The 115,343-nt window shown below is 61.5% G+C and carries 93 protein-coding genes, 2 tRNA genes, 2 pseudogenes and 1 riboswitch (2 of these 98 cut by a window edge); of the genes and pseudogenes, 27 read left to right on the top strand and 70 right to left on the bottom strand.

Annotated elements, in window-relative coordinates; all coding sequences use genetic code 11:
• From livM to CAG02_RS29830, 6 genes are all read right to left on the bottom strand, one after another.
• Positions 1–1,084: the 5' portion of a high-affinity branched-chain amino acid ABC transporter permease LivM gene (gene livM / locus CAG02_RS17145; protein ID WP_085711177.1), read on the bottom strand. The gene continues 218 nt to the left of window position 1, outside the view; only the first 1,084 of its 1,302 coding nucleotides appear in the window; its start codon is at positions 1,082–1,084; its stop codon lies beyond the left edge, outside the window.
• A gap of 3 nt (positions 1,085–1,087) precedes the next feature.
• Positions 1,088–2,002 carry a branched-chain amino acid ABC transporter permease gene (locus CAG02_RS17140; protein WP_007950661.1) on the bottom strand — a complete coding sequence of 305 codons (915 nt, stop codon included), beginning with the start codon at positions 2,000–2,002 and terminating at the stop codon, positions 1,088–1,090.
• 145 nt (positions 2,003–2,147) lie between these two features.
• Entirely contained in the window at positions 2,148–3,281 is a 1,134-nt protein-coding gene (locus CAG02_RS17135) for an ABC transporter substrate-binding protein (protein ID WP_085711176.1), read from the bottom strand.
• A gap of 364 nt (positions 3,282–3,645) precedes the next feature.
• Positions 3,646–4,929, bottom strand: a complete 1,284-nt coding sequence (locus tag CAG02_RS17130; protein ID WP_085711175.1) for an FAD-binding oxidoreductase — start codon at positions 4,927–4,929, stop codon at positions 3,646–3,648.
• Positions 4,930–5,087: 158 nt separating this feature from the next.
• Positions 5,088–6,578, bottom strand: coding sequence for an aldehyde dehydrogenase family protein (locus tag CAG02_RS17125; RefSeq protein ID WP_085711174.1), 1,491 nt, complete (start codon positions 6,576–6,578; stop codon positions 5,088–5,090).
• Positions 6,579–6,588: 10 nt separating this feature from the next.
• Positions 6,589–6,741, bottom strand: coding sequence for a hypothetical protein (locus CAG02_RS29830; RefSeq protein WP_170931610.1), 153 nt, complete (start codon positions 6,739–6,741; stop codon positions 6,589–6,591).
• Here CAG02_RS29830 and CAG02_RS17120 point away from each other — a divergent pair.
• The 3 genes from CAG02_RS17120 to nadE all read left to right on the top strand — a co-directional run bounded on the left by CAG02_RS17120 (position 6,740) and on the right by nadE (position 9,808).
• The gene (locus tag CAG02_RS17120) at positions 6,740–7,645 is read left to right on the top strand and encodes a LysR family transcriptional regulator (protein WP_085711173.1); all 906 of its coding nucleotides are present in this window, start codon (positions 6,740–6,742) and stop codon (positions 7,643–7,645) included. The two genes, CAG02_RS29830 and CAG02_RS17120, sit on opposite strands and share 2 nt — an antisense overlap.
• 107 nt (positions 7,646–7,752) lie before the next feature.
• Complete coding sequence (gene pncB, locus CAG02_RS17115) at positions 7,753–8,976, top strand: nicotinate phosphoribosyltransferase (RefSeq protein ID WP_085685119.1); 1,224 nt, start codon at positions 7,753–7,755, stop codon at positions 8,974–8,976.
• A gap of 4 nt (positions 8,977–8,980) precedes the next feature.
• A complete protein-coding gene (gene nadE, locus CAG02_RS17110; protein ID WP_085611050.1) occupies positions 8,981–9,808 on the top strand; it encodes an ammonia-dependent NAD(+) synthetase in 828 nt (275 codons plus the stop codon).
• Positions 9,809–9,864: 56 nt separating this feature from the next.
• Here the strand turns inward: nadE and azu are convergent, their stop codons facing one another.
• Positions 9,865–10,311 (bottom strand): azurin, encoded by a 447-nt coding sequence (gene azu, locus CAG02_RS17105; protein ID WP_085711172.1) that lies wholly within the window; start codon positions 10,309–10,311, stop codon positions 9,865–9,867.
• Between the two features lie 339 nt (positions 10,312–10,650).
• On the opposite strand from azu, the gene CAG02_RS17100 reads away from it, so the two are divergent.
• Together CAG02_RS17100 and CAG02_RS17095 are read left to right on the top strand one after the other, a co-directional pair.
• On the top strand, positions 10,651–11,238 hold the full coding sequence (locus tag CAG02_RS17100) for a TIGR00730 family Rossman fold protein (RefSeq protein ID WP_085711171.1): 588 nt from the start codon (positions 10,651–10,653) through the stop codon (positions 11,236–11,238).
• Between the two features lie 68 nt (positions 11,239–11,306).
• The gene (locus CAG02_RS17095) at positions 11,307–11,486 is read left to right on the top strand and encodes a hypothetical protein (RefSeq protein ID WP_085701299.1); all 180 of its coding nucleotides are present in this window, start codon (positions 11,307–11,309) and stop codon (positions 11,484–11,486) included.
• A 69-nt stretch (positions 11,487–11,555) separates the two neighbouring features.
• Here the strand turns inward: CAG02_RS17095 and CAG02_RS17090 are convergent, their stop codons facing one another.
• The 4 genes from CAG02_RS17090 to CAG02_RS17075 all read right to left on the bottom strand — a co-directional run bounded on the left by CAG02_RS17090 (position 11,556) and on the right by CAG02_RS17075 (position 20,822).
• Entirely contained in the window at positions 11,556–12,449 is an 894-nt protein-coding gene (locus CAG02_RS17090) for a transglutaminase family protein (RefSeq protein ID WP_085711170.1), read from the bottom strand.
• Positions 12,449–14,935: a circularly permuted type 2 ATP-grasp protein gene (locus CAG02_RS17085; RefSeq protein ID WP_085711169.1), complete on the bottom strand. Its 2,487-nt coding sequence runs from the start codon at positions 14,933–14,935 to the stop codon at positions 12,449–12,451. The genes CAG02_RS17090 and CAG02_RS17085 overlap by 1 nt, the downstream gene beginning before the upstream one ends.
• Before the next feature lie 88 nt (positions 14,936–15,023).
• Complete coding sequence (locus CAG02_RS17080; RefSeq protein WP_085711168.1) at positions 15,024–18,299, bottom strand: DUF2126 domain-containing protein; 3,276 nt, start codon at positions 18,297–18,299, stop codon at positions 15,024–15,026.
• A 210-nt stretch (positions 18,300–18,509) separates the two neighbouring features.
• Positions 18,510–20,822, bottom strand: a complete 2,313-nt coding sequence (locus CAG02_RS17075) for a YgiQ family radical SAM protein (protein ID WP_085711167.1) — start codon at positions 20,820–20,822, stop codon at positions 18,510–18,512.
• A 161-nt stretch (positions 20,823–20,983) separates the two neighbouring features.
• Here CAG02_RS17075 and CAG02_RS17070 point away from each other — a divergent pair, with 161 nt between their 5' ends.
• Entirely contained in the window at positions 20,984–23,563 is a 2,580-nt protein-coding gene (locus tag CAG02_RS17070; protein WP_139831888.1) for a hypothetical protein, read from the top strand.
• A 9-nt stretch (positions 23,564–23,572) separates the two neighbouring features.
• Here CAG02_RS17070 and dnaB read toward each other — a convergent pair whose 3' ends face one another.
• The 7 genes from dnaB to rnr form a co-directional block, all read right to left on the bottom strand.
• On the bottom strand, positions 23,573–24,970 hold the full coding sequence (gene dnaB, locus CAG02_RS17065) for a replicative DNA helicase (protein ID WP_085711165.1): 1,398 nt from the start codon (positions 24,968–24,970) through the stop codon (positions 23,573–23,575).
• Between the two features lie 120 nt (positions 24,971–25,090).
• On the bottom strand, positions 25,091–25,537 hold the full coding sequence (rplI, locus tag CAG02_RS17060) for a 50S ribosomal protein L9 (RefSeq protein WP_003186385.1): 447 nt from the start codon (positions 25,535–25,537) through the stop codon (positions 25,091–25,093).
• Positions 25,538–25,556: 19 nt separating this feature from the next.
• Entirely contained in the window at positions 25,557–26,447 is an 891-nt protein-coding gene (locus tag CAG02_RS17055) for a hypothetical protein (protein ID WP_085711164.1), read from the bottom strand.
• A gap of 37 nt (positions 26,448–26,484) precedes the next feature.
• Complete coding sequence (gene rpsR / locus CAG02_RS17050) at positions 26,485–26,715, bottom strand: 30S ribosomal protein S18 (RefSeq protein WP_002551829.1); 231 nt, start codon at positions 26,713–26,715, stop codon at positions 26,485–26,487.
• Positions 26,716–26,743: 28 nt separating this feature from the next.
• Positions 26,744–27,172, bottom strand: a complete 429-nt coding sequence (rpsF, locus tag CAG02_RS17045; protein ID WP_007950702.1) for a 30S ribosomal protein S6 — start codon at positions 27,170–27,172, stop codon at positions 26,744–26,746.
• A gap of 308 nt (positions 27,173–27,480) precedes the next feature.
• Positions 27,481–28,248 (bottom strand): 23S rRNA (guanosine(2251)-2'-O)-methyltransferase RlmB, encoded by a 768-nt coding sequence (rlmB, locus tag CAG02_RS17040; protein ID WP_007967448.1) that lies wholly within the window; start codon positions 28,246–28,248, stop codon positions 27,481–27,483.
• Positions 28,245–30,875 (bottom strand): ribonuclease R, encoded by a 2,631-nt coding sequence (gene rnr, locus CAG02_RS17035; protein WP_085711163.1) that lies wholly within the window; start codon positions 30,873–30,875, stop codon positions 28,245–28,247. The genes rlmB and rnr overlap by 4 nt, the downstream gene beginning before the upstream one ends.
• A gap of 225 nt (positions 30,876–31,100) precedes the next feature.
• Between rnr and CAG02_RS17030 the strand changes: the two genes are divergently transcribed.
• From CAG02_RS17030 to CAG02_RS17015, 4 genes are all read left to right on the top strand, one after another.
• A tRNA-Leu gene (locus CAG02_RS17030) sits at positions 31,101–31,187 on the top strand.
• A 182-nt stretch (positions 31,188–31,369) separates the two neighbouring features.
• Positions 31,370–31,456: transfer RNA gene (locus CAG02_RS17025), tRNA-Leu, on the top strand.
• Positions 31,457–31,644: 188 nt separating this feature from the next.
• Complete coding sequence (locus CAG02_RS17020) at positions 31,645–32,655, top strand: extracellular solute-binding protein (RefSeq protein ID WP_085711162.1); 1,011 nt, start codon at positions 31,645–31,647, stop codon at positions 32,653–32,655.
• Entirely contained in the window at positions 32,655–34,220 is a 1,566-nt protein-coding gene (locus CAG02_RS17015) for an iron ABC transporter permease (RefSeq protein ID WP_085711161.1), read from the top strand. The genes CAG02_RS17020 and CAG02_RS17015 overlap by 1 nt, the downstream gene beginning before the upstream one ends.
• 41 nt (positions 34,221–34,261) lie before the next feature.
• Here the strand turns inward: CAG02_RS17015 and CAG02_RS30265 are convergent, their stop codons facing one another.
• The 13 genes and pseudogenes from CAG02_RS30265 to CAG02_RS16955 form a co-directional block, all read right to left on the bottom strand.
• Positions 34,262–34,966, bottom strand: coding sequence for a methyl-accepting chemotaxis protein (locus tag CAG02_RS30265; protein ID WP_371856503.1), 705 nt, complete (start codon positions 34,964–34,966; stop codon positions 34,262–34,264).
• Between the two features lie 201 nt (positions 34,967–35,167).
• Positions 35,168–35,221 (bottom strand): annotated as a pseudogene (locus CAG02_RS30260) (hypothetical protein); the annotation flags it as partial.
• Positions 35,222–36,336: 1,115 nt separating this feature from the next.
• Positions 36,337–37,626, bottom strand: coding sequence for an adenylosuccinate synthase (locus CAG02_RS17005; protein WP_085711159.1), 1,290 nt, complete (start codon positions 37,624–37,626; stop codon positions 36,337–36,339).
• A 54-nt stretch (positions 37,627–37,680) separates the two neighbouring features.
• Complete coding sequence (locus CAG02_RS17000; protein WP_085711158.1) at positions 37,681–38,868, bottom strand: ATP phosphoribosyltransferase regulatory subunit; 1,188 nt, start codon at positions 38,866–38,868, stop codon at positions 37,681–37,683.
• A 313-nt stretch (positions 38,869–39,181) separates the two neighbouring features.
• Positions 39,182–40,051 (bottom strand): protease modulator HflC, encoded by an 870-nt coding sequence (gene hflC, locus CAG02_RS16995; protein WP_027611416.1) that lies wholly within the window; start codon positions 40,049–40,051, stop codon positions 39,182–39,184.
• Entirely contained in the window at positions 40,051–41,223 is a 1,173-nt protein-coding gene (gene hflK, locus CAG02_RS16990) for an FtsH protease activity modulator HflK (RefSeq protein ID WP_085711157.1), read from the bottom strand. The genes hflC and hflK overlap by 1 nt, the downstream gene beginning before the upstream one ends.
• A gap of 96 nt (positions 41,224–41,319) precedes the next feature.
• Complete coding sequence (gene hflX, locus CAG02_RS16985) at positions 41,320–42,621, bottom strand: ribosome rescue GTPase HflX (RefSeq protein ID WP_064379099.1); 1,302 nt, start codon at positions 42,619–42,621, stop codon at positions 41,320–41,322.
• Between the two features lie 12 nt (positions 42,622–42,633).
• The gene (gene hfq / locus CAG02_RS16980) at positions 42,634–42,894 is read right to left on the bottom strand and encodes an RNA chaperone Hfq (protein ID WP_007902656.1); all 261 of its coding nucleotides are present in this window, start codon (positions 42,892–42,894) and stop codon (positions 42,634–42,636) included.
• Between the two features lie 93 nt (positions 42,895–42,987).
• Positions 42,988–43,959 carry a tRNA (adenosine(37)-N6)-dimethylallyltransferase MiaA gene (gene miaA / locus CAG02_RS16975; RefSeq protein ID WP_085711156.1) on the bottom strand — a complete coding sequence of 324 codons (972 nt, stop codon included), beginning with the start codon at positions 43,957–43,959 and terminating at the stop codon, positions 42,988–42,990.
• Entirely contained in the window at positions 43,959–45,866 is a 1,908-nt protein-coding gene (gene mutL, locus CAG02_RS16970) for a DNA mismatch repair endonuclease MutL (protein WP_085711155.1), read from the bottom strand. The genes miaA and mutL overlap by 1 nt, the downstream gene beginning before the upstream one ends.
• Positions 45,863–47,248: an N-acetylmuramoyl-L-alanine amidase gene (locus CAG02_RS16965; RefSeq protein WP_371320912.1), complete on the bottom strand. Its 1,386-nt coding sequence runs from the start codon at positions 47,246–47,248 to the stop codon at positions 45,863–45,865. Before CAG02_RS16965 ends, mutL begins: the two co-directional genes overlap by 4 nt.
• A 51-nt stretch (positions 47,249–47,299) precedes the next feature.
• A complete protein-coding gene (gene tsaE / locus CAG02_RS16960) occupies positions 47,300–47,770 on the bottom strand; it encodes a tRNA (adenosine(37)-N6)-threonylcarbamoyltransferase complex ATPase subunit type 1 TsaE (RefSeq protein ID WP_065258770.1) in 471 nt (156 codons plus the stop codon).
• Positions 47,758–49,257, bottom strand: coding sequence for an NAD(P)H-hydrate dehydratase (locus CAG02_RS16955; RefSeq protein WP_085711153.1), 1,500 nt, complete (start codon positions 49,255–49,257; stop codon positions 47,758–47,760). The genes tsaE and CAG02_RS16955 overlap by 13 nt, the downstream gene beginning before the upstream one ends.
• A gap of 63 nt (positions 49,258–49,320) precedes the next feature.
• Between CAG02_RS16955 and queG the strand changes: the two genes are divergently transcribed.
• The gene (gene queG / locus CAG02_RS16950; protein WP_085711152.1) at positions 49,321–50,400 is read left to right on the top strand and encodes a tRNA epoxyqueuosine(34) reductase QueG; all 1,080 of its coding nucleotides are present in this window, start codon (positions 49,321–49,323) and stop codon (positions 50,398–50,400) included.
• On the opposite strand, the gene CAG02_RS16945 is transcribed toward queG, so the two are convergent.
• Both CAG02_RS16945 and orn read right to left on the bottom strand, forming a co-directional pair.
• Positions 50,382–50,993, bottom strand: a complete 612-nt coding sequence (locus CAG02_RS16945) for a trimeric intracellular cation channel family protein (RefSeq protein ID WP_064593093.1) — start codon at positions 50,991–50,993, stop codon at positions 50,382–50,384. The genes queG and CAG02_RS16945 overlap by 19 nt on opposite strands.
• A gap of 145 nt (positions 50,994–51,138) precedes the next feature.
• Positions 51,139–51,681 (bottom strand): oligoribonuclease, encoded by a 543-nt coding sequence (orn, locus tag CAG02_RS16940; protein ID WP_065258764.1) that lies wholly within the window; start codon positions 51,679–51,681, stop codon positions 51,139–51,141.
• Between the two features lie 107 nt (positions 51,682–51,788).
• Here orn and rsgA point away from each other — a divergent pair, with 107 nt between their 5' ends.
• Positions 51,789–52,820, top strand: coding sequence for a small ribosomal subunit biogenesis GTPase RsgA (gene rsgA, locus CAG02_RS16935; RefSeq protein ID WP_085711151.1), 1,032 nt, complete (start codon positions 51,789–51,791; stop codon positions 52,818–52,820).
• 48 nt (positions 52,821–52,868) lie between these two features.
• Here rsgA and motB read toward each other — a convergent pair whose 3' ends face one another.
• Together motB and motA are read right to left on the bottom strand one after the other, a co-directional pair.
• Positions 52,869–53,945 (bottom strand): flagellar motor protein MotB, encoded by a 1,077-nt coding sequence (gene motB / locus CAG02_RS16930; RefSeq protein ID WP_085711150.1) that lies wholly within the window; start codon positions 53,943–53,945, stop codon positions 52,869–52,871.
• Positions 53,946–53,948: 3 nt separating this feature from the next.
• Complete coding sequence (gene motA, locus CAG02_RS16925; protein WP_085711149.1) at positions 53,949–54,800, bottom strand: flagellar motor stator protein MotA; 852 nt, start codon at positions 54,798–54,800, stop codon at positions 53,949–53,951.
• A gap of 166 nt (positions 54,801–54,966) precedes the next feature.
• On the opposite strand from motA, the gene CAG02_RS16920 reads away from it, so the two are divergent.
• Genes CAG02_RS16920 through asd form a run of 3 tightly spaced genes read left to right on the top strand, consistent with a single transcriptional unit; the run spans position 54,967 to position 58,239 of the window.
• Positions 54,967–56,505 (top strand): HDOD domain-containing protein, encoded by a 1,539-nt coding sequence (locus tag CAG02_RS16920; RefSeq protein WP_085711148.1) that lies wholly within the window; start codon positions 54,967–54,969, stop codon positions 56,503–56,505.
• 39 nt (positions 56,506–56,544) lie between these two features.
• Entirely contained in the window at positions 56,545–57,360 is an 816-nt protein-coding gene (locus CAG02_RS16915; protein WP_085711147.1) for a rhodanese-like domain-containing protein, read from the top strand.
• A gap of 18 nt (positions 57,361–57,378) precedes the next feature.
• Positions 57,379–58,239, top strand: a complete 861-nt coding sequence (gene asd / locus CAG02_RS16910) for an archaetidylserine decarboxylase (RefSeq protein WP_065258758.1) — start codon at positions 57,379–57,381, stop codon at positions 58,237–58,239.
• 60 nt (positions 58,240–58,299) lie between these two features.
• On the opposite strand, the gene CAG02_RS16905 is transcribed toward asd, so the two are convergent.
• Complete coding sequence (locus CAG02_RS16905; RefSeq protein ID WP_085711146.1) at positions 58,300–58,701, bottom strand: lectin OAA; 402 nt, start codon at positions 58,699–58,701, stop codon at positions 58,300–58,302.
• Positions 58,702–58,923: 222 nt separating this feature from the next.
• Here CAG02_RS16905 and CAG02_RS16900 point away from each other — a divergent pair, with 222 nt between their 5' ends.
• Positions 58,924–60,678 carry a molecular chaperone gene (locus CAG02_RS16900; protein WP_085711145.1) on the top strand — a complete coding sequence of 585 codons (1,755 nt, stop codon included), beginning with the start codon at positions 58,924–58,926 and terminating at the stop codon, positions 60,676–60,678.
• A gap of 40 nt (positions 60,679–60,718) precedes the next feature.
• Here the strand turns inward: CAG02_RS16900 and serB are convergent, their stop codons facing one another.
• Entirely contained in the window at positions 60,719–61,933 is a 1,215-nt protein-coding gene (serB, locus tag CAG02_RS16895; protein ID WP_007952163.1) for a phosphoserine phosphatase SerB, read from the bottom strand.
• 134 nt (positions 61,934–62,067) lie between these two features.
• Between serB and CAG02_RS16890 the strand changes: the two genes are divergently transcribed.
• Positions 62,068–63,579, top strand: a complete 1,512-nt coding sequence (locus CAG02_RS16890) for an AhpA/YtjB family protein (RefSeq protein WP_085711144.1) — start codon at positions 62,068–62,070, stop codon at positions 63,577–63,579.
• Between the two features lie 226 nt (positions 63,580–63,805).
• Here CAG02_RS16890 and CAG02_RS16885 read toward each other — a convergent pair whose 3' ends face one another.
• The 9 genes from CAG02_RS16885 to CAG02_RS16845 form a co-directional block, all read right to left on the bottom strand.
• The gene (locus CAG02_RS16885) at positions 63,806–64,516 is read right to left on the bottom strand and encodes a membrane integrity-associated transporter subunit PqiC (RefSeq protein ID WP_085711143.1); all 711 of its coding nucleotides are present in this window, start codon (positions 64,514–64,516) and stop codon (positions 63,806–63,808) included.
• A gap of 231 nt (positions 64,517–64,747) precedes the next feature.
• Positions 64,748–67,012, bottom strand: coding sequence for a DNA topoisomerase IV subunit A (gene parC / locus CAG02_RS16880; RefSeq protein ID WP_085711142.1), 2,265 nt, complete (start codon positions 67,010–67,012; stop codon positions 64,748–64,750).
• A gap of 7 nt (positions 67,013–67,019) precedes the next feature.
• The gene (locus tag CAG02_RS16875; protein ID WP_085711141.1) at positions 67,020–67,544 is read right to left on the bottom strand and encodes a TIGR02281 family clan AA aspartic protease; all 525 of its coding nucleotides are present in this window, start codon (positions 67,542–67,544) and stop codon (positions 67,020–67,022) included.
• Entirely contained in the window at positions 67,541–68,530 is a 990-nt protein-coding gene (locus tag CAG02_RS16870; RefSeq protein WP_085711140.1) for an esterase-like activity of phytase family protein, read from the bottom strand. The genes CAG02_RS16875 and CAG02_RS16870 overlap by 4 nt, the downstream gene beginning before the upstream one ends.
• The gene (parE, locus tag CAG02_RS16865) at positions 68,530–70,437 is read right to left on the bottom strand and encodes a DNA topoisomerase IV subunit B (protein WP_085711139.1); all 1,908 of its coding nucleotides are present in this window, start codon (positions 70,435–70,437) and stop codon (positions 68,530–68,532) included. Before parE ends, CAG02_RS16870 begins: the two co-directional genes overlap by 1 nt.
• Before the next feature lie 51 nt (positions 70,438–70,488).
• Complete coding sequence (locus CAG02_RS16860) at positions 70,489–71,097, bottom strand: YqiA/YcfP family alpha/beta fold hydrolase (protein WP_085711138.1); 609 nt, start codon at positions 71,095–71,097, stop codon at positions 70,489–70,491.
• A 96-nt stretch (positions 71,098–71,193) separates the two neighbouring features.
• Positions 71,194–72,009: a 3',5'-cyclic-AMP phosphodiesterase gene (gene cpdA, locus CAG02_RS16855; protein WP_085711137.1), complete on the bottom strand. Its 816-nt coding sequence runs from the start codon at positions 72,007–72,009 to the stop codon at positions 71,194–71,196.
• A 116-nt stretch (positions 72,010–72,125) separates the two neighbouring features.
• A complete protein-coding gene (locus CAG02_RS16850) occupies positions 72,126–72,578 on the bottom strand; it encodes a DUF1249 domain-containing protein (RefSeq protein ID WP_085711136.1) in 453 nt (150 codons plus the stop codon).
• A complete protein-coding gene (locus tag CAG02_RS16845; RefSeq protein WP_085711135.1) occupies positions 72,569–73,186 on the bottom strand; it encodes an NUDIX domain-containing protein in 618 nt (205 codons plus the stop codon). The genes CAG02_RS16850 and CAG02_RS16845 overlap by 10 nt, the downstream gene beginning before the upstream one ends.
• A 230-nt stretch (positions 73,187–73,416) precedes the next feature.
• Between CAG02_RS16845 and CAG02_RS16840 the strand changes: the two genes are divergently transcribed.
• Positions 73,417–74,163, top strand: a complete 747-nt coding sequence (locus CAG02_RS16840; protein WP_085711134.1) for an RsiV family protein — start codon at positions 73,417–73,419, stop codon at positions 74,161–74,163.
• On the opposite strand, the gene cytX is transcribed toward CAG02_RS16840, so the two are convergent.
• On the bottom strand, positions 74,132–75,424 hold the full coding sequence (cytX, locus tag CAG02_RS16835; RefSeq protein WP_085711133.1) for a putative hydroxymethylpyrimidine transporter CytX: 1,293 nt from the start codon (positions 75,422–75,424) through the stop codon (positions 74,132–74,134). The genes CAG02_RS16840 and cytX overlap by 32 nt on opposite strands.
• Positions 75,425–75,564: 140 nt before the next feature.
• Positions 75,565–77,454 carry a phosphomethylpyrimidine synthase ThiC gene (gene thiC, locus CAG02_RS16830; RefSeq protein ID WP_085711132.1) on the bottom strand — a complete coding sequence of 630 codons (1,890 nt, stop codon included), beginning with the start codon at positions 77,452–77,454 and terminating at the stop codon, positions 75,565–75,567.
• A gap of 146 nt (positions 77,455–77,600) precedes the next feature.
• Positions 77,601–77,706, bottom strand: a riboswitch (TPP riboswitch).
• A 206-nt stretch (positions 77,707–77,912) separates the two neighbouring features.
• Here thiC and CAG02_RS16825 point away from each other — a divergent pair.
• Positions 77,913–79,346 (top strand): TolC family outer membrane protein, encoded by a 1,434-nt coding sequence (locus CAG02_RS16825; RefSeq protein WP_085711131.1) that lies wholly within the window; start codon positions 77,913–77,915, stop codon positions 79,344–79,346.
• 31 nt (positions 79,347–79,377) lie between these two features.
• Here the strand turns inward: CAG02_RS16825 and waaA are convergent, their stop codons facing one another.
• Together waaA and CAG02_RS16815 are read right to left on the bottom strand one after the other, a co-directional pair.
• Positions 79,378–80,658 carry a lipid IV(A) 3-deoxy-D-manno-octulosonic acid transferase gene (gene waaA, locus CAG02_RS16820; RefSeq protein WP_085711130.1) on the bottom strand — a complete coding sequence of 427 codons (1,281 nt, stop codon included), beginning with the start codon at positions 80,656–80,658 and terminating at the stop codon, positions 79,378–79,380.
• Between the two features lie 11 nt (positions 80,659–80,669).
• Positions 80,670–81,572, bottom strand: a complete 903-nt coding sequence (locus CAG02_RS16815) for a LysR family transcriptional regulator (protein WP_085711129.1) — start codon at positions 81,570–81,572, stop codon at positions 80,670–80,672.
• A gap of 102 nt (positions 81,573–81,674) precedes the next feature.
• Here CAG02_RS16815 and CAG02_RS16810 point away from each other — a divergent pair, with 102 nt between their 5' ends.
• The 4 genes from CAG02_RS16810 to CAG02_RS16795 all read left to right on the top strand — a co-directional run bounded on the left by CAG02_RS16810 (position 81,675) and on the right by CAG02_RS16795 (position 85,120).
• Positions 81,675–82,007, top strand: a complete 333-nt coding sequence (locus CAG02_RS16810) for a multidrug efflux SMR transporter (protein WP_085608473.1) — start codon at positions 81,675–81,677, stop codon at positions 82,005–82,007.
• Positions 82,008–82,135: 128 nt separating this feature from the next.
• Positions 82,136–83,311, top strand: a complete 1,176-nt coding sequence (locus CAG02_RS16805) for an FAD-binding oxidoreductase (RefSeq protein WP_085711128.1) — start codon at positions 82,136–82,138, stop codon at positions 83,309–83,311.
• Entirely contained in the window at positions 83,308–84,120 is an 813-nt protein-coding gene (locus CAG02_RS16800; RefSeq protein ID WP_085711127.1) for an aldo/keto reductase, read from the top strand. Before CAG02_RS16805 ends, CAG02_RS16800 begins: the two co-directional genes overlap by 4 nt.
• Positions 84,121–84,151: 31 nt before the next feature.
• The gene (locus tag CAG02_RS16795; RefSeq protein WP_085711126.1) at positions 84,152–85,120 is read left to right on the top strand and encodes a metal ABC transporter ATPase; all 969 of its coding nucleotides are present in this window, start codon (positions 84,152–84,154) and stop codon (positions 85,118–85,120) included.
• 66 nt (positions 85,121–85,186) lie between these two features.
• Here CAG02_RS16795 and hldE read toward each other — a convergent pair whose 3' ends face one another.
• From hldE to msbA, 4 genes are all read right to left on the bottom strand, one after another.
• Entirely contained in the window at positions 85,187–86,611 is a 1,425-nt protein-coding gene (hldE, locus tag CAG02_RS16790) for a bifunctional D-glycero-beta-D-manno-heptose-7-phosphate kinase/D-glycero-beta-D-manno-heptose 1-phosphate adenylyltransferase HldE (protein ID WP_085711125.1), read from the bottom strand.
• A 102-nt stretch (positions 86,612–86,713) separates the two neighbouring features.
• Positions 86,714–87,322 (bottom strand): adenylyl-sulfate kinase, encoded by a 609-nt coding sequence (gene cysC, locus CAG02_RS16785; RefSeq protein WP_085711124.1) that lies wholly within the window; start codon positions 87,320–87,322, stop codon positions 86,714–86,716.
• Complete coding sequence (locus tag CAG02_RS16780; RefSeq protein ID WP_085711123.1) at positions 87,315–88,019, bottom strand: sulfotransferase family 2 domain-containing protein; 705 nt, start codon at positions 88,017–88,019, stop codon at positions 87,315–87,317. Before CAG02_RS16780 ends, cysC begins: the two co-directional genes overlap by 8 nt.
• A gap of 233 nt (positions 88,020–88,252) precedes the next feature.
• The gene (msbA, locus tag CAG02_RS16775; protein WP_085711122.1) at positions 88,253–90,055 is read right to left on the bottom strand and encodes a lipid A export permease/ATP-binding protein MsbA; all 1,803 of its coding nucleotides are present in this window, start codon (positions 90,053–90,055) and stop codon (positions 88,253–88,255) included.
• 154 nt (positions 90,056–90,209) lie between these two features.
• Here msbA and CAG02_RS16770 point away from each other — a divergent pair, with 154 nt between their 5' ends.
• A complete protein-coding gene (locus tag CAG02_RS16770; protein WP_085711121.1) occupies positions 90,210–92,075 on the top strand; it encodes a bifunctional O-antigen ligase/aminoglycoside phosphotransferase family protein in 1,866 nt (621 codons plus the stop codon).
• 2 nt (positions 92,076–92,077) lie between these two features.
• Positions 92,078–93,298 carry an acyltransferase gene (locus CAG02_RS16765; protein WP_085711120.1) on the top strand — a complete coding sequence of 407 codons (1,221 nt, stop codon included), beginning with the start codon at positions 92,078–92,080 and terminating at the stop codon, positions 93,296–93,298.
• 189 nt (positions 93,299–93,487) lie between these two features.
• Here CAG02_RS16765 and CAG02_RS16755 read toward each other — a convergent pair whose 3' ends face one another.
• The 16 genes and pseudogenes from CAG02_RS16755 to CAG02_RS30055 form a co-directional block, all read right to left on the bottom strand.
• Positions 93,488–94,372, bottom strand: a complete 885-nt coding sequence (locus tag CAG02_RS16755) for a glycosyltransferase (RefSeq protein ID WP_085711294.1) — start codon at positions 94,370–94,372, stop codon at positions 93,488–93,490.
• A 14-nt stretch (positions 94,373–94,386) separates the two neighbouring features.
• Positions 94,387–95,541 carry a glycosyltransferase family 4 protein gene (locus CAG02_RS16750; protein WP_085711119.1) on the bottom strand — a complete coding sequence of 385 codons (1,155 nt, stop codon included), beginning with the start codon at positions 95,539–95,541 and terminating at the stop codon, positions 94,387–94,389.
• Positions 95,538–96,983, bottom strand: coding sequence for a PIG-L family deacetylase (locus CAG02_RS16745; protein ID WP_085711118.1), 1,446 nt, complete (start codon positions 96,981–96,983; stop codon positions 95,538–95,540). Before CAG02_RS16745 ends, CAG02_RS16750 begins: the two co-directional genes overlap by 4 nt.
• A gap of 8 nt (positions 96,984–96,991) precedes the next feature.
• Entirely contained in the window at positions 96,992–97,888 is an 897-nt protein-coding gene (locus CAG02_RS16740) for an antimicrobial resistance protein Mig-14 (RefSeq protein WP_085711117.1), read from the bottom strand.
• Positions 97,888–99,018 (bottom strand): glycosyltransferase, encoded by a 1,131-nt coding sequence (locus tag CAG02_RS16735; RefSeq protein WP_085711116.1) that lies wholly within the window; start codon positions 99,016–99,018, stop codon positions 97,888–97,890. Before CAG02_RS16735 ends, CAG02_RS16740 begins: the two co-directional genes overlap by 1 nt.
• The gene (locus CAG02_RS16730; protein ID WP_007952261.1) at positions 99,002–100,759 is read right to left on the bottom strand and encodes a carbamoyltransferase; all 1,758 of its coding nucleotides are present in this window, start codon (positions 100,757–100,759) and stop codon (positions 99,002–99,004) included. Before CAG02_RS16730 ends, CAG02_RS16735 begins: the two co-directional genes overlap by 17 nt.
• Positions 100,760–100,984: 225 nt before the next feature.
• Positions 100,985–101,533: pseudogene (locus CAG02_RS16725) on the bottom strand (DUF3800 domain-containing protein); the annotation flags it as partial.
• 213 nt (positions 101,534–101,746) lie between these two features.
• Positions 101,747–103,198: a lipopolysaccharide kinase InaA family protein gene (locus tag CAG02_RS16720; protein ID WP_085711114.1), complete on the bottom strand. Its 1,452-nt coding sequence runs from the start codon at positions 103,196–103,198 to the stop codon at positions 101,747–101,749.
• Positions 103,198–103,950 carry a lipopolysaccharide kinase InaA family protein gene (locus CAG02_RS16715; RefSeq protein ID WP_085711113.1) on the bottom strand — a complete coding sequence of 251 codons (753 nt, stop codon included), beginning with the start codon at positions 103,948–103,950 and terminating at the stop codon, positions 103,198–103,200. Before CAG02_RS16715 ends, CAG02_RS16720 begins: the two co-directional genes overlap by 1 nt.
• A complete protein-coding gene (locus tag CAG02_RS16710) occupies positions 103,947–104,681 on the bottom strand; it encodes a lipopolysaccharide kinase InaA family protein (RefSeq protein WP_085711112.1) in 735 nt (244 codons plus the stop codon). Before CAG02_RS16710 ends, CAG02_RS16715 begins: the two co-directional genes overlap by 4 nt.
• On the bottom strand, positions 104,681–105,487 hold the full coding sequence (gene rfaP, locus CAG02_RS16705) for a lipopolysaccharide core heptose(I) kinase RfaP (protein WP_085711111.1): 807 nt from the start codon (positions 105,485–105,487) through the stop codon (positions 104,681–104,683). The genes CAG02_RS16710 and rfaP overlap by 1 nt, the downstream gene beginning before the upstream one ends.
• A complete protein-coding gene (locus tag CAG02_RS16700; RefSeq protein ID WP_085711110.1) occupies positions 105,488–106,609 on the bottom strand; it encodes a glycosyltransferase family 4 protein in 1,122 nt (373 codons plus the stop codon).
• Complete coding sequence (gene waaC, locus CAG02_RS16695) at positions 106,609–107,670, bottom strand: lipopolysaccharide heptosyltransferase I (protein ID WP_085711109.1); 1,062 nt, start codon at positions 107,668–107,670, stop codon at positions 106,609–106,611. The genes CAG02_RS16700 and waaC overlap by 1 nt, the downstream gene beginning before the upstream one ends.
• A gap of 1 nt (position 107,671) precedes the next feature.
• Positions 107,672–108,706, bottom strand: coding sequence for a lipopolysaccharide heptosyltransferase II (waaF, locus tag CAG02_RS16690; RefSeq protein ID WP_085711108.1), 1,035 nt, complete (start codon positions 108,704–108,706; stop codon positions 107,672–107,674).
• Positions 108,707–108,757: 51 nt separating this feature from the next.
• Positions 108,758–111,700 carry a bifunctional [glutamate--ammonia ligase]-adenylyl-L-tyrosine phosphorylase/[glutamate--ammonia-ligase] adenylyltransferase gene (glnE, locus tag CAG02_RS16685; protein WP_085711107.1) on the bottom strand — a complete coding sequence of 981 codons (2,943 nt, stop codon included), beginning with the start codon at positions 111,698–111,700 and terminating at the stop codon, positions 108,758–108,760.
• Positions 111,697–111,822, bottom strand: a complete 126-nt coding sequence (locus CAG02_RS30055; protein WP_255261909.1) for a hypothetical protein — start codon at positions 111,820–111,822, stop codon at positions 111,697–111,699. Before CAG02_RS30055 ends, glnE begins: the two co-directional genes overlap by 4 nt.
• A 262-nt stretch (positions 111,823–112,084) precedes the next feature.
• Between CAG02_RS30055 and aceE the strand changes: the two genes are divergently transcribed.
• Together aceE and aceF are read left to right on the top strand one after the other, a co-directional pair.
• A complete protein-coding gene (gene aceE / locus CAG02_RS16680) occupies positions 112,085–114,730 on the top strand; it encodes a pyruvate dehydrogenase (acetyl-transferring), homodimeric type (RefSeq protein WP_085711106.1) in 2,646 nt (881 codons plus the stop codon).
• Between the two features lie 11 nt (positions 114,731–114,741).
• Positions 114,742–115,343 carry the 5' end (the start) of a dihydrolipoyllysine-residue acetyltransferase gene (gene aceF / locus CAG02_RS16675; RefSeq protein WP_085711105.1) on the top strand. It continues 1,363 nt past the right edge of the window, so 602 of the gene's 1,965 nt are visible here — the first part of the coding sequence; its start codon is at positions 114,742–114,744; the stop codon falls past the right edge of the window.

The raw sequence follows: 115,343 nt of genomic DNA, 5'->3' as shown, positions 1-115,343 counted from the left end.
GCACGACGATGGCGAGGATCAATGCCGATTCAAAGAAGGTGAACGAGGTCGGGTTGACGAAGCCTTGATAAGTGGCGAAGAACACGCCCGCCAGACCCGCGGTGGACGCACCGATGGTAAACGCCGAGAGCTTGACCAGCACGTGGTTGAGGCCCATCGAGCGGCAGGCGATTTCGTCTTCGCGCAGGGCTTCCCAGGCGCGGCCGACCGGCATCTTCACCAGACGGTGCTTGATGTACAGCACGGCCAGCACCACCAGGAACAGCACCGCATAGATGAAGTAATACTTCACGTCCGGGTTGTAGGCGATGCCGAAGAACTCGTGGAACGGCACCCCGCCATCCTTCGCCCGCTTGCCGAACTCCAGACCGAAGAAGGTCGGCAGAGGTGCCGGCATGCCGTTCGGGCCGCCGGTCAGGGACAGCCAGTTGTTGAGGATCAGACGGATGATTTCACCGAAGCCCAGCGTCACGATCGCCAGGTAGTCACCGTGCAGGCGCAGCACCGGGAAACCGAGGATGCAACCGGCAAGGCCAGCGGTGATCGCCGCCAGCGGCAACACGGTCCAGAAGCCCAGGCCGAGGTACTGATAACCGAGCGCCAGACCGTAGGCGCCGATGGCGTAGAACGCCACGTAACCAAGGTCGAGCAGGCCGGCCAGACCGACCACGATGTTCAGCCCCAGCCCCAGCAGCACGTAGATCAATCCGAGGATGACCACGCCCAGCAGGTAAGAGTTGGAAACGAATGGCACGATCACGGCCAGCACGATCAGCAGCGGGATGATCCAGCGCAGCCTGGACTTGTGATCGGCGGGCAGCACATGCACGCCGGAACCGGTGCTCTCGAATCCTTCGAGGATTTTCAGGCCCTTGGGGGTTTGCAGGAACAGACTCAAGGCAAACCGGCCAGCCATGACGATGGCGATGATCCACGCCACGCGGGTCGCTTCGAGGTTGAAGCTGTAGCCGTCGAGTACCACGCCGACGATCGGCCCGAACACGATCAGGGCGATCAGACCGGCGAGAATCGCCTCAACCAGGCTTTTTTTGACATCAATGGATTTTGTAGTGGTTGAAGACATCGCTTACACCTTCGACACAAGAGGACGGCCCAGCAGGCCCTGAGGCCGGAAGACCAGAACAAGTACGAGCAGCGAGAAGCTGAACACGTCTTTGTAGTCGGAGTTGACCAGGCCGGAGAACAGCGACTCGGAGATCCCGAGGATGATCCCGCCCAACATGGCGCCAGGCAGCGAGCCGATCCCGCCGAGCACCGCAGCGGTGAACGCCTTGATGCCGATGACGAAGCCTGCGTAGAAGTCGAACGTGCCGTAGTTCATGGTGATCAGCACGCCGGCCAGGGCCGCCATCGCTGCACCGATGATGAACACATAGGAAATCACGCGGTCGGTGTTGATCCCCAGGATCGAAGCCATCTTGCGGTCTTGCTGGGTGGCGCGGCACATGCGGCCGAGCTTGGTGTACTTGATCACGTAGGTCAGCAGGCCCATCCCGACGAACGCCGCGACGAGAATGAAGATCTTGGTGTAGGTCAGCTGGACGAAGCCCGAGCCGACATCGATGCGCCAGGCACCGGTGAGCAGCGTCGGAACACCCTGTTGACGGGCGCCCTGGCTGATCTGGGCATAGTTTTGCAGGATCAGGGAGATACCGATGGCGCTGATCAGCGGAGCCAGTCGGGTGGAGTTGCGCAGTGGTTTGTAGGCGATGCGTTCGATGACCCAGCCATACACCCCCGTGACGACGATGGTGAAGACCAGCGTGCCGAGCATCAGCAGCGGGAAGGATTCGATACCGAAGTAAGCCAGCAGAGCCAGACTGATTGCCGCGAGGTAAGCGGAAATCATGTAAACCTCGCCGTGGGCGAAGTTGATCATGCCGATGATGCCGTAGACCATTGTGTAGCCGATGGCGATCAGGCCATAGACCGACCCGAGGGTCAGGCCGTTGACCAGTTGCTGCAGGAAAATACCATCCATAACGCAATCTCACGCAGTGAGAACCTGCACACCCGGGGGCGCGCGGTTCTTCTAGGAAAAATACAGATTTACGTCGGAGCAGTGTCAGCCACGACCGGACTGCCCCCACAGAAGTTCTGCGGAGGTCAGCCGATCGCGTCAGCCCTTACTTCTGTTTTTCCAGCTGGTGATATTTGCCGGTCGCGTCCCACTGGTAGACCACGTAATCGGAGACTTTCAGGTCGCCCTTGGCGTCCCAGGTCTTCTCGCCCATCACGGTTTTCACAGGGTTGGCTTTCAGCCACTTGGCAGCGTCTTCGCCCTTGTTGGACTTGGCGCCGTTGAAGCCGGCGGCCAGGGCCTGGATCGAGGCGTAGGCGTACAGGGTGTAGCCTTCAGGCTCGGTGCCGGCCTTGCGGAAGGCATCCACGACAGTCTTGCTTTCCGGCAGCAGGCGCGGGTCGGCGCCGAAGGTCATCAGCACGCCGTCAACGTATTGCGGGCCGCCGGCGGTGGTGACCAGTTCGTCGGTCACGATGCCGTCGTCAGACATGAACTTCACGTCTTTCAGGCCTTCGGTACGCAGTTGCTTGACCAGTGGACCGGCTTCCGGGTGCAGGCCGCCGAAGTAGACTACGTCGGCACCGGCCGCGCGGATCTTGGTGACCACGGCGCTGAAGTCTTTCTCGCCACGGGTCAGGCCTTCGTACAGCACCGGCTTCACGCCGCGTTTTTCCAGCTGTGCCTTGGTCGCATCGGCCAGGCCCTGACCGTAGGTGTCCTTGTCGTGCAGCACGGCCACTTTCTTGCCCTTGAGCACGTCGACGATGTAGTCGCCGGCGACAATGCCCTGCTGGTCGTCACGACCGCACATACGGAACATGGCGCTCAGGCCGCGCTCGGTCACCTGCGGGTTGGTGGAACCCGGGGTGATCGCGATGATGCCCGCTTCATCGTAGATCTCGGAAGCAGGAATGGTGGAGGACGAGCAGAAGTGGCCGACCACACCGGCGACTTTCTGGTTGGTGAGGTCCTTGGCGACCGTCACCGCCTGTTTCGGTTCGCAGGCGTCATCGCCTTTGACCAGGACGATTTTCTCCCCGTTGACGCCGCCCGCCGCGTTGACCGCATCGGCCGCCGCTTGTGCCCCCTTCATGTATTGCTCGCCAAATGCCGCGTTGGCGCCCGTCATGGGGCCCGCCACACCGATTTTCACATCAGCTTGTGCAAACGCAGAAACACCCAGCGCAGTAGCCACTGCGAGGGCCAGAAAGCCTTTCTTGTAAAACGTCTGGGACATGAGGTGGTGCTCCAAGGTTTTTTTTAGTTGGCACTGCGACTTCACTGGAATGCTCAGAGCAAGGGCCGTGCCATCGGTTTTTTATTCTTCAAAAAGTCGCTGCTTTCTTGTTATTTCGACTGTTTCGTTCCCATTTTCATTGGGCGTGCAACCGTCTAAACCGCGGAAGGTGAAACCATTTGTTTTTTCAGGCGCAACCCGCACGCGCCATCATTGCAACCGCGGCGCCAAACGACGTGCAACCAGCCTGTAACAGCCCGCGTCACCGAACTGCACACTGCTGGTGCGGGACTGCTACAACCCGCACCATTACAGGCTAGTCGCTACGCGCAAAAGCGCCGCGTTACGCAACAATTTTCAACATTCAAATGACGATGCGCAGGCACTGGCCCGCGTGATACAGCGAGAACCCGGCCTCGTACAGGCAACTGCGCAAGCCCACGCCCGCCAGGGGCTGCATCGGTGCAAAGGGAATCGGCAAGGCCTGAGGATTTCCGTTACACAGGTAGTCGGCGAAGGCCTTGCCGACCACGGTGCCGGTGGTCACGCCACGGCCGTTGTAACCGGTGACGGCCACCAGTCCGGGGGCTGGCTCGAACAGGCGCATCAAGTGATCGGGAGTGAAAGCGATGCGCCCGGTCCAGGTGCATTCCCATTCGACGGGCTTGAGGTTGGGGAAATAATGTTGCTGCACCCGGTCGGCCCAGGCCTTGAGGAACCAGGTCGGTTTCTGATTGCCATTACCGAGGCTGCCCAGCAACAGTCGCCCGTCCTTGTCGCGGCGGATGCTGCTCAGCACCTGGCGGGTATCCCACGAGCCCTGCCCGCCCGGCAGGATTTCATGGGCGGCATCTTCGGTGAGCGGCACCGAAGCGACCTGATAGTAGTAACCGGGGAAGAAATTGCGTTTGAGTTCGGTCCAGTCGCCTTCGGTGTAGGCGTTGGAGGCAATGACCACTTGCTCGGCGAGCACCGAACCCTGACCGGTTTGCACCGACCATTGCTGGCCCTGACGTTCAAGTCGGGTGACCGGGGAATGATCGAACATCTGCCCGCCGAGCCCCGCCACGGCTTTCGCCAGCCCGGTGACATACGCCATCGGATTGAGCGTGCCGGCACGCCGGTCGAGCAACGCGGCGGCAATCTTTTGCGTGCCGGTCGCCTGTTCACAGGCTTTGCCGGTCAGCAGTTCGACCGGCGCACCGCGGCGTTTCCACTGTTCTTCACGACTGCGCAGATCCGCCTCGCCCTTGGCGTTGTGCGCCATGTGCAAGGTGCCTTCGCGGCGCAACTGGCAATCGATGTTGTATTTATCCACAAGGCTGAACACCAACGCCGGCGCCGCACCGAGCATGCGGTTGAGCTGACTGCCGACCGCCTCGCCGAACCCGGCCTCGATCTCGTCCGGCGGGATCCACATCCCGGCATTGACCAGCCCGACATTGCGCCCGGAGCCACCCTGCCCGGCGCGATGGGCTTCAAGCACGCAGACGCTTTTGCCTTTCTCCAACAGATGCAGCGCCGCCGACAAACCGGTAAACCCGGCGCCGATCACGCAGACATCGACTTTGACTTCGCCCCTGATCGCCGTGTTATCCGGTCGTTGTGGCGTGAGTTTTTCCCACAGACATTCTTCGCGTAACGGCATTGCCAGACTCCAACAGAAACCTAACAAACACACTGCTGATCCTGTGGGAGCGGGCTTGCTCGCGAAAGCGGTGTTTCAGCCAACATCTATATCAACTGACCTTACGCTTTCGCGGGCAAGCCCGCTCCCACAAGGGGATCTCCACTTGACCGAAGGGATCAGTCGAACGTAATGCCCTGCGCCAGCGGCAACTCCAGCGAGTAGTTCACGGTGTTGGTCTGGCGCCGCATGTACGCGCGCCACGCATCAGAGCCCGACTCGCGACCGCCACCGGTTTCTTTTTCGCCGCCAAACGCGCCGCCGATTTCCGCGCCGCTCGGGCCGATGTTGACGTTGGCGATGCCGCAGTCGCTGCCGACTGCCGACATGAATTTCTCGGCCTCGCGCACATCGGTGGTGAAAATGCACGACGACAGGCCTTGCGGCACGGCGTTGTTCAGGCGCAGCGCCTCATCGAAGTCGCTGTAGCCAACCACGTACAGGATTGGTGCGAAGGTTTCGCTGCACACCACGTCGCTCTGCTCCGGCATTTCAACGATGGCCGGCGACACGTAGTAGGCGTTGGGGAATTGATCTTCCAGTTGACGCTTGCCGCCGAACACCCGGCCGCCCTCGCTCAGCGCTTGCTCCAGCGCATCCTGCATATTTTCAAAGCTGTGCTTGTCGATCAGCGGGCCGATCAGGTTGCCTTCCAGCGGGTGACCGATGCGGACTTTGGAGTAAGCGGCTTTCAGGCGGGTGACGATTTCTTCTTTCACCGATTCATGGGCAATCAGGCGACGCAACGTGGTGCAACGCTGACCGGCAGTGCCGACGGCGCTGAACAGGATGGCGCGCACGGCCATGTCCAGATCGGCGCTCGGGCCGAGGATCATGGCGTTGTTGCCGCCCAGTTCGAGAATGCTGCGGGCGAAGCGTGCGGCGACTTTCGGCGCCACTTCGCGACCCATGCGGGTGCTGCCGGTGGCGCTGATCAGTGCGACACGCGGGTCATCCACCAGTGCTTCGCCGGCATCGCGGCCGCCGATAATCACTTGGCTCAGATGCGCCGGGGCATCGCTGAAATTCTTCAATACGCGCTCGAACAGCGCCTGGCAGGCCAGTGCGGTCAGCGGAGTCTTTTCCGACGGTTTCCACACCACCGGGTTGCCGCAGACCAGCGCCAGCGTGGTGTTCCACGCCCACACCGCGACCGGGAAGTTGAACGCACTGATCACGCCGACCACGCCCAGCGGGTGCCAGGTTTCACGCATGTGGTGGCCCGGACGCTCGGAAGCGATGGTCAGGCCGTACAGCTGACGGGACAGGCCGACGGCGAAGTCGCAAATGTCGATCATCTCCTGCACTTCACCAAGGCCTTCCTGGGTGATCTTGCCGGCTTCCCACGAAACCAGCTCGCCGAGGTCGGCCTTGTATTCCCGCAGGACTTCGCCGAACTGACGCACCAGCTCGCCGCGACGGGGGGCCGGTACCTTGCGCCATTGTTCGAACGCATGATCTGCGCGACTGATGTGCTGCTCGACTTCGGCCGGGCCTTCCCAGTTCACGGTGCCGATGCGGCTGCCGTCGATGGGCGAATGCACCGGCACTTTGCCGTTCTGGTACAGGGCCGGGTTCACACCAAGACGATCAAGCAATGCGGCAACCATGGGTCACTCCTCAAGCAAAAAACTGAATGTGTGCGGTCGCGTTTTCACGACCGGGCAGGCCTTTAGTTGTAGCTTCAGGAAGGCCATGCAACAAACGACCTTTACGCGAGATATCATTCCGTTTATTCATGCTGCGCAGAAAGACAAGAAAAGGATCGCCCATGTTGAACAAACGCCACTTGCCGTCGATCACCGCGCTGCAGTGCTTCGAGGCCGTGACCCGGCACCTGAGTTTCACCCGGGCCGCCGAGGAACTGAACCTGACCCAGAGCGCCGTCAGCAAGCAGGTGGCGCAGCTCGAAGAATTGCTGCAGCACTTGTTGTTCCGCCGGGTCCGCCGCCGTTTGCAGATGACCCCGGCCGGCGATCTGTATCTGGTGGAAGTCAGAAAAATCCTGACCCAGGTCGAGATGTCGACCCATTACCTGCGTTCCTACGGCGGCGAAACCGAAGTCCTGCGCGTTTCCACGCCCTCCACTTTCGGCGCCCGCTGGCTGGTGCCGCGCCTCAAGGGCTGGCGCCTGCGCCATCCGTCGATTCATCTGGATCTGTGCAACGAACAGGAAGCCGATGACTTGCTGCAAGGGCGCAGCGACCTGGCGTTCTATTTCGGCCAGGGCTCACGCCCCGGCACCGAGTGCCTGAAGTTGTTCGGCGAAGAGCTGGTGCCCGTGTGCGCCCCCGGCAGCCTGCCGGACGCGCCGTTGACTGATCCAACGCAACTCACCGATCTGGTGCTGCTGCAGAATGCTTCGCGCCCGCAAGCGTGGCACGACTGGTTCGACAGCCAGGGCTACCAGACCGAGCACAGCTACCACGGCCCGCGTTTCGAAACCTTTTATATGTGTATCCGCGCGGCGCAGGTCGGCTGTGGTGTCGCCCTGTTGCCGAGGTTTTTGGTGGAAGAGGAATTGGCCGACGGCAAACTGGTCATTCCCTGGCAGCATGCAATGCCCAGTACTGACGCGTATTACCTGGCCTACCCGGAACACGCGGCGGAAGTGCCCAAGGTGCGGGATTTCGTGAAGTGGATGCTGGAGCAGATCGACAGTCCTGACGCGGTCTGAGGGCCGGCGCCGGGATAAAAATCGCTGGCAATCCACACCCCGGATATGCGCCACTAGCGCCATTGATTGATACCGCGCCAACGCGCGGCCCGCCTGGAGACCCCGTTATGAGCGAGAGTGTGTTTGCCGATCGCATCGTGCAGAACCTGCTCGACACCGACTTCTACAAACTGACGATGATGCAGGCGGTGCTGCACAACTACCCCAACGTCGAAGTCGAATGGGAGTTTCGTTGCCGTAACAGTGAAGATCTGCGCCCGTATCTGGCGGAGATCCGCTTCCAGGTCGAGCGTCTGGCCGAGTTGAGCCTGAGCGCCGATCAGTTGAGTTTTCTCGAGCGCATCTCGTTCCTCAAGCCGGATTTTTTGCGGTTCCTCGGTCTGTTCCGCTTCAACCTGCGTTATCTGCACACTGGCATCGAGAACGGCGAGCTGTTCATCCGCCTGCGCGGGCCGTGGCTGCATGTGATTCTGTTCGAAGTGCCGCTGCTGGCGATCGTCAGCGAAGTGCGCAACCGCTATCGCTACCGCGAAACCGTGCTGGAACAGGCCCGCGAGCAGCTGTACCGCAAGTTTGACTGGCTGACCGCCAACGCCTCGGCCGAAGAGTTGTCGCAGTTGCAGGTCGCCGATTTCGGCACGCGCCGGCGGTTTTCCTACCGTGTGCAGGAAGAAGTGGTGAACGTGCTCAAGCACGATTTCCCCGGGCGTTTCGTCGGCACCAGCAACGTGCACCTGTCCCGCGAACTGGACATGAAACCCCTGGGCACCATGGCCCACGAGTGGATAATGGCGCACCAGCAACTCGGCCCGCGGCTGATCGACAGCCAGATCGCCGCCCTCGATTGCTGGGTCCGCGAGTACCGCGGCTTGCTGGGGATCGCCCTGACCGACTGCATCACCACCGACGCGTTCCTCGGTGATTTCGATCTGTTCTTCGCCAAGCTGTTCGACGGCCTGCGTCACGACTCCGGGGATCCGGTGCAGTGGGGCGAAAAATGCATCGCTCACTATCACAAGCTCGGCATCGACCCGATGAGCAAGACCCTGGTGTTCTCCGACAGCCTGACGCTGCCCAAGTCGCTGGAGATCTTCCGGGCGCTGCGGGGGCGGATCAATGTCAGCTTCGGCATCGGCACCAACCTCACCTGTGACATTCCGGGTGTCGAACCGATGAGCATCGTGCTTAAAATGACCGCCTGCAACGGCCAACCGGTAGCGAAGATCTCCGACGAGCCGGGCAAGACCCACTGCAAAGACCCGAATTTCGTCGCCTATTTGCGACACGTTTTCCAGGTTCCTGCCGTTTCCAGCCTTTCTAGCAAGGAGTGAATTCATGCAAGCCGTACAGCGTGAGATTGCTGAACAGCTCAACGTTCAGCCGCCGTTCGCCGATTACCAGGCCCTCGAAGCGGAAGTCGCCCGACGCATCACCTTCATCCAGGATTGCCTGACCAATTCCGGGCTCAAGACCCTGGTGCTGGGTATCAGCGGCGGTGTCGACTCGCTGACCGCAGGCCTGCTGGCCCAGCGCGCCATGCGTGAACTGCGCGAGCGCACCGGAGACGAGGCCTACAAGTTCATCGCCGTGCGCCTGCCGTACGACGTGCAGTTCGATGAACACGACGCCCAGGCCTCGGTGGACTTCATCGCCCCGGACGAGCGTCACACCGTCAACATCGGCCCGGCAGTGAAATCCCTGGCCAGCGAAGTCGCAGCCTTCGAAGGCAAGCACGCGGTGTCGGTGGACTTCGTGCTCGGCAACACCAAGGCGCGGATGCGCATGGTCGCCCAGTACACCATCGCCGGCGCGGCCCATGGCCTGGTGATCGGCACCGACCACGCGGCCGAAGCGGTGATGGGTTTCTTCACCAAGTTCGGTGACGGCGCCTGCGATCTGGCACCACTGAGCGGTCTGGTGAAGAACCAGGTCCGGGCCATCGCCCGCAGCTTCGGCGCACCGGAATCGCTGGTGGAAAAAGTGCCGACGGCGGATCTGGAAGACCTGTCGCCGGGCAAGCCGGACGAAGCGTCCCACGGCGTGACCTACGCCGAGATCGACGCTTTCCTGCACGGCGAGCCAGTGCGTCAGGAAGCGTTCGACATCATCGTCAACACCTACAAAAAGACCCATCACAAGCGGGTCATGCCGTTTGCGCCTTGAATCCAGGGCATAAAAAAAGCGTCCCTCGGGACGCTTTTTTTTGGACTGCGGTTTTCTTACTTCACAACCACTGTGCCTTTCATCATCGAGATGTGGCCAGGGAACGAGCAGAAGAAGCCGTAATCGGTGCCGGCTGCCAGTTTCGATACATCGATGGTCAGGGTGTCTTTTTCGCCGGCGCCGATGATCTTGGTGTGGGCGATAACGCGCTCGTCACCGTCCTTCAGGTAGTTCTTGTCGATGCCGGCGGCCAGACCGTCGGTGGCGATCGGCTGCATGTCAGCGGTCTTGCTGACCACCAGGTTGTGGCCCATGACGTTCTTCGGCAGGCTGCCGGAGTGGGTCAGTTCGACGGTGAAGGTTTTGCAGCTCTTGTCGATCACGATCTCCTTGGTGTTGAAGGACATCTGGTCGGTGGAGTCGACGGTGGTTTTGCACTCGGCAGCCATCAATTGGCTGCTGGCCAGCGCCAGCAGGGATACCGCAACAACTTTGGAAAACATGGTGAATCTCCAAGGCAGGGTTAACAAAAACACGAATGGTGGAAAGACTGCCTGAAATCTTCGCAAGTTCCTATGACTTGAGTCAAAAATTGTATACAACTTTCAGGCTATGACACTCATCGAAACAATCTAACAGCCAGACGTTTGGCCGGGACGTATCTTCAGGGCTCAACTCAACTGGAGCATCAGTCATGTCCCTCAACAGCCTGTTGTGCAGTCTGCTCGCCGCCTACGCCTGTGGCGCCAGCGGCACCTGTGAAACCCCGAAACGCGAAGTCTAGCCCTTGGATCGAGGCGTGCCAGCCATTACCCTGTGACGGATTGACCCAGGAGGAAGGCATGTCTCTCACATCCGTTTGTGTATTTTGCGGTGCCAACGCCGGCACCACCCCGGCATACACTGAAGCCGCCATCGCCCTCGGCACCGCCATTGCCGAGCGCAAGCTGAAGCTGGTTTACGGCGGTGGCGCCGTGGGTTTGATGGGGATTGTCGCGGACGCCGCGCTGGCCGCCGGCGGCGAAGTGATCGGCATCATTCCGCAGAGCCTGATGGACAAGGAAATCGGTCACAAGAGCCTGACGCGCCTGGAAGTGGTCGACGGCATGCACGCGCGCAAGGCACGCATGGCCGAACTCAGCGATGCGTTCATCGCCCTGCCCGGCGGCCTCGGCACCCTGGAAGAACTGTTCGAAGTCTGGACGTGGGGCCAGCTCGGTTACCACGGCAAGCCGCTGGGCTTGCTGGAAGTGAACGGTTTCTACAGCAAACTCACGGCATTTCTCGATCACATCGTCGGCGAAGGCTTCGTTCGCGCACCGCACCGTGACATGCTGCAAGTGAGTGAATCGCCACAATCGCTGCTCGATGCCCTCGACCAATGGCAGCCGACCGTCACGCCAAAGTGGGTCGACCAGAAACCCGGTTAACCCCCGGGCACCGATACAGGGCAGAATACGCGCCGCTCAACCTCACCTTCGACCCCAGAGGATCGTCCATGGCCAAACCCAATTACTCCTTCGCCAAGCGTCAACGTGACCTGGCCAAGGAACAGAAGAAAGAGGAAAAGCTTCAGCGCAAGAAACAGATGGCTGAAGAAGCGGCACTGAACCCTGACGGTGAAGTGGCGACCGATGATGATGTTGAGGCACCGAAAGACCAGGCACCCGAGGCCTGAGCAATACCGCAGGACCACTGAACGCAAAACCGGCAGGAACGGGCTCGCCCGCCCCTGCCGTGTGCTTCGTCACTCATTCAGTGGCATCACCGTGACCCGCACCTCCGGATCATGGCTCCCCCCTCCCAGAATCACCCCGCGCAACGGCGACACATCGGAGAAATCCCGGCCCCAGGCCAGGGTGATGTGCTCCAGTGCCGGTTGCACATTGTTGGTCGGATCGAAATCCACCCAGCCAAGCACCGGACAAAACACCGAAACCCAGGCATGGGACGCATCGGCGCCGATCAATCGTGGTTGCCCCGGTGGCGGCCGTGTCAGCAAATAGCCGCTGATGTAGCGCGCCGCCAGCCCTCGGGAACGCACGCAGGCCAGCATCAGGTGGGCGAAGTCCTGACAGACCCCGCGCCGCCGCTCCAGCACCTCGACCAGCGGCGTCGCGACCTGCGTCGCCTCGGCATCGAAGGTGAATTCGTCGAAGATCTTTTCCATCAACGCCTGCACGCCCAGCAGCAGCGGTCGTCCGGGTGGAAAACAGCTTTCGGAGAACTCGACGAAACTGCGCTTCAAGTGAACATAGGGTGACTGAAACCGGTAACGGCAGGCCTCCAGCAATTCGGCGGACAATGGCTGGCTGCTGTAAGTCAGCGCATTTCGCGTCAGCTCCCAGGCCGGGGACAGATTGAAATCCAGCGCCGGCCGCGCCAGCACCTCGACCGTCAGACGTGCGTTGACCTGCAATTCATCATGAGGCCGTTCGAACGCCAGGCGCGTCAGCGGATTGCCGAACACGTCCTGCTCGTCACGACGCGTGGTCGGATCCGGGCTGATCAACAATTGCTGCTCGGTGCAGCGCTGCCAGGCGCAATCGCGAGGCCACAGGTGTGCCAGCTGCTGTGCCAGGGAGACAGGGCTGTCGTAGTGATAGCAGGTGTCGTGAAGGATCTGGTAATGGGCATTCATCAGACGGACACCGTGCGCTGGCTGACATCATCGACATGGGCGAAATGGCGCAGAGCCAGACGATCGGAGACCTGGCCGCTGGCGTCGGCGATGTCTTGCAGCAGATCCGCCAACCCTTTGAGCGCGGCACGCACGCTGGATTCGCCGAACAATGGATTTTCCAGACACCCCAGATCGAAGCGCGCCAGACGCTCGACCAGCTCTGGCAACCCGGCTTCCCGTGGCACACCGAAATCATCGTTCAGACGCTTGAGGGTGCGCGTCACCAGCTTCAACTGGAACAGCACCGCATGGGGGTTCTGCTCGTCCAGCAGCAACAGGTCGAGTACCGGGATCAACTGCGCCACCGCCAGATAACGCGAGCGATAGGTGATGCTGCTGTTGCCCAGCTCCAGCAACCATTCCAGCCCTGCCTGATCGAACGCCCCGGCGCCACGCAGGAAACCGGCGAGACTGCTGCTGAGAAACTGCAGGCGTTCGATCCGCCGGCCGATCATCAGGAAGCGCCAGCCTTCGTCGCGGGTCATGTCGTCGAGGGCAAACCCGGACAGCGCCGCCAGCGACATCACCAGCCGGTTGAGAAAGTCCAGCAGCTCACCAAAGTCCGGTTCGTCGGTGTCCAGCTCCGTCGCCTCGCGCTGCAACTCCACCAGCGCCTGCCAGTTTTCCCGCGAGAGCTTGCCGCGCACCTGCGACGCCGCCCACTGCAAGCGTTGCAGGTTGGAGCGCAGGCTGAACGACCAGTCCTCGCCAAGCAAGGCCGCGAGCAAGCGTTCCGGCAGTTCGCCTTCGTCCGGCAGCAGCATCAGTCGCTCGCCGAGCGCCACGGCCGCCTGCAGGGCCTGCGGATCATCACCGTCGACGTAGCGCGCCAGCATGATCCGCAACAGCCGCGCGCTGTCGTCGCAGCGCTCGCAGTAACGGCCGAACCAGAACAGGTTTTCCACCACCCGCGACGGCAGGTACGGATCGCGGCGTACCAGATCGTGCACGCCGATATTGCGCTGGGTCTTCCATTGCTCGCCGCTTGGCGGCCGGTCGCCCAGCACCCAGGTGTCCTTGCTCGCGCCACCGCGCTGCATCGATACCACTTCGGCATCGGCCTCGGCCGCCACGCGGGTCAGGCCGCCGGGCAAGACCCGATAACCGTCATGACTGGCCACCGCATACATGCGCATGCCGATGGCACGAGGTTGCAACTGACCGTCCTCGGGTTGCCAGATCGGTGCGTGAGACAGTTGCGCAAGTTCTTGCGCGACATAGGCATAAGGCCGGGCCTGCATGCGCTCGGCGAGGCTCTGGCGCTGCTTTTCACTCAGATCACGCCCGAAAACCGGAGCGAAACTCTGCGACGGAAAGGCCGGTTTGATCAGCAGCTCCGGCAATTTCTCCAGCGCCTGGGCCAGCACCGGCGCCTCACCGCACCACCAGGTAGCGATGGAAGGCAAGATCAGCTCTTCACCGAACAGGTACTGATTGATCTTCGGCAAAAAGCCCAACAGCCCCGGCGACTCCAGCACGCCGCTGCCCAGCGCATTGGCCACCAGCACCCGGCCCTGACGCACCGCTTCCAGCAATCCCGGAACACCCAGTGCCGAATCCGTACGCAGTTCCAGCGGATCGCAGAAATCATCGTCGAGCCGACGCATGATCGCGTGGACCCGGCGCAGGCCACTTAGGGTTTTCAGGTAGACCGTGGCATCACGTACCGTCAGGTCGCCGCCCTCAACCAGCGGATAGCCGAGCTGGCGAGCGAGATAGAGATGTTCGAAATAGCTTTCGTTGAAACGTCCCGGGGTCAGCAATACCACCAGCGGCGCGTCATCATCGCAGGGGGCCTGACGGGCCAGGGTTTCCTGCAAGGTGCGGAAGAATCCGGCCAGATGCTGCACTTTCAAGTCCCGGTACAGCTCGGGGAAGGCCCGGGACACGATGGTGCGGTTTTCCAACGCATAACCGGCGCCCGACGGTGCCTGGGTACGATCCGCCGTCACCCACCAGCGGCCGTCCGGCGTGCGCGCCAGATCCACGGCATACAGATGCAGAAAGGCCCCGTCCGGGGGCGCAATGCCCTGACAGGGCCAGAGAAAGTTGTTGTGACCGAACACCAGCTCCGCCGGCAGCAGCCCTTCGCGGATCAACTGCTGCGGGCCATACAGGTCTGCCAGCACCGCATTGAGCAGGCGCGCCCGCTGGGCGATTCCGGCCGACAGTTGTTGCCACTCATCGTCAGCGATCACATGGGGCAGCAGATCCAGCTCCCACGGACGATCCGCGCCCTTGGGGTCGGCATAGACGTTGTAGGTGACACCGTTTTCCTGAATCTGCCGGGTCAGCAGCGCCTGACGCTGCACCAGTTGCGCCGGGGTGCTGCGCTGCAATTGGTCGAACAGTCGCTGCCAGTGCGGACGCACCGCTCCGCCGGCGTCGAGCAGTTCGTGGTAAGTGCCCGCCGTGAGCGGGTAGCGGTCAAGCAGGTCAGGCATGGAAAGCTCGGCAGCCGGCAAGGAACGGTCAGACTAACGCAGGCACATGACGCCCGGATATACGAAAAATCCGGGGGTCGTGTACGAATCAAAAGCGTCGTAAATCGAGAGTCATCGGGAGCTCGTCGGAGATAGTCAGGTTCGGTATAGGAAGTTTCCCCGGCGTGTGTCCGATGAGGAAGAAACGCGCCATTCGCCGGCTCTCCGCTTCGTTGGCATTGACCGGCAACGTCTCGTAATTACGCCCGCCCGGATGGGCAACGTGGTACTGGCAGCCGCCCAGCGAGCGCTGCATCCAGGTGTCGAGCAGGTCGAACACCAGCGGCGCGTGCACCGGGATCGTCGGTTGCAGGCAATTGGCCGGTTGCCAGGCACGGAAACGCACGCCGGCGACAAACTCGCCCACCCGCCCGGTCGGTTGCAGCGGTACCGGGATGCCGTTGCAGATCAGCAGATAACGCTGCGGCGGCAAGCCCGCAAGCTTGACCTGCAAACGCTCCAGCGATGAGTCAACGTAACGCACCGTACCGCCCGCCGCGCCCTCCTCGCCCAGCACATGCCAGGGTTCAAGGGCCTGGCGCAACTCCAGTTCTATACCGTTGACCGCGTAATCGCCAACCTTGGGAAAGCGAAACTCCAGATGCGCCGCAAACCATTCGGCGCGTAGCGGATAACCGGCATTGTTGAGTTCGACGATGACGTCGGCAAAGTCCTGCTCAATGAAATGCGGCAGCAGGAAACGGTCATGCAACTCGGTGCCCCAGCGCGCCAGTTTCGGCGGCGCATAGGGCTCGCGCCAGAACCGCGCGACCAGCGCCCGCAGCAACAACTGCTGGGCCAGGCTCATGCGCGCATGGGGCGGCATTTCGAACGCTCGCAACTCCAGCAGACCGAGACGCCCGGTGGCGCCGTCCGGTGAATACAGCTTGTCGATGCAGAACTCGGCGCGATGGGTATTGCCGGTGACATCGATCAGCAGATTGCGCAGCAAACGGTCGACCAACCACGGCGCACACTCTTCTCCCGGCGCCGGCATTTGCGCGAAGGCGATTTCCAGCTCATACAGCGCATCGTTGCGCGCTTCATCGACGCGTGGCGCCTGAGAAGTCGGGCCAATGAACAGACCGGAAAACAGGTAGGACAGCGACGGATGGTTGTGCCAGTAACTGATCAGGCTGCGCAGCAGATCCGGGCGGCGCAGGAACGGGGAGTCCGCCGGCGTCGCCCCGCCGAGCACGAAATGGTTGCCGCCACCGGTGCCGGTGTGGCGTCCGTCGATCAAGAACTTCTCGGTGGACAGTCGGGTCTGGCGCGCCTCCTCGTACAGGAACTCAGTGCGCTCGACCAGTTCATCCCACGTCGCGGAAGGCTGTACGTTAACCTCGATCACGCCGGGATCCGGGGTGATGCGGAAGTTGCTCAAGCGTGGATCGCTCGGCGGCTCGTAGCCTTCCAGCAGCACCGGACAGTGCAATTCTTCGGCAGTGGCTTCGATGGCGGCCACCAGTTCCAGATAATCCTCGACCCGCTCCAGCGGCGGCATGAACAGATACAAGCGGCCTTCCCGGGCCTCGGCGCAGAGCGCGGTGCGGGTCAGCCAGTCGGCGGACTCGTCGATCTTCGGCACACGCTCGTCGGCCGCAGCCGGCGCGTCGTGTCGATTGAGTTGATCGGTATCGGGCAGCTCGGGGAAGTCCTGATTCGGATCGTTCGGATGGATGAACGGATACTCCGCCGCCTTCACCCAAGGCTGCGAACCCAATGGCAGGCGATAGCCCAGCGGTGAATCCCCCGGCACCAATCGGCAATGTTCATCGCGCAGATACCAGCGCCCGCTCTGCCATTGATCGCCCTTGGCGGTGCGCGCCAGTGGCAGCACCTGACCGATGACCTTGTCCAGGCCCTGACTGAACACCTTGCGCAACCGCGCACGTTCCAGCGGCTCCTCCAAACGCGAGTCTTCGGCGCTGACGTTGCTCGGCAACGCGCCCTCTCGCCAGAGGTAGTAGAAATTGTCCTCGTAGGCCGGAAACACAAAACGTGTCGGCAGTTTCAGGCGCTCCGCGACGCTCGCCAGAAAACGCCCGGCCAGTTCACCCGTGGCGCCGTAATCCTGCTGCTCGTCGGCAATCAGCGCGCTGTTGTGCCAGATCGGCACTCCGTCGCGGCGCCAGTAGCAGTTCAGCGACCAGCGCGGCAGTTGCTCACCCGGATACCACTTGCCCTGGCCGAAATGCACCAGCCCTTTCGGCGCGTAGTGTTTACGCATGCGCTGGAACAGTTCGGCGGAGAGCCGGCGCTTGTCCGGGCCCAACGCGGCGGTATTCCATTCGGCACCGTCCGGGTCATCGACGGACACGAAGGTCGGCTCGCCGCCCATGGTCAGCCGCACATCGCCTTCCAGCAGGTCGGCATCGATCTGCCGGCCCAGCGCCTGGATCGCCAGCCATTGCTCATCGGTGTAGGGCTTGGTCACCCGTGGCGCTTCCCAGATCCGCTCCACCGACATTTCGTGGCTGAACTCGCACTCGCAAGGTTCCACCAGACCACTGATCGGCGCCGCCGAGGACGGATCGGGACTGCAAGCCAACGGAATATGCCCTTCTCCGGCGAACAGCCCGGAGGTGGCATCGAGGCCGATCCAGCCGGCGCCGGGCAAATACACCTCGCACCAGGCATGCAGATCCGTGAAGTCCACTTCGGTGCCGGACGGGCCATCGAGGCTTTTCACGTCGGCGGTGAGCTGAATCAGGTAACCGGAAACGAAACGCGCCGCCAGCCCGAGATTGCGCAGCAGTTGCACCAGCAGCCACGCCGAATCCCGGCAGGAACCGGAGGCGTGTTCGAGAGTATGTTCCGGGGTTTGCACGCCCGGCTCCATGCGGATCAGGTAATTGATGTCCTCGCTCAGTCGTTGGTTGAGCGCCACAAGGAAGTCCACTGCCGGCAGCGGCGTGCGGTCGATTGCGTCCAGATAAGTCTTGAATTTCGGCGTCAGCGGCAGGGTTTCGAGGTACGGCGCCAGTTCCTTGCGTTCATCGGCGGCGTAGGCGAAGGGGATTTTCTCGGCGTAGGGCTCGAGGAAAAAATCGAACGGGTTGAACACCGCCATCTCGGCCAACAGGTCGACCTCGATCCGCAGCTCGGCAGTTTTCTCGGGGAACACCAGCCGTGCGAGGTAGTTGCCCTGAGGGTCCTGCTGCCAGTTGATGAAGTGCTGTTCGGGCGAGACTTTCAGCGCATACGACAGAATCCGCGTGCGGCTGTGGGCAGCCGGGCGCAGACGCACGATCTGCGGGCCGAGTTCGACAGCGCGGTCGTAGCGGTAATGCGTGACGTGATGCAATGCGACATGAATCGACACGGCGTGCCTCCTGCGAGCCCAAGCGTATTCGAAAGCGCGCAAGACTTATGCCATGCAGAGGCCTGGGCGCTTTCCCGGAATGCTCAGGGCAGTACAGCACCAAAATCGGGCGATGCGGTGAAATGCTTTGGCACAGTTGCACGCAAATGTTGCGAGGCACAACGCAAAACGCCAACCCGAAGGTTGGCGTTCTGTTCACTCAAGTGCGTTTCAGCGTGGCACGACCGGTTTGCGAGCCGGCTTCGGCCCTTTGCCTTTCGCGGCTTCCTTGCGCTCCTTGGCAGCCTGCTGGTTGCGGGCGAATGCCGCGGCCTTGGCCTGTTCACGCTTGTCCCACGGATTGCCGCCGTCGCTGGCGCGCGGTGGCAGACCGTTGTGCTGGGTAAGGATCTTGGTGGTCTTCTCTTTTACGTCCTTCGCCACTTTATGGCTGCCGGCCGGCGTCGAGTTCTTGCGACGGGCGCTCTGGTAGCTGTCGGTGGCCGGCTGATGCGTCGGGATCAACTGGTGCTTGCCCGGCCCGATCAGGTCGGCGCGGCCCATGCGGATCAGCGCTTCACGCAGCATCGGCCAGCCTTTCGGGTCGTGATAACGCAGGAACGCCTTGTGCAGACGACGCTGCTCTTCGCTCTTCACGATGGTCACGCCGTCGCTCTTGTAAGTGACCTTGCGCAGCGGGTTCTTGCCCGAGTGGTACATCGCGGTGGCGGTGGCCATCGGCGACGGATAGAACGCCTGCACCTGGTCGGCCCGGAAGCCGTTGCCCTTGAGCCACAGGGCCAGGTTCATCATGTCTTCGTCGGTGGTGCCCGGGTGCGCGGCGATGAAGTACGGAATCAGGTACTGCTCTTTCCCCGCTTCCTTGGTGTACTTCTCGAACATGCGCTTGAAGCGATCGTAGGTGCCGATCCCCGGTTTCATCATCTGGTTGAGCGGACCTTCCTCGGTGTGTTCCGGGGCGATCTTCAGGTAACCGCCGACGTGGTGGGTCACCAGCTCCTTGACGTACTCCGGCGACTCGACCGCGAGGTCGTAACGCAGGCCGGAGGCAATCAGGATCTTCTTCACACCCGGCAACGCACGGGCGCTGCGGTACAGCTGAATCAGCGACGAGTGGTCGGTGTTCAGGTTCGGGCAGATGCCCGGGAACACGCAGGACGGCTTGCGGCACGCGGATTCGATTTCCGGGCTCTTGCAGGCGATGCGGTACATGTTCGCGGTCGGGCCGCCGAGGTCGGAAATGACGCCGGTGAAACCCGGGACCTTGTCGCGGATCTCTTCGATTTCGCGAATGATCGACTCTTCGGAACGGTTCTGGATGATCCGGCCTTCGTGCTCGGTGATCGAGCAGAAGGTGCAGCCGCCGAAGCAGCCACGCATGATGTTCACCGAGAAGCGGATCATGTCGTAGGCCGGGATCTTTTCCTTGCCGTACGCAGGATGCGGAACACGTGCGTAAGGCATGCCGAACACGTAGTCCATTTCTTCAGTGGTCATCGGAATCGGCGGCGGGTTGAACCAGACGTCGATCTCGCCATGCTTCTGCACCAGCGCACGGGCGTTACCCGGGTTGGTTTCCAGGTGCAGCACGCGGTTGGCGTGGGCATACAGGACCGGGTCGTTACGCACCTTTTCCATCGACGGCAGGCGGATCACGGTCTTGTCGCGGGTCATTTTCGGGCTGGCCAGGATCTGCACGACCTTGGCTTCTTCCGGGTCATCAACCGGACCTTTCTCTTGCTCGATCGCGCAAGCCTGAGTGTCCTGGGTGTTGACGTACGGGTTGATGATCTTGTCGATCTTGCCCGGACGGTCGATGCGCGTGGAATCGACTTCGTACCAGCCCGCCGGCGTGTCACGACGGATGAACGCGGTGCCGCGCACATCGGTGATGTCTTCGATCTTGTGACCATAGGACAGACGCTGGGCGACTTCGACAATCGCGCGCTCGGCGTTGCCGTACAGCAGGATGTCGGCGCTGGCGTCGATCAGGATCGAGTTGCGCACACGATCCTGCCAGTAGTCGTAGTGGGCGATGCGGCGCAGGGAGGCTTCGATGCCGCCGAGCACGATCGGCACATGCTTGTAGGCTTCCTTGCAGCGCTGGCTGTAGACCAGGCTTGCGCGATCCGGACGCTTGCCGGCCATGCCGCCCGGGGTGTAGGCGTCGTCGGAGCGGATTTTCTTGTCCGCGGTGTAGCGGTTGATCATCGAGTCCATGTTGCCGGCCGCGACGCCGAAGAACAGGTTCGGCTCGCCGAGCTTCATGAAGTCGTCTTTGGACTGCCAGTTCGGCTGGGCGATGATCCCGACGCGGAAGCCCTGGGACTCCAGCAGCCGGCCGATGATCGCCATGCCGAACGACGGGTGATCGACGTAGGCATCACCCGTGACAATGATGATGTCGCAGGAATCCCAGCCGAGCTGATCCATCTCCTCCCTGCTCATCGGCAGGAATGGCGCTGGCCCGAAACATTCGGCCCAATATTTTGGATAGTCAAATAACGGCTTGGCTGCTTGCATGTCGATAACCGGTGTTGGCTTTCATTGAATTTCGCGGGCGCGGAATATAGCACAAATTTTGACCAATTCCGACGGCCGTGGTCGGTTTCTCTTCCCTTTGTCCCACCTGCCACACACCGGTTCCAAAAGATACCTTTCAACTTATTCAAGGATGAATACAGATGCCTGCAAAACCACCGTCAAAAGGCGTAACCAGCGTCGAGGTGCATAACCCGCCTTTGCGACCAACCCATGACCATCTGCCACGACACGACGCCTCGCACGCTTTCCGTCCTGTCGAGCACAGCCTCATCAATGGACAGACATCGGGCAGAATCCCGGACAGCACAGACCCGGACATGATCTCTCCAGCGCCATCGGTAAGCGTCAGCGAAACTCATTCAGACCCGACCGCAATAACCACACCACCTTTACTTGATGCCTACAGGATTGGCCCGAACACCCGATTGCCAGTCGCCGACGCATCAGGATTCAGAAGATTCAAGGGCCGACAGTTCGTCGATATGCACGATGGCAGCATCCTGCAGATCAGCCTGGATCCCGACACCGCTCTCTACCGGGCCAGACTGGGAAGTGAATCAAGGCCCTCGGGCCCAATTCTCTTCCATGATCCCCAAAGCAACCGATGGCACCCGCTGGTCGACTTCGAAAAAAACCCACTCCCACTTTCTGCCAGCCGACTCGAGACCTTCAGGACGCCTCTGGACTTCTCCGGAGCAGCCCCGGACAGCGAAGGGCTGCATAGTTTCGAAGGCAAGCGCTACGTCATCATCGAGAACCATGCCTATCAGGTGATGCGCGACGTTGATGCCTCCTCTCTCGAGCGCAATGTCTGGCGCGTCGTCAATCCGAAGGATCCGGTCGCCGCCGACAGCGAAAATATCTATCGCGCAAGCCGACCCGGCGAAACGCTGGCCATCACCCGCAATGCCGAAGGCATCTGGACGACAAGCCTGGACGGACTCAAGGGAGGCATGCGCCGCACCGCACAGACCCAGGACAATAAAGCCTATTTGCTTCAACGGTATGAGCCCGTCAGAAACGCCTTCGAGGCGTTGGTCGCGTCCAACAAGCGCTATGGAGAACTCTGGGACAGCGCCCGATATCTTCCCGAGGGAAGCCAGGCCGAAAAGGAAGCACTGATCAAGCTTGAAGTGCATGTCATTAAGCACACAAGAATGCAGGCCGAATACGCCAAGTCACTGATCGATAACAAGGACTGGTTGATCCTGCTGAAGGCCGGCGGACTCTACAAAAGCGAACTGCATGCTCTTCAATTGAACAGAGTCGACTATTTCAACAAATTGATCGCCGTCATGGATCGCAGGGTCTATCCGACCGTGAATGCGATAACGGTCGAGTCGCTAAAGAACAACTTTGCCCATCTCAACAAAAAGCTGAAGATCATGGATGATCGTCAGATTGTGATGGATCAGGTTCGCAAAGCCGACCGTAGTGCAACATCCGAACTGGATGACTTGAACCATGGTGTACCTACCGTAGACCAGATCCATTCCAGCCAATACAACATCTGCCTGCGCCTGATTTCCGACGACCCCGAAAACCCGCCACCTTTCGGCATGCGCAGTGCCATGGGCATGCACTTGCTGAAAAAGGACTTGAACGAAGTTTCTGGCTACTCCGAACCGCTGGCGCTGCAATTGACGCTGGAAAACATCAGGAGTGACAGAGCCGGGTTCGAATCTCTGGATACTTCAGCAGATCCTCTAAAGGCGGGATACACCAGTCAGGCGCTGTCCTTGATGGATGCGTTCGAAAAGAAAATCGACAACCGCCTGAACGCAATCCATGAACAGGTCGACAGCAACAGCCAATTGCCTCTCTACGATCAGGATATCGATTTCGATTTTCTTCCGGAGCAGTCCGTTGGAGCAGCCGATACAACCGCGCCCCGAAAACTGTTCCGGACACGCCATCATGGCACTTACCGGGTTCTGGTGGGGGTGCAGGACACCGCAGCGGATGGCAGCGTCACTCTCAAGGTTCCCGATCTTTTCAAGCCACATGAGCCACCGCAACGCTACGAGAAAATCGAAGGTGAGTGGCGACGGATTCGCCCCGTCACCACTCTCACGCCCAGACCACAACTTGTGAGCGACGCGACTGAAAGCCTTGCACGCGTGAATGAACACGTAACCCAGGCCCGGAGAATGGAGGCCCGCAAAGCCAATCCCACCAATATCGTCGAATTTTTGGGCGCAGAGACGGATCGCTTCAGAGATCTGGCACACCGTCTGGAGGTCACTGACCGGGTAACAGAGGACGCCGAGGCCAGCGGATTGATCAGCCGGCTCAGAACCGCCGCGGCATCAATGGAGGCCGAAGGACAATCCATTCTGATACGGATGTACAAAAACAAGGATGTGCTGGATGTACTGCGCCTGAGCTTCCTGCTCGATCACTCACAGCTGAAAGTAGTGAAAGCGGTAGAACGCAGACAAATGGGCAAGGGAAGGGACAAGTCGTTCCTCGATGTCTACTCGATCCGCGACCGCTCAGACAACGCACCGTTGTGGGAAGCCCACTTTCATTACGACAGGCTGGATCGCGTGGCGCTGGACTACACGCTCAAGGGGGCACACTTGAAATCTCTGGAACAAAGCAGGCTCGGCAGCGCGTTTCAACAGCGCGAAGAACAGGCTGGCCGCCCCCACCAGCGGATCTGGCGGGAACTCATCAGCCCGCGAGTTGCCCAGAAATTGTTTGATCACCTGACATGATCAATCGCGTTACTCATCGTCGTCGAAGTTATAGCTGCCCGGCGCGAGGTTTTCGAAGCGCGTGTACTTGCCGATGAAGGCCAGGCGGATGAAGCCGATCGGGCCGTTCCGCTGCTTGCCGATGATGATCTCGGCGATGCCCTTGTGCTCGGTTTCCGGGTGATACACCTCGTCCCGGTACACGAACATGATGACGTCGGCGTCCTGCTCGATCGCTCCGGATTCCCGCAAGTCGGAGTTCACCGGACGCTTGTTGGGACGTTGTTCCAGGGAACGGTTGAGCTGCGACAGAGCCACCACCGGGCAGTTGAATTCCTTGGCCAGGGCTTTCAGGGACCGGGAGATCTCGGAAATCTCGTTGGTCCGGTTGTCACCGCTGGAACCGGGGATCTGCATCAGCTGCAGGTAGTCGATCATGATCAGGCCGATGTCGCCGTGCTCGCGCACCAGACGCCGGGTCCGGGCACGCATTTCCGACGGGCTGATGCCGGCGGTGTCATCGATGAACAGCTTGCGGTCGTTGAGCAGGTTGACCGCCGAGGTCAGGCGCGGCCAGTCGTCGTCTTCCAGCTGACCGGAACGCACCTTGGTCTGGTCGATGCGGCCGAGGGACGACAGCATACGCATGATCAGCGATTCGCCTGGCATCTCGAGGGAGTACACCAGCACCACCTTGTCGCTGCGCAACACAGCGTTTTCCACCAGGTTCATCGCGAAAGTCGTCTTACCCATCGACGGACGGCCGGCGACGATGATCAGGTCGGCCGGTTGCAGGCCGCTGGTCTTCTCGTCGAGGTCGGTATAGCCGGTGGACAGGCCGGTGATCGAGTCGGCGGTGTTGAACAAGGTGTCGATGCGGTCGATGGCTTTGGTCAACAGGTCATTCACACCCACCGGGCCGCCGGTTTTTGGCCGGGCCTCGGCAATCGCGAAGATCTGCCGTTCGGCTTCGTCGAGGATTTCCTCGGCGGTGCGACCTTCAGGGTTGAAGGCGCTGTCGGCAATTTCGGTGCTGATGCCGATCAACTGACGCAACGTCGCACGCTGGCGAACGATCTGCGCATAGGCCTTGATGTTGGCGACGGACGGCGTGTTTTTCGCCAGTTCACCGAGGTATCCGAGGCCGCCGACTTGCGAGGTCTGACCTTCCTTGTCCAGTTGCTCGGCAAGGGTCACGACGTCGATCGGCGAGTTCTGATCGGCCAGCTTGGCGATCGCACGGAAAATCAGACGGTGGTCATGCCGGTAGAAATCGCCGTCGGAGACTTGATCGAGCACGCGTTCCCAGGCGTTGTTGTCCAGCATCAGACCACCGAGCACGGCCTGTTCGGCCTCGATGGAATGCGGCGGCACCTTCAGCGCGGCGGTTTGCAGATCGTATTGCTCGGGAGCGGAGATTTCGTTCATGGCCACTTTTTATTCAGGAAAAGCAGGGATTGCAGAAAGACAAAGGGCACGACCTGAAGACAGGATCGTGCCCGATGTTAACCGCCTGGCGTACAAGCCGCCAGTCGATCAGGGTGTTGCTTAAGCTGCTACCACGACAACGCGTACGGTGGCTTCAACTTCGGCGTGCAGGTGCACAGCCACGTCGAATTCACCCACGTTGCGGATGGTGCCGTTCGGCAGACGAACTTCGCTTTTTGCAACTTCAACGCCGGAGGCGGTCAGTGCGTCAGCGATGTCGTGAGTACCGATCGAACCGAACAGCTTGCCTTCGTCGCCAGCGGTGGCAGTGATGGTCACTTCCAGCTCGGCCAGTTGGGCAGCACGGCTTTCAGCCGATGCTTTACGGTCAGCAGCGGCTTTTTCCAGCTCAGCGCGACGCTCTTCGAACGCAGCCAGGTTGGCAGCGGTCGCAGCGGTGGCTTTGCCGAAAGGCAGCAGGTAGTTACGGCCGTAACCGGCCTTAACGTTTACTTTGTCGCCCAGGTTGCCCAGGTTGGCGATTTTTTCCAGAAGGATCAGTTGCATGTGGAAATCCTCTTAACTTTTAACCTTCACCGTTCGCGTTATCGGTGTCTTTCGACACGTGACGACCGCGAAAATCAATCAGGCTGTCGACAATGGCCAAGACCACAAGCAACGGACCGAGCAAGTGCATGAAAGGCACGAGCGTGACGTATATCCCCACCAGCCAGAAACCGGCCAGCCGTTTCTGCGCCACCAGCCCGTGAACCAGGGCCAGACCGGCGAAGAACAGCGGCACACTGCACAACGGCAACAGAACCAGTGCGTGCAGACCGAAGAACGGTGCCACACACATGACGGCCAGAAGCGACAGCGCAACGCCTTTCGGCAGTCGGATGGCGCGAAACTCGCGACCGAAACCGCCGGGGTTATACAACAACGCCTGCCAGTAGCGCCCAAGAATCAGGCACAGCACGCTAAAGACCTGCAACGACACCGCTGTCGAAATGATCGACAGTGGAACCGCCAACCCCGTGAGAATCGCCTTCTGGTCTGCCGAGAATTTCTCGTAGACCTCACCCATCGCCAGCGGCAAGACTTGTTCAAACGTCTGCGCCAGCGCTTCGGTGAAGGAACCGAAAACGGTCCCCAGGCTCACGGCAATCAACAATCCCACGGCCACGCTGACCAGCAGCACGCGATTCCAGGTGTGTTCGGCGCGTAAAACCAGCGCCAGACCGCAAGCCCCGAGCAGCACAATCAGTGCCGTCGGGTCTTTGAGGTAGTGCCAGCTCACCAACGCTGACAACACTCCCACACCCAGGACGCTCAAGGCGTCCGAACCGCGCCGCAGGAGCACAAGGCAACCTGCAGCGGCACTCAACCAGAACAACAGCGGCAATGCCGCAGATCCGGCCACGACCAGCGTGGCCTGCATACGCCCCCGCATGATGAATTCAGCCAAGGCACGCATGCATTCGATCCCTTACTTACTTGTCGACTACCCGGTCTCAGCGGCCGTGGCTGTCGGTGTAGGCCAGCAGGGCCAGGAAGCGGGCGCGCTTGATAGCGGTGGCCAGCTGACGCTGATAACGAGCTTTGGTACCGGTGATGCGGCTTGGAACGATTTTGCCGGTCTCGGATACGTAGGCTTTCAGAGTGTTGAGATCTTTGTAGTCGATCTCCTTCACGTCTTCAGCGGTGAAGCGGCAGAATTTACGACGACGGAAGAAACGTGCCATTTGATAGGCTCCTTAAAAGGTCCGTGGATTACTCGTCAGCGTTATCGCTGTTGTCGCTGTCGCTATCGCTGTCATCGCCATCGGCGCTGCCATCGTGCTCAGGACGTTCGCGACGCTCACGGCGCTCACTGCGGTTTTCTTCAGCCTTGAGCATCTCGGACTGGCCGGTAACGGCTTCGTCGCGACGGATGACCAGGTTACGGATCACAGCATCGTTGTAGCGGAAGTTGTCTTCCAGCTCGGCCAGAGCCTTGCCGGTGCACTCAACGTTCAGCATCACGTAGTGAGCCTTGTGAACATTGTTGATTGCGTAGGCCAGTTGACGACGGCCCCAGTCTTCCAGACGGTGGATTTTGCCGCCGTCTTCTTCGATCAGCTTGGTGTAACGCTCAACCATGCCGCCGACTTGCTCGCTCTGGTCAGGGTGGACCAGAAAGATGATTTCGTAATGACGCATGAATGCTCCTTACGGGTTGTAGCCTGCCGCTCAAAAACGGTCAGACAAGGAGTGAATGACACTTATGGACTTGCCGGCGCGGGGCACATGGGTGCCTGCCGTCACAGCAAGGGGCGCAATTGTAGAGAAGGGACAGAAGAGGTGCAAGGCAATTGGTGATTATTTGAACAGTCACCAATCCGGGCCACACCACAAAGCACTGTGGGAGCGAGCCTGCTCGCGATGGCGGCTTAACATCCAACAATGATGCTGAATGTAACTCCGCTATCGCGAGCAGGCTCGCTCCCACATGTTGGACTGCGCGAGGCTTAAGCCTTTTTGGCAGCCGCCTTGGCCTTGGCCCCGCGCTGGCGCTGGGCCTCGAACAGGCAAACGCCAGTTGCCACGGAAACATTGAGACTGCTGACGCTACCGGCCATCGGCAGGTTCACCAGGTAGTCGCAATGTTCACGGGTCAGGCGACGCATGCCTTTGCCTTCGGCGCCCATGATCAGGATGGTCGGGCCGGTCAGGTCCTGGTCATAGATGCTGACCTCGGCTTCGCCCGCCGTGCCGACAACCCACAGACCACGTTGCTGAAGCTTTTCCAGGGTGCGCGCGAGGTTGGTCACGGCCACCAACGGAATCACTTCCGCCGCGCCGCAGGCCACTTTCCGCACCACAGGGGTCAGGGTGGCCGACTTGTCTTTCGGCACGATGACCGCCAGCGCACCGGCAGCGTCCGCCGAACGCAGACAGGCGCCGAGGTTGTGCGGATCGGTCACGCCGTCGAGCACCAGCAGCAACGGCGCGCCTTCGGTGCGGTCGAGCAGTTCGTCGAGCATCGCTTCGCCCCAGACCTGGCTCGGACTGACGTCCGCCACCACGCCCTGGTGCACGCCTTCGACCCATGCGTCCATTTCGCGGCGCTCGGCCTGACCGATCTGGACCCGGTTTTCGTTGGCCAGCTCGATCAGCGTCTGCACCCGCGGATCGTTGCGGCTTTCAGCCAGCCAGATCTGCTTGACGCGTTTAGGGTGGTGACGCAGCAACGCTTCTACCGCGTGAACGCCGTAGATTTTTTCCAACTGACTCATGACTTCGCCTTCGGTTTACGTGCTCCGCCGCTTTTGGCTGGAGCGGAACCCGCTTTTGGCGGGCCCTTGCGGTGTTTGCTCGGTTTGCCTGGCTTGCTGCCGGAGGCCTTTTCAGGCGCCGACCGTCCGGTCTTTCCCCCGGACGCCGCTTTACCACCGTTTTTGGCGTCGGCCAGCAAGGCCTTCTTCATCTCACGGCTTTTGCGCAGCTCGGCGTTTTTTGCCACGGCATCGCTCGGGCGATAGGCCTCGGCGACTTTTTCCTTGGCCGGACGACGGCTGGCGGTTTTGGCCGGAGCCTTTTCTTCCACAGCCTTGGCCGCTGGAGCAGCGGTTTCGGCGCCACGTTTCTTGCGGCCGATTGGCGCGCTGATGGTTTTCTCGGCCATCTCGAAGTCGATCTTGCGCTCGTCGAGATCGACGCGCATGACGCGCACTTCAACGGTATCGCCAAGACGGAAGCTGCGACCGGTGCGCTCACCCGCCAGGCGGTGGTGCACAGGATCGAAGTGGTAGTAGTCGCCCGGCAGCGCCGTCACGTGCACCAGACCTTCGACGTAGATATCGGTCAGTTCGACGAACAGGCCGAAACCGGTCACGGCAGTGATCACGCCAGGGAACGATTCGCCCACGCGGTCTTTCATGAACTCGCACTTGAGCCAGTTCACCACGTCGCGGGTCGCTTCGTCGGCACGGCGCTCGCTCATCGAGCACTGCTCGCCGAGTTGCTCCAGCGCCGCCTCGTCGTACGGATAGATGCGCGCCTTCGGAATGGTCATCGCACCGGCACGGCGAACGTGCGGGGTGTCCTGTTTCGAATGGATCACGCTGCGGATCGCCCGGTGCGTGAGCAGGTCCGGGTAACGACGGATCGGCGAAGTAAAGTGGGTATAGGCTTCGTAATTCAGGCCGAAGTGGCCTTCGTTCTGGGCGCTGTACACCGCCTGGCTCAGGGAGCGCAGCATGACGGTCTGGATCAGGTGGAAATCCGGACGGTCCTTGATGCTGGCCAGCAGGGCCTGATAGTCCTTCGGCGTCGGGCCGTCCTTGCCTTTGTGCAGGGACAGGCCGAGTTCGCCGAGGAACGCACGGAGTTTTTCCAGACGCTCCGGTGGCGGACCGTCGTGGACACGGTACAGCGCAGGGATTTCGTGCTTCTTCAGGAACTCGGCAGTGGCCACGTTGGCCGCCAGCATGCACTCCTCGATCAGCTTGTGCGCGTCGTTACGGGTGGTCGGACGGATTTCGGCAATCTTGCGCTCGGAACCGAAGATGATCCGGGTTTCCTGCGTTTCGAAATCGATCGCGCCACGGACGTGACGGGCGGCCAGCAACACTTTGTACAGCGCGTAGAGCTGTTTCAGGTGTGGCAGAACGTCGGTGTATTCGCCGCGAAGCTTGCGACCTTCGGTGGCTTTCGGCGTTTCCAGCATCGCGCTGACCTTGTTGTAGGTCAGACGGGCGTGGGAGTGGATCACCGCTTCATAGAAGCAGTAGTCGGTCATTTCGCCGGACTTGGAGATGGTCATCTCGCAAACCATGGCCAGACGATCGACGTGCGGGTTCAGCGAGCACAGGCCGTTGGAGAGCTGCTCCGGCAGCATCGGCACCACGCGCTCGGGGAAGTACACCGAGTTGCCGCGCACCTGGGCTTCGTTGTCCAGGGCCGAGCCGATCTTCACGTAGCTGGAAACGTCGGCAATCGCCACGTACAACTTCCAGCCGCCGGAGAACAGGCGCAACTTGCCTGGCTTGGATTCGCAGTAGACCGCGTCGTCGAAGTCGCGGGCATCCTCACCGTCGATGGTGACGAACGGCAGATGGCGCAGGTCGACGCGCTTCTCTTTGTCTTTCTCTTCGACTTCCGGCTTGAGCTTGCCGGCTTCCTTCAGAACGGCTTCAGGCCAGACGTGCGGAATGTCGTAGGTGCGCAGGGCGACATCGATTTCCATGCCCGGCGCCATGTAGTTGCCGACGACTTCGATCACATCGCCTTGCGGCTGGAAGCGCGGAGTCGGCCAGTGAGTGATTTTCACCTCGACGAACTGACCGATCTGGGCGTTGGCGTTGCGCCCCGGGGTCACCAGCACTTCCTGCTGGATCTTCGGGTTGTCCGCGACGACGAAGCCGATACCGCCTTCTTCGAAGTAGCGGCCGACGATGCTTTCGTGGGCACGAGACACCACCTCGACGATCACGCCTTCGCGGCGACCGCGACGGTCCAGGCCGGAAACACGGGCCAGGGCACGGTCGCCGTCGAACACCAGACGCATTTGCGCCGGGCTCATGAACAGGTCGTCGGAGCCGTCGTCCGGCACCAGGAAGCCGAAGCCGTCGCGGTGACCGCTGATGCGGCCGAGGATCAGGTCGAGCTTGTCCACCGGCGCATAAGTGCCACGGCGGGTGTAGATCAGTTGAGCGTCGCGCTCCATGGCGCGCAGGCGGCGGCGCAGGGCTTCGATCTGGTCTTCTGTGGTCAGACCAAACTCTTCGACCAGTTGCTCGCGGGCAGCAGGCGAACCCCGATCAGCAAGGTGCTGAAGGATCAGTTCGCGGCTGGGAATAGGGTTTTCATATTTTTCCGCTTCACGAGCGGCCTCGGGATCGAGGGACTGCCAATCGGCCATTAGAGAGTTTTCACCTTGTCTATATGCGGGTTAGTTTGGCATAGGCGCCATCAAACGGGAAATTTCCGACTCTATAAGGCGCGTCTTGAGCCTTGTATCGACGTCTGAAAGGGGTTTTGAACACCGCTGGTAAAAAAAACCAATTTTTTTGCTGGCAGGGGTTTACAGTTAAAAAGACGCTCCGTATAGTGCGCGCCATCGACGACGTACAGACGCTGTCGAGATGCCCAGGTGGTGAAATTGGTAGACACGCCAGCTTCAGGTGCTGGTGACCTTACGGTCGTGGAAGTTCGAGTCTTCTCCTGGGCACCAATTTCGAGTTTGAGACTAGATCAGTTTCAAGACTCACACAAAAACCCGCGAAAGCGGGTTTTTTGCATTCTGCGTCCCGACTTTTTTCTGAAATTGATTTATTAAAATCAAATCAGGGGTTTACAGATCAAAAGGCGCTCCGTATAGTGCGCCACATCAACAGCGGCAACGCTGAAGATGAAGCCCAGATGGTGAAATTGGTAGACACGCCAGCTTCAGGTGCTGGTGACCTTACGGTCGTGGAAGTTCGAGTCTTCTTCTGGGCACCAATTCAAATTCAAGGTCACGATCTTGAATCTCACAAAAACCCGCGAAAGCGGGTTTTTGCGTTTCTGGCTTCCTGAAAAACTAAAGCCGCCCTACCAAACCCTTATCCTGCTCGCAAGGAGCATTTGAGAAACGATATCGTTTATCATTGTTGCAAGTTTTTGCAATGCGACAGTGAGGAACCCTGCGAATGATGTTTCGAAATACCCTGCGCCGCGGCTTGACCTTCACCCTGCTCGGCCTGGCACTCGCCACTCCCCTCACCCAGGCTGCCGATGCGGTTTCCCTGACTCTCTACAACGGTCAACACAAGGAAGTCGGCGACGCGATCGCCAAGGCCTTCGAAGCCAAGACCGGTATTCACGTCAATGTGCGCAAGGGCAGCAGCAACCAGCTCGCCAGCCAGATCATCGAAGAAGGCGACCGCTCCCCCGCCGACGTCATCTACACCGAAGAATCCCCGCCACTGAACAACCTCGGCGAACTCGGCCTGTTGGCCAAGACCGACGATGCAACCCTGGCAGTCCTGCCGAAAAAATACGTCGCCGGCAATGGCACCTGGATCGGCGTCACCGCCCGGGTTCGCGTGGTGGCCTTCAACCCGAAACTGGTCGATGAAAAAGACCTGCCCAAGTCGGTGCTGGATTTCGCCGATCCGCAGTGGCAAGGCAAGGTCGGTTTCGTGCCCACCAGCGGTGCCTTCCAGGAACAGGCCGTCGCCATCATCAAAAAACACGGTCGTGACGCCGCCGAAGAATGGCTGACCGGCCTGCGCGCCTTCGGCAAGACCTACAGCAACAACATGGTCGCCCTCAAGGCTGTGGAAAACGGCGAAGTCGCCACCGTACTGGTGAACAACTACTACTGGTTCGCCCTGCAACGGGAGAAAGGCAAGCTCGACTCCAAGCTGCACTACTTCACCGGCGGCGACGTGGGCGGCTTGATCACTGTCTCCAGCGCAGCGGTGCTGAAATCCAGCAAACATCCCAAAGAAGCCCAGCAATTTCTCGCCTACATGGCCAGCGAAGAAGGCCAGCGCGTGATCACCCAGACCACCGCCGAGTATCCGCTGCACAACGGCATGGAATCGGATCGCGGCCTCAAGCCTTTCAGTGAGCTGGAAGCACCGGACGTTACCCCGGCCGACCTGGGCAATGCCGAGGAAGCACTGGATCTGGAACGCGAAGTTGGCCTGAACTGATGAGCGCCTCGTTATCCGCCCCCGCCACGCGCGGGGGTTACGTGCCACGGCGCAAGCGGCCGTCGATCTGGCTGGTGCTGCCGGTATTGCTGCTGGTGGTGATGAGCCTGCTGCCGCTGGCCTATGTCGGCCTCAAAGCCTGGCAGGCGGGCTGGTCCGAGGCGCTGCACTTGCTGTGGCGCCCTTATGTGTTCGGCCTGCTGCGCAATACGCTGGCACTGATGGTGGGCGTAACCGTGACTTGCGGCGTGATCGGCCTGTCGCTGGCGTGGTTGCTGGAGCGCAGCAACCTGCCGGGCCGGCGTTTGTGGGGCGTGATTCTGTGTTTGCCGTTTGCGGTACCGGCATTCGTCAGCAGTTTTACCTGGGTATCGCTCAGCGCGCAGTTCGAAGGACTCGGCGGGGCGATCCTGGTGATGAGCCTGTCGAAATACCCACTGATCTTTCTGCCGGTAGCCGCCACTCTGCGCAATCTCGACCCTTCCCTTGAAGAGTCGGCAAGGACACTGGGACAGAATCGCTGGGGCGTATTTTTCCGCGTCACCCTGCCCCTGCTGTGGCCTTCGCTGCTGGCCGGTTCGCTGCTGATTGCGTTGCACATGCTGGTGGAGTTCGGCGCACTGTCGATCATCGGCCTGCAAACCTTCACCACCGCGATCTATCAACAATTCGAACTGGAATTCAGCAATGCCAACGCAGCGATGCTGTCGGCGGTGCTGCTGGCACTTTGTTTGATGTTGCTATGGCTGGAACTGCGGGTGCGTGGCAAGGGACGTCATGTGCGGACCGGCCAGGGTGCGGCGCGCCGGGCCGAACAAGTGCAACTGGGACCCTGGGCAATGGCCGGTCAGTTGTATTGCCTGATGCTGGCGATTGTCGGCAGCGGCATTCCACTGGGGATGCTGGCGTATTGGCTCGCCGTGGGTTCATCTGCCGCGTTCCCGGTGGCAGCAATCACCGAGGCCTTGCTGTCTTCGCTTGCGCTGTCGCTGGGTGGCGCGGGACTGTGTCTGCTACTGGCGGTACCGGTCGGATTGCTGGTGGTGCGCTACAAAGGCCAACTGGCGATCTGGGCTGAGCGTCTGCCGTATCTGCTGCATGCGCTGCCGGGGCTGGTGATTGCGCTGACGCTGGTGTATTTCGCCCTGCATTACGTGCCGGCGCTGTATCAGACTTCCCTGTTGTTGCTGATCGCGTATGCGCTGCTGTTCCTGCCACTGGCTCAGGCGCCGATCCGCACAGCGCTGAACAAGGCCGCACCACAACTGGAAGAAGCTGCCCGCACACTGGGTGCGTCATCGTTCACGGCGTTCTGCCGAGTGACCCTGCCGATCATTTTCCCGGCATTGGGCGCGGCGTTTGCGCTGGTTTTTCTGGATGCCATGAAGGAACTGACGGCGACACTGCTGCTGAGTCCGACCGGGCTCAACACCTTGGCGACCGAAGTCTGGGCACACACCGCGAATGTCGAGTTCGCAGCCGCAGCGCCTTATGCGGCGTTGTTGATTGTGGTCTCGGGGTTGCCCGTCTACCTGCTGACAACCCGGATGTATTTGAGCCGATAAAAAAATCGCAGCCGAAGCTGCGATTTTTTTTGCCCGCACTATCAGGCCCGGAACTGCCCCAGGCTGGCCTTGAGCTGCGCCGCCAGACCATCCAGCACCTTGCCGCTGGCCGTGGTCTCGACCACCGCTTGAGCGGCCTTCTCCGCCTGTGCATGAATCGTCTCGACCCGACCGCGCACGGCCTGCGCCCCCTGAGCCTGATGCGCCGCCGCCTGAGTCGCCAGACCAATCGCCGCATGCACCTGCTCGACCGAGGCCTGCACCGACTGCTGCAACCGCGCACTGTCACGCAACACCAGCAAACCTTCGCTGGCCTGACGCCCGGCCTGACCAATCGCCTCAACCGCCTCACGGGCACCCTGCTGCAAGGCCACGATATGCGCCTGAATGTCACCGGTGGAGCTTTGAGTCTTGCTCGCCAGCGCCCGGACTTCGTCCGCCACCACCGCAAAGCCGCGACCGGTTTCACCGGCCCGGGCCGCTTCGATGGCGGCGTTGAGCGCCAGCAAGTTGGTCTGCTCGGCGATACCGTGAATCACAGTCAGCACCACTTCGATCTGTTCGCTCTGCTGCGCCAGCCGCTCGATGACTTTCGCCCCGGTATCGACCTGACCCGCCAAAGCCTCGATCAGGCTGCCGACCTTGGCCGACGTGCGGGTGTTCTCGTCGGTGGCCTGACGAATATCCACCACCTGCTTCAGCGCAGCCTGCATCGCATGGCTTTCCGACTGCGCCTCATCAGCCATTTGCGACAGCGCGCGCAGACTTTCGGCAACCTCATCGCGCTGCATCCCGGCAGCCGCATCGGCACCCGCATTGCGCAGCGTCATCGCGCCGATTTCCACACCGGTGCGCTGAGCCACATCCCCGGCCTCGCGCACGATCGGCTGCAACTTATCCACAAAGCGGTTGACTGCCGACGCCATGTCGCCGATTTCGTCCTTGCTGTTGATCTGCACACGTTTGGTCAGATCACCCTCACCTGCCGCCAGGTCATCCATGGCGGCGTTGAGCATCTTCAAGCGGTTGACCACACGGTGGCCGAGCACCACCGCCAACAGCAACAGCACGCCGGCGCCGACCAGCGCCAGTCCCATACCGATACGCCAGCGTAGTGTGGCTGCGGCGTCCTGTACGGTGTTGGTCGTGTTGGCTTTCATCTCCGCGGCCGTGGACTGCGCCGACTGCAGGCGAGCGCGCATGGCCGTGGCGCTGTCGGCGGCGGCGCCCTTGAGGCTATCGCCGACCAGTTGATCACTGCTGGCGATCAGCGCCGAGAAGCGCTGATCGAGTGCCGCCAGATCGGTGTCCACCGAGGCCGTAGAGACACCCATCAGCACCTTGCCGATCTCCACGCCGTTGGGATTGATCGAGGCTTCGAGGTAATAGACCGAGGGATCATGCTTCGCCGCATCCAGCACCTTATCCAGCGCCCGCTCGCCCTGGCCTTTTTCCAGAAGGGCCTTGTTGATCGGGTTCTCGCGGTTGAGATAACGGGTCAAATGCTGGCCGGTGGCGTCGTCGTAAACCACGAACAGCACGTTGGGATTGCGCTGGGCCCGGCGGGCGAATTCGGACAGGGTCGGCACGTCGCTGTCCCACATGGCGCGAGGCGCTACAGAGGCCAGCAACTGGGCCATGTCGTTGGCCGAGTCCTTCAGGTCTTTTTCCAGGGTCGCACGCAGTTGTGCCTGCTCATCCTTCAAACGCGAGGACAGGCCGGCAGTCAAACGCTGGCGAGTATTGGTGGATAGGGTATCGAGGCTCGAGGTGACTTCGCGCCCTGCCTGCTCCAGCTCACCAGAGAGCTTCTGGCTGTCGGCGCCCAGGCGAGTGCCGAGGTCAGCTTCCAGCGCGGTGACGGTGCTCCGCGTCAGGGCGACGGCCACCAACACTTGCACCAAAAGGGCGATACCAAGGGTAACGAATACGGGCCGCAACAAACGGCTTTGTAACAGTGAGAGAACGGCCGACACTGTGAATCCCTCTACTTCTGACGCCATTAATTTGATGGCACTCTTGTAGACAGATTCACAGCAAAGGTCATGCCGTCCAACAGGCATAAACGACAAAGGCCCCGATGAAGGGGCCTTTGTGTTTTTACATCAACGACTTATCAAGCGAACGGATGACGCAGAACGATGGTTTCGTTGCGGTCCGGGCCCGTCGAAATAATGTCGATCGGCGCGCCGATCAATTCTTCAACGCGTTTGATGTAGGCGCGAGCGTTGGCCGGCAGCTCTTCCAGGGTCTTGGCGCCCACGGTCGATTCGGTCCAGCCCGGCACTTCTTCGTACACAGGCTGCAGGCCTACGTAGCTGTCAGCGTCAGTCGGCGCAACAGCGTTGCCTTGCGCGTCTTTGTAGCCGGTGCAGATGTTGATGGTTTCCAGGCCGTCGAGTACGTCCAGCTTGGTCAGGCAGATGCCCGAGATGCTGTTCACATCGATAGCGCGACGCAGGATAACGGCGTCGAACCAGCCGCAACGACGGGCACGGCCGGTGGTCGCACCGAACTCGTGACCCTGCTTGGCCAGGTGCGCGCCGACTTCGTCGAACAGCTCGGTCGGGAACGGGCCCGAACCTACGCGAGTGGTGTAAGCCTTGGTGATGCCCAGGATGTAGTCCAGGAACATCGGGCCAACGCCCGAACCGGTCGCCACGCCACCGGCGGTGGTGTTGGAGCTGGTCACGTACGGGTAGGTACCGTGGTCGATGTCGAGCAACGAGCCCTGGGCGCCTTCGAACATGATGTCTTTGCCGGCGCGACGCAGGTCATGCAGCTCGGCAGTGACGTCCAGCATCAGCGGCTTCAGCAGCTCGGCGTATTCCTTGCACTCGGCCAGGGTCTTTTCGAACTCGATGGCCGGCTCTTTGTAGTAACCGACCAGCATGAAGTTGTGGTAATCCACCAGTTCACGCAGCTTGTCTTCAAAGCGCGGCATATTGAGCAGGTCGCCCACACGCAGACCACGACGTGCAACCTTGTCTTCGTAAGCCGGGCCGATGCCGCGACCGGTGGTACCGATCTTCAGCTCGCCACGGGCCTTTTCACGGGCCTGGTCCAGCGCCACGTGGAAGGACAGGATCAGCGGGCAGGACGGGCTGATACGCAGACGCTCGCGCACCGGTACGCCTTTCTCTTCCAGCTTGGTGATCTCGCGCAGCAGGGCGTCAGGTGCAACCACCACGCCGTTGCCGATCAGGCACTGCACGCCTTCGCGCAGCACGCCCGACGGGATCAGGTGCAGGACGGTTTTTTCACCGTCGATCACCAGTGTGTGGCCAGCGTTGTGGCCACCTTGGTAGCGCACTACGGCGGCAGCATGTTCGGTCAGCAGATCAACGATCTTGCCTTTGCCCTCATCACCCCACTGGGTGCCCAGGACTACGACATTCTTACCCATAACACTTGTCCTCATTCGCGCAAACTTGGTGCCGGCGTTGGCCGGCAGGAAAACTCAAGAAGCCAGTGGCGATACTTGCCAAAGCCCGTTCTGCTGGATCAATTGCCGGTCGCAGTCCGCATCACGGGCGGCGGCCAAAGGTTGTCCAGGCAATGCCTGAACGACACGCTGACCCTCACTGCGCAACTGGCAAACCTGCTGCCAGAGTGCCGCATCCGTACTGTCAGGCATCCAGATACCGCCAGACGGTAGCTCGACCTCAGCACGCCCCAGGGTCACCAGGGTTTTCAAATCGGTGGAAAAGCCGGTTGCCGGACGGGCACGACCGAAGTCGGCGCCGATGTCGTCATAGCGACCGCCCTGAGCGATGGACTGGCCGACACCCGGCACGAACACCGCGAACACCACACCGGTGTGGTAGTGGTAACCGCGCAGCTCGCCCAGATCGAAGTACAGCGGCAGCTCCGGGAAGCGCGCCGACAGTCTTTCGGCGATCGCCAGCAAATCTTCCAGCGCCGCCAGTACCGGCGCCGGCGCATTGGCCAGGCGCTCACGGGCAGCGCTCAACACTTCACGGCCGCCGCACAGATCGACCAACGCACGCAGCATGCCGGACAGATCGGTCGGCAGGCCTTCGGTCAGGGTAATGACCTCGTCGATGGCCTTGCGTTGCAATGCATCGAACAGCTGTTGCTCGACCTCACCCGACAGACCGGCCGCCTGGGCCAGACCGCGATAGATGCCAACGTGGCCCAGGTCCATGTGCACGTCCGGCACATCGGCCAGTTGCAGCATGGCCAGCATCAGGCTGATGACTTCAACGTCGCTGCTCGGGCTGGCATCGCCGTACAACTCGGCGCCCAACTGGATCGGGCTGCGCGAGGACGACAAGGCACGTGGCTGGGCATGCAGCACGCTGCCGGCGTAGCACAGACGGCTCGGGCCTTCGCGACGCAGGGTGTGCGCATCGATGCGCGCCACTTGCGGCGTGATGTCGGCACGGAAACCCATCTGCCGGCCCGATTGCGGGTCGATGACCTTGAAGGTACGCAGATCCAGGTCCTGGCCCGCGCCGGTCAGCAGGGATTCCAGGTACTCGATATGGGGAGTCACGACAAACTCGTAACCCCAGCTCTGGAACAGATCCAACACCTGACGACGCGCGACTTCAATGCGCGCCGCTTCCGGTGGCAGTACTTCTTCGATGCCATCTGGCAGCAGCCAGCGGTCTACCGTTGCCATTACGCCATTCCCCTTAGATCCGGGCGGCCAGCCCGAGGGCGAGCCTTGAGTGAAGCAGAAAATGACCGGCCCGTTCAAAACGCACGCGCATGAACGACGCGGCGAAAGGCCTGTTACCGGCTTCGCCCATCACTTTCCTCGAAAAACTGTCGGGTCATTCAACCCGATCTTCTGCAACAAAAACAGCAATCAAACGTGCAGACGCAAAAAAGCCGGGAATTTCCCGGCTGCCGCATCATACACACGTTTTCCGAAAGGATCACCCCGCCCGAGGTTTTAGCCGCCGGGCGGAATGATTCAGGTCAACGTCGTATCAAGGCTTGGACTTTTCCAGATAACGGAAGAAGTCGCTGCTTGGGTCGAGGACCATGACGTCGGATTTGTTCGCGAAGCTTTCACGGTAGGCGCGCAGGCTGCGGTAGAAACCGTAGAACTCCTGATCCTGACCGTAGGCCTTGGAGTAGATCGCAGCGGCCTGGGCGTCACCGTCACCGCGAATCTCTTCGGATTCACGATAGGCTTCAGCCAGCAGCACGCGGCGTTGACGATCGGCGTCGGCACGGATGCCCTCAGCCAGCTCGTTACCCTTGGCGCGGTGCTCGCGAGCTTCACGCTCACGCTCGGTGCTCATACGTTCGAACACGCTGCGGTTCACTTCCTTCGGCAGGTCGATAGCCTTGACCCGGACATCGACGACTTCGATACCCAGCTCTTTTTCCGCCATCTTGTTCAGCGACGCCGTGATGTCGGCCATCAGCGCATCGCGCTCACCGGACACCACTTCGTGCAGGGTACGTTTACCGAACTGGTCACGCAGGCCCGATTCCAGACGACGGGACAGACGCTCGTCGGCGATCTGCTTGAGGCCGGAAGTCGCGGTGTAGAAGCGCTCGGCATCTTTCACGCGCCACTTGGCGTAGGCATCGACCATCACGGCTTTCTTTTCCAGGGTCAGGAAGCGTTGCGTCGGTGCATCCAGCGTCATCAGACGTGCGTCGAATTTACGCACCTGATTAACGTAAGGCACCTTCACATGCAGACCCGGCTGAACATCGGCCTGAACCACGCGACCGAACTGCAGCAGCACCGCACGCTCGGTCTGAGCCACGATGTAGAAGCAGTTCCAGCCAACCAGTACCACAACAACGCCAACGATCAGGGCGATCAGCGATTTATTGCTCATCAGCGGGTCTCCCTTGTACGTGTCTGCGGCAGGTCAGTGACATGCGGCACGACATCCGTGTTGTTGCTGGCGGCGGCTGAACCGGTGACCGGTGCACTGCTGCCCGAACTGTTCTGAATCATCTTGTCCAGCGGCAGGTAAAGCAGGTTGCTCTGGCCATTCTTGTTGCCGGTCACGAGAACCTTGCTGGTGCTGCTGAAGACTTCCTGCATGGTGTCCAGGTACAGACGCTGGCGAGTGACCTCGGGCGCCTTGCGATACTCGGCAACCAGCTTGGTGAAGCGATCAGCCTCACCCTTGGCGCGAGAAACCGTTTCGTCACGGTAACCGTTGGCATCTTCAAGGATGCGCTGGGCCTGACCACGGGCTTCCGGCACCACGCCGTTGGCGTAGGTTTCAGCCTGGTTGCGCGAACGCTGCTCGTCTTCACGGGCGCGGATCACGTCATCGAAGGCTTCCTGCACTTCACGCGGTGCAGCTGCGCTCTGTACGTTGACCTGGGTAACGGTGATACCGGTGCGATAGGTATCGAGGAAGCGTTGCAGACGCTCCTTGATCTCGCTGGCCATCAACTCACGACCTTCGGTCAGCACCTGGTCCATCGCGGTGGAACCCACCACATGGCGCAGCGCACTGTCGGTCGCGTGTTGCAGGCTGATTTCCGGCTGGTCGACGTTCAGCACGAAGTCCTGCAGGTTGCTGATCTTGTACTGCACGGTCAGCGGCACTTCGACGATGTTCTCGTCTTCGGTCAGCATCTGGCCCTGCTTGGTGTAGGCACGCTCGCGCGTGACGTTTTCCATGTACTTCTTGTCGATCGGCGGGAAGTAGATGTTCAGGCCCGGGCCGACAGTCTCGTAGTACTTGCCGAAGCGCAGCACCACGGCCTGCTCCTGCTCGTCCACCACGTACACCGCGCTGTACAGCCACACGGCCGCCAGCACGACGAGGCCGATGCCGAGCAGGCCGCCGAAGCCGCCACTCTTGCCCGAACCGCCACCGTCATCACCACCCCGTTTCTTGCCACCACCGAACAACCCGTTCAGGCTTTCCTGCAGCTTTCGGAAGGCCTCGTCGAGATCTGGTGGTCCCTTGCGGTCGCCGTTATTGCGGCGCTTGCCACCCCAAGGATCCTGATTGTTCGAGTTGCCACCCGGCTCATTCCAAGCCATAGCGCTCTCCATCTGATAAAGCAAAGACGCACCCACGGCGCGCCGACCAATGCTACAGAATGCCTGCCGTTGCGGCACAACCGCTTTTTCAGGCTTTTATTGCAAAGTGTGTTGCTCGATGAACTCCGTCGGCACAACGCCTTCACGACTGACCAGTCGATTGAGCTCCGAGCGCGGCAATCGAATGGCCAGCAAGCTGACACCTTCTTCGTCGTATTCTTCTTTCTGTACCGCGCCCAGCTCGAAGAACTGTGCACGCAGACGCGCAAACCGCTGGGGCAGACGCAAGGTTCCGACAAACAAATCACTGCCCAGCAATTCGGCAATGGCTTGCTCAAGCAATTCCAGACCAGTGCCATCACGCGCCGACAACCAGACCCGTTGAGGCTTGCCGTTTTCGTCGCGCTGGATTTGTGGCTCAACGCCTTCAAGCAAATCGAGTTTGTTATAGACCTCGAGGATCGGCAAGTCCTGGGCACCAATCTCGCCCAGCACCACCATCACCTGCTCGATCTGCAACATGCGATCCGGTTCGGCCGCATCGATCACGTGCAACAACAAGTCGGAATTGCTCGACTCTTCGAGCGTAGACCGAAATGCCTCGACCAGCTTGTGCGGCAAATGACGAATGAAACCCACGGTGTCGGCCAGAACGATCGGCCCCAGGTCGTCCAGTTCCAGACGGCGCAGGGTCGGGTCCAGCGTGGCGAACAACTGGTCGGCCGCATAGACCTCGGATTTCGTCACGTTATTGAACAGCGTGGATTTGCCGGCGTTGGTATAGCCCACCAGAGACACGGTAGGGATATCCGCACGTGAACGGCCACGACGCGACTGTTCGCGCTGACTGCGCACTTTTTCCAGCCGGCCCTTGATCTGGCGCAGGCGAACCCGCAGCAGGCGTCGGTCGGTTTCGAGCTGGGTTTCACCCGGGCCGCGCATGCCGATACCGCCACCCTGACGCTCAAGGTGAGTCCAGCCGCGGACCAGCCGGGTGCTCATGTGGTCAAGCTGGGCCAGTTCTACCTGGAGCTTGCCTTCATGGGTACGGGCGCGCTGGGCGAAAATATCGAGAATCAGACCGGTACGGTCGATCACGCGACACTCGAACACACGTTCGAGGTTACGTTCCTGACTGGGCGTAAGGGTGTGATTGAAGATCACCAGATCGGCTTCTTCGGCGTGTACCAGGTCGCGAAGTTCCTCGACCTTGCCGCTGCCGATCAGGTATTTGGCGGTTGGCCGATGACGCGGTACGTTAAAAAACGCAACGGTCTCGGCGCCTGCCGAATTTGCCAGTTCCTGAAACTCCTGCGGATCTTCGCGCGCCTCAGGGTCCTGTCCATCCAAGTGAACGAGGATGACTCGCTCACCACCACCGTGGCGCTCAAAGAACAAAGGAGACTCCTATCAGGCGTTACCTGGCTCAGCGTCACCTGCTTCGGATTCGGTTGCGCTTGGCAGACGAATTGGACGAACCGGCACGACTGTAGAGATAGCGTGTTTGTAAACCATCTGGCTGACGGTGTTCTTCAGCAGGATAACGAACTGGTCGAACGATTCGATCGTGCCTTGCAGTTTGATACCGTTGACCAGGTAGATGGAAACCCCAACTTTCTCTTTACGTAAAGTATTCAAGTAAGGGTCTTGTAGCGAATGCCCTTTTGACATGTGCCGCACTCCTTTAAGGATTCAATATAAAAAATAGGTAATCAGATGGCTTTTGCCGCCACACCCCCAAGGATAGACGGCAATTGCAAGGACTCAGCTCAATATGGAGATGGTCCCAAGGTATTTCAAGGTGCGTGGCAGATTGTCGCAATCCAGACTGTCGAGCCAGTGCAAATCGTCCCAGCTGCGCAGCCAGGTAAACTGGCGTTTGGCCAATTGGCGCGTGGCGATGATGCCCCGCTCCTGCATTTCGGCCGCCGTCAGCTTGCCATCCAGGTAATCCCAGACTTGGCGGTAGCCTACCGCACGTATAGACGGCAACCCGGCATGCAGGTCACTTCTATTACGCAGGGCTACGACCTCGTCGATGAATCCCTGTTCCAGCATATTTGTGAATCTTTGTTTAATGCGGTCATGCAGTACCTGGCGATTTGCCGGAGCAATGGCCAAGTTCGCGACAGTATAGGGCAATTGTTGCCGTCCCGATGCCGCCGCTTCGGTACTTTGTACAGATTGTTTCAGCCGCAGTTCAGTCATGCTCTGACCGCTGACCCGATAAACTTCCAGTGCACGACTCAGGCGTTGCGGATCGTTCGGGTGAATTCGCGCCGCCGATTCCGGGTCGATCACTGCCAGTTGTTCGTGCAGGGCTTGCCAGCCAAGGCGTGCAGCCTCTTCTTCGATCTGTGCGCGAACCTCGGGATCCGCCGCTGGCATGTCTGCCAGACCTTCGACCAAAGCCTTGTAATAGAGCATCGTGCCGCCCACCAGCAGCGGAATTTTTCCGCGTGCGGTGATTTCGGCCATGGCTTGCAGGGCATCGCGGCGGAAATCTGCGGCCGAATAAGCCTCGGCCGGGTCGAGAATGTCGATCAGGCGGTGTGGATACTCGGCCAGCAGCTCTTTCGATGGCTTGGCGGTGCCGATATCCATGCCGCGATAAACCAGCGCCGAGTCGACGCTGATCAACTCGCACGGCAGCACCTTGGTCAGCTCGATGGCCAGGTCGGTCTTGCCCGCAGCGGTCGGGCCCATCAGGAAAATCGCTGGAGGAAGCTGGCTCATCAACGACCGCGCAGGAACAGTTTGTCCAGATCGTCCAGGCCCAGTTGGGTCCAGGTCGGTCGGCCATGGTTGCATTGACCGCTGCGCTCGGTGTTTTCCATGTCGCGCAGCAGGCCGTTCATTTCCGGCAAGGCCAGGCGGCGGTTGGCGCGGATCGCGCCGTGGCAGGCCATGGTGCCGAGCAGTTCGTTCAGGTGTGCCTGGATCCGGTCGCTGGTGCCGTACTCCATCAGGTCCGACAGCACGTCGCCCACCAGACGGTTGGCCTCGGCCTGCTTGAGCAGGGCAGGAATCTGCCGGATCGCCAGGGTTTCCGGGCCCAGACGCTGCAATTCGAATCCGAGACGCTGGAACCACGCCGCATGCTCTTCGGCGCAATCGGCCTCGCGCTGACTGACCGCCAGCGACTCCGGCACCAGCAACGGCTGGCCGCTCAAACCTTCGCTGGCCATGGCGATCTTCAGACGCTCATACATGATCCGCTCGTGAGCGGCGTGCATGTCCACCAAAACCAGGCCATGGGCGTTCTCGGACAGAATGTAGATGCCCTTGAGCTGCGCCAGTGCGTAGCCCAGCGGCGGAATATCTTCCTGACCGGCCGGCAGCGCGTTGGCATTCGCCTCGGGCAGCGGCGCGAAAAACTCGCGATACGCGGCCTGGGCCTCGGCAGCCGGGACGGCAGGTTGCGGACGTGGCGTGTATTGATACTGATAGGCGCCGCCAGTGCTCGCGCCCGACGAGGTATTGAACGCCGGTTGTGCCTGCGGTTGCTCCAGCAACGCATTGGCGGCCAGACGCATTTCGCCCTGCGGGCCGAACTCGCCGGCCTCGAGACCCGTTGGCCGCACGATGGCAGTGGTGACCGAGCCAGCAAGCTGATCTTCCGGTCGTACATCGCCCAGCGCACGGTGCAGCGTGCCATAAAGGAAGTCATGCACCATGCGTCCGTCACGGAAGCGCACTTCGTGCTTGGTCGGGTGCACGTTGACGTCGACCGCTGCCGGATCGACCTCGAAAAACAGCGCGAACGTCGGATGCCGGCCGTTGAACAGCACATCGCGATAAGCCTGGCGCACCGCGTGGGCTACCAGTTTGTCGCGCACTGCACGGCCGTTGACGAAGAAATACTGCAAGTCCGCCTGACTGCGGTTGAAGGTCGGCAGACCGACCCAGCCCCACAGGTGCAGGCCGTTGCGTTCGATCTCGATCGGCAGTGCCTGCTCCAGGAAACCCGAACCGCAGATCGCCGCCACACGCCGGGCGCGGGCCGCATCATCGTGGGCCTCGTGCAGACTGAGGATGGTCTTGCCGTTGTGACGCAAATGGAACGCCACGTCGAAACGCGCCAGCGCCAGACGTTTGATCACTTCCTGCAAGTGATCGAATTCGGTTTTTTCGGTCTTGAGGAATTTGCGCCGAGCCGGGGTGTTGAAGAATAGGTCGCGGACTTCCACCGAGGTGCCGACCGGATGGGCCGCCGGCTGCACGCGGGGCGCCATGTCACGGCCTTCGGTCTCGACCTGCCAGGCCTGATCGGCGTCGCGGGTGCGGGAAGTCAGGGTCAGCCGCGCCACGGAGCTGATCGACGCCAGTGCCTCGCCCCGGAAACCCAGGCTCATCACTTGTTCGAGGTCTTCAAGGTTGCGGATTTTGCTGGTGGCGTGACGGGCCAGCGCCAGCGGCAGGTCATCGGCGGAAATGCCGCTGCCGTCATCGCGCACCCGCAGCAGCTTGACGCCGCCCTGCTCGACATCGACGTCGATACGCTTGGCACCAGAGTCGAGGCTGTTTTCCAGCAACTCCTTGATCACCGAAGCCGGGCGCTCGACCACCTCGCCGGCGGCGATCTGGTTCGCCAGCCGAGGGCTGAGCAGTTCGATGCGCGCTGCGTTCAGAACCTGATTCATTCTTTGGACGCCAGTTCGGTGCCCGGAATGGTCAGGTGCTGACCGACTTTCAGCTCATCGCTGCTGAGGTTGTTGGCACTGCGCAGGGTCGCTGCCGATACCTGATAACGCACGGCAATCATGGCCAGGGTTTCGCCGGGGCTGACCCGATGATCGCGCGGACCCTGAGCGATCTTGCCCGAATCACGCAGCCACGCAATGTAAGTGCCCGGTGGCGGGTTCTGCTGGAAGAACTGACGCACGCCGCTGCTGATCGAACGCGCCAGCGCCTGCTGGTGGCTCGAGGCCGAGAGCTTGTTCGCTTCGTTGGCGTTGGAGATGAAGCCGGTTTCCACCAGAATCGACGGGATGTCCGGCGACTTCAGCACCATAAACCCGGCCTGTTCCACGCGTTGCTTGTGCAGCGGCGTGACGCGGCCGATGTTGGTCAGGACCTTCTGGCCGACGTTGAGGCTGGAAGTCAACGAGGCAGTCATCGACAGGTCGAGCAGAACGCCGGCGAGCATGCGGTCCTTGTCATCGAGGCTGACGTTGCCGGCACCACCGATCAGGTCGGAACGGTTTTCACTGTCGGCCAGCCAACGGGCGGTCTCCGACGTTGCGCCACGATCGGACAAGGCAAACACCGAAGCCCCGAAGGCCGCCGCAGATGGCGCCGCGTCGGCGTGGATCGAGACGAACAGGTCGGCGCCTTTCTTGCGGGCGATTTCGGTACGGCCGCGCAGCGGGATGAAGTAGTCGCCGGTACGGGTCAGTTCGGCGCGGAAGCCTTTCATGCCGTTGACCTGACGTTGCAATTCACGGGCGATCTGCAGCACCACGTCTTTCTCGCGCTGACCGCGTGAGCCGGACGCACCCGGGTCTTCGCCGCCGTGACCGGCGTCGATCACCACAATGATGTCGCGTTTGCCGGCCGGGGCCGGGGGCAGTTTGATCGCAGGTTCGGCCGGGGTTACCGGAACGGCCGGAACAGTGGCGACCGTCGGTGCCGGCGCAGGGGTTGGCGGCGGCGCGGCATCGGCCGGGTTATCGAACAGGTCGACCACCAGACGGTTGCCATATTGCGCGTTTGGCGCCAGCGAGAAGCTTTTCGGGGTGACGGCTTTCTTCAGGTCGATGACCACCCGCAGGTCGGTCGGCGTACGCTGGGCCGAGCGCATGGCGGTGATCGGTGTGTTGGCGGTGGAGACTTTCAACGGCGCGCCAAGGGTGGCGCCATTGATGTCGATCACCAGTCGATCCGGTGCCGTGAGGGTGAAGACGCTGTGCTGCACCGGACCGGTCAGGTCGAACACCAGGCGCGTGTTGTCCGGCGCCCGCCACAGGCGCACGCTGTTGACCTTCGTCTCGGCCACAGCGTTGACGGTTACTGCCATCAACATCAGTCCAGCGGCAGCCACCAACGCGCGAAAGCGCATACCTAACCCCATCATTTATTTGGATTCCAACGCCAAAGCGGCACACCAGGCCTCGCCACGCGAGCCCTGGGACAAAATAGTCAGCGAACGCCCGCTGTCTTGCGGGCTAATGGTAATGGTCAGGTCGGGCTTTGGCAAAAAGCCTGCACCTTTATCGGGCCACTCGATCAGGCACAGGGCGTCGTCTTCGAAATAGTCGCGGATGCCGAGAAACTCCAGCTCCTCGGGATCGACCAGGCGATACAGATCGAAGTGGAAGGCGCGGATGTCACCGATCTCGTAGGGTTCGACCAGCGTGAAGGTCGGACTTTTCACCGCACCAACGTGCCCCAGCCCGCGAATGATGCCCCGCGACAGCGTGGTTTTGCCCATGCCGAGGTTGCCTTCGAGAAAAATCAGACCATGGCCGCCGGTTACGCGGGCGATCCGTGCGCCAAAGTCGCTCATCGCCTGTTCATCGGCCAGGTACAGGGTTACTTCAGACACGGTGCATGCTCCTCCAACAACTGACGAATGGCTGGAATCAGATCACTGGCCGCCAGCCCACGGCCGAATTTACCTTGTTGCGCCCCGGCGTTGGCGTGCAGCCAGACGGCCAGGCACGCTGCGTCGAACGCATTCATGCCCTGCGCCAGCAACGCACCGACCAGACCGGCCAACACATCGCCGAGACCCGCAGTGGCCATGGCCGGATGACCTTGATGACACAACGCCAGACGCCCGTCGGGATGAGCGATCAGACTGCCTGCACCCTTGAGCACCACAACCGCTGTGTATTTTTTGCTCAATGCCGATGCGGCGGCCGGCCTATCAGCCTGCACCTCGGCAGTGCTGATCCCCAACAGTCGCGCCGCCTCCCCCGGATGCGGCGTAATCACGCAATCCTTGGGCAAACTGACGAAACCGCACGCCAGTAGATTCAATGCGTCGGCATCCCATACTTGCGGCAGCGGCGCATTGGCGGCGGCCGACAGCAGCGCCCGGCCCCAGCTCGCCTGTCCCAGACCCGGGCCGACCACCAATACGGACACCTTTTCCAGCAGCCCCATCAGTTGATTGGCCGACGAAGTACCCAGCGCCATGGCTTCCGGCACCCGGCTCAACGCCGCCGGGACATGTTCCGGACGGGTCGCCAGCGACACCATCCCCGCCCCGCTGCGCAAGGCGCTTTCGGTGCTGAGCAGAATCGCCCCGCCAAAACCGTGATCGCCACCGATCAGCAGCACATGGCCGAAACGCCCCTTGTGCGCAGCCCGTGCCCGGGCGGGCAGACGCGGCAGATTAGCGGTGTTGAGCCGGCGGGCGGCGACGGCAATGTCACTGCAGGTTTCGGCCGGTGCTTGCAGATCGTTGAACAGCAGGTTGCCGACATGGTCCGCCGCGTCCCCGGTAAACAGGCCAAGCTTGAGACCGATAAAGGTCACCGTGAGATCCGCACACACCGCCCGGCCCAGCACATGGCCGGTATCGGCACACAAACCGGAAGGGATATCGACAGCCACCACGGGCAGGCCACTGGCGTTGATTGCCTCGATCGCAGACAAGTACGGCTCGCGCACTTCGCCGCTCAAACCGGTGCCAAGCAGCGCATCGACAAGAATTCCGCGCAATTCACCAAAAGCAGTCCACGCAGCAATCGAAACGCCTTCGGCCACCGCTTCGGCATGCGCCAGGGCCGCATCGCCCTGCAACCGTTGCGGATCGCCGACGGCCAGCACCTGCACCACCCAACCCGCACGGCGGGCCAGTGCAGCGATCAGATAACCATCGCCGGCGTTGTTGCCGTGGCCGGCCAGCACCGTCAGTTCGTTCGCCGAAGGCCATTGGCGTACCAGTGCGCGCCAGGTGGCATGGGCGGCATGCTGCATCAATTCGAAGCCCGGCGTACCGGCGGCAATCAGCCGTGCATCGAGTGCCCGCACCTGCGCGGCGCGGTACAGCGCGTCGGGTAATTGATCTTTAGTGTGCGGCATGCGTCTTCGGGCTCCGATGTCTGGCAGAATTATACGCACCTCAGCTCCGGTTTCTCTCGCCTCATGTCCGCCATCACCACAGATCTTCCCGCCCTCGCCCAATCCATCAAGGACTGGGGCCGCGAGCTGGGCTTCCAGCAAGTCGGCATCAGCGGTCTGGACCTGGCCGAGCACGAGCAGCATCTGCAACGCTGGCTCGAGGCCGGCTACCACGGCGAAATGGATTACATGGGCGCCCACGGCAGCAAACGCTCGCACCCGGAAGAGCTGGTGCCGGGCACCTTGCGCGTGGTGTCCCTGCGCATGGACTACCTGCCGGGCGATACGCAAATGGCGCAATTGCTGGCCAAACCGGAAAAAGCCTACATCTCGCGTTATGCCTTGGGCCGCGATTATCACAAGTTGATCCGTAAACGCGTGCAACAACTGGCGGACAAGATTCAGTCCGAAATCGGCCCGTTCGGCTTCCGCGCCTTCGTCGACAGCGCCCCGGTGCTGGAAAAGGCCATCGCCGAGCAGGCGGGATTGGGCTGGATCGGCAAAAACACCCTGGTGCTGAACCGCAAGGCCGGCAGTTACTTCTTTCTCAGCGAACTGTTCGTCGACCTGCCGCTGCCGGTGGATGAACCCCACAGTACCGAACATTGCGGGCGCTGCACCGCGTGCCTCGACATCTGCCCGACCAACGCTTTCGTCGGCCCGTATGTGCTGGACGCGCGACGCTGCATTTCCTACCTGACCATTGAACTGAAGAACGCCATTCCCGAAGACCTGCGTCCGCTGATCGGCAATCGGGTATTCGGCTGCGACGACTGCCAGATCTGCTGCCCGTGGAACCGCTTCGCCCGCCCGTCCGGCGAAAGCGACTTCAAGCCCCGGCACAATCTGGACAACGCCGAACTGGCCGAGCTGTTTTTATGGGATGAAGACAAATTCCTCAGCAGCACCGAGGGTTCGCCGCTGCGCCGTGCGGGATACGAGCGCTGGCTGCGCAATCTGGCGGTGGGATTGGGCAACGCACCATCGAGCATCCCGGTACTGGAAGCGCTCAAGGCACGGCGCGAATACCCGTCAGAGCTGGTGCGCGAGCATGTGGAATGGGCGCTGAAACAGCATGCCGACCGTCAATGTTCGTCGTTATAAACGAACTTCGGCATTTCCCAATGGAAGCGAATTGCCAACAGCCGCAATAGAAAGCCACCGAACAAGGTGATCAGAATCGCCTGTTCGCTCGGCACGTTCAGGAACAGGCACAGCATGTAGCACCACGCCGCAGCAAACGAGACGCTGGCGTAGAGTTCGCGACGGAAGATCAGCGGGATGTCGTTGCAGAAGATGTCGCGCAGGATGCCGCCGAACACCCCGGTGATCACGCCGCTGACCGAAGCCACCAGCATGCCGTGGCCCATTTCCAGGGCGGTCATGCAGCCGATCAGGGTGAACGCCACCAGACCGACGGCATCGAGTACCAGAAACAGCGAGCGCAGATGGCGCATCCAGCGTGCCGTGAACACGGTGATCATCGCCGCGACCGTGGTCAGCACCAGGTATTCCGGGTGTTTGACCCAGGTCAGCGGGTAGTGCCCAAGCAGCACGTCGCGCACCGAACCGCCACCCAATGCCGTGACGCAGGCAATCAACACCACGCCGAACCAGTCCATGCCGCGACGGCCCGCGGACAGGGCGCCGGTCATGGCTTCGGCAGTAATGGCGACGAGGTAGAGCATCAGCAACATGGCGGCAGTCCTGGCAGGAAGGCGCGCAGTCTAGCCATTTCAGGGCGGCACCAGAAGTGCGTTTTGCTGAACGTCTGTGACGAGGGGATCTGGCTGCTGCGCAGCCAGGCGGGAGCAAGCGCCCTCGCCACCAAGGTCGCCGATCTCAGAACTTGATGAAATGCTTGCGGTAGTGCTGCAGCTCGGCGATGGACTCGCGGATGTCGTCCAGTGCCAGGTGAGTACTGCCCTTCTTGAAGCTGTCGCGCACGTCCGGCGCCCAGCGCGCGGCCAGTTCCTTGAGGGTGGAGACGTCGAGGTTGCGGTAGTGAAAGTAGCTTTCCAGCGACTTCATGTGGGTATAAAGGAAGCGGCGATCCTGGCAGATGCTGTTGCCGCAGATCGGCGACTTGCCCTTCGGTACCCACTTCTCGAGGAAAGCGATGGTTTCGGCTTCAGCTTCGGCCATGCTCACGCGGCTTTCGCGCACACGCTGGGTCAGGCCGGAGTTGCCGTGGGTGCGAGTGTTCCACTCGTCCATGCGGGCGAGGACTTCGTCGCTGTGATGGATGGCGATCACCGGGCCTTCGGCCAGGGTGTTCAGGTCACTGTCGGTGACGATGGTGGCCATTTCGATGATCACATCGTTTTCCGGATCCAGACCGGTCATTTCCAGGTCGATCCAGATCAGGTTCTGCGGGTTTTGCATATTTCGGCTCCTAGGCAATGCTGCGCAGTTTAGCCTAGGGCGGTGCCCGGGCGTGCTAAACTCGCGGCCGTTTTACCTAATCGCTGCATTCTTCAGACGGAACACCCATGGCCAAACGCCAACTCAATCGTCGTCAAAACTGGCGCATCGAAAAGATTCAGGGCGAGCGCGCCGCCCGCGCCGCCAAACGCGAGTCCTCGGCTGTCGAGGCGCTCGAAGGCGGCGACCTGGGCCCTGAACAGCACGGCCTGGTGATCGCCCACTTCGGTGTGCAGGTCGAGGTCGAGGCCGTTGACGGCGAACTGGCCGGCCAGGTCTTCCGTTGCCACTTGCGGGCCAACCTGCCTGCACTGGTGACCGGTGACCGGGTGGTCTGGCGCGCCGGCAACCAGGGCATCGGTGTGATCGTCGCGCAGCTGCCGCGCACCACCGAACTTTGCCGCCCGGACAGCCGTGGTCAGCTCAAACCGGTAGCCGCCAACGTCGACATGATCGTCATCGTCTTCGCCCCGCTGCCCGAGCCCCATGCGAACCTGATCGACCGCTATCTGGTCGCAGCCGAGCACGCCGGCATCCGCCCTTTGCTGCTGCTGAACAAATTCGACCTGATCGACGAACAGAACGCCCCGGCGCTGAACGCACTTCTGGCGGTGTACCGCACGCTGGGTTATCCGGTGCTGGAAGTATCGGCGCACCACGGCAACGGCATGGAGCAATTGCAAACGCTGCTCGACGGACGCATCAGCGTTTTCGTCGGTCAGTCCGGTGTCGGCAAGTCGTCGCTGGTCAACAGCCTGCTGCCGGACGTCGAAACCCGAGTCGGCCCGCTGTCCGAATGGTCCGGCCAGGGCACTCACACCACGACCACTGCACGGCTGTTCCACTTCCCCGGCGGCGGTGAACTGATCGACTCCCCGGGCATCCGCGAATTCGGCCTGGGCCACGTCAGCCGTGCCGATGTCGAAGCCGGTTTCATCGAGTTCGACGACCTGCTCGGCACCTGCCGCTTCCGCGACTGCAAGCACGATCGCGAACCAGGCTGCGCCTTGCTCAAGGCCCTTGAAGACGGACGCATCCAGCAGCAGCGGATGAACAGCTACCGCTCGATCATCGCCAGCCTTCCCGAAAACGGCTACTAAACAGCCAGACACAAAAAAGCCGCGATCATCTCGCGGCTTTTTTGTAGGTCACTGCTTCGGCACGGGCGCCGGTGCAGTGGCCGGTGCAGCAGGCGCCGGGGCTGGCGCTGCGCTGCCCGGCTCGGCCGGTTTCGGCAGCGGGTCGTCGAACAGGTTCAGCCGTTCGCGCAACTCGTGGGCCGGCACCGGTTGCTGATCCGCCGGCAAGGCGTTCGGGTCGACCGGTTTGGCCGGATCGGCGCCGTTCTGCCCTTCGGCCGGTTTCGCCGGTTCAGCGCCTTGCGAACCTTCGATGGCGGCCTGGGCCTTCTTGGTCAGCACCACGATGTCGATACGGCGGTTGACCGGGTTGAACGGGTTCTCCTTGTCGAACAGCGCCGACGAGGCGTAACCCACCACCCGTGCCACTTGCCCGTCCGGATAGCTGCCCGCCACCAGCGCACGCCGGGCGGCGTTGGCACGGTTGGCCGAAAGCTCCCAGTTACCGAAGTCGCCGGTGCCGGTGTACGGCTTGGCATCGGTGTGACCACTGATGCTGATCTTGTTCGGCACCGCTTTGATGGTGTCGGCCATGGCCAGCAGGATGTCTTCGAAGTACGGTTTCAGGCGTGCGGAACCGGAGTCGAACATCGGCCGGTTCTCGGCGTCCATGATCTGGATGCGCAAGCCGTTCGGCGTGATCTCGAACAGGATCTGGTCCTTGAACTTCTGCAGTTGCGGATTCTCGTCGACCTTGTTCTGCAGTTCCTGCAGCAACAGTTCCAGGCGCTCCTTCTCGACCTGCTCTGCCATGCCTTCAACCTGATCGGTGTCGACCGTAACCTTGTCCGGTTGCGGCTGAGACTTCACTTCAGGGTTGAGGGTGTTTTCCGGCGCCAGGGTCGGCGTACCGCCCAGGTCGATGATGTACGGCGTGCCGCTCTCGGAGAAGCCGACCGGGTCCTTGAAGTAACCGGCAATGGCGATCTTCTGTTCCGGCGTTGCGGTGGACAGCAGCCACAGCACCAAGAAGAACGCCATCATCGCCGTCGCGAAGTCGGCGAAGGCGATCTTCCACGCCCCGCCGTGATGCCCGCCACCGTAGCGCTTGATGCGCTTGATGATTATCGGCTGGTTATTTTCCATGACTTAGCGACCGCGAACCGCTTGTTCCAGCTCGGCGAAGCTAGGACGGTGAGCCGGGTACAGAACCTTGCGCCCGAATTCCACGGCCAGCGACGGCGGCATGCCGGAAGCCGAAGCCACCAGCGAAGCCTTGATGGCTTCATAGACGTTGAGTTCTTCCTTGGCATCGTGGGCCAGGGAATGCGCCAGCGGGCCGAAGAAGCCGTAGGCCGCCAAGATACCGAAGAAGGTACCGACCAGTGCCGCACCTACGTGCAGACCGATGGACTTCTGATCGCCGTCACCCAGGGACGCCATGGTCACCACGATACCCAGTACCGCCGCGACGATACCGAAACCGGGCATGCCGTCGGCAATGCCGTTGACCGCGTGGGAAGGATGCTCAAGCTCTTCCTTGAGGCTGTACAGCTCCATGTCGAACAGGCCTTCGAGTTCGTGCGGCGCCATGTTGCCGGACGACATGATGCGCAGGTAATCGCAGATGAACGCGGTCATGCGTTCGTCTTTCAGCACCGCCGGGTACTTGGCGAAGATCGGGCTCGCAGCGGCATCTTCGATGTCGCCTTCGATGGCCATCATGCCTTCACGGCGGCTCTTGTTGAGGATTTCGTAGATCAGGCCAAGCACTTCCAGATAGAACGTGTGGCTGAAACGCGAGCTGAACATGCCCAGGGATTTCTTGAGCACGTGCATGGTCATGTAACCGGGGTTGGCCTGGAGGAATGCTCCGAGTGCCGCACCGCCGATGATCATCACCTCGAAGGGCTGGATCAGGGCGGCAATCTTGCCGTGGGAGAGCACGTATCCGCCGAGCACGCTCGCGAATACGACGATGATGCCGATAATTTTAGCCATAGGTAGAAAGTACTTACTTAAGTCGGGTTCAAGGTCATATTCGGAAGTTAAAAAATCTCTTCTTCTACTTATCGGCAAAACTGCGCCAGACTATAGCCAGTTCAGGCGAAAAGCCAATTTAGCCCGTGCCGGGCGCGTCTACAGCAGATCAAGATCCCGTCCAGACATGGCTAATGAAACGAACGTCCCACACGCAAGACCGACCACACTCAATGGCTGGGTGAAGCTGCTCGACGGCGTGCGCCTGCCGGTGCCGCAAGAGGCCCATGACAAGGTCTGCCGGGCGATCCGCGACAATCGCAGCTCGTTGCGCGACATTGCCGACCTGATGCAGGACAGCCCGGCGCTGGCCCTGAGCATCATCCGCGAAGCTAACCGCCATACCCAGGGCAGCCTGACCGCACCGGCCGAAAACCTTGAGGTGGCGATCAATCGCCTGGGTCTGGCCCGCACCGAAGAACTGCTGGCACGCCTGCCCGCCGAGCCGCAGGCGCAAATTCCCCAGGCCCTGCGCCAGATACAGATGATCAGCCAGCACGCCACGCAGCAGGCCAACGGTTTTTTTGCCAGTCGCCTGGCACGGCTGTGGCAGGACATTCACTGGGGCAGCCTGCTGTTTCTGTCGCCGCTGTGGCCGTTGGCGCTGACCTTTCCCAAACTGCTCGAAGAGTGGGAAGTACGAGTCATCCACAAGGGCGAATCGGCGCGCGACGTGGAAAAACAATTGTTCGGCGTGCGCCTGCTGAAGATCGGTGCGGCACTGGTCGAAGCCTGGCGCCTGCCGATCTGGGTGCAGCAGGGGTATCGATTGCTGCTCACCGAGCAGCGCGAACTGGTCAAGGTTCTGCGCATCGCCCGCGACGTCGATCATCCGTTGCGCCAACAGAACCGCCTCGATGACGACCCGACCCTGCGCAACTGGCTCAATCAGCCAGCCAACACCGTGCTGCTGGCCAATGGTCTGGCGCTGTCGGCGCAACAGGCCTGGGACAGTCCGCACAGCGAGCGCTGGCAGTACCTGACCAGCCTCTATCTGCAAATTCCGATGGACGAAGTGCAGCAACAGCTGCACCAGCAGGCCGCCAACAGTGCGCGCCGGCATTCGATGCCGGATCTGTGGCACCCGGCGGTTTCGCTGCTGTGGCCATGGGACAACCGTCGTTTGCCGGCCGGCATGCTGCCCGCCGCCGCGCCGAGTACCGAAGACCTGGCCAAATGGCGCCGGCAATGCGCCGAACTGCTGGCCGAACCGAGCCGTTTCACCAACGCCATGCACCTGACCATCGCCGCCCGCGACGCGCTGGTGGCCAGCGGCATGCGTCGGGTGATGATCCTGATGGCCGACCGCACCCAGTCCAGTTTGCGTGTGCATCAGATTTCCGGTCTGCCGAAGGAAGCCGCTGCGCTCAATTTCGTCGTCAGCCAAAGCACCGTGCTGCAACGCTTGCTCGCGCAGCAGGCACAGGTGCGGATCACTCCGGAGAACAATGCCCAGTTTTCCGCCCTGCTGCCGCCCTCGCTGCGCACACTGTTCCGGGGCGAACATCTGTTTCTGCGCTCGCTGGTCCATAACGGCCGGGTGATCATGATCGTGGTCGCCGACCAGGGTGGCGGACCGTTCGCCGACATCACCGTGCAAGCCTTCGGCAAAACCGCGCAGTGCATCGAGAAAGCCCTGCACAGCTTTAGCCAGCGCGGCCAATGACAGCTACAATCCTTCCCCTTTGTGCTCTGGAGACCTCACATGTCTGACTTCTCTGGCCTGGCGCTGGTGATCGAGCCGAGCGACCTGCTCCCGCGCCTCAACGCCCGCAATCTGATTCTGGTGGATCTGACCAGCGCCGCCCGCTATGCCGAGGGTCATATTCCCGGCGCACGCTTCGTCGATCCGAAGCGTACCCAGCTGGGCCAGGCACCGGCTCCGGGCCTGCTGCCGACAAAAGAAAAACTCGAGGAACTGTTCGGCGAGCTGGGTCACAACAAGGACGCGGTCTACGTGGTCTATGACGACGAAGGCGGCGGCTGGGCCGGGCGTTTCATCTGGCTGCTCGACGTGATCGGTCACGACAAGTACCACTACCTTGATGGTGGTCTGCCGGCGTGGCTGGCGGAAGGCTCGCCGATGTCGATTCAGGTGCCTCCAGCGGTCGGCGGCCCGGTGGCGCTGACCCTGCACGACGAACCGACCGCCACCCGCGAATACCTGCAAAGCCGCCTCGGTGCCGCCGACCTGGCGATCTGGGATGCTCGCGGGCCACTGGAGTATTCCGGCGAGAAAGTCTTGGCGGCCAAGGGTGGACACATCCCCGGCGCAGTCAATTTCGAATGGACGGCAGGCATGGATCAGTCGCGCCAGTTGCGCATCCGCACCGACATGCCGCAGATCCTCGAAAACCTCGGGATCACCAAGGACAAAGAAATCATCACTCACTGCCAGACCCATCACCGGTCCGGTTTCACTTATCTGGTGGCCAAGGCCCTCGGTTATCCGCGGGTCAAGGGCTACGCCGGTTCCTGGGGCGAATGGGGCAACCACCCCGACACCCCCGTCGAGCTTTAAGGATTTTTAAGGACAGTCATGAAAGAGCGTTTGTTTATCATCAGCCAGTACCTGCTGCCTCACCATTTGCTGTCGCGCCTGGCCGGCTGCATCGCCGAGTGCCGTGTGCGCTGGTTCAAGAATGCCTTCACCACCTGGTTCGCCAAGCGTTATCAGGTGGACATGTCCCAGGCGCTGGTTGAAGACGTCACCGCTTACGAGCACTTCAACGCGTTCTTCACCCGCGCACTGAAAGACGGCGCACGTCCGCTGGATCAGACGCCGGGCGCAATCCTCAGCCCGGCCGACGGTGCGATCAGCCAGCTCGGCCCGATCGAGCACGGTCGCATCTTCCAGGCCAAGGGCCACAGCTTCAGCGTGCTGGAACTGCTGGGTGGCGATGCGGCCAATGCCGCACCGTTCATGGGCGGCGAATTCGCCACCGTTTACCTGTCGCCGAAGGATTACCATCGCGTACACATGCCGCTGGCCGGCACCCTGCGCGAGATGGTCTACATCCCGGGCCGGATCTTCTCGGTCAACCAGACCACCGCGGAAAACGTCCCTGAGCTGTTCGCCCGCAACGAGCGTGTGGCGTGCATCTTCGACACCGAGCGCGGGCCGATGGCCGTGGTGCTGGTGGGCGCGATGATCGTGGCTTCGATCGAAACCGTGTGGGCCGGGCTGGTGACGCCGCCGAAGCGTGAGCTGAAAACCTTCCGTTATGACGAAGCCGCCCGTGCACCGATTCATTTGGAAAAAGGTGCGGAACTGGGTCGCTTCAAGCTGGGTTCGACCGCGATCGTGCTGTTCGGGCCGGATCAGGTGAAATGGGTTGAAGAACTGAAAGCCGGCTCGCCGGTACAGATGGGTCAGGCCCTGGCACTGTCGAACGCCTGAACCTGCTGATCCGCCCCTGCGCACGTCTGCGAAGGGGCGGACACGACCTGAACGGTGCCGTTACTCTATCTGCCCACGGAAGCCGATCGGCCCTTCGTTGGCGTAGGTATTGGTGCCGCTGAGGTTTTTCCCGCCGTCACTCGAAGTGACATTCAACGCGATAACGTTCTGGTTATCCCGACCGCCGATCACCCATTTGCCACCCGGATGCCATGGGGCATCGTTGCCACCCCACTGGTTCTCGACGTTGTACTGGTTCTGACCAGTGCGCTGAGCCTTGAAGCCAATAGGGCCTTCGCCGGCGTAAGTCATGGTGCCATTGAAGGTTTTGCCGCCGTCGCCGGACTTGATGTCGATGGCGACGACTTTCTGGTTGTCCCGCGCCCCAAGAACCCAGGTTCCACCCGGATGCCAAGGTGCCGAACTACCGCCCCATTGGTTTGCCACTGCGTATTTAGACATGAACCTCATCTCCTTGAAGTTTTTCAGAGACCTGCCCGACGTTGGCGGCAAGCCGTGCAACCGTGCGTTTCCGATCGCACGCCAGAGAGCCTAGTAGCGCCTGCCGAAATGGCACCAAGCCAGCAGACCAACGGTAAAAAAGCCTGACAAACGCCTGCGAAAAGGACCACAACTGCTAGAGTTTTTGGCATTGCCCTATTCGCCGCCGGAGCTGGTCACGGCATGAGTGAGCCTCGATTCCAACCGCAACTGAGCGCGCCGACGCCAACTCAGTTGCGTCTGTCTTTCTGTGAAGCGACCCCGCGCGATCTCAAGCGCTGGATCGCCGGCCTGCCGAAAGCCAACATCGGTGAAACCGCTCGCCAGCTCTATCAGGGGCTCGGCGAACTCAATCAGTTGCTGACGCCCAGCGACAATCGCCTGCATCTGTTGGAGCTGTTGCGGCCCGAGGTGTACTTCGTCTGCCAGCACCTTGAGCGGCACTTTTTGCATCAGGCGATCATGCTCGACGAGCGCTCACGCAAGATCAGCAACCTGTGCCAGGCCCTGCAAAGTCATCTGGCCATCGGTTACAAGCAGATCGTTCTGCGCATCGCCCCCAAATACTCAAAAGACCGGGCCGCACTGCTGAGCGAAGCGCTGCAACGCGCCGTTCATGCACTGAAAGGGCAACTGGTGCGCGCCACGCAGTTGTACAGCCCGGCGCCGGAACAGTTGTGGTTTGAGCTGCACCAGTTGTTTCGCTGCGCCTGCGACTTGCAGTTGCAACACCGTCGAGTTCGTGACGATCTGGCCAGCCTCGCCGGTGAATTGAGCGTCGAACAGACCTATATCGCCGCTCTGCTGCTGGGCAGCGCCCGCTGCAATCAGTTGCGGCAGAATCCGATCGCCCAACTCGCGCAGGTGCTTGAACCCTGGAGCGCCTGGCTGAAACTGCATCCAGGTGCCTCGGGCGAAGGGTTATTCGCGATTTCTGCGGAGATCGACGCCGGTCCGCGCTATCGCAGCAAATTTCGCAGCGAACAGCAGCCCGGCCTGCTCGGCTTCGATCCGCAACCGCTGGTGAATGCCATCGAGGCTCACCTGCTGCATCAGGACACTTCAACGCCGCTGCCGGTGCCGTCCGGCCTGACCCTCGACACTCTGCAACACCTGCACGCCACCTGGGGTGAAGCCGCCGAGCGCAGTTTTCAGCGCACCGTTGGCCAGGGCAACCTGACCGTGTGCGTGGGCATGAGCGCCCTGCACTTCTATCTGGGCGGTGAACGCACATTCAGCGAATTGCTCAAGCACCCGGGTTCACGCGCCGCAAACTTCAGCCAAGCGGTGGCTCAAGGTGAAAAGGACAGCTGGAGTCAGGCCTTCGATGCCGCGCCGCAGAGCAAGGCCGACGAATTCCTGCCCTACGAAGAAATCCGCTACGAACCGCTGGCAGACGACGAAGGCGACGCCGACAGCCCGCCGCACTACCCGACGTATGCCTTGCCGGTCATCAATCACAGTCCGGGCGGCTACTGCCTGGCATGGCCAAAAGAAGTGCCTGCCGAATTGCAGACCGGGGAAATGGTCGGCATCCAGGACACCACGAATCAGGGCTGGAGCATTGCCGTGGTGCGCTGGATCCGTCAGGTGCGCGGTGCCGGGACACAAATGGGCATCGAACTGGTAGCGCCACACGCCCAGCCCTGCGGCCTGCAACTGGTGCGCACCCGGGACGATCACAGTCATTACCTGCGAGGTTTGCTGTTGCCGGAAATCAGCGCCATCGACTTGCCCGCAACGCTATTGGCACCACGACTACCGTTTCAGGAAGGCAACAAAGTGCTGATCAACACCCAGGGCGAAGAACACCGCGCCGGGCTGGATCGGCGGGTGGCGAGCACACACAGTTTCAATCAGTTTGCCTATCGTTCGCTGGAAGCCGCACAGAATGGCGGGAGCGAGGAGGATTTCGATTCGTTGTGGAAATCCCTTTGAACACGGATCGCAGCCCAAGGCTGCGATCCTGTGCAAGGGTTCAGAGCTGCCCGTCGCGATCCCGGAAGCCCAGCAGGTACAGCACGCCATCCAGCCCCAGGGTGGAAATGGCCTGCTTCGCCGACTGCTTGACCAGCGGCTTGGCGCGGAACGCCACGCCCAGACCGGCAATCGCCAGCATCGGCAAATCGTTGGCGCCGTCGCCCACGGCGATGGTCTGCTCCAGGCGCAAGCCTTCTTTTTCAGCCAGTTGTTTCAGCAGATCAGCCTTGCGCTGGGCGTCGACGATCGGCTCGATCGCAACGCCGGTGCACTTGCCGTCGACCACTTCCAGTTCGTTGGCGAACACATAGTCGATGCCGAGCTTGGCCTGCAATTGTTTGGCGAAGTAGGTGAAGCCACCGGACAGGATGGCGGTCTTGTAGCCCAGACGCTTGAGTTCGGCGAACAGGGTTTCGGCGCCTTCGGTAAGGCGCAGGGAGGCGCCGATCGAATCCAGCACGCTGACATCCAGGCCCTTGAGCAGCGCCAGACGTTCCTTGAAGCTGGCGCGGAAGTCCAGCTCCCCGGCCATCGCCCGCTCGGTGATTTCCGACACCTGGTCGCCCACACCGGCGGCCTTGGCCAGCTCGTCGATGACTTCGGCTTCGATCAGGGTCGAGTCCATGTCGAACACCGCCAGACGACGATTGCGACGGAACAGCGAATCTTCCTGGAAGGCGATGTCGACATTCAGCTCCTGGGCCACGCTGAGGAACTCGGCGCGCAGGGCCTGTGGATCGGCCGCTTCGCCACGCACGGAGAACTCGATGCAGCCCTTGCCCTTGTCGGCCGGCGTGTCCAGCGGCATACGACCCGACAGACGGTCGATATGGTCGATGTTCAGGCCATATTTGGCGGTGATCGAGCTCACGGCCTGCAACTGGCCAGCGGTGACCTTGCGGGTCAGCAGGGTGACGATGTGGCGCTTCTTGCCCTGATTGCCCACCCATTGCTGGTAATCCTCTTCGGACACCGGGGTGAAACGCACCTGCTGGTCGAGCTCGTAGCCCTTGAACAGGATGTCCTTGAGCACCGACTTGCCTTGCTCGGAGTCGGGGATTTCCACGAGGATGCCGAACGACAGCATGTCGTGAATCACCGCCTGACCGATGTCGAGGATATTCACACCACCCTGGGCCAGAACACCGGTAATGGCCGCCGTCAGACCCGGACGGTCGACTCCCGTGATGTTAATCAGGACGATTTCGCGCAACGCGCACCCCCGCAACTGGAAAAAAACCGCATTCTACCCACTTTCAGTGACCATCGGGCACCGCCAGCGCTTTGCCGGTCTAGGGCCTGTCGCTATACTGCGCGTCAACTTCACGGACAAAAGAGCCGAGCTCAGTGAACCGGCCCACGCCAGTTAAAACCGATAACTTCTTCCTGCTGATCTTCCGTGCACTGCGCCACCGCCGTGTACCGATTGCATTGCGCATTGCCAGCCATAACGTGATCCTGGTCGCCCTGGCCCTGGTGATCTATGCCTGCGTGATGGGCTTGCAGTTCAAGCAGGCCATGCACGAGCAGGCCGATGCGCTGGGCGAAAGCCTGACCACGCAGACCGCCACTTCCGCGACCGAACTGTTGGTGTCCAACGACATCCTCAGCCTCAACGTGCTGCTCAACAACCTGACCAAGAACAAGCTGGTGGCCCACGCCGCCATCTACAGCGTGGACAACCGCATCCTCGCCGAGTCCGGTCAGCGCCCCAAGCACAGCCTGCTGGGCGAAGCCGAGGGCATGTACGAAAGCAAGATCACCTTCCAGGACGTGACCGCCGGGCAACTGCGCATCAGCCTGGATATGGACCAGTTCCAGCAGCCGATGACCATCAGCCTGCAAAGCATGGGCATTCTGAGTGCGATCCTGCTGGCACTGTCGCTGGCCCTGAGCCTGCGTCTTGGCCGGCACATCTCCACGCCGCTGCTGCAACTGCGGGTCTGGCTGCGCCGGATCGACGAATACACGCCGGGGACCGAGCGTCAGGACGAGATCGGCGATCTGGCCCGTCAACTGCACGCCAACTTTGCCCCGGAGCCAGCCCCTAAGCCTGAGCCGGAACCCGAGTTCGAGGACGACGACGTCGAGCCGGAATTCGAAGTGCGCAACCTGCGTGATCCGAGCTTTGACGAAACCCGCCCGATGGCTGCGCAGAAACCTGCGCCACGCCATGTGGTCAGCACCGTTGAAGACGACGATGACGAGGATCCGTTTGCCGATCTGCGTGACGAGTCGCTGAACGAACCCGCACAACCTGCCGTTCGCCAGCCAACCCCGAGCGTGCCGCAACATACCGCGGTGCTGGCCGTGCAACTGGGTTCGCAAGAGCAATTGCGCCGTTTGCCACGGGCACGCCTGGAAGAGCTGCAGGAGCGCTATCGCGACTGTCTGGAGCAGGCTGCTTCGCTGTATCAGGGTGAAATCGAAACTCTGAACGACGGCAGCACGCTGATGCTGTTCCACACCGAAGACAGCGGCGACGATTACCTGACCAACGCCATCTGCTGCGGCGAACTGCTGCGGGCGCTGGGCCACCAGTTGCAGATCGAAGTCGCCGACAGCGGCATTACCCTGCAATTGCAGTTGGGCCTGACCCTCGGCGACGAACTGTTCGGCCTGAGCCAGATCGACCTGCTGCTGACCGACTCCGCCCAGGATGCCCTGGCCCTGTCGCAACACAGCCGCAACCTGCTGCTGGTGGAGCGCAAGATCGGTGATGACGCACTGATTCGCCAGCGTGCGCGGATCCGGCCGATTGCCAGCCCTGAAGGCGCCTGCTGCGTGGAGCGGTTGATGGAGCCTTATCCGTCGATGCTCGAGCGGCAACTGGCGCGGATGCATGAGCGCCGGGCCTGAGGCCTTGATGTGAAGAAGCCCGCAGACGAGCGATTGTCTGCGGGCTTTTTTGTTGCCCTCACTGCCCCCTTCGCGAGCAAGCTCGCTCCCACAGTTGATCTGCGGCACGCGCACACTGTGGGAGCGAGCCTGCTCGCGAAGAGGCCGGATGCCAAACAGAAAATTCCCAGCTACCAGACACAACAAAGCCCGCACAAGGCGGGCTCTGTCCTGGCTCGCTCCAGCCTCAGAAGCGGAACACTTCCATATCCGTACGAATCGGCGAAGCCATCGGGATCTTCGGCTGTTTCTCGGCTTCCGCCGCCGGCGCGGCCGGTTTCGGTGCCGGCTTGCGCGGTGCTTCGGCAACCGGTGGCTGGTTGGCCAGTGGTTTGAGTGCGACCGACAGTTGCTCGGCCAGGCGCTGCAACAGGATGCCCTGGGCCTGAACCTGCGAAGCCGTGCCGCCACTGTGCAGTTCTTGCAGGTGAACGATGCGGTTGTCCCGCACCTGACCACGGCGGTCGATCAGACGCCACTGCGCGTCGAGAATCGCCGGTTGCTTGGCACCGGAGTCCAGACGTGTGATGGTCAACAGCACCTGCACATCCGGGGTGAACCCGGTGGTGGCCGGTGCCAGCACTACACGTTGACTGTCCAGATGACCGGCAACCTGACGCAGCAGCAACTGATCGATATCCGACGAAAGGCTGCCGGCCCAGCGGCCATCGACCGCAGCCTGCAGGCTGCCGTCCGGCTGACGCTGCAACAGGGTTTCACGTTGCAGGTAATCGGCAACGGTCACAGGGCCCAGCAAAACTGCCATGCCCGCGCTTTGCGCAGGCTGAGCCGGACTTCCGCTGTCCAGCTGATACAGCGACACCGGCTGGTGAACGCTGCAACCCGCCAGGCCAAGAACGCCGGCGAGCAGGAAAATAAGGGGGCGCAGAGAAGTCATCATCCCGTCCAGGTGGCCGCCACAAGGCTGACCACAGTGAAAATACTCAAAAAATATGAAGAACGCTCGGCCACGCCGGCGCTTGGAAAGGCCATATCATCCGTGAATATGCGTTCCGACTCCAGCGCCAAAGCGCCGATCTACGGGTTAAATCGAAGATCGGGCGCTCTAGAGAGGCGTTCTCACTCATTTTCTCCGCCGGAGAAATCAGTGCGAATGCCCCCTGGCCGCTTAATTGAGGTTTTCGACGAGCAGCGCATCCACTCGCTGGAAGCCCCGTGGCAGTTTATTGCCACGACGACCACGCTCACCCTTGTAGTGTTCGAGGTCATCGGCTTTCAGCGACAGGGTACGTTTTCCGGCCTGCAGCACCAGCGTGGCGCCTTCCGGCAGAACGGCGATGTCCGTGACATATTCTTCGCGACTGGCCACACGTTCACCGGAGATACCGATGATCTTGTTGCCTTTGCCCTTCCCTAATTGTGGCAGATCGCTGATTTTGAAGATCAGCAGGCGACCCTCGGTCGTGACCGAAGCCAGCCAGTTCTGCTCGCGGTCGGCCACCGGACGCGGCGCGAGCACCTTGGCGTTGTTCGGCAGGCTCAACAGGGCCTTGCCGGCCTTGTTCTTGGCTTGCAGGTCTTCGCCTTTCACCACAAAACCGTAACCGGCGTCAGAGGCGATCACGTACAGCGCGTCGTCCTCCGGCATCAGCACGCATTCGAACGTGGCGCCAGGCGGTGGCGTCAGACGGCCGGTCAACGGCTCGCCCTGGCCCCGTGCAGAAGGCAAGGTATGGGCGGCCACCGAGTAACTGCGGCCCGTGGAGTCGATGACCACGGCTGACTGGTTGGAACGCCCCGCCGCCGACGTCTTGAAGCCGTCACCGGCCTTGTACGACAGGCCGGTGGCGTCGATCTCGTGGCCCTTGGCCGAACGAATCCAGCCTTTTTCCGACAGCACTACAGTCACTTTCTCGTTCGGCAGCAGATCGTGCTCGGTCAGTGCCTTGGCTTCTGCGCGCTCGACGATTGGCGACCGACGGTCGTCGCCGTAGGTTTCGGCGTCTTTCAACAGCTCGCTGCGAACCAGCTTCTTCAGCTTCGCTTCGCTGCTCAGCAGCGCTTGCAGCTTGGCTTGTTCCTTGAGCAGTTCGTCCTGCTCGTCGCGCAGCTTCATCTCTTCCAGTCGCGCCAACTGACGCAGACGGGTGTCGAGGATGTAGTCGGCCTGGATCTCGCTGAGGGCGAAGCGCTCGATCAGTTTGGCTTTCGGTTGATCCTCGGTGCGGATGATGTGGATCACTTCATCCAGGTTGAGGTAAGCGATCAGCAAGCCGTCCAACAGGTGCAGACGACGTTCGACCTTGTCGAGGCGGAATTGCAGGCGGCGACGCACGGTCAGCACGCGGAATTCCAGCCACTCCACCAGCAGCGCCCGGAGGTTTTTCAGCTGCGGCTTGCCGTCCAGACCGATGATGTTGACGTTGACCCGGTAGGTCGACTCCAGCTCGGTGCTGGCGAACAGGTGCTGCATCAGCGCTTCGTGATCGACGCGGCTGTTGACCGGGATGATCACGATGCGGCACGGGTTCTCGTGGTCGGATTCATCGCGCAGGTCGGCGATCTGCGGCGCTTTCGACGGTTTGGCCTGCATCAGCGCGGCGATCTGCTCCAGTACCTTGGCCCCGGAGACCTGGTGAGGCAGCGCGGTGACGATGATGTCGCCGTCCTCGACGTGGTACACGGCGCGCATGCGCACCGAGCCCTTGCCGGTTTCGTACATTTTCAGCAGGTCGGCGCGCGGGGTGATGATTTCCGCTTCGGTCGGATAGTCCGGGCCCTGAATGTGTTCGCAGAGCTGTTCGACTGTGGCTTTCGGCTCATCGAGCAGGCGCACGCAGGCGGTGGCAACTTCGCGCAGGTTGTGCGGCGGCACGTCGGTGGCCATGCCCACGGCGATACCGGTGGTGCCGTTGAGCAGGATGTTCGGCAAACGTGCCGGCAACACCAGCGGTTCCTGCAGGGTGCCGTCGAAGTTCGGGCCCCAGTCCGCAGTGCCCTGTCCCAGTTCGCTGAGCAGCACTTCGGAATAACGCGACAGCCGCGCTTCGGTGTAACGCATCGCGGCGAAGGATTTCGGATCGTCCGGTGCACCCCAGTTACCCTGGCCGTCCACCAGTGTGTAGCGATAGCTGAACGGCTGAGCCATCAGCACCATCGCTTCGTAGCACGCCGAGTCGCCGTGGGGGTGGAACTTGCCGAGCACGTCGCCGACAGTACGCGCCGACTTCTTGTGCTTGGAATCGGCGTCCAGCCCCAGCTCGCTCATGGCGTAGACGATACGCCGCTGTACCGGTTTCAGACCGTCGCCGATATGCGGCAGGGCACGGTCCATGATCACGTACATGGAGTAGTTGAGGTAGGCATTTTCGGTGAAGTCAGCCAGCGACCGGCGTTCTACACCGTCCAGGCTGAGATCAAGGGAGTCGCTCATGCGGGCCTCATCGGTTCGTTGTCTGGCGCAGCAGCATGGTGCCACCGCGCTGGGTAAATTCAAGTTTGTTCAGGGCGCTCATGCCGAGCAGCACCTGGTCGCCATGCAGACCGGGCGCCACCAGTGCGCGGACGTCCCGCAGCACGATGTCGCCCAGTTGCAGGCGGTCGATACGGGTGCGATAGCCCTGGCTCAGGCCGTTGGCCGTGCTCAGGGTCACACCGAAACCTTCTTCCAGCCGCAGGTCTTTCGCGACCTCGGCCGGGATTGCCACGTCGGTCGCGCCGGTGTCGAGCATGAACTCCACCGACCGGCCGTTGATCAGTCCGCTGGCGACGAAATGTCCCTGGGCGTTACCCGCCAGTTTCACTTCGATCACGCCGCCCACCTGCTCCGAGCTGACCACCACATTGGGATTGCGCTGGCGCTCTTCCCACTGGCCGAAAAAACGCGTGGCCAGAAACAGCGCCGCGCACCAGGCCAGAATCATCAACACCCGACCGGCGCGTTTGCCAGGCGGCTGCTGACTCATGGCTTGGCACTCCAGCCACCTTCAGGTGCGGCGAAACGCCAGACGATCGGGCGGACTTCACCATCGGCGCGAGGACCGAAGTTGTTGTCGACGCCGATCCAGGCACCGTCGGCATCAATCACCAACGCCTCTTCGAGCCCGAAGTTCTGGGCGTAGCGACGGTTGCCCTGCAACAATTCGTCGGCATACGACCAGCAGCGCTCGACCTTGGCCGTCTGCGGATCGCGGCGGCAGATCTGGTAGGCGTTGCGCTCAAGGGTGAACAGCTTGCCGTTGAACAATGACAGGTCGGAAAAGTCCCGGTTGACCGGTCTGGCCTTGGGGAACTGCGGCGGCTGCATCTCCATGCCGCCCTCACTGAGCAGCACGCAACGACCGTCACAGTCCCATACCGTCTGCTGACGCTTGATCAGCAACAAGCCACGGTTTTGCCGTTCGGCGGCCAGCCACATCTGATCGCCTGCCGGGTTGATCGCCAGGCCTTCGAAGATCGCATTGAATTGCAGCAGCATGCCGCTGGCCCGCGCCTCGCGGACCATCATCGGCGAAATCTTCAGCCACGATGACGGCCCCTGCGGCGGGACTTGCAAGACGGCGGCGTGGCCTTCGCTGACAATGTAGCGATTGCCGGCGCTATCGCAGGTGATCCCTTCGAAATCCAGATCGCCGCCACGGACGAACGACGCCGCCCAGGTCCGCGATTTGATGCCCCACGGCAAGCCGCTGTCGGGCACTGGCGGCGGATCGATGCGCACGGCCGTGGCCTGCCAGACCCGATCGCGGGTATCGAGACGATAGATCTGATCATCGTCGCGGTCCGAGACCGTCCACAGCTCGTTGCCGCACATTGCCAGCCCCGAGAGGTTGCCGCCGCGCATACCTTCGACCGGATGTTCGGAGAGCACGCGCAGTTCCTGCACGGGCTCCGCCGACACCGTCATCGAGCCCAGCAGCAACGCACCCGCCAGGGCCCAGCCGAAGCGCATCAGGCCAGGACCTCGGCCAGGTTGCCCTTGGATTCGAGCCAGGACTTGCGGTCGCCGGCGCGTTTCTTCGCCAGCAGCATGTCCATCATTTCCGAGGTCTGGGCGAAGTCTTCGCCGAGGGTCAGTTGCACCAGGCGTCGGGTGTTCGGGTCCATGGTGGTTTCACGCAGCTGCGGCGGGTTCATTTCACCCAGGCCCTTGAATCGGGTGACCTGCGGTTTGCCGCGTTTCTTCTCGGCCACCAGACGGTCGAGGATCCCGTCGCGCTCGGCTTCGTCGAGGGCGTAGTAGATCTCCTTGCCCAGGTCGATGCGGTACAGCGGCGGCATCGCCACGTAGACGTGACCGGCATCCACCAGCGGGCGGAAATGCTGGACGAACAGGGCGCAGAGCAAAGTGGCAATGTGCAGACCGTCGGAGTCGGCGTCGGCGAGGATGCAGATCTTGCCGTAGCGCAGCTGGCTCATGTCCTCGGCGCCCGGATCGACACCGATGGCTACCGCGATGTTGTGCACTTCCTGGCTGGCCAGCACTTCGCTGCCGTCGACTTCCCAGGTGTTGAGGATCTTGCCGCGCAACGGCAGGATCGCCTGGAACTCCTTGTCACGAGCCTGTTTGGCCGAACCGCCGGCAGAGTCACCTTCCACCAGGAACAGTTCGGAACGCATCGGGTCCTGCCCGGCGCAGTCCGCCAGTTTGCCCGGCAGCGCCGGGCCCTGGGTGATGCGCTTGCGCTCGACTTTCTTGCTGGCTTTCAGGCGACGGCCAGCGTTGCTGATCGCCAGCTCCGCCAGCGCCAGACCGGTTTCCGGGTTGGCGTTGAGCCACAGGCTGAACGCGTCCTTGACCACACCCGAGACGAACGCCGCCGCTTCACGGGACGACAAACGCTCCTTGGTCTGGCCGGAGAATTGCGGCTCCTGCATCTTCATCGACAGCACGAAGGCGATGCGTTCCCAGACGTCTTCCGGCGCCAGCTTCACACCGCGCGGCAGCAGGCTGCGGAATTCGCAGAACTCGCGCATTGCGTCGAGCAGGCCCTGACGCAGACCGTTGACGTGGGTGCCGCCCTGCTCCGTCGGGATCAGGTTGACGTAGCTTTCGGTGACCGAGGTGCCGCCTTCCGGCAGCCACAGCAGCGCCCACTCGACCGCTTCTTTGGTCCCGGCCAGATTGCCGCAGAACGGCGCATCCGGCAGGCGCTCGAATTCGCTGACCGCGTCTACCAGATAGGAGCGCAAGCCATCTTCGTAATGCCACTCGACCTTTTCGCCGGTGCCTTTGTCTTCGAAGCTGATCAACAGGCCCGGACACAGCACGGCCTTGGCCTTGAGCACGTGCTTGAGGCGGCTGATGGAGAATTTTGGCGAATCGAAGTATTTCGGGTCCGGCGCAAAGTACACGCTGGTCCCGGTATTGCGCTTGCCGACGGTGCCGATCACTTGCAGATCGGTGGCCTTGAAGCCGTCGGCGAAGGTCATTTCGTATTCGTTGCCGTCACGCTTGACCCGTACCCGCACCTGGGTCGACAAGGCGTTGACCACGGAAATACCCACCCCGTGCAGACCGCCGGAGAACTGGTAGTTCTTGTTGGAAAACTTGCCACCCGCATGGAGCTTGGTGAGGATCAGTTCAACGCCCGACACACCCTCTTCCGGGTGAATGTCGACCGGCATGCCACGGCCGTCGTCGCAGACTTCCAGCGAGTGGTCGGCGTGGAGGATGACCTGGATCGATTTGGCGTGGCCGGCCAGGGCTTCGTCGACGCTGTTGTCGATGACTTCCTGGGCGAGGTGGTTCGGCCGACTGGTGTCGGTGTACATGCCGGGGCGTTTGCGCACCGGGTCGAGGCCCGAGAGGACTTCGATGGCGTCGGCGTTATAGGAGCTAGCGCTGGGAGTGGCCATAAGGTCTCGTCGTCAGTGTTCGGTGAATAAGAAAATTAAGGGGGCAACCGCTCACAGCGCGGTGAAATCGATTGCCTGAAACAAATCGGCGCCAATGCCGGCAAAACTCAGCAACGCCGGCAATTGCCCGGCAAACCCCTGAAAGCTGTGGTCGCCGCCGGCCTGGATACGCAAGGCACAGGCCCGGTAATACTGCTGGGCGTGGCGATAGTCCAGGGTTTCGTCCCCGGTCTGCAACCACACCTGATAACGCTGCGAATCCTGCGGCGCCGGGACTTCCAGTTCGGCCAGGGCCGTCACGTGGTCGTGGGTCAATTCCCAGGTTTCGTCGGTGTACAGGTTTTTTTGCGTCCCCAGGTATCCGTCGAACATCCGGTGCGGACTGACGGCCGGGTTGACCAGCAGGGCTTTGAGGCCATGGCGTTCGGCCAGATGAGTCGCATAGTAGCCGCCGAGCGAGCTTCCCACCAGTAACGGCCGGCCCAGCTCGGCAATTGCCTGTTCCAGCTGACCGATGGCTTCGCGAGGGTGGTGATGCAACGCCGGGACACGCAGTTGATCGCTCAAACCCAGCCGCTCCATCACCTCGACCAGCTGACAGGCCTTCTTCGAGGCCGGCGCGCTGTTGAAACCGTGGATATAGAGGATCGAACCGGACATTTGAGCTCCCTGGGTGTCGGCTAAAGAAAGCGGAGTTTACAGGGAGTCGATGGTCGTTGGGCCAGCACCCGAGGAAATCAGCGCTGAGCCCCTGAATCAGTAACCGTTGGAGCCGTAATACACCGTGAACCGGAAATCGGTGACACGCTCCACACCCGTCTCGATCCGCCCGTCCGGCAGCAATCGCAACCAGCGATAGCCCGGCGCCTGCTCGCCGACCTTGAAGTCGACACTGCCCGGCTCGAACTGAATGCAGGTCGACGGTGAGGCGATCAGTCGCACGCCGTTGCGCTCGCGGTCGATCTCTTGATGCACATGCCCCCACAACACGGCCCGGGCCTGTGGGAAACGGTCGAGCACCTCGAAAAAGGCTTCGGGATTGCGCAAGCCGATCGGCTCCATCCAGGCACAATCGATCGATACCGGGTGATGATGGAAGCACACCAGATGATGCCGCTCCGGCGCTTCGCTCAGGGCACGGGCGAGCAGTTGCAACTGGTCATCCTGCAAGTACCCCGGCACCGAGCCCGGCACCGCCGAATCGAGCAGGGTCACACGCCAGTTGCCGACATCCACTACAGGCTCCAGCAGCGCACTTTGCACAGCGGCCATTTGCATGATCTGCGGTTCGTCGTGGTTGCCGGGGATCCAGCGGGCGGGTGCATCGATCTGCGCCGTCAGCTGACGAAACTGCTGGTAGGACTCCAGCGTGCCGTCCTGGGACAGGTCGCCCGTGGCAATCATCAGGTCGATTTGCGGCTGTTGTTCGAGCACCAGTTCGATGACCTTTTGCAGGCTCTCACGAGTTTTCATGCCCAGCAGCGCGCCGTCCGCCTCGGCGAACAGATGACTGTCGGACAGTTGCACCAGCAACGCCGCATCGGCAGTGGTCAGAGTCGATACGCTCGGCAAGGCGTTCTCCCAGGGCTGGACGCCGGGTCGGAAAGGTTCGCAATTATGCTGGGGGAAGGCCCCGGGAAGAAACCGCCGAACCGGACACAGTTCACAACTTGCCGCTGTAATAGAAACTATCGAACGGCGGCGTACTCGTGACCGCAGGCCAGACAGTGACTCAGCCACTCCCCGAGGAACAGATTGAGCTGGGCCTTTTCGTCCGGCTGATGCATGGCCGCATTGGGGTAAGGATAGACGCCGCGAAAGCGCCGCGCATGTTCGGCGCTGATGACTTCGGCCATGCGCGCGTCGTGATAGACCTGCACTTCCAGCTGCGGCACCGGCAGCCACGGCAGGCTGTGTTCCTGACGCACTTGCAGGGTCGTGGTGTACGGGCAGGTCTGCAACACTTCGATGGCCAGCACGCCGAGCATCTGGTCGCCCTGGGTCACGGCGATGCGCCGCGCCTCAGGTTCGCGGCGCATGTCCGGCAACAGTCGCATCAGGCGCGCGTAGTTGGCCTCGCAGGCGGCTTGCAGGCCCACGAGGTCGACACGATAGCGATCGCGCAGTTTGTTTACGACCATAACCCCCTCACTTCGGCGCGATTGAGCGCCAGCCACTGCAAGGCGATGATGCTCGCCGCATTGGCAATCCGGCCGTCGCGTACGGCCTGCAGCGCATCCTCGAATGCCCAGACCGTGACGCGGATATCTTCTGCTTCTTCCTCCAGCCCATGCAGGCCGCCAACACCTTCGGTGCTGCAACGCCCCAGAAACAGATGCACGAATTCGTTGCTGCCCCCCGGCGACGGGAAATATTGCATCATCGGCCACAACGCCTTGATGTCGAGCCCAGCTTCCTCCTGCGCTTCGCGGCGAGCAACTTCTTCCGGCACTTCTTCCTTGTCGATCAGACCGGCGACCAGTTCCACCAGCCACGGGTTGGCGGTCTTGCCCATGGCGCCGACGCGAAACTGTTCGATCAGCACCACCTCGTCGCGTTGTGCGTCGTAAGGCAACAGGCAGACGGCGTCGTGACGCACGAACACTTCACGATTGATCTCGCGGCTCATGCCGCCGGCAAACAGTTCGTGGCGCAAATGCACACGGTCGAGCTTGTAGAAGCCCTTGTAGCATTGTTCGCGCCGCACGATATCGATGGCGGCGGGAGTGGCTTTGGCAAGATCGGTCATGGGCATCCTCGTTTACTGCAATTCCAATACGAGGTTGCGTTTTTTGTGACGGGCAACCTCGACTTCGCGCCATCCTAACGCGCCCGCGATGTTTGATGCAGCCCCTTTACCGTCAGCGGGATGGACGGTGGAGGCGAAACCCACTCTAATTAGCTTAGTGGCGAACTGACCGCTTCACAGAGAGTCGAAGCGGTAACTTTTTGCCTTCCCCTGTTTCAGAAAGGACGCCCATGTCGCTTTTCAAAATCGCCTCCGTGGCGGCCATCGCCCTGACCCTGGGCGCCTGTGCCAGCCTGTTCCAGCCCAACTACCGCACGCCGCTGGAAACCACCCGCGACGCCTCGGAAACCCTGAAACCCGGTTGCTCCAACCCCGATTGTCCGTTGGTGAACATCGACACCCTGCACTTCCCGGCCGAGCCTGCGCTGGACGGCATCATCGAAAAACGCCTGCTGCAATTCACCCGCACCGAGCCGAACGCACCGGTGGCGCCGACCCTGGCGGCCTATCGCGAGCAGTTCCTGCGCACGGCCGGCCCGCGCAACAGCAGCTATTTGCAGGCGAAAGTACGCGAGCAGCATGACGGTCTGGTGATTGTCGAAGTGTCGAGCTACCTGGACACCGGCGGCGCCCACGGCACGCCGGGCCGCGGCTTCATCAACTATTCGCGCCAGCAGCACAAGGTGCTGAGCCTTTCGGACATGCTGGTGCCGGGTCAGGAAGAAGCGTTCTGGAAGGCTGCGCAGGTTGCGCATAACAGCTGGCTGATCAGCACCAAGCTCGATCAGGAACCGGAGTTCGTGAAGAACTGGCCGTTCGTCAAAACCCCGCACGTGGCCCTGACTTACGGCGGCGTGATCCTCAAGTACGACGTGAGCACCATCGCGCCTTACGCGCTGGGCCACGTCGAACTGAAGATCCCTTACCCGCGTCTGAACGGCATCATCAAGCCCGAGCTGTTTCCCGGCCGTAACTGAAGGCCCGGCCCAGCACGAGTTGCAGCAGCCCTGCCAGGACCAGCGCCGGCAGGGTTGCGCCGACATCCGGATACAGGTTGGCCAGCAGGTGATAGGTGCTGATGCCACCCAGCCAGGCCAACAGCGCCGGCCAGCGCAACGCGGCCGAAGCCACCTGGCCACTGCGCTTGCGCAGAATGAAGTGATCCACCAGCACCACGCCGAACAGCGGCGCAAATACCGAGCCGATCAGCAGCAGGAAATTCTGGTACTGCGCCAGGGGCGCGAGCAGCGCGATCAGGGTGCAGATCACACCGATGGCCAAGGCCAGATGCTCGACTTTCAGACGTAGCAGAATCCCGCTGGACACCGCCGCCGAGTGAATGTCGGCAAAGGCGTTTTCCGACTCGTCCAGCAAAATCAGTAGCAGCGGAATCCCCAGACCGGCACCGGCCAGTGCCAGCAGCAGCGCGTTGACTTCACCGCTCGGCGCAAAGGCCAGGGTGTAGGCCACGCCGAGACTCATCAGCCAAAAGTTGCCGATGAAGAAACCGATGGCCGTGCCACCGAACACATTCTTCGCCTTCTTGCCGAAACGCGAGTAGTCGGCAATCAGCGGCAGCCACGACAGCGGCATCGCGATGGCAATGTCGAAGCCCACGGCAAGCGGCATCGAACCATCCCCGGCCTGTGCCCACAAAGCACCCAGATCGGCCTTGGCGAACAGGTTCCAGGTCAGCCAGATGCACGCGGCCAGAATCAGCCAGATGCCCCATTTGCGCAGGATCTTGCGCACGAACGTCAGCGGCCCGCTGACGGCGAGCAAGGTTGCCAGTGCACCGAAGCACAACGTCCACAACATCGGACTCGCCCACAGCGAACCTTCGCTGAACGCACGAGTGCCGAGCAGGCTGGCTGCATCACGCATGACGATGATTTCGAACGAGCCCCAACCGATCAGTTGCAGCAGGTTGAGCAGCGCCGGCAGGCTCGCGCCTTTGCTGCCGAGGCTGAGTTTCAGCGCGGCCATCGACGACAGGCCGGTGTCGCTGCCGATCACGCCGACGGCGGCCAGCAGCAGGACACCAACCAGCGTGCCAAGGAAGATCGCCAGCAGCGATCCCGACAGGCCCAACCCCGGTGCCAACAGTGCACCGGTCTGCAACACCATCAGGCCGATGCCGAGGGAAAACCACAGGGAAAACAGATCGCGACCGCCGAATACACGCTTGTCGGCGGGCACGGCGAGGTCGGGGGAATAGGTACCGGGTTGAATGCTCAAGGGTGTTATCTCAGAGGGACATTTGTTGTTGTGTCGACCGTATTCGCGAGCAAGCTCGCTCCCACTTTGGAATGCATTCAAATGTGGGAGCGAGCTTGCTCGCGAAGGGGCCGTTGCAGGCCCCACCCTTTCAGGTCAGATCAAACCTTCTTGTACAGCTGACTGCCTTCCTTCTTGAACCGCTCGGCCTGTTCCGCCAGGCCTTGGGCGACGTCCACGTCGACCGCGTCGATCCGCTGGTTGGCCGCGTATTCGCGGACTTCCTGAGTGATCTTCATCGAGCAGAATTTCGGCCCGCACATCGAACAGAAATGCGCGACCTTCGCCGAGTCCTTCGGCAGGGTTTCATCGTGATACGAACGGGCGGTGTCCGGGTCCAGACCGAGGTTGAACTGGTCTTCCCAACGGAACTCGAACCGCGCCTTGCTCAAGGCGTTGTCGCGGATCTGCGCGCCCGGATGCCCCTTGGCCAGGTCCGCTGCGTGGGCGGCGATCTTGTAGGTGATGATCCCGGTCTTCACGTCATCCTTGTTCGGCAGGCCGAGGTGTTCCTTCGGCGTCACGTAGCAAAGCATCGCGCAACCGAACCAGCCGATCATCGCCGCACCGATACCCGAAGTGATGTGGTCATAACCCGGTGCGATGTCGGTGGTCAGCGGGCCGAGGGTGTAGAACGGCGCCTCGTCGCAGCACTCCAGCTGCTTGTCCATGTTCTCTTTGATCAACTGCATCGGCACGTGGCCCGGGCCTTCGATCATGCATTGCACGTCGTGCTTCCAGGCGATCTTGGTCAGTTCGCCGAGGGTTTCCAGTTCGCCGAATTGCGCTTCGTCGTTGGCGTCGGCAATCGAGCCCGGACGCAGGCCGTCGCCCAGCGAGAAGCTGACGTCGTAGGCCTTCATGATTTCGCAGATTTCGTCGAAGTGGGTGTAGAGGAAGTTCTCTTTGTGGTGCGCCAGGCACCACTTGGCCATGATCGAACCGCCACGGGAGACGATGCCGGTCACGCGTTTGGCGGTCAGCGGCACGTAGCGCAACAGCACGCCGGCGTGGATGGTGAAGTAGTCGACGCCCTGCTCCGCCTGCTCGATCAGCGTGTCGCGGAACAGCTCCCAGGTCAGGTCTTCGGCCACGCCGTTAACTTTTTCCAGCGCCTGATAGATCGGCACAGTGCCGATTGGAACCGGGGAGTTGCGGATGATCCACTCGCGGGTTTCGTGGATGTGCTTGCCGGTGGACAAGTCCATGACGGTGTCCGACCCCCAGCGAATGCCCCAGGTCAGTTTCGCCACTTCTTCTTCGATGGACGAACCCAGCGCACTGTTGCCGATGTTGCCGTTGATCTTCACCAGGAAGTTACGGCCGATGATCATCGGTTCCAGTTCGACGTGGTTGATGTTGGCCGGAATGATCGCGCGGCCACGGGCGATTTCTTCGCGGACGAACTCAGGGGTGATTTCTTTCGGGATGCTCGCGCCGAAGCTGTGGCCGGCGTGTTGCTGGTTCAGCAGACCGGCAGCGCGGGCCTCTTGCAGCTTCATGTTTTCGCGGATGGCGACGTATTCCATCTCGGCGGTGATGATGCCTTTGCGGGCGTAGTGCATCTGGCTGACGTTGGCCCCGGCCTTGGCGCGGCGCGGGTTGTTGACGTGGGCGAAACGCAGCTTGGTCAGTTCCGGATCGGCCAGGCGTTCCTGGCCGAAATTCGAACTCAGGCCCGGCAGGCGCTCGGTGTCGCCACGGTCGTCGATCCACGCCGAACGCACATCGCCCAGGCCTTTGCGCACGTCGATCACCACGTTCGGATCGGTGTACGGGCCGGAGGTGTCGTAGACGGTAACGGGTGCGTTGATTTCGCCGCCGAAGTCGGTCGGGGTCACATCGAGGGTGATTTCGCGCATCGGCACGCGGATGTCCGGGCGGGAGCCCTGAACGTAGACTTTTTGCGAACGGGTGAACGGTTGAACCGACTGCTCGTCGACCTTGGCCGAGTCACTCAGGTTGATCGCGTTTTTAGATTTTGTAGTCATCACGGGCTCTCCAGACAGCATCCAGGCAGTGGATTGTCGGAGCAGAACCTGAAAGGCACGGACGCACCAGGACTGGTGCTGTGCATCGTCGTCGAGCGTTCGATTGTCGAACAATTTCCCGGACGAAGCACAAGAGGACTCGCCGGGTGACGAGAAATCTTGTTCCCTACGCAGGCGCTAACCTGATCAGGTTCAACGGGATCCGAAATTATTCGATCTCAGCCTCATAGCAAGGCACCCCGACAAGAACCCGGCCAGTCTAGACACAACCGGCAAAGAACGCCAACACCGCTGCAAACACCATGATGAATGGCGCAATTGCGGCGGCCGACAGGATTGTGAGCGCCTCAATGCGCTACTACACTCGCCTTGCCCTGCTGCGCCTTGACGCTATGCGGCCCGCGCCTTACCTTTGGCGCCCGGATTATTTCCATAATATTCATGCTAGGGATCGCCTCATGCTGCGCAAACTCTCACTGGCTGTTGCCGTGTCTTGTGCGTCCAACGCAATGGTCTGGGCAGCAGAAGCGCCCTTGTCGACCAGGACCGATCTGGTCAGCGTCTATCAGGAAGCGGTCGACAACAACGCCGATCTGGCCGCCGCCCGCGCCCAGTACGGCGCCCAGAAAGAAGTGGTGCCCCAGGCCCGCGCCGGGCTGCTGCCGAACCTCTCCGGCGGCGCCGAAACCGCCAGCGTGCGCACCTCGATCGACCAGCCTTCGGCCATCGCCAACCGCAGCGCGCACTCCTATCAGGCGACCCTGGCACAGCCGCTGTTCCGCGCCGATCGCTGGTTCCAGTACCAGGCCGCCAAGGACGTCAACGAGCAGGCCGCGCTGCAACTGTCGGCCACCGAGCAGAACCTGATCCTGCAATCGGCCGAAAGCTATTTCAACGTGCTGCGCAGCCAGGACAACCTGGCCTCGACCAAGGCTGAAGAAGCCGCGTTCAAGCGCCAGCTCGACCAGTCCAACGAGCGCTTCGACGTGGGCCTGTCGGACAAGACCGACGTGCTGCAGTCGCAAGCCAGTTACGACACCGCCCGGGCCAACCGGATCGTTGCCCAGCGTCAGGTGGATGATGCGTTCGAAGCACTGATCACCCTGACCAACCGTCAGTACAACTCGATCCAGGGCATTGTCCACACCCTGCCGATCCTGCCGCCGGCGCCAAACGACGCCAAGGCCTGGGTCGACACCGCCGCCAAACAGAACCTCAATCTGCTGGCCAGCAATTATGCGGTGAGCTCCGCCGAACAGACCTTGAAACAGCGCAAGGCCGGCCACCTGCCGACCCTCGACGCCGTGGCCAAATACGAAAAAGGCGACAACGACGCCCTCGGTTTCTCCAACCCGAGCGCCTTCGGCACGCCGTATCACGGCAACGTCGAGCAGAGCACCGTGGGCCTGCAACTGAACATCCCGATCTACAGCGGCGGGTTGACCAGCTCCCAAGTGCGCCAGTCTTATGCACAACTGGATCAGAGCGAGCAGCAGCGCGAAAGCCTGCGCCGGCAGATCGTGGAAAACACCCGCAACCTGCACCGCGCGGTGAACACCGACGTAGAACAGGTGCAGGCGCGCCGCCAGTCGATCATCTCCAACCAGAGCGCGGTGGAAGCCACGGAAATCGGTTATCAGGTGGGGACGCGCAACATCGTCGACGTGCTCGACGCCCAGCGTCAGCTCTACACCTCGGTGCGCAACTACAACAACACCCGTTACGACTACATTCTCGACAACCTGCGCCTGAAGCAGGCCGCGGGCACCTTGAACCCGGGCGACTTGCAGGACCTGACGCGTTATCTGAAGGCCGACTACAACCCGGACAAGGATTTCCTGCCGCCGGATCTGGCCAAGGCCGCCGAAGCACAGCTCAAGGCCCGGCCTTGAACAAAAAACGCAGCCCTGAGGCTGCGTTTTTTTATGGGCGGTCGATCAACCTTCCCAGGCCATCGAGCAATCGCTGCAACGCGCCCTGATTGCGGCGCATCACATTCAGCCCTGCTTCGGCCATGCGCTGTGCATCGCGCGGCAGTTCGAAAAGGCGCTGCACCTCCGTCGCCAGACCTTCGGCGTCATCCACCTCGGCCAACGCCCCGGCGCTGCGCAGTTGTGCGGCGATGTCGAGGAAGTTGAACAGGTGCGGGCCGCTGATCACCGGTTTCGCCAGGGCTGCCGGTTCCAGCAGATTGTGCCCGCCATTGGGCACCAGACTGCCGCCGACAAAGGCGCTATCGGCCAGGGCATAGAGGAACAGCAACTCGCCCATGGTGTCGCCGAGCAGCACCGAGGTTGCGGCATCGACGTTGGCGCCGGTCGAACGACGCACCGTGGCAAACCCTTCGCGCTGGCACAGCTCGAACACCGAGTTGAAGCGCTCCGGATGGCGCGGCACCAGAATCAACAGCGCATCGGGATGGTTGGCCAGCAAACGGCGATGGGCATTGAGCACCACCTCGTCTTCGCCTTCATGGGTGCTGGCGGCGATCCACACCGGACGCTCCAGCGCCTGCCATTGGCCGCGCAGTTCAGCGGCGCGTTGCAGCAGTTGCGGGTCGATGGTCAGGTCGAACTTGATCGAGCCGGTGACTTCGACCGTCTCCGGCCGGGCGCCCAAATCACGGAAGCGCTGGGCTTCGGCTTCGGTCTGCACGGCGAACAGACTCATTTCGGCGAGCATCGGCGCGGTCAGTTTGCTGAACCGGCCATAACCCTTGGCCGAACGCTCGGACAATCGACCGTTGGCCAGCGCCACCGGAATCCCGCGTTTGGCGCATTGATGAATGTGGTTCGGCCACAGTTCGGTTTCCATGATCACCGCCAGTTTCGGCTGCACGCGATCGAGAAAACGCGCCGCCGCGCAAGGCAAATCGTAAGGCAGGTAGCAATGCTGGATGCGCGGCTCGTTGGCGAACAGTGCGTGAATGCGCTCTGAACCAGTCGGGGTCATGCAGGTCACGGTGATCGGCAGTTGTGGATAACGTTGCAGCAGCGCGCGAATCATCGGCGCGGCCGCGATGCTTTCGCCCACCGACACGGCGTGAACCCAGATGCCACCGGGTTGCAATGTCGGCATGCCGTAGGAGAAACGTTCGCCAATCCGTTTGGCATACGCCGGCGCCTTGCGCGAACGCAGCCATAGCCGAATCGCCACCAATGGCAGCCCCAGGTAAAACAGCGCGGTGTAGAGAGTTCTATTCATGGCGGCGGAGTTTATCGGCTTTTGCCGCCGATCGCCCGCAGGTGTATGGCAAATCGCTCCGCCAGCCAGCGGGCGGCCGGCCCCAGTGGTTCGTCACGACGCCAGACCAGCTCCACCACCAGCGCCGGTGGCGTCCATTCGCTGTCCAGTTCCACCATCAGGCCCTGATAGGCCGAGTACTGCACCACATGACGCGGCAGCCAGGCCCAGCCGAGGTCGCGCACCAGCCATTCGGCCATGACGTAGAAACTGTCGGCGCGCCAGACCTGCGGACTGGCCGGTTCGCTGCCGGGGTAGACGCTGGTCTGGGTCGACATCAACAGTTGCCGATGTTGCGCCAGTTGCTGGCAATTGACCCGGGATTGCGCCGCCAGCGGGTGATTGACGCCGCACACCGTGACCATTTCCACGCTGCCCAACACCCGACGTTCCAGCGCTTCGGGGATTTCATCGTGATAGAACAACAACCCGAGATCGGCCCGACGCTCCACCAGTTTGCGCGAAACCTCGCCCTGGGCGGCACTGGTCAGTTGCACCTCCAGACTCGGAAACTGTTCGGCCAGTGCGCCGAAGCTTTCCACCAGCGCCTGATAGGGCATCGCCTCATCCTGAGCCACGCGCAGCTGCGCTTCCTGGCCACGCACCATCGCCATGGCCCGACCGTTCAGGCGCTCACATTGACGCAGCACTTCCCGCGCCTCTTCAAGCAAGGCTTCACCGGCTTCGGTAAGACTCGGCTGGCGACCGCTGCTACGCTCGAACAGACTGACGCCGAGGTCGTCTTCCAGCATGGCAATCGCGCTGCTGATCGCCGACTGTGCCTTGCGTTGCTGGCGCGCCACGGCGGAGAACGAACGCTGTTCGGCGACCGCGACGAATACACGTAACTGATCCAGATTCCACTGCATGCTCATCGGCCAACCCATCTTGTAAACAGATAGGTAATGACTTTACCCCATCCGGGTACTCACTAGAATGCCGCCTCAGAAAGCAACGCTTCACACGAGGAATTGAACATGAACGCTTACGTCTATCTGGCCATCGCCATTTGCGCCGAAGTGATCGCTACCGTTTCGATGAAGGCCGTCAAAGGTTTCAGCACGCCTTTGCCACTGGTGCTGGTCATCGTCGGTTACGCCATTGCGTTCTGGATGCTGACCCTGGTGGTGCGCAGCGTGCCGGTGGGCGTGGCCTACGCGGTGTGGGCCGGCATGGGCATCGTGATGGTCAGCGTTGCAGCGCTGTTCATTTACGGGCAGAAGCTGGACGTGCCGGCGATGCTCGGGATGGCGCTGATCGTGCTCGGCGTGGTGGTGATCCAGCTGTTCTCGAAAACTGCAGGCCATTGATTCTGACATGAGCCCTTTCAGGCACTCGCGCCTGCAGGGCTCATGCCTGCCCTCTGTTGATCATCGACAAATCCCCTTTTCCCCGAGTCTGTATACTGCGCCCTCGTCTTGAACACTGAGGTCGTTGCATGCCATCTCCAATTTCCACCGACGTGCTGATTGTCGGCGCGGGTGTCGCCGGTCTCTGGTTGAACGCGCGCCTGCGCCGCCAGGGTTTCTCGACCGTGCTGGTGGAAAGCGCCAGCCTCGGTGGCGGACAGAGCGTGAAATCCCAAGGCATCATCCACGGCGGCGCCAAGTACGCGCTGCACGGCGCACTGACCGGTGCTTCGGAAGCCATCGCCGACATGCCGCGCCGCTGGCGTGAAGCCCTGGCCGGCAACGGCGAACTGGACCTGAGCGGCGTGCGTCTGCTGTCCGAAGCCCATTACCTGTGGTCGCCGGGCACCCTGGCCGGCAACCTCACCAGTTTCTTCGCCAGCAAAGCGGTGCGCGGCCGGGTCGATCAGGTCAAGGGCGATCAGTTGCCGCCGGCCCTGCAAGACAAACGTTTCAAGGGCAAGGTCTACCGCCTCGCCGAACTGGTGGTCGACGTACCGAGCGTGATCCAGCGCCTGGCCGACCTCGCCGGTGACGGCTTGCTGGCCGGCCAGAACATCGAGCCGCTGCTGGAAAGCGGCGTGCTGGTCGGCCTGAAGGTCGACGGCCGCGAGATCCGCGCCCAGCGCATCGTGCTCAGTGCCGGTGCAGGTACTGCGGCACTGCTGGAAGCTCTCGGTCTGACGCAGCCGGCCATGCAACGCCGGCCACTGCACATGATCATCGCCAAGGGCCCGGGCCTGAAGCCGCTGTACGCCCACTGCCTGGGTGGCGGCACCAAGCCGCGCATCACCGTGACCACCCACCCGGCCGCCGACGGCCAGTGGGTCTGGTACATGGGCGGCGATATTGCCGAGTCCGAAGGCGTGGCTCGCGAGCCGGCCGAGCAGATTGCCACTGCGCAAAAGGAAATCGCACAGTTGTTGCCATGGATCGACCTGAGCAACGTGCAATGGGCGACCCTGCGCGTCGACCGCGCCGAGCCGCTGCAAACCGGCCTGACTCGCCCGGACAACGCGTTCCTCGCCGAAGAAGGTCGCCTTTTGGTCGGCTGGCCAACCAAACTCGCCCTGGCGCCAGACTTCGCCGACCGGGTGATCGCCTCCCTTGAACGCGACGGTATCCAGCCGAGCCACCCGGCACCGCTGCCAGAACTGCCGAAACCACCGATGGGCGTTCCAGCCTGGGAGCAACTGTTGCCATGAGCCTGCCGACCCTGCACGATCTGCATCGCCCGCTGGGCAGCACCGGCCTCCTGGTTTCGCCGCTGGGCCTGGGCACCGTCAAACTCGGCCGCGACCAAGGCGTGAAATATCCCAACGGGTTCCAGATCCCCGATGACGACGCCGCACGCATGCTGCTCAAGCAAGCGCGGGAGCTGGGCATCAACCTGATCGACACCGCGCCGGCCTATGGCCGCAGTGAAGAGCGTCTCGGCCCGTTGCTGCGCGGCGAGCGCAAGGATTGGGTGATCGTCAGCAAGGTCGGCGAAGAATTTGTCGACGGCCAGTCGACCCACGATTTCAGCGCCGCCCATACGCGAATGTCGGTGGAGCGCAGCCTGCAACGTCTGGAAACGGATTTTATCGACCTGGTGCTGGTGCACTCCGATGGCAACGACATGGCCATCCTCAATGACAGCGAAGTCTACGCAACCCTCGCGGCGCTGAAGGCCGAGGGCAAGATTCGCGGCTTCGGCTTTTCCGGCAAGACTGTCGAAGGCGGCCTCAAAGCGCTGGAGCAAGGCGACTGCGCGATGGTCACCTACAATCTGAACGAACAAAACGAGAAGGCGGTCATTGACTATGCTGCTGCCCACGGCAAAGCCATTCTGGTGAAGAAGGCCCTGGCCAGCGGGCACGTTTGCCTGAGTCCCGGGGTGGATCCGGTACGCGCCAGCTTCGAGTTGCTGTTCGCTCAGCCCGGCGTGGCCAGTGCCATCGTCGGGACAATCAATCCGCTGCACCTCGCCCATAACGTTGCGACCGTTGCCCAGGTCCTTCGTGGTCACTGACGCCGCCCCGCGGCCTTAAGCAGGAGCCGACATGCCGCGTACGCTCATCAGAAAGAACCCGAGCAACTTCAAGACGCTGCCACTGTTCGTCGAAGCGACGCCCGAAGGCCTGACCTACCAGAGCGTCGGCATGCCGCTGAATTTCGCCCAGACCCTGCAGCGGCGCAAACCGGTCAGCGTGGCGGATGCCGAGCGCTTTGCGCTGGAGCTGGCCAACCTCGGCGTCTCGGTGCGCCTGACCCTGCACTGGCAGAATCGCGATTACTGGGTGCTGGTGCGCCAGCGGCGGCAGGATCGCGGCGACGTGGTGCTCAAGCTGATTTCCGGCTACGTGCCGGCGCACGAATTGAATATCCCGTTGCACACCGCGATCCAGGAGATCGCCGAAGAATGCCTGCTGGAAACCCCGGAAGGCTGGCTCGGCGGGCGTTTCAACGACACCTGGTTGCCGGCGCCGTACGCGACAGCGCTGCATTATCGCGAGGCCCTGCCCTTTCGCCTGACGCCGTTGTCCGGTTCGGCGCGACCGGTACGCTGCGCCAATCTGCAATTGCTCGAACGGCCACGGGCCTACGTGCACTTGCCGACCGCCTCACTGCAATTGATCTATGACCTGCGACTGGACGTGCCGAAGGAAGCCAAGAACCTGAGCCTGTTCCATGTCGATGAGCGGCTGGAAGGCGATCAACTGGTCGCCCGGCTCGACCGCAAACGACCCGATCTGTACTTGATGCCGCTGCAGGACGGCGAGCCACTGCCCGAGCTGTATACGCTCAAGAAAGGTCAGTTATCCCCGGCAGGCACCCGAGGCCTGTATCTGGCCGAAAGCTTCGCCCGGCAGGACGGCTGGCTGGTGCGCGATGAGCGGATTCGCTGGAAGGACTGGCTGCGCCAGCAAGGCCTGACGCCGCCCGCCAAGGACACGGGGCTCGCGCGACTGCGCGGCAAGGCCAAGCAACTGCTGAAGAAGATCGTGCCGCGCAAGAAAGTGAATTCCTGAACGGCAAAAGACCGCGCCTGCGAGTGACTCCAGAGAGTCATCGCAGACGCGGTCTTTATGTTTGCATCACTCGGACTTGCGGATCTTTTCCACAATCGCCGTGGTCGAGCTGTTTTCCACCAGCCCCAGCACCTTCACGGTGCCGCCGTAGGCCTTGACGATATCGGCGCCGACAACCTGGTCGATGCCATAGTCGCCGCCCTTCACCAGCACGTCCGGCTTGACCTCGCGCAGCAGGTTTTCCGGGGTGCCTTCAGGGAAGCTGATTACCCAGTCCACCGCGCCCAGGCCGGCGAGAACCGCCATGCGCCGGTCGACACTGTTGATCGGGCGGCCCGGGCCTTTCAGGCGGCTGACCGAAGCGTCGTCGTTGATCGCGACGATCAGACGATCGCCTTGCGCTCGCGCCTGCTCAAGGTAGGTCACGTGCCCGGCGTGGAGAATGTCGAAGCAGCCGTTGGTGAACACGATCTTCTCGTTGTGCGCCCGGGCATCGGCAACCGCCAGAATCAGTTGCTCCAGACCCAGCACACCGCGTTCCGAACCTTCTTCGCGCTGAATGGCGCGACGCAGTTCCGGGGCGCTGATCGCCGCCGTACCCAGTTTGCCGACCACGATGCCCGCCGCCAGGTTGGCCAGCGCCACCGCGTGCGGCAGCTCTTCGCCAGCGGCAATCGCGGCCGCCAGGGTGGAAATCACCGTGTCGCCGGCACCAGTCACGTCGAACACTTCACGGGCCCGGGCCGGCAGGTGCAGCGCCGGATGATCCGGACGCAGCAGGGTCATGCCGTGCTCGCCGCGAGTCACCAGCAGTGCGCCAAGCTCGAGGTCGTGCATCAGTTTCGCGCCCTTGCTCACCAGCTCGTGCTCATCGGCGCAACCGCCGACGATGGCTTCGAACTCGCTGAGGTTCGGGGTGATCAGGCTCGCGCCACGGTAGATGGAGAAATCCTTGCCCTTCGGGTCGGCCAGCACCGGAATGCCTTTGGCCCGGGCGGCCTGGATCAGTGCCTGATGGTTTTTCAGGGCGCCTTTGCCGTAGTCGGACAGCACCAGCACCTTGATGCCTTCCAGCAGGTCGTCGACCTGGGAAGCAAGGGCCAGGGCGTCAGTGGCGAACGGTTCTTCGAAGTCGATACGCAGCAATTGCTGGTGCCGGCTCATGACCCGCAGCTTGACGATGGTCGGCTGGTGCGCGATGCGCTGGAACAAGGCGCGCACGCCCGCACCCTTGAGGCTGTTGCTCAGGCTGTCGGCAGCCTCGTCGTCACCGGTCACACCGACCAGCGACGCCGGCGCACCCAGCGCGGCAATGTTCAAGGCAACGTTGGCGGCACCGCCCGGGCGGTCTTCGATTTGCTCGACCTTTACAACCGGAACCGGCGCCTCAGGGGAAATCCGTGAGGTACCACCATGCCAGTAACGGTCGAGCATGACATCGCCGACCACCAAGACAGGGGCTTGATCGAATCGCGGCATGGACAACTTCATGGAGCAACCCACATACAAAATGAACAGGGGCGCGATATTAACACAGGGTTGGCGAAGGCTTGTGCGGCGGCTGCAACAGGATGAAACGACAGGCTTTTTTGCTCATTTTTTGCACAGGAACGCCGCCAGTCGATGGCAGGCATCGGTCAGTTCGACCTCGTCCGTATCGATCCGGCACTCGGCCGCCAGCGGCGCCTCGTACGGGCTGTCGATCCCGGTGAAGTCCTTGATCCGCCCTTCTCGCGCCGCCCGGTACAAGCCCTTCGGATCGCGCCGGGCGCAGACTTCCAGCGAGGTGCTGACATGCACTTCAATGAAATCACCTTCGGCAAACAGCCGGCGTGCCGTATCCCGCTCGGCACGAAACGGTGAAATGGCAGCCACGATCACGATCAACCCGGCGTCCACCATCAATCGCGCCACTTCGGCGGTGCGCCGGATGTTCTCGCGCCGGCAGGCTTCACTCATGCCCAGATCACGACAGAGGCCACTGCGCAGATTGTCGCCATCGAGGAGGAACGTGTGCAGCCCGAACTGATGCAGATGCAGTTCCAGCGCATTGGCCAGGGTCGATTTTCCGGCACCGGACAATCCGGTCAGCCACAGGCAACGAGGGCGCTGCACCTTTTGCGCGGCACGCGCCTCGGCGGGAAGAGACAGCGCATAGGGACGGATCGCCGGTGGCGGCGATACTGACAGAGCCTCACTCATAACCGAGCATCTCGTAATCACGTGCATAGACTCGCCGCACCAGGCGTCGCGTGCGTTGCGTACAAAAGTCACGGGCCGGTTGCGGGCGGCGCTGCCGGGAGCTGTTGATGTGTTGCAACTGGCTGGTCAGCCCCAGGCGCTCGCACACGAGGCGAAAATCCCGCTCCAGATGCTCCTGATAGCCGACGAAGTCCAGGGCGAGGCGCCCCAGTGAATCGGTGAGAAAATCGGTTTGCGCCGCAAAGTGCAATTGTCGCCCGATTGTGTCGGCATGTAGCCAGCGTGCAACGAAGTCGTCGAAGTCACGGTAGTGCCTGACCATTTGCTGCGCGGCCTGATCGCGCCCGCCCAATTCGTTGCCATGCAGGAAGGCATAGGCCGAATAGGCACGCTCCAGCGGATCACGCACGAAAGTAAATTTAAATGCCGCGGCGTACTGCGCGGGAAACTGCTCTTCATACCAGTACAACGGCAAGTGCCCCGGACGCCAGCCGTCGAACATCGACTCGCACACACTGCTGCCGGCGCATTTGGGGACGTGAATGAACAGGCAGGAGTGTTGCTCGAAGGCTTCGGGAAAGCGCAGGCAGGCCGACATGGACTTGTTCACTGCCTGTCGATCGACCACCGACAGGCGCCCCAGCAGAAAAGCCCGCTGCGGCTTGGGCAGCAGTTTCCACAGATAGCGTTGCAACATGAAAATACCCGCGCGACGGGGATGGCCCCTTCGATGGAAGTCAGAGTTCGTCCGGGAACCTTAACAAGCGCGGTGTCGGGTTTTATGCAGGTTTGGTCAAGAAGGGTAAAGATCCGGATACAAATGAATGTGGGAGCGAGCTTGCTCGCGATGACGTATGCACATTCAACATTGATGTTGACTGTTGCACCGCTATCGCGAGCAAGCTCGCTCCCACAGGGTGTTCGGCGGGATCAGGCGATATCTTCGGCCGGGGCATCGAGGCCCATGGCGTTCAGACGCGCGTAGTAGCCGTTCTGCGCCAGCAGTTCGCCGTGAGTGCCACGCTCGACGATCCGGCCCTGATCCATCACCAGAATCAGGTCGGCCTTCTCGATGGTCGACAGACGGTGGGCAATCACCAGCGTGGTGCGCCCCTTCATCACCTGGTCCAGTGCTGCCTGGATATGGCGCTCGGATTCGGTGTCGAGGGCCGAGGTGGCCTCGTCGAGAATCAGCACCGGCGCATTCTTGAGCAAGGCACGGGCAATCGCCAGGCGCTGACGCTGGCCACCGGACAGCAGCACGCCGTTCTCGCCGACCTGGGTATCGAGGCCTTCGGGCAGTTGCGCGATGAAGTCCATGGCATAGGCATCACGCGCCGCTTTTTCGATATCTTCCCGGGGCGCACCGGCCAGATCGCCGTAGGCAATGTTGTTGGCCACGGTGTCGCTGAACAATGTGACGTGTTGGGTGACCTGAGCGATGTGACGGCGCAGGTTCAACAGTTTGTACTGCTCGATTTCCACACCGTCGATCAGGATCTCACCCTTGTCGTGGTGATAGAAACGCGGGATCAGATTGGCCAGCGTCGACTTGCCACTGCCGGAGCGCCCCACCAGCGCCACCATCTGCCCCGGTTCGACCGAGAAGCTGATGTTGTCGAGCACCTGACGCTCGGTGCCAGGGTAGGTGAAGCTCAGGTTGCGCACGTCCAGACGACCGGTGACCGAATCGCGTTCGATCGTACCGGTATCGACTTCCGGCTCGACATCGAGCTGCTCGAAAATGCTTTCGGCACCCGCCACACCTTTCTGGATGGTCGAGCTGACTTCGGACAACTGGCGAATCGGCTTGGGCAGCAGGCCCGCCAGGGTGATGTAGGCCACCATGTCGCCCGCCGAGGCATCTCCACGCAGGAACAGCACCAGGAACATCAGCACGGCCATGGCGGTATAGATCACCAGTTGCAGCATCGGCGTGTAGATGGCGCCGGTGCGGGTCATGCGCAGTTGTTTGTCGGTATTGCTCTGGCTGGCGTTGAGGAAGCGTTTCTCTTCATAGGCTTCGCCGCCGAAGCTGCGCACCACGCGATAGCCCTGGATGGTTTCCGAGGCGACATGGGTCACATCGCCCATGGCCAGCTGGATTTTCTTGCTCTGCTTGCGGAATTTCTTGCTGGCGGTGCGCACCATCACGGCGATCAACGGCAGGATCGCAACCATCACCAGTGTCAGCTTCCAGTTCATGAACAGCAGCGAGGCGAACAGGAAGATGACTGTCATGCCTTCACGGATTACGACCTTGATCGCATCTGTTGCCGCCCCCGTGACCATGGTGACGTTGAAGGTGATGCGTGAAATCAGATGACCGGAGTTATGCTTGTCGAAGTAACGGTTCGGCAGCACCAGCAGGTTGTTGAACAGCTGCACCCGCAGATCGTGCACCAGGCCCAGGGAGACCTTGGCCAGGAAATAGTTGCCCAGATAGGACCCCAGGCCCTGCCACGCAGCGATCAGGATGATCAGCAGCGGTACGGCCTGCAAAAGCTGCAAGTCGCGCAGGTAAGGCACGGTGGGAAACAGCACTGCCTCGGGATTGGACAGACCGTCGACGAAATACTTGAGAATGTAACCGAGCATCGGCTGGGTCGATGCGAAAATCAGAAAACCGACGATGCTGATCAGGAACAGACTGATATACGGCCGGACATAGCCGAGCAGGCGGAAGTAGATTTTCAAGCTCGAAGGGCTTGCGGCGGGACTGGAGTCGGTCATATCACGCGAAAGTCGATAAAAAGGACGCTGACTTTAGCACAGCTTCTTAAGGGTTCTGGCAATCGGGCAAAGGCTGGTATTGTTATGCGTCTTTTTCAGCATCAAATAGCCATCAACCAAATGGCCGATCAACTTCAGGATTGAATCTCACAGCATGCAACTTCGCGGCTTCAGCAGTACGTCCAGTCGAGTCTTCGATCTCATCAGCCTGTGGATACTTCCAGTCGGCTACTTCCTGCTCCTGTGCGCGTTGTTCTTCCTGCCAGGCCGCAGCCTGCACCACAAACTTTTTTACGGTCTGTTCAGCATTCCGGCACTGATTGCCCTGTGCCTGCGCCCTCAGGGGTTCAGGGAGCTGGTGCGCGAACCGATGATCGTTGCTTTGCTGGTGTTTGTCGCCTGGGCGATGCTCAGTCTGAGCTGGGGGCCCGTCGACGGCGAGTCGTTCAGTGGCATGTTCAAGCCACCGCTGCATACCTTGCTGCTGTTTGTCGGCTGTTACCTGCTTGTGCGGTACCGCAGCGATATTCTTGCGCCGATGTTATTTGTCGCGGCCATGGTCGCACTGATCGCCACCACCTGTTTCCTGGTCCGGTTCGCCCATCATTACGAGCCTGGCGCGCGACTGGTTGGCGGTGGCGCATTCGACAATCCCTTGCTCAGCTCCCACCTGTTCGGCTTCTTCTGTGCCTACTGGATGAGCGTCAGCATGTCGTGCAGGCATGGCCGCCTGCTCTGGCTCAGCCTGCCGGCGATGCTGGTCATGTTTGCAGCAGTCATCGCCACCGGCTCAAGAACGCCACTGGTCGCACTGACCATGGCTGCGCTGTGGCTGAGCTTCATCTGCTGGAACCGTCGCTCTCTGGTAATGCTGGGAGCCCTGGCCACCGTAGGCATCAGTGTGGTCTGCCTGTTCTCGAAGATGATTACCGAGCGTGGCGACTCTTACCGCTTCGAAATCTGGCAGATCGCCCTGCAAAAGATTTCCGAGCACCCGTGGATCGGTCATGGCTTTAACGCCGATCTGGCGATCGATCCCGGCGTTGGTTACAGCTTTCAGGAACCCCACAGTTTTGTCCTGGGCGTTCTTTACTACGTCGGAATCCTGGGCTTGTTGCCATGGCTGTTTTTTCAGGCCTGGGGCTTGCTGAGCAGCTGGCGTCAACGGGTTCAGCCGTTGCTGATCATTGCATCCACCTGGCTGGTCTTCGGCATCGGTGCCGGGCTGACCGAAGGCGGTGGCATCATTTCGCGCCCCAAGGAACACTGGTTCCTGCTGTGGATTCCTCTGGCGCTGATCGCGGCACTGAGCATCAACCAGCGAGCCCGCCGCCTGCTGACCGTTGCGGTACAGAAACTGTCGGCCACCGGTCTGCAGCAATTGGCGGCCGATGCTCAGGTGATCGAAGAAGACGGCCTCGGCCCCAAAGTGCTGCGCCTGACCGATGGCAGCTTCCTCAAGCTGTTCCGCCGCCGTCGCTGGTACACCTCCGGCAACTTCAACCCTTACTCCGAACGCTTCGCCATCAATAGCGAACAATTGCGCCGGATGGGCATCCCGACCCCACAGGTGCTGAACCTGTACCGCCTCGACGATGGCAGCAGTGCAGTGCATTACGCGCCACTGCCGGGCCACACCTTGCGCCAGGTACTTCAGGGCATCACCGCACCGGCCGTGCGGCAGGCCCTGGTCGAGCGTTTCGGCAAATTCATGGCCCGCCTGCATGAACAAGGCGTGTATTTCCGCTCGCTGCACCTGGGCAACGTCCTGGTGCTGGAGGACGGTGAATTCGGATTGATCGACCTGGCCGACCTGCGCATCTACCCGTCCCCATTGAGCCTTTCATTGCGTCAACGCAACCTGCGTCACATGCAGCGTTACACGGAAGACAAGCGCTGGCTGTTCGAGGACCACTTCGATGCCCTGCTCCAGGGTTACTCGACGATGGCCTCGCGGGCAGCTGTCGATAATCTGCACAGGCAAGTGCAACAGGGAGGTCGCCCTGCCCGGGCCCACTGACCATGATGGATACCAACCCTGGCTTCGCCGCAGTAGCGTACCTGCTCGCTATCGCGACTTCGGCAATGTTCCTGCGTCTGGTTCCCAAGGCCGCTCTGCACTTGCAGCACAACGGTGAAAGCCGCTACAGCACCATAGACGGTTTGCGCGGTTATCTGGCCTTTGGCGTATTCATACATCACGCCCTCATTACCTGGTTCTACCTGCACACTGGCGTGATCGACTTTCCGCCGAGCAACTTCTACTCGCAGTTGGGCCAGGCCAGCGTTGCGCTGTTTTTCATGATCACCGGGTTTCTGTTCTGGAGCCGTCTGCTCAAACAGGGGCGCCAGCACGACTGGCTGGCATTTGCGGTATCACGGGTATTTCGGCTTTATCCCCTTTACCTGCCACTGATGCTGATTGTGTTTGTCACCGTGTTCAACCGGCAGGACTGGGAACTGAAGGACTCTCCCGCACAACTGGCCGGGCAGGTTTTTGACTGGCTGACATTCGAACGACCGGATATCAATCAGTACCACCAGAGTGGCATGTTGATCTCCAACGTGACCTGGACACTGGCTTATGAGGTGTTCTTCTATCTGGCACTGCCACTGCTGGGACTGGTCTTCATCTACCGCGGGCACTGGCTGCAAGTCGTGCTGTGCCTGATCGGGATCTACATCCTGTACCAGGTCGTCGGTTGGGAGCATTCGCTGAAGAAGCATTTTCTGGCGAGCTTTCTTGGCGGCATCGCGGCGGCCTATTGGGTACGACGCCCCCATCTGGTGGCATGGGGCCGGACCCACGTAGCCACAGCGGTTGCCCTGCTGGCACTGACTCTGGCGATGACACTGTTCAAACGCGCCTTCAGTTTGTTGCCGCTTCTGCTGCTGAGCACATTCTTCGTCATAGTGGCTTCGGGAAATCCGCTTTGGGGGGCTCTGCGCCTGCGCAGTGTCCGCTGGCTGGGAGAGATCAGCTACAGCACTTATCTGCTGCACGGTTATGTGCTCTGGATCATGGTGCAGCAGCTGCCACACCTGATGTCCTTCAATCCACAGAGCCCGGTCCTCTATCTGCTGTTGATGGTCGTCTGCAGTTGCCTGCTGATCGTCATTGCCAGCCTGACATTCCTGTACATCGAGAAGCCTGGAATCGAAGCCGGAAAGACATTTGTGAACTGGTTACGCCAGAAGCAGCGTCCGAGAAAACTGGCCGATGAAGCCGCCCGGGAACGTTGAGCAGGGCACCTGTCTCAGCGTCGAGCCTTCTTTCCAGCCATGAACGTTCGGCAGACCATAACTGCGCCGGCCAAAGGCGTAGTCAGGATAAGCCGGCACGAGCCGTGCAGCACCGCGTTCGATCTTCGGCATCCTGCGAATGCCCGTTTTGGCGCGCCGCTCACGCCAGCGCTGAAGCCAGCCCGTGGCTCAGTCCTTTTCCAGCGGCGAAAACAGCAACCGGCCCAGACCGCGCCAGGTTTTCTTGTTCCAGGCCTTGAACGGAATCTGTGCCAGCAGCTCCCGCGCCAGTTTGCGGTCGCGGTTGGCGGTTTTCAGGAACATCGAATTGAGCGACTTGTAGCGCACCTCGTCGTACAGCGGGTGATCGCTGAACAGCGCGTAAGTACGCAGGATGTTTTCGATCATGAAACGGTGGTTCTTATAAGAGTTGGTGGCGTGCTTGCGATAGCGTGCCATCACCACGTTCAGACCATCGATGAAGTACCCGGCGCGGGTCACTTTCAGCTCGATGTACAGATCCTCGAGACGAATCGTCGGATCGAACCCGCCCACCTTGTCCAGTGCCTCGCGACGGATCATCAGGGTCGGCGCTGGCGGATACGGCTTGCGTTCCAGGAACATGTCATCGAAGTCCAGGCGACGGAACGGCACGTCCCGGCGCTGACGCTTTTCCGGATAGAGGTTGCCGTCGGCGTCCATCAACTCGATATTGCCGGCGCAAATACCCACTTCAGGCTTGCCGTCCATGTACGCGACCTGGGTGGCGATGCGCTCCGGGTACATGATGTCGTCGGAGCCGAACGGTACGATCAGGCTGCCTTTGGCCCGTGCGATGGCGCCGTTGAGCGTATTGGTCAGGCCCTGGTTCTGCTGCACCCGGAAATCGAAGCCGTGCTGTTCCTGCAAGGCTTTGATGCGCTCGACGCTGTCATCCTTCGAACCGTCGTCGACCACCAGCAGCTCGATGTTCCTGTAGCTCTGGTTGATGACGCTGAGGATGCTTTCCTCGATGTACGGTCCGTGGTTATACGAAGCGATGATCACGGTGACGATCGGTTGCGCATCGCTCAGGGCGGTGACCTCACTCATGGCTGCTCCTTGCGGGCCTGCGCCAGGCCGGAGTCGATCAGGTTCAGGTATTCCTGACGGAAGACCTCGATGTCGTGCTGTTCCTGCAAATAACGATAGGCCTGTTCACCCTTGGCCTTGAGCTCGTCATCCGACAGCCCGAGGTAGGTGTCCAGCGCCGCGACCAGGCTCGACACATCCTTGGGTGTGATCGCCAGGCCACCAGCCCCTTCGATCAGCGGCAGCATGGCCGGTACGTTCGAGGCGATCACCGGCAAGTGTCCGCTCATGCCTTCCAGCAGAGCCAGGCCCAGGCCTTCGGCCAGCGACGGCATGGTCCAGATATCGAACGCACGCACGTATTGCAGGGCGTTTTCCTTGAAGCCCAGCAAGTGGGCGCGACCGCTCAGGCCGAGCTGCTCGATCTCGGCCGCCAGCGGAGCTTGCAGGCGTCCGGCACCGATGATTGCCAGCTGAGTATTGGGGTATTTGTCTTTCAGCTGGGCGAAAGCCTGCAACAGATAAGTGTGGCCCTTGACCGACACCAGCCGCCCCAGCGCACCGATCAGGCGCACATTCGGGTCGATGCCCAGCAACTCGCGGGCACGCTCGCGGCTGTGCTGCAAGCCTTCGGCCTGTTCGATGTCGATGGCGTTGGTGATCGCGTAGGTATTCTGGTCGGTAAAACCGCAATCGCAGTCCAGCAGGTACTGTTTGACCGCCGGCGACACGCCGACGAAACGCCAGTGCCGGTCGATCAGGCGTTGAGTCTGACGACGGCGATAAAAGCGGTCGTACTCGCCGAAACCGTGGGAAATGCCGATGCACAACGGCACTTTCAACCAGCGGTTGAGGGTCAGCATCATGTTCACCGGTTTGAAGCGATTGCAGATCACCACATCGAACTTTTCCCGCCGGCAGAACTTGTACAGCTGCCACATCGCCCGCAGGCGCATGCCCTTGAGGGACTTGTCGGAAAACTCGAAATACACCGAACGGTCGGCCCGGCTGACGGCCTCACCCGGCCCGGGTTTGCCGCGCAGGAATGCCGCCGTCACCTCATAACGGTCCGTCGGCAGGGCCTTGACGATCTGTTCGGCGAGGTCGGCGAAATCATGGGATTTGACGTTGTAGTCGGGCTGCAGCTGCAGCACCTTTGCGCGTTGACTCATGACTCTCCCCGGTGCGATCCCGTCGCGCCTGTTTCGCTTTGCTTCAGCACCCAGAACAACTCCTGGCGCCTGACCGCTTTGCGGAAAAATTCGTTCTCGCCATAGACCGACGGCGCCCGACCAGCCAGCAGTCGCTGAAACAACCGACGCAGGCGCCGCTTGAACGGCGCCGGCGGTTGCAGGTCATGCATCATGCCCAGTGCCATGGCCTTGTCCCGTTGCAACTCGACCGACAGCGGCAGGCACAGCGGCTGCATCGCCAGAGTCGCATCGAACGTCGGCGGCAAGGCGATACCCTGCCCGCTGTCGCCCATCGGCCAGCGATCGTTGTCGTGCAAATGGTTGGCGTAGCCAAGCAGGGTCGGTTGCCAGTCCAGGCCGCGCAAGGCTTCCAGCACGGCTTCCTGGGCACAGATATGGTCGGGATGCGGATCCAGCGTCGGATGCGGCAACACGATCACATCCGGACGGGCACGTGACAGGACGTCACGCAGATCGGCCAGCAAATTGTTCCAGGTCGGCGCGCCGTCGGCATCGCCGGGCAAGGCAAACGGATTCAGCTGACGAAAAATCCGCGTGTCGCTCAGATCGGCTTCCCGCGAGCCCACCGGTTGATTCGGCGCAGCCTGCATCGCCGCCAGTTGCAGGCAGAAGTAGCCGAGTTGTACGCAATGCTCTTGCGGCACGCCGGCCCAGCGCGGCACGGCGAGGCTGTCCCAGGCCCGCAAGCGGCCCTTGAGTCGCGACGCCTCGACCTTGCTCAGGCCCATTTGCTGATAGTGTTCGGCTTCGATCTCGCCGGCGGTCAGGGTCACGATCCAGGTCTCGTCGGCCTGACTGTACAGACCGTAGGCGGCCAGCTCGGCATCGTCGGCGTGGGGCGCAATCACCATCACCCGCTGGCGACGGTAGTCCGGTTGCTCCAGCGCCCACAGCACCGGCTCGCCGGACACCCGGCAAAAGCGCCCGCGCAGACGCAACTGGCCTTGCGACAAGGTTTGCGCCTGACCACTGAGGTTCAGATAACGCAGGCCGTTGACGCCTCGTTCGAAGGTCTGGGCATCCGGGTTCGATCCACCCGCCAGCTCGACGCGCGGATCAAAGAAGCGTCCCAGCCAGGTGCTTTTCACCCGCACGGCGAGGATCAGCGTGGCGTCGTCCACCAGCATCACGCCCTCGTCGAGGCGCAATTGCTCACCGTGCAAATGCACTTTTGGTTGCGGGGTGAACGGCGGAAAGCTGTATTGGTAATCGTCTTTCGGCGAATAGAACAGGTGGTCGGCGAACCACGCTTCATGGGCAATCCAGCCAATCACCGCCAGCACCAGCGGTAACCACCAGGCCACCAGCACGCCGAGGGCGATCAACACGATCAGTGCAATCAGCAGGCTGATCCGTTTATTGCGCCGGTGACGCTTGAGCAATTGCTGTTTGCGGCTCATGGGCTGACTCATACGGTGAAGACCGGCACAGGATTGCACCAGCGATCCTTGTATTCACGGTCGGCACGACCGAAGGAAAAACGCAGCGGCTTGTTCAGGGCCCGCGCATGCTCCCAGGCACTTTGCGTATTGAGAAAACTCAGGACGCTGCCGGGGCTGAACTCACGGGTTTCGGGGTCGACGCCACCGTTGATGTACTCGACGCTGATCCACTCCGGGGCTTCGACGCGGTACACCAGTTGAATCGCGATCGGCGCATCGTTGAGGAAGATCACCGAACCGATCAGCAACTCGCGCAGCAGCTCGATGACTTCGGCCATGCGTGCCGCGCCAGTGGCCGGAAAACCCCAGCGACGCTGGAACAGGTCGCAATAGATCGCGGCCAGTTCGACACTCGAAAAGTCGCTCACCGGCCGCACCACCCCGCCCGCCTCTTCCAGCAGGCGCAGTTCGCGCCGCTGGTTGTAGCGAAACTTCTTCGAAAGTTCTTCGGGGGGCCGGGCCATGGCCAGTTGTTCGGTCTGCAACTTGAGGCCGCTGAAGCGGTTTTCGTTGAGCGCCGACAGGTAGCGCCCGCGATGACGCAGCGGGGCCTGGGCATCGGCGGCGGCCGGCAGGATCAGTTCGGCGTTGCCGAGATCGAACAGGCCTTTCTTGCCGTTGCGCTTGAGCACGTCCTTGGACAAGGCCAGGTCGCGCCCCCAGGTCGGGATCGCCGCTTTGACTTCGCCCTGCTGTTCCCAGGCCAGATAACGCACCGGGATGCCGGCCAGGTCCGCCAGACGTTCGACAACCATGGGATGAGTCGCGACGCTGCCACCAAAACGCTGCCAGGCCTGTGCATAAGTTGAGGCGTCAACGGGCGACCAGCCACGTTCGCGCCAGCCTTGAAATCGGTTGAGCATCAGCCCCTCGGTGCCAGATCGGTAACTTGCGGCAAATGCCAGAAGGTGTCGCGCACGGCGCGGTCGGAGAAGCGCTCGCGCAGGCGGTCGAACATCATCTCGGCGCATTGACGACGCTGCTGCTCGTCCATGCCGGCCAGATGTTTCAGGCCCTGGGCCAGATGCTCGGCATCGCCCAGCGGGAACAGAATGCCCACGCCTTCGACCACTTCCTTCGCCCCGCCACACGCCGTGGCCAGCAGCGGCACGCCGGCGGCCATGGCCTCCAGCAGCACCATGCCGAACGGTTCGTGGTCGGAGCTCAGGGCAAACACATCGAATGCGCGGAAGTAATTGCGTGCGTCCAGCACCTGACCGAGAAACAGCACGCGATCACCGACACCCAGTTCGCGTGCCAGCGCCTTTAGATCATCTTCAAGACGACCCTTGCCGAGAATCACCAGTTGGCTGTTGGCCGGCAGACCGGGCAGCGCGGCGGCAAAACCGTGCAGCAGCGTGGCCTGATCCTTGTCCGGGTGCAGGCGACCGACGTTGCCGACAATGAACGCATCCGCTGCAAGACCCAGGGTCTCGCGGGCTTCACGGGCGGACACCTGACTCATCTGCAACGCCGAAACATCGATGCGGTTGTAGAGGGTCTGGATACGCGTCGCCGGCCATTTCGGCAGGCAGCGGCGCATGTCGTCGCGCACCGCGTCGGACACGCCGAGCAGGCTCAGGCGCTTGCGGAAAATGTGCGCAAAGAGTTTGCGCGAGCCGCGTTTGTAGTCACCAAACGCGTGGTGCACGCCGATCACCGGCAGCGAAGTGCCGAGCAAGGCGATGTAGATCGGCTTGAAGCGATGGGCGATGCAGAAACTGAAATTGCGTGAAGCGGCGATCTTGTGCAGATCGCCGATGGCACCCAGCTTCAGGCCACGAATGGCCTTGGAGCTGTATTCCATGAACAACACTTCGTCGGAGGCGCAGGCCGCGGCCACCTCGCTATCGGCCGCCCCGGTCAGAAAGACCGTGGTGACCCGATAACCGGTGCCCGCGAACAGGCTGGCGTACTGCCGCGCGCAGTCGAGGAACGGCCCGTCATAGCCGTGACAGAACTGCAGCACATGGCGTTCAGCCGAGCGTGTCATAAGCGTTTGCGCCTTCTTTGACCACCAGGATGTCTTCCATGATCAGGTACTGCAGATCGGAGCCGAAGAACATGTTCAGGGCGTCGGTCGGCGAGCAGATCATCGGCTCACCACGGCGGTTGAGCGAGGTGTTCAGGGACACGCCGTTGCCGGTCAGCACCTCCAGTGCCTTCATCATGTCGTAGTAGCGCGGGTTGTATTCGCGCTTGAGCACCTGGGCCCGGGAAGTACCGTCTTCGTGGACGACTTCCGGCACGCGGGTCTTCCACTCTTCCGCCACTTCGAAGGTGAAGGTCATGAACGGCGCCGGGTGATCGATCTTGATCATCTGTGGCGCAACGGTGTCGAGCATCGACGGGCAGAAAGGCCTCCAGCGCTCGCGGAACTTGATCTGGTGGTTGATGCGGTCGGCCACGCCAGCCACGCTCGGGCAACCGATGATCGAACGACCGCCCAGTGCACGCGGACCGAACTCCATGCGGCCCTGGAACCAGGCCACCGGGTTGCCATCGACCATGATCTTGGCGATCTGCTCCGGCATGTTGTCGAGCTTGCGCCAGGTCGGCTTGTTCTCGTGACGGGCGCACGCGGCGATCACGTCTTCGTTGCTGTACGACGGGCCGAGATAGACGTGTTCCATCTTCTCGACCGGCACGCCACGAGCGTTGGACACATAGGCCGCTGCGCCGACGGCGGTGCCGGCATCGCCGGAGGCAGGCTGTACGAACAGTTCCTTGACGTCGTCGCGGGCGATGATTTTCTGGTTGAGCTTGACGTTCAACGCGCAGCCACCGGCGTAGGCCAGTTTGCCGGTTTCCTTGAGCACGTCGCCCAGGTAGTAGTCGATCATCTGCAGCGCGATTTTTTCGAACAGCGCCTGAATGCTGGCGGCGTAGTGGATGTAAGGCTCGTCGGCGATGTCGCCTTCGCGCTTCGGACCCAGCCACTCGATCAGCTTCGGCGAGAAGTAGTAACCCTTGCCCTTCTCTTTGTAGCGACGCAGGCCGATCACGTTGGCGTAGTCGGTGTTGATCACCAGCTCGCCGTTCTCGAACGAGGCCAGGCGCGAGAAATCGTATTTGCTGGCGTCGCCGTACGGCGCCATGCCCATGACCTTGAACTCACCGTCCAGCATGTCGAAACCGAGGAACTCGGTGATCGCGCCGTACAGGCCGCCAAGGGAGTCCGGATCGAAGAATTCCTTGATCTTGTGGATCTTGCCGTTTTCGCCATAACCGAAGAAGGTCGTGGCGTACTCACCCTTGCCGTCGATGCCGAGGATCGCGGTTTTCTCTTTGAAACCCGAGCAGTGGTAGGCGCTGGAGGCGTGGGCCAGGTGGTGTTCAACCGGCTCGATCTTGATTTTCTTCGGATCGAAGCCCAGTTGCTCCAGGCACCAGACGATCTTGTTGCGATAGCGCTTGTAGCGACGGTTGCCCATCAGGATCGCGTCGAGCGCGCGGTCCGGGGCGTACCAGTAACGCTTGGCGTACTGCCAGCGGGCCTTGCCGAAAATGCTGATCGGGGCGAACGGAATCGCCACCACGTCAACGTCGGACGGCTTGATGCCAGCCTGCTCCAGGCAGAACTTCGCCGATTCGTAGGGCATGCGGTTCTTTGCATGTTTATCGCGTACGAAGCGCTCTTCCTCAGCCGCCGCGACCAGCTTGCCGTCGATGTACAGGGCTGCTGAAGGATCATGGCTAAGGGCGCCGGACAGGCCAAGAATCGTCAATGCCACAGGGGTCTAGCCTCTTTAGTCTGCATTCAGGCGCGATGCGCCTTGAAAAATGATGTGCCCTCGCACCGGGCGAGAGACAGCTAAAGGGCGGGATTATAGCTTAAAAGCGCCGACAAACCTCTAGCGGAACTGGCCGGCCAACGCGTTGACACCTTGGGAGCATCGCCATAGACTCCAGCACAAATGGACTGGGAGATCCCGGTCGGCGCTAATGCCTCGGTGAGATCATCGGGGCTTTTCGCTTTCTGGGGATGGGAAAAGCTTCAAACCCCAATTCTCGAAACCCTCTCCAACCTTGCTCCGCCCTCCGCTGCAATAGAACTTGCGCTTGAGCACGTCAAAAGCACGATTTTCCTGACCCGCCCTCAACACGCTCATGCCAATGGGTCTCGCAACGAGATCGGCTAGCTGCAGGCCGGTAGAGTTCACCTGCTTGGTTGCAAAAACGATGTCAAACGGCAGTTGAATGCCCCATCGATTCGCCCCGCTACACATCCTGCGAAACTCCAATTCAAGCTCGTTATCCTCTCGCTTTCCTCGGCGCTCGAAAATCACGTGCGTCAGTGCCCCCTGCTGATTCTTCTCCTGCAAAAACTCGTAGAGCGTTTCCAGACAAAAGCCGAGAGCGAGGTGATAAGGATTATGTCCCGTGCCATGTTTCTCGCGAAGAGAGAGCTTGTCTACCACGCAACTGATCAGAACGAAGTTGCTGGCTTCAATGATGCACGTCAGCTCCTCAAGAAAAGCGTTCTTGTGCTCTCTGGACATGAAGAGGCCAGGCAGGACGAGGAAAAATGCGTCGCTGGTGAAAGCCGTTTTGATGGCCAAGGTTTGCCCTCCGGGAACGTCGGGGCAAACTAGCATCGGGACTTTGCGGGGGGCAGTTCATGGGTTCCGGGAAGGCCGTAGGACAAGTCACCAGGACCTGTCTCCACATGCCTTACCCGATTTTTATTGCAGAAACGTCTTACCGGCTTGCGAAAGAAATCACGCAGCGTCCGATGCATCCTTCGGCAAACGCTGATCAATCACCCGATACAGCGCACTGCTCTCGGGCCAGTTGCGCATGAAGCGCGCGCGATCCCGGGCATAGGCCGGAGCAAAGCTGCCCGCCGAGCCGTGCTGACACATCGAATCCAGGTCGATCAACGCCCAGCGATCCTCATGCCAGAACAGGTTGTGGCCCTTGAAGTCGCCATGACTGATGCGCTCGGCAATCAACCGCGCAAACAGCTGATCCAGCGCCTGCAACTCGGCTTCCGGCGCTTCACCGCTTTCAACATACGGCGCAAAACGCTCGATGATGTCCGGCCCGGCAAGGTATTCGGTGATCAGGTACGCCTTGCTGCGCAGCCAGAAAAACCGGGTTTCCAGCACCGCCAGCGGTTTGGGCGTGGCAATACCGAGAAACGCCAGGCGATTGCCTTCGCGCCAGGAGTGCCAGGCACGGCTAGGGCGCCAGAAGCGCTTGAGCCAGTGGGCAAAATTCTTGATGTTGTAGCGCTTGATCACCAGCGGACGCCCGGCGACATCGACCTTGCCGACGCTGGCAGCGCCGCCGGTCTTGTACAAATGGCCCTGATCGAGCAAGGCATCGGCCTGCTCCAGCACCGGCAGCATCGCGGGTTCTTCCTCACGACGGATCGAGCGCAGACCGAAGGCCCCGCGCCGCACGCTGAAGAGCGTGCATTCGCGACCGACCTTGATCAGAAAATCTTTAAGCCGCCAGGCGCGCACCTTGTCGATCTGCTTCTGCAAGGCTTCCAGCGGCAGTGCGTGCTCGCTGTTGCTCAACAGGTAATAAACGAGCAATTCTTCGGTGAAAGGCTCCAGCGACTTGGGCAACTGGGCGAAAAACACACCGAGGTTTTCCAGCACTTTCTGTCGGGACAACGGCTGGCCGGCAGTTTCCACACAGATGCCGGCGCCATCGATCAGATACAGCTGACCGCCGTGGCGCAGCAGGTTGTCCAGATGCAGGTCTTCCTGCCACAGGCCTTTGCCGTGCAACTGACCGATGGCGCCGAGCGCTTCGGCCAGCACTGCCGATTGTTCATCCGCCAGCACCGGCAAGGATTCGACCTTGTTCCAGGCATCACCCAGGCTTTCGGCGCCTTCGAGGAATTCGAACAGCAGCCAGCCACCCTCGCCGTCCTTCAGGCCGTCAGCCAGCAGCAACGGCGTGGTCATGCCCTGGGCGGCGAGCAGTTTCACCCCTTCCAGTTCACGCTGAAAATGTCGTGCAGCCTTGCTGCCGACCAGCAACTTGGCCAGCACCGGGCGACCGCGCCACACGCCGGCACCGACATAACGCTGCCCCGGCAACACCCGCAACAAACTGAGCAATTGCAGATCGGCCGGCCCCGCCGCATCGGCCAGCGAAACCGTCAGCGGCAGGCCCGGCGTGCGTCCGGCGTTCTTCAGGTCGGACAGCTGCATCAGCGGGTCTCCTTGCGACTGCGCCGCGCGGTCAGCCGCGTGACCCAGCTGTCGACCAGCGAACTGTCGACCGACTGATCGAGATACGCCGCCAGGAACTCGCGCAACTGGGCATCAGTCCACTCCGGCGCCCGGCGCAGCAGCGGCTCCAGGTCCTTGACCCGATCCCGCTGACCGAACAGCAAAGGCCGGGTCTTTTCCAGGTCGATCAACTGCGCCTGATAAGCAGCGCCATCAGCACGCAGGAAAATATGCTTCGGATAGAAGCAGCCATGTACCTGACGTACACCGTGCAGAAGCCGCGCCAGTTGACCGCAGGCCTTGAGAATCGCCGACTGTTGCGATGCATCAAGGTCGGACCAGCGCTGCAACAGCGAATCCAGATCATCCCAACCGTCGAGGGCGCGGGTCAGCAGGATCGCGCGCACTTCGCCATTGACCTTGCGCTGACCGAAAAACGCCGCTTGCAGCGCCGGAATGCCGAGCTGGTTGTAGCGGCTGATGTTGCGAAATTCCCGGGCGAACGTCGGCTCGCCGAACGGCGCATGCAAGGTGCGGGTCAGGTAGTTGCTCTGACGCTTGAGGTAATAGCCGTGGCCTTCGAGTTCGAGGCGAAACACACTGCTCCAGCCGCCACCGTCGGTGTTCGGCTCATCCACCGCTTCGAGCTGCTTGGCCCACAGCGCGTCGAACGTGCCGAGACCGTGGCGATCCAGCAGCGCACGGTCTTCAGCGGCGAGAAAATCAGTCATTCGCGTCCCTCGAAAAATCTCACCACATGACGAATCCGTTTTTTGTCGGCGGCATTGAGCCGGTCACGCTGGCGGTATTGCAGGTAGAAGCGCAGACGTTGGGTGTTCGACAGGTGATATTTGGCAACCTTGTCGAGACAGGCCAGGTCCTTGGTGATCCGGTACTTGAGCCAGAAACCGCGCCAGAAATCGCCGTTCGGGCAATCGATGAGAAACAGCTGCGCCTGATCGTCGATCAGCAGGTTGCGCCATTTCAGATCGTTATGGGTAAAGCGGTGATCGTGCATCGTCCGGGTATAGACGGCCAGTTGCCGACTGATGGCGTCGACCCAGCTGTGATTGCGCAGCTTGGGATCGTTGCGTTCGGCCAGTGCCGAGAGGTCCTCGGTGCGCGGCAGCTCACGGGTAATCATCGCCCCGCGATCGTAGGCCATGCCGTTGCGCTCCAGGCCCCAGGCCACCACTTCGGCAGTGGGAATGCCCCACTTGGCGAAACGCTTGAGGTTCTGCCACTCCATCTTCACCCGCGGCTTGCCGAGGTAACGGCGCAAGCCCTTGCCGGCGCCGGAATAGCGTTTGACGTAATAGTTGACGCCGTTGCGCTGCACACGAATGACTTCGGACAGCGGATCGCGGGTCAGGCGCTCGCCTTCCAGCGCGAATACCGCTTCAAGACTGCCAAAATCCGCTGCGAGGTCGCTGTATCCGGGTTCAAGATTCCAACCCGCCATCAGAGCGCATCCCCGTAACGCTGTTTTCGCGCGTAGAGCTTGTTGGCCTTGCCTTCGAGCCAGCTCAGCAACGACGCCTCTTCAGCCAGGATCTGGCGCAGCGGTTTCTGGAAGTAGCCCTTGAGGAAGCGCAGCTTGTCGCGACGGGTCAGACCGATATCCAGCGCGGAAAAGTACAGCGCCGCCAGGTCCTTGTCGCGCCAGCGCCGGGTGATCGCCGGGCGGGTCTGGGCACGGTGCAGGTCGATCACCGAGAGTTTGAAATCTTCCGGGGTCACCGGTTTGTCGGTGTGCAGCAGGAAGTGGCAGATGTAGCAGTCGCGGTGGTTGACCCCGGCGCGGTGCATCATGCCGGTCATGCGTGCGACTTCGGCGATCAGCGCCCGCTTGAGCTTCGGCTGCGGCGGCTGTTTGACCCAGTCGATGCTGAAGTCTTCGAGGCTGATGGTCGGCGCCAGCTCTTCAGTAACGATGAACGAATGCTGATCCGCCGGGTTGCTGCCCTTCTCGCCGTAGGCAACGGCGGTCATGGTCGGCACGCCAACTTCCTGCAGACGCTGGATAGCCTTCCACTCCTGACCCGCGCCGAGCACCGGCAGCTTGGCGGTCAGCAGGTTCTTGAAAATCTCGCCCCAGCCGATGCCACGGTGGATCTTGACGAAAAATCCGTTGCCGTCGACTTCCGTGCGCAACGTCCTGCGGGCTTCCAGCTCGCGGTACACCTCGCCCTGCAAGCCCTCGACTTCCGCGAACGCATCGCGGCCGGCCCAGAGGCTCTTGAACGGTTCAGCCAGCATCAACTTCATTTATGCGTGCTCCGCCAGAATCACATCGGCCGCGTGCTGCGGCATGCTGTAAAGGTCGGCCGTCTCGGCGAAGGCCAGACCGTTGCGGCTCCAGGCCGCCCGTGCAGCGTCGTCGTTCAACATGTCGGTCAGGTATTGCGTCAGTTGCGCCTGATCGAACGGTTCGTCCAGCACTCGCCCGGCGTCGGCCTCGGCAATGTAATGGGCGTAACCGCAGACCGCGCTGACCAGCACCGGCAACCCGGCAACCAGCGCTTCAAGCAGCACCGTACCGGTGTTTTCGTTGTACGCCGGGTGGATCAACAGATCGGCGCCGAGCAGGAAGCGCGGGATATCGCTGCGCCCCTTGAGGAACGTCACGTTGTCGCCCAGACCCAAAGTTGCACTCTGCATCTGGAACAATTTGGGGTCATCCTGGCCAATTACAAACAGCCGGGTACGTTTCTTCAGTTCGACGGGCAATGCGGCCAGGGCTTTCAGGCTGCGATCGACGCCCTTGGTCTTGAACCCGGAGCCGATCTGCACCAGCAGCAGTTCGTCGTCCCTGAGGTTGAATTCAGCGCGGAAACCGGCGCGAATTTCGTCGGCATTTTTCGGGCGGCGACGATCCTGGGCGATGCCCGGCGGCAGCAGATGGAAGCGCTCCAGCGGCGTGTCGTAATGCTTGATGAACAGCGGCTGCTGCACTTCGGAAATCATCAACACTTCGGTCTTCGCGTCTTTGGCGAACACCGCGCGCTCGTATTCGGCGAAGTGGCGGTAGCGACCCCAGCGGCGATACAGCGAATGGCGCAGGTTCTGCGCCTTGTCTTCGAAGCAGCCGTCGGCGGCGTAGTAGACGTCCAGCCCCGGCATCTTGTTGAAGCCGATCAGGCGGTCCACCGGGCGCTTGGCCAAGTCAGCCTCCATCCACGCACTGAGCTTTTCGTTGCGGCGGTGATTGAAGAACGCCTTGACCGGCGCTACCAGCACTTCGAAACCGGGCGGCACGTCGCCTTCCCAGATCAGGGTGTAGACGCGGATCTGGTGGCCACGTTTCTGGCATTCGAGGGCGATGCGCATGAAGTCGCGCTGCAAGCCACCGAACGGGAAATACTTGTAAAGGACAAATGCCAATTGCATCAACGCAGCTCCTCAGCCATCAACAACGTGCTCAGTCGGCTGGCGACACGCTCGGGATTCAGACGCGTGAAGCACAGAGGCAACTCGCGTTTCAGGTCAAACTGACGGGCATCCTGCGCGGTCGGTTGATACGTACATTTCTTTTGCAGGCACGGCGCACACGGGAAGTCGCTGCCGAGGTGAATCTGCAGCTTGCCGTAGGCGCCGGTCAGGCCCGGATTGGTCGGGCCGAACAGCGAAATTGTCGGCACGTCCAGTGCCGCAGCGAGATGGCCCAGACCGGTGTCCACCGCGACGCAGGCCTGGGCGCCGGCCAGCACCTTGCCGACCCCGGCCAGGTTCAGCTTCGGCAGCACTTCGGCATGCTTGAAACCGGCGGCAATACGTTCGGCCCGGGCCTTCTCCAGCGGGTTGCCCCACGGCAACTTGATCCCGACGCCGAGATAGCCGACCCGTTCGGTCAGCTCACGCCAATAGCTTTCCGGCCAGTGTTTAGTGTCCCAGGTGGTGCCATGCAGGAACACCACGTAGGCATTCTTGCGCGGCAGTTCTACCAGACGCTCGACGTTGAGGCCGTAATCGCCCAGGCCTTTGGGCAAGTCGTAACCCAAAGCGATAGCGAACAACTGGCGCACACGCTCGACAGCGTGCTGACCACGGGCCACCGCCAGTTTGCGATCATAAAAACGTGCGGCGATCGGCTCCCGGGCCGAGCCCTTGTCGAGGCCGGCCACCGGCGCTTTGACGTAGCGGGTCAGCCAGGCGCTTTTCAGCAGGCCTTGAGCGTCGATCACCAGGTCATATTTGTTCGCCCGAACGGATTGCTTGAAGCGCTTCCACTCGCCGCTGGTGATGGTTTTCCAGAGGTTCTTGCGCCAGCGGCGGATCGCCACCGGAATCACCTTGCCCACGGCCGGGTGCCAGGTCGGGATTTCGGCAAAGCCTTCTTCCACCACCCAGTCGAACTTGATCCCGGGAATCGCCCGGGCAGCGTCGGTCAACGCCGGCAACGCGTGAATCACGTCGCCCAGCGATGAAGTCTTGATCAGCAATACCCGCAACTTAATGAACCTCGACCACGGAGCCCTGCAAACGCTGCAAGGCATCGTTGACCGCGTCCGGCATCAGCTGGCGCAGGCAGTTGTAATGGCCGAAACGGCAGGTGCGGTCAAAGCACGGGCTGCAATCGAGGCCCAGGCGAACGATTTCCACATGTTCGGCCAACGGCGGGGTGAAACCCGGCGAAGTCGAACCGTAGACCGCCACCAACGGACGGTTCAGCGCCGCTGCGACGTGCATCAGGCCGGAATCGTTGGAGACCACAGAATCAGCGCAGGACATCAGGTCGATGGCCTCGGCCAGCGAAGTGCCGCCGCTGAGGTTCACGGACTCTTCGCGCAGGCCCGGAATCAGCCGCGCTCGAATGTCTTCGCCCACAGCGTGATCGTTCTTCGAGCCGAACAGCCAGACCTGCCAGCCTTCGCGAATCCGCGCCTCGGCGACCTTGGCGTAATGCTCGGACGGCCAGCGCTTGGCTTCACCGAATTCGGCACCGGGGCACAGCACCAGCACCGGGCGATCGAGGGTCAGACCGAACTTGGCCAGCGCCGCCTCGCGGGTCACCGGGTCGATCTGCAGGCTCGGGCGCGGATACGGTTTCGGCAGTTCGGCGTTCGGCTCATAGGCCAGCGCCATGAAACGCTCGATCATCAGCGGATAACGTTCTTTATCCAGCGTGCGCACGTCATTGAGCAGGCCGTAGCGGAATTCGCCACGCCAGCCGGTGCGTTTCGGGATGCCGGCGAAGAACGGCACCAGCGCGGATTTGAGCGAGTTCGGCAGCAGGATCGCCTGATCGTACTGGCCGGCCAGCGATTTGCCGATCCGCCGGCGGGTCGCCAGCTCCAGCGCGCCGTGGCCGAGCGGGAAGGTCAAGGCCTTGCGCACTTCGGGCATGCGCTCGAGGATCGGCCGGCTCCACTCGGGGGCCAGCACGTCGATTTCGCACTGCGGGTGGCGCTGCTTGAGACACTGAAACAGTGTCTGCGCCATCACCATGTCACCGACCCAACTGGGCCCAACGATCAGAATATTCATGTGGTTTCCATAAACGAACCGGGGAGGCCTTACGCCTCCCCGTCTCGAGAATCAGCTTAGCCCCAGCTCTCGCCAGATCCGCATCACCTGCCGCCGTTCGTCCGCGAACTGGTCGCCCGGTATCACGCCGGCGTCCTTCTGCAAGGCCTGCCGGTGGGCGGCGGAACGATAGGCCTTGTAGGCCTCGCGCAGCAGGCTGGCGTCTTCGACGGGCATCAGCCCTTCGTGTTCCAGCTCTTCCAGAATGCGGATATTGTCCGTCCAGCGCAGCAGCGGCGGGTGGCTTTGCGACCACGCCAGGGCCGCGTATTGCACCATAAATTCAATATCGACGATACCTCCGGCGTCCTGCTTGAGGTCGAACGGCGCCGTGGCGTCGAAGGCATTCGCCCCGGTACCGGCAGCGGTGCTCTTGCTCCCGAGGTTGTCGCGCATCTTCGCGCGCATCTCGCTCACTTCCTGTTGCAACTTCGCCAGATCCCGCGCCTTGCCCAATACTTGGGCCCGTACTTTCTCGAATGCCTGGCCGACATCCTGACTGCCCACCAGCACCCGCGCCCGCACCAACGCCTGATGTTCCCATGTCCAGGCTTCATTTTCTTGATAGCGGGCAAATGCCCCCAGCGAACTGACCAACAGCCCCGACGCACCGGACGGTCGCAGACGCATGTCCACTTCATACAGCTGGCCGGAGTTGGTCTGCGCCGTCAGCAGGTGAATGATCCGCTGGCCGAGTCGGGTAAAGAACTGCGCACCATCAATCGGTTTCGCCCCGTCGGTTTCCGCCTGCGGATCACCGTCGTGGATAAACACCAGGTCCAGGTCCGAACCATGCCCCAACTCGATCCCGCCGACTTTCCCATAACCGACAATGATGAAGCCGGGATCGCACAACGTGCCGTCGGTGCGCAGCGGCGTACCATACTTGGCCACGGTCTGACGCCAGGCCAGGGCCAGCACTTGCTCGAGAATCGCTTCGGCGAGCCAGGTCAGGTAATCGCTGACTTTCATCAACGGCAAGCTGCCGGCGATTTCCGAGGCGGCGACGCGCAAGCGGTGCGCCAGTTTGAAATGGCGCAGGGCTTCCATCTGTTGTTCGAGGTCGTCTTCCGGGATCCGGGTCAGGCGCTCGCGCAGTTCGGCAGCCAGTTCCGGCGCCAGCGGCGGCTTGAACAGCCGGCCTTCGTTGAGCAATTCGTCGAGCAGCAACGGGAAACGGGTGATCTGCTCGGCGATCCACGGGCTCGCGGCGCACAGAGTCAACAAGCGACGCAGCGCGCCCGGGTTTTCCGTCAGCAAGACTAAATAAGCCGAACGCCGGGCCACCGCTTCGACCAGCGGCAGCACTCGTTCTAGCACCAAGTCCGGGTTGTCATGCTCCACCGCCTGAGCGAGCAGGCGCGGAATAAAGGCGTCGAGGCGTTCGCGCCCCAAACGCTGCATCGCCCGCAGTTGCGGACTGCTGCGAAGAGCGGCCAGCGCCTTCAAGGCTTTGGTGGCATCGGCGAAACCGCCCTCTTCCAGTTGGCGGCAGGCGGCTTCTTCGTCCTGCGCCTCTTCCCACAGCGGCAGCCATTCGCCGCCGACCACCACTTCGCAATCGGCGCCCTCTTCTTCATCGGGGTCAGCGATCACTTGCGCAAAGTGCCAGGCCACCCGGCCACGCCAGAACATCAGCTTTTCATGGAAGGCGTCCCAGTCGGCGAAACCCAGCATGAAGGCGATGCGCGCCTGATCCTGTGCAGTGTCCGGCAGCATCTGGGTCTGGCGGTCGGCAATCGCCTGGATCGCATGTTCGGTGTAGCGCAGGAATTCGTAACCTTCACGCAGCTCGCTGATCACCGCTGGCGGCAGGTAACCCTGCCCTTCCAGCGTGCCCAGCACCTTTAATAGAGGACGTTGCTGCAGGCTCAGGTCGCGACCGCCGTGGATCAATTGGAAGGCCTGAGCGATGAACTCGACTTCACGGATGCCGCCGGAGCCCAGCTTGATATTGTCGGCCATGCCCTTGCGCCGGACTTCCTGCTGGATCAGTTGCTTCATGGTGCGCAGCGCTTCGATCGCCGAGAAGTCCAGATAGCGCCGGTAAACGAACGGTCGCAGCATGTCGAGCAACTGCGCGCCCGCCACCTGATCGCCCGCGACGACCCGTGCCTTGATCATCGCGTAGCGTTCCCAGTCGCGGCCCTGATCCTGGTAATACTGCTCCAGCGCATTGAAGCTCAGCACCAGCGCGCCGGACGAGCCGTACGGGCGCAGGCGCATGTCGACGCGGAACACGAAGCCGTCGACGGTCATCGGGTCGAGGGCCTTTATCAGGCGTTGGCCGAGGCGGATGAAAAACTCCTGGTTATCCAGCGCGCGTTTCACGCCGACGGTTTCGCCGCCCTCGGGGTAGGCGAAGATCAGGTCGATGTCCGAAGACAGGTTCAGCTCAACTGCGCCGAGCTTGCCCATGCCAAGGATGACCATTTGCTGCGGTTCGCCGCTGCGCCGGCCGGTGGGCGTGCCGAATTGCTGGCAATGGCGGCTGTACAGCCATTGATAGGCCTGGTCGATGCTGGCGTCGGCCATGTCGGAAAGGTCGCGACAGGTCTGCACCAGATCGGCCTGACGAGTCAGGTCGCGCCAGATGATCCGCACCTGATGCCGGGCACGCTGGCGACGCAGGACGCGGCCCAGCTCGTCTTCTGTTTGTGCAGTGTTCACTGCGGCGGCGATCTGCCCGCACAGCTCGCCGGGGGCGAACGGCCGGTCGAGTTCGCCGGACTGCACCAGCGACAGCAACATCAAAGGGTCACGAACACTCTGTTCAATCACGAAATCGCTGGCGCCAGTGACGCGGGCGAACTGCGCCCAGCGCTCCGGAGTCCAGGTGGAGAAGCCGTGATCGCCTTCGGCCAATCCGGCGACGGCCGTACGGAACGACTGCTCGGATCGGCTGACCAACGGCAGGAGAATGGCGGGCAGTTCGGCAAGCGCGGGCAGGGTCATGGTCTATCCTTGATCGGCGTGTAAATGGCCGCTTGTAGTGATGATTGAAAAACCGCTACGCGAAGGACTGTCGAACAAAAGTGAGAAATAGCTGAAATTTCTTTTTCTTTGGCAGCCAGCATCAAACTTTCACCTTTTTCGGATGGCTAAAGACCAACCTTAACGATTATTCTCACAACGCAGTCGGAGGCCACAAGCCTTTCATCTGTAGTTTTACTACTCGTCTATACATTCGAAAGGCTGAAATGCCGGATGATTTGTAGTAAAACTACACGCCGCCGGAACAACCTGTCGGCAATCCAAGAATTTTAAATCGTCTGCCCACAAGGCCAGTCGCAAACTCAGGCAACCGATTCTGGAAGCCTTTCCGCCCTGGAGCAAGCCATGCAAGACCTCGATCCCGTCGAAACCCAGGAATGGCTGGACGCCCTGGAATCGGTTCTCGACAAAGAAGGCGAAGACCGTGCTCACTATCTGATGACCCGTATGGGCGAACTCGCGACCCGCAGCGGCTCGCAACTGCCTTACGCCATCACCACGCCTTACCGCAACACCATCCCGGTTACCCACGAAGCACGCATGCCTGGCGACCTGTTCATGGAACGCCGCATTCGCTCGCTGGTACGCTGGAACGCGATGGCCATGGTAATGCGTACGAACCTGAAAGATTCTGACCTGGGCGGTCACATCTCCAGCTTCGCCTCCAGCGCGACCCTGTACGACATCGGCTTCAACTACTTCTTCCAGGCCCCGACCGACGAACACGGCGGCGACCTGATCTACTTCCAGGGTCACACCTCGCCAGGCGTCTACGCCCGTGCGTTCATGGAAGGCCGCATTTCCGAAGACCAGATGAACAACTTCCGCCAGGAAGTCGACGGTCAGGGCCTGTCGTCCTACCCGCACCCTTGGCTGATGCCTGACTTCTGGCAGTTCCCGACCGTATCCATGGGTCTGGGCCCGATCCAGGCGATCTACCAGGCGCGCTTCATGAAGTACCTGGAACACCGCGGTTTCATTCAGCCGGGCAAACAGAAAGTCTGGTGCTTCCTGGGCGACGGCGAGTGCGACGAGCCGGAATCCCTGGGCGCGATCTCCCTGGCCGGCCGCGAGAAGCTGGACAACCTGATCTTCGTCATCAACTGCAACCTGCAGCGCCTCGACGGCCCGGTTCGCGGCAACGGCAAGATCATCCAGGAACTCGAAGGCGTGTTCCGCGGTGCTCAGTGGAACGTGACCAAAGTCATCTGGGGCCGCTTCTGGGACCCACTGCTGGCCAAGGACGTCGACGGCATCCTGCAACGTCGCATGGACGAAGTCATCGACGGCGAGTACCAGAACTACAAGGCCAAAGACGGCGCGTTCGTGCGTGAACACTTCTTCAACACGCCAGAACTCAAGGCGATGGTTGCAGACCTGTCCGACGACGAGATCTGGAAGCTCAACCGTGGCGGCCACGACCCGTACAAGGTCTACGCGGCGTACCACGAAGCGGTCAACCACAAAGAACAGCCGACCGTCATCCTGGCCAAGACCATCAAGGGTTACGGTACCGGTGCGGGCGAAGCGAAGAACACCGCGCACAACACCAAGAAAGTCGACGTCGACAGCCTGAAGCTGTTCCGCGACCGCTTCGACATCCCGGTGAAAGACGAAGAGCTGGAAAACCTGCCGTTCTTCAAGCCTGAGCCAAACAGCGCCGAAGCCCGTTACCTGGCCGAGCGCCGCGCCGCACTGGGCGGCTTCGTGCCTCAGCGTCGCGCACAGAGCTTCAGCGTACCGACTCCGGATCTGGAAACCCTCAAGGCGATCCTCGACGGTTCCGGCGACCGTGAAATTTCCACCACCATGGCCTTCGTGCGGATCCTCGCGCAACTGGTCAAGGACAAGGAAATCGGCCCGCGCATCGTTCCGATCATCCCGGACGAAGCCCGTACCTTCGGTATGGAAGGCATGTTCCGTCAGCTGGGCATCTACTCGTCCGTCGGCCAGCTCTACGAGCCAGTCGATAAAGACCAGGTGATGTTCTACAAGGAAGACCAGAAAGGTCAGATCCTTGAAGAAGGCATCAACGAAGCAGGCGCCATGAGCTCCTTCATCGCCGCCGGTACTTCGTACTCCAGCCACAACCAGCCAATGCTGCCGTTCTACATCTTCTACTCGATGTTCGGCTTCCAGCGTATCGGCGACCTGGCCTGGGCTGCCGGCGACAGCCGTACCCGTGGCTTCCTGATCGGCGGCACCGCCGGCCGTACCACCCTGAACGGTGAAGGCCTGCAGCACGAAGACGGTCACAGCCACCTGCTGGCTGCCACCATCCCGAACTGCCGCACCTACGATCCGACCTACGGCTACGAGCTGGCGGTGATCATTCAGGACGGCATGAAGAAGATGACCGAAGAGCAACAGGACATCTTCTATTACATCACCGTGATGAACGAGTCGTACCAGCAGCCAGCCATGCCGGCCGGTGCCGAAGAAGGCATCAAGAAAGGCATGTACCTGCTCGAAGAAGACACCCGCGATGCGGCGCACCACGTTCAGCTGATGGGCTCCGGCACCATCCTGCGTGAAGTCCGTGAAGCGGCGAAGATCCTGCGTGAAGAGTTCAACATCGGTGCCGATGTGTGGAGCGTCACCAGCTTCAACGAACTGCGTCGCGACGGCCTGGCCGTAGAGCGCAGCAACCGTCTGAAACCAGGCCAGAAGCCTAAGCGCAGCTACGTCGAAGAGTGCCTGAGCGGCCGTAAGGGTCCGGTCATCGCCTCTACCGACTACATGAAACTGTTCGCCGAGCAGATCCGTCAGTGGGTACCGTCCAAGGAATTCAAAGTCCTGGGCACCGACGGTTTCGGCCGCAGCGACAGCCGCAAGAAACTGCGTCATTTCTTCGAAGTCGACCGTCATTTCGTGGTGTTGGCAGCCCTGGAAGCACTGGCTGACCGTGGCGATATCGAACCTAAAGTCGTGGCCGAGGCCATTACCAAGTTCGGCATCGACCCGGAAAAACGCAACCCACTGGACTGCTGAGGAGAAACTCTGTGAGCGAACTCATTCGCGTACCTGACATCGGCAGCGGTGAAGGTGAAGTAATCGAACTGTTTGTGAAGGTCGGCGACCGTATCGAAGCCGACCAGAGCATCCTGACCCTGGAATCGGACAAGGCCAGCATGGAAGTGCCGGCCCCGAAGGCCGGCGTCATCAAGAGCCTGAAAGTGAAGCTGGGCGACCGCCTGAAAGAAGGCGACGAACTGCTGGAACTGGAAGTCGAGGGCGCCGCGCAAGCGGCCCCTGCTCCGGCTGCTGCGCCTGCCGCCAAGGCTGAAGCTGCACCGGCTGCCGCTCCTGCTGCTGCCGCGCCAGCCGCTGCCCCTGCTGCCGCTTCGGTTCAGCAAGTGCACGTGCCGGACATCGGTTCGTCGGGCAAGGCCCAGATCATCGAAATCCAGGTCAAGGTCGGCGACAAGGTCGAGGCTGATCAGTCGCTGATCACCCTGGAATCCGACAAGGCGAGCATGGAAATCCCGTCGCCTGCCGCTGGCGTGGTCAAGGCCATCAGCGTCAAGTTGAACGACGAAGTCGGTACCGGCGACCTGATCCTGGATCTGGAAGTCGCGGGTGCTGCGGCCCCTGCGGCTGCCGC

Origin of the sequence: Pseudomonas sp. R43(2017) (genome assembly GCF_002112345.1) — a bacterium.
Lineage (GTDB): Bacteria > Pseudomonadota > Gammaproteobacteria > Pseudomonadales > Pseudomonadaceae > Aquipseudomonas > Aquipseudomonas kribbensis.
The sequence above is the reverse complement of the archived record's forward strand: the minus strand, read 5'-3'. Positions and strand labels throughout refer to the sequence as shown.

Bases quoted from the DNA above. Each gene is read 5' to 3' on its own strand.
- CAG02_RS17140 (WP_007950661.1), bottom strand. From the start codon at position 2,002: ATGGATGGTATTTTCCTGCAGCAACTGGTCAACGGCCTGACCCTCGGG.
- CAG02_RS17135 (WP_085711176.1), bottom strand. From the start codon at position 3,281: ATGTCCCAGACGTTTTACAAGAAAGGCTTTCTGGCCCTCGCAGTGGCT.
- CAG02_RS17130 (WP_085711175.1), bottom strand. From the start codon at position 4,929: ATGCCGTTACGCGAAGAATGTCTGTGGGAAAAACTCACGCCACAACGA.
- CAG02_RS17125 (WP_085711174.1), bottom strand. From the start codon at position 6,578: ATGGTTGCCGCATTGCTTGATCGTCTTGGTGTGAACCCGGCCCTGTAC.
- CAG02_RS17120 (WP_085711173.1), top strand. From the start codon at position 6,740: ATGTTGAACAAACGCCACTTGCCGTCGATCACCGCGCTGCAGTGCTTC.
- CAG02_RS29830 (WP_170931610.1), bottom strand. From the start codon at position 6,741: ATGGGCGATCCTTTTCTTGTCTTTCTGCGCAGCATGAATAAACGGAAT.
- pncB (WP_085685119.1), top strand. From the start codon at position 7,753: ATGAGCGAGAGTGTGTTTGCCGATCGCATCGTGCAGAACCTGCTCGAC.
- nadE (WP_085611050.1), top strand. From the start codon at position 8,981: ATGCAAGCCGTACAGCGTGAGATTGCTGAACAGCTCAACGTTCAGCCG.
- azu (WP_085711172.1), bottom strand. From the start codon at position 10,311: ATGTTTTCCAAAGTTGTTGCGGTATCCCTGCTGGCGCTGGCCAGCAGC.
- CAG02_RS17100 (WP_085711171.1), top strand. From the start codon at position 10,651: ATGTCTCTCACATCCGTTTGTGTATTTTGCGGTGCCAACGCCGGCACC.
- CAG02_RS17095 (WP_085701299.1), top strand. From the start codon at position 11,307: ATGGCCAAACCCAATTACTCCTTCGCCAAGCGTCAACGTGACCTGGCC.
- CAG02_RS17090 (WP_085711170.1), bottom strand. From the start codon at position 12,449: ATGAATGCCCATTACCAGATCCTTCACGACACCTGCTATCACTACGAC.
- CAG02_RS17085 (WP_085711169.1), bottom strand. From the start codon at position 14,935: ATGCCTGACCTGCTTGACCGCTACCCGCTCACGGCGGGCACTTACCAC.
- CAG02_RS17075 (WP_085711167.1), bottom strand. From the start codon at position 20,822: ATGCAAGCAGCCAAGCCGTTATTTGACTATCCAAAATATTGGGCCGAA.
- CAG02_RS17070 (WP_139831888.1), top strand. From the start codon at position 20,984: ATGCCTGCAAAACCACCGTCAAAAGGCGTAACCAGCGTCGAGGTGCAT.
- dnaB (WP_085711165.1), bottom strand. From the start codon at position 24,970: ATGAACGAAATCTCCGCTCCCGAGCAATACGATCTGCAAACCGCCGCG.
- rplI (WP_003186385.1), bottom strand. From the start codon at position 25,537: ATGCAACTGATCCTTCTGGAAAAAATCGCCAACCTGGGCAACCTGGGC.
- CAG02_RS17055 (WP_085711164.1), bottom strand. From the start codon at position 26,447: ATGCGTGCCTTGGCTGAATTCATCATGCGGGGGCGTATGCAGGCCACG.
- rpsR (WP_002551829.1), bottom strand. From the start codon at position 26,715: ATGGCACGTTTCTTCCGTCGTCGTAAATTCTGCCGCTTCACCGCTGAA.
- rpsF (WP_007950702.1), bottom strand. From the start codon at position 27,172: ATGCGTCATTACGAAATCATCTTTCTGGTCCACCCTGACCAGAGCGAG.
- rlmB (WP_007967448.1), bottom strand. From the start codon at position 28,248: ATGAGTCAGTTGGAAAAAATCTACGGCGTTCACGCGGTAGAAGCGTTG.
- rnr (WP_085711163.1), bottom strand. From the start codon at position 30,875: ATGGCCGATTGGCAGTCCCTCGATCCCGAGGCCGCTCGTGAAGCGGAA.
- CAG02_RS17020 (WP_085711162.1), top strand. From the start codon at position 31,645: ATGATGTTTCGAAATACCCTGCGCCGCGGCTTGACCTTCACCCTGCTC.
- CAG02_RS17015 (WP_085711161.1), top strand. From the start codon at position 32,655: ATGAGCGCCTCGTTATCCGCCCCCGCCACGCGCGGGGGTTACGTGCCA.
- CAG02_RS30265 (WP_371856503.1), bottom strand. From the start codon at position 34,966: ATGGCTGATGAGGCGCAGTCGGAAAGCCATGCGATGCAGGCTGCGCTG.
- CAG02_RS17005 (WP_085711159.1), bottom strand. From the start codon at position 37,626: ATGGGTAAGAATGTCGTAGTCCTGGGCACCCAGTGGGGTGATGAGGGC.
- CAG02_RS17000 (WP_085711158.1), bottom strand. From the start codon at position 38,868: ATGGCAACGGTAGACCGCTGGCTGCTGCCAGATGGCATCGAAGAAGTA.
- hflC (WP_027611416.1), bottom strand. From the start codon at position 40,051: ATGAGCAATAAATCGCTGATCGCCCTGATCGTTGGCGTTGTTGTGGTA.
- hflK (WP_085711157.1), bottom strand. From the start codon at position 41,223: ATGGCTTGGAATGAGCCGGGTGGCAACTCGAACAATCAGGATCCTTGG.
- hfq (WP_007902656.1), bottom strand. From the start codon at position 42,894: ATGTCAAAAGGGCATTCGCTACAAGACCCTTACTTGAATACTTTACGT.
- miaA (WP_085711156.1), bottom strand. From the start codon at position 43,959: ATGAGCCAGCTTCCTCCAGCGATTTTCCTGATGGGCCCGACCGCTGCG.
- mutL (WP_085711155.1), bottom strand. From the start codon at position 45,866: ATGAATCAGGTTCTGAACGCAGCGCGCATCGAACTGCTCAGCCCTCGG.
- CAG02_RS16965 (WP_371320912.1), bottom strand. From the start codon at position 47,248: ATGTTGATGGCAGTAACCGTCAACGCTGTGGCCGAGACGAAGGTCAAC.
- CAG02_RS16955 (WP_085711153.1), bottom strand. From the start codon at position 49,257: ATGCCGCACACTAAAGATCAATTACCCGACGCGCTGTACCGCGCCGCG.
- queG (WP_085711152.1), top strand. From the start codon at position 49,321: ATGTCCGCCATCACCACAGATCTTCCCGCCCTCGCCCAATCCATCAAG.
- CAG02_RS16945 (WP_064593093.1), bottom strand. From the start codon at position 50,993: ATGTTGCTGATGCTCTACCTCGTCGCCATTACTGCCGAAGCCATGACC.
- orn (WP_065258764.1), bottom strand. From the start codon at position 51,681: ATGCAAAACCCGCAGAACCTGATCTGGATCGACCTGGAAATGACCGGT.
- rsgA (WP_085711151.1), top strand. From the start codon at position 51,789: ATGGCCAAACGCCAACTCAATCGTCGTCAAAACTGGCGCATCGAAAAG.
- motB (WP_085711150.1), bottom strand. From the start codon at position 53,945: ATGGAAAATAACCAGCCGATAATCATCAAGCGCATCAAGCGCTACGGT.
- motA (WP_085711149.1), bottom strand. From the start codon at position 54,800: ATGGCTAAAATTATCGGCATCATCGTCGTATTCGCGAGCGTGCTCGGC.
- CAG02_RS16920 (WP_085711148.1), top strand. From the start codon at position 54,967: ATGGCTAATGAAACGAACGTCCCACACGCAAGACCGACCACACTCAAT.
- CAG02_RS16915 (WP_085711147.1), top strand. From the start codon at position 56,545: ATGTCTGACTTCTCTGGCCTGGCGCTGGTGATCGAGCCGAGCGACCTG.
- asd (WP_065258758.1), top strand. From the start codon at position 57,379: ATGAAAGAGCGTTTGTTTATCATCAGCCAGTACCTGCTGCCTCACCAT.
- CAG02_RS16905 (WP_085711146.1), bottom strand. From the start codon at position 58,701: ATGTCTAAATACGCAGTGGCAAACCAATGGGGCGGTAGTTCGGCACCT.
- CAG02_RS16900 (WP_085711145.1), top strand. From the start codon at position 58,924: ATGAGTGAGCCTCGATTCCAACCGCAACTGAGCGCGCCGACGCCAACT.
- CAG02_RS16885 (WP_085711143.1), bottom strand. From the start codon at position 64,516: ATGACTTCTCTGCGCCCCCTTATTTTCCTGCTCGCCGGCGTTCTTGGC.
- parC (WP_085711142.1), bottom strand. From the start codon at position 67,012: ATGAGCGACTCCCTTGATCTCAGCCTGGACGGTGTAGAACGCCGGTCG.
- CAG02_RS16875 (WP_085711141.1), bottom strand. From the start codon at position 67,544: ATGAGTCAGCAGCCGCCTGGCAAACGCGCCGGTCGGGTGTTGATGATT.
- CAG02_RS16870 (WP_085711140.1), bottom strand. From the start codon at position 68,530: ATGCGCTTCGGCTGGGCCCTGGCGGGTGCGTTGCTGCTGGGCTCGATG.
- parE (WP_085711139.1), bottom strand. From the start codon at position 70,437: ATGGCCACTCCCAGCGCTAGCTCCTATAACGCCGACGCCATCGAAGTC.
- CAG02_RS16860 (WP_085711138.1), bottom strand. From the start codon at position 71,097: ATGTCCGGTTCGATCCTCTATATCCACGGTTTCAACAGCGCGCCGGCC.
- CAG02_RS16850 (WP_085711136.1), bottom strand. From the start codon at position 72,578: ATGGTCGTAAACAAACTGCGCGATCGCTATCGTGTCGACCTCGTGGGC.
- CAG02_RS16845 (WP_085711135.1), bottom strand. From the start codon at position 73,186: ATGACCGATCTTGCCAAAGCCACTCCCGCCGCCATCGATATCGTGCGG.
- CAG02_RS16840 (WP_085711134.1), top strand. From the start codon at position 73,417: ATGTCGCTTTTCAAAATCGCCTCCGTGGCGGCCATCGCCCTGACCCTG.
- thiC (WP_085711132.1), bottom strand. From the start codon at position 77,454: ATGACTACAAAATCTAAAAACGCGATCAACCTGAGTGACTCGGCCAAG.
- CAG02_RS16825 (WP_085711131.1), top strand. From the start codon at position 77,913: ATGCTGCGCAAACTCTCACTGGCTGTTGCCGTGTCTTGTGCGTCCAAC.
- waaA (WP_085711130.1), bottom strand. From the start codon at position 80,658: ATGAATAGAACTCTCTACACCGCGCTGTTTTACCTGGGGCTGCCATTG.
- CAG02_RS16815 (WP_085711129.1), bottom strand. From the start codon at position 81,572: ATGAGCATGCAGTGGAATCTGGATCAGTTACGTGTATTCGTCGCGGTC.
- CAG02_RS16810 (WP_085608473.1), top strand. From the start codon at position 81,675: ATGAACGCTTACGTCTATCTGGCCATCGCCATTTGCGCCGAAGTGATC.
- CAG02_RS16805 (WP_085711128.1), top strand. From the start codon at position 82,136: ATGCCATCTCCAATTTCCACCGACGTGCTGATTGTCGGCGCGGGTGTC.
- CAG02_RS16800 (WP_085711127.1), top strand. From the start codon at position 83,308: ATGAGCCTGCCGACCCTGCACGATCTGCATCGCCCGCTGGGCAGCACC.
- CAG02_RS16795 (WP_085711126.1), top strand. From the start codon at position 84,152: ATGCCGCGTACGCTCATCAGAAAGAACCCGAGCAACTTCAAGACGCTG.
- hldE (WP_085711125.1), bottom strand. From the start codon at position 86,611: ATGAAGTTGTCCATGCCGCGATTCGATCAAGCCCCTGTCTTGGTGGTC.
- cysC (WP_085711124.1), bottom strand. From the start codon at position 87,322: ATGAGTGAGGCTCTGTCAGTATCGCCGCCACCGGCGATCCGTCCCTAT.
- CAG02_RS16780 (WP_085711123.1), bottom strand. From the start codon at position 88,019: ATGTTGCAACGCTATCTGTGGAAACTGCTGCCCAAGCCGCAGCGGGCT.
- msbA (WP_085711122.1), bottom strand. From the start codon at position 90,055: ATGACCGACTCCAGTCCCGCCGCAAGCCCTTCGAGCTTGAAAATCTAC.
- CAG02_RS16770 (WP_085711121.1), top strand. From the start codon at position 90,210: ATGCAACTTCGCGGCTTCAGCAGTACGTCCAGTCGAGTCTTCGATCTC.
- CAG02_RS16765 (WP_085711120.1), top strand. From the start codon at position 92,078: ATGATGGATACCAACCCTGGCTTCGCCGCAGTAGCGTACCTGCTCGCT.
- CAG02_RS16750 (WP_085711119.1), bottom strand. From the start codon at position 95,541: ATGAGTCAACGCGCAAAGGTGCTGCAGCTGCAGCCCGACTACAACGTC.
- CAG02_RS16745 (WP_085711118.1), bottom strand. From the start codon at position 96,983: ATGAGCCGCAAACAGCAATTGCTCAAGCGTCACCGGCGCAATAAACGG.
- CAG02_RS16740 (WP_085711117.1), bottom strand. From the start codon at position 97,888: ATGCTCAACCGATTTCAAGGCTGGCGCGAACGTGGCTGGTCGCCCGTT.
- CAG02_RS16735 (WP_085711116.1), bottom strand. From the start codon at position 99,018: ATGACACGCTCGGCTGAACGCCATGTGCTGCAGTTCTGTCACGGCTAT.
- CAG02_RS16720 (WP_085711114.1), bottom strand. From the start codon at position 103,198: ATGCAGCTGTCCGACCTGAAGAACGCCGGACGCACGCCGGGCCTGCCG.
- CAG02_RS16715 (WP_085711113.1), bottom strand. From the start codon at position 103,950: ATGACTGATTTTCTCGCCGCTGAAGACCGTGCGCTGCTGGATCGCCAC.
- CAG02_RS16710 (WP_085711112.1), bottom strand. From the start codon at position 104,681: ATGGCGGGTTGGAATCTTGAACCCGGATACAGCGACCTCGCAGCGGAT.
- rfaP (WP_085711111.1), bottom strand. From the start codon at position 105,487: ATGAAGTTGATGCTGGCTGAACCGTTCAAGAGCCTCTGGGCCGGCCGC.
- CAG02_RS16700 (WP_085711110.1), bottom strand. From the start codon at position 106,609: ATGCAATTGGCATTTGTCCTTTACAAGTATTTCCCGTTCGGTGGCTTG.
- waaF (WP_085711108.1), bottom strand. From the start codon at position 108,706: ATGAATATTCTGATCGTTGGGCCCAGTTGGGTCGGTGACATGGTGATG.
- glnE (WP_085711107.1), bottom strand. From the start codon at position 111,700: ATGACCCTGCCCGCGCTTGCCGAACTGCCCGCCATTCTCCTGCCGTTG.
- CAG02_RS30055 (WP_255261909.1), bottom strand. From the start codon at position 111,822: ATGCTGGCTGCCAAAGAAAAAGAAATTTCAGCTATTTCTCACTTTTGT.
- aceE (WP_085711106.1), top strand. From the start codon at position 112,085: ATGCAAGACCTCGATCCCGTCGAAACCCAGGAATGGCTGGACGCCCTG.